The organism is Clostridium nigeriense, assembly GCF_900086595.1.
In the GTDB taxonomy this organism is placed as follows: Bacteria; Bacillota; Clostridia; order Clostridiales; family Clostridiaceae; genus Clostridium; species Clostridium nigeriense.
Genome location: NZ_LT575472.1, coordinates 753,900 through 869,242, shown reverse-complemented (window position 1 = coordinate 869,242; position 115,343 = coordinate 753,900). Strand labels below are relative to the sequence as shown.

Here is a 115,343-nt window from a genome sequence, read left to right as displayed (position 1 = left end):
TAATATCATATCAGTATAACGTTGTCAACAATGAATTTGTAACGTTATCAATAAATAAAGGAGATGAAAAATCATCTCCCTTAAATATTTGTATTAAGATATCTTCTTATGGCGTTTTCTGTACATAAGTCCTAATCCTAAAATTATACTTGCAACAGCAACTACTCCAAAAGCTCCAGTCTCAACTCCTGTAGCTGGTAATTTTCCGCCATTATTTGTTCCTTGATTTTCTGTCTTATTTGAATCATTAGGTGTTTCTGTACCATTTTGATTGTTTCCATTCGTACTACTTCCATTACCATTATTTTCAGTGCCACCATTTGTATCTCCCTTAGCTATAAGATTATCTAAAGCTGTACCTAATAAAGTTGCTGCTTCATTTATTTCTTCCTGAGTTGCCTCTTCATTAATAAATACTTCGCTAGCTCTTGCTAATTTAGTTTTTACCTCTTGAGCACTTTCATCTGTATATTTTGATAGGTCTATAGCCTTAGCTTTATTTATTAAATCTTCAAGTTTAGATTTATCTGGTATTAATCTTAAATCTAGATAAGTTTTTATTAATGTATTATATGCTGAATCTACTTCCTCTTGAGTTGCATCTTCATTAGCTAAAATTTCTTTAGCTGTTTTTAATGCATTTTCAAATGGTGTCCAAGTTGATTCAATATATCCTTCCTTATCTATTTTTTCTAATTTATCTACTAACTTTTGAAGTGAATCTTTCTTAACTTGAACTTTAACTAAACCATCTATTGCTGCTTTTAATGCATCTAAAGTCTCATCTACTTCTTTTTGCATTGCATTTTCATCTGCAAGTACTGCATCTGCAATTGCTATAACTTCTTGTAAATTAGCCCAAGAATCAGCAGTATATCCCTTAGATACTAACTCTTTTGCTGAATTTACAAGTACTTGTAATGCTTCTTTATCTCCTTGCTTAAAGTCAAGCATCCAGATAGCACTAGCTAACCTCTTAAATGCTGCATCTACTTCTGTTTCTGTAGCATCTTCACTTTCATACACAGCCTTAGCTTCTTCTAATGCATCATTAAATTCTTGTACTACAGCTGGTACTACATTCTCTAGTAAACCTTCTGCAACAATTTCATTAGCATAGTCTATAGCTATTTTTAAAGCTTTTTTATTTACTTCTGGGTTTGGATTTACTATTTCTTCATTAATAGTAACTTTTATACTTCCATTTACTATATCAATTATATTTCCCTCATCAGTAGAAAGTTGTCCATCAGTTATATTAAATACTACATTTTCACCTGTAGCTTTAGATTTAAATTCTAAATTAACTATATCTACATCATTTTCTATTGCAACTCCTTTAGTTGCAACAACTACAGTTACCACTCCATTATTGTCTGAAGAATTAACTATATATTTTGTATCATTTTCTGATGTAGCTCCAACAAAGTCAAACTTATCTTTATCATAATCTACATTAAATTGCATTCCATACATATTTGTAGATGTTAAATCTTTAGTACCAACTTTAATATTTAACTTATCTCCAGCATTAATTTCAGCTAATGATGTAGATACTTTAAATCCAACTTCTTCTGTTGGCTCTGGAGTAACCTCTTTAACTTTATGAACATTTAATTCAGAAGCTGATGCAAATCCACCTACACCTGCTTTTGCAATTAATCTTACATGTGTTACTTCAGAAACTTCATCAAAATTAACTACTTTTAAAGTAGAATCTTGTGCCCAAGACCCTTCTGAAACTGTTGTAAAATCTGTTCCATTTGTACTTACTTGAAGCTCATACTTAGTAATTGTACCATTACCTCCATTACTTCTTGGAAGATATGAGAATTTGTTAATAGTATAAGCTTTTCCTAAATCTAAAGTAATACTTTGTGGCAATTTTACAGGAGTATTATAATTTGTATGCCAAATAGTTCCCGTATTTCCATCAATAGCAAAGGATGCTAATCCTTCTGTACCTACATTAGGATGCTCACTTGTTGCTGATGCTTTCATACTTTCTTGTGGTATTATTGTCTCATCTGCAATATTTACAGCAATATTATATACTTTTAAGGATTTTAATTCACCATTAAATGAATTTGTTTCACTTCCTACTCTTTCTAATGGGAATACAAATGTTCCATTGTCTCCAGATGAACTACCCTTACTAACTTCATCAACATATTCTCCATTAACATAAAGTTCTGTCTTTGTCATTTTTCCTATTATTGTTATATCTACCCATTCTCCTTTAGGTAGTTCATAATCAAATGAGTAATCATAGAATTCTCTTGAGAAACCTACTTTTCCAGTATCTTTTTGAACTGCTTTAAAGGAACCCTTCTCAGATTCAAAAAGAACTTGTTCTTCATTATTACTATTTTCATCACGTTTTACACTAAATGAAACTGTATAGTTTGGTCCTATATTTTCTATAGCACTTTGTAAATAACTATTATCATCATTTAATTTTAATACTCCATTTTTTACAGTAGCATTATTAAGAGCTACTGAATTATATCCATTTCCTGAATTATCAGGTACTGTATCATTTGAAGTAGCTTTAAAATTATATTCTAAAACCTTTTCTGTTTCAGATTCTACTTTATATCTTGGATTAGAATTTGGAGCATTTGATACCTTAGCTGCAACTTCTTTAAATTCAGCATAAGTCTTATCCTCTGCTACTCCCCACATCTTTTCTGATACAGCTTGAACAGCAGGTAATACTCTATCATAAATATCTATTTCAACTATACCATTAGCTTTTTTGTCAATCATATCATTCCAAACTGCAAACATTCCTCCACGCATTTGTGGTGAACCTGCCGGAATTACATCTCCATTTCCAAATTTACTCACTTCATAATTATTATATATATAACTTGTATTTAAATAGTCATAATAATATCCTGCATCTGGAACGATATATAACTTTCCATCTTCAGTATTAATTAAATCATAACCTAAATTAAACATATCTGAAGGATCTGCCCATCCATTATTCCAAATATTCATTTCTACACCTTCAGATGTTACAGGAGTTTTACCTATTTTCTGAGAAAGGCTTCCCCAAACTCTTACTGTTCTGCCCTTTACATCTCTTATATATTTAAGCATTTCATCTGTATAAGCTCTATATTCCTCTGCACTTCCATAGAACTCATCTGCTCCTATATGAACTGTAGTATCTCTAAATACTGGATTTTCTCCATCTGTATATTCACTAAATATTCCTTTTATATAATCAACTACTTCTGGGTTTGTAACATCTAACATTGCTGCATTTTCTCCAACACCTTTATTAGCACCTTTTCCATAAGCATACTCTGGATGAGCTTTCATAAATGATAAGGCATGTGCTGGACTTTCAATTTCTGGTACTATGTTGACACCATATAACTTAGAGTCATCAATAAATTGTCCAAATTCTTCCTTAGTATATGATAAATCTGTAGATGTTAGTGGAACACCATTTTCTCCTACATCATTTGACTCTAATCTAAATCCTGCATAAGCTTCTTTTATTGCATTTGCACCATATTGAGTAACCCAAATATAGTTATCATTTAAATGAACTTGGAAATCATTCATTTTATACCAAGACATAAGCTTTGTAATATCATATAAGAAGTCTAATGAAATAGGTTTTCTTCCCACATCTAACATGAATCCTCTTATATCTGATAATGGATAATCTCTTGTAATTCCTTGTGGAATAGTTGTTCCATTTTGCTTTAATATTTGTAATATTGTTCTTGTTGAAAGAAATGCTGCGTCTGCTTCATTAGACTCAACCTTAACAAAATCACCAATCTCCATATAATATCCTTCAGTTCTAAGTTCTGGACGTTTATCATTCAATTCAAAGTAGAAATCACCTTTTTTTGGTGAGTCTGAAACTACTACTTCTATTTCTTTACCAACTATATCTTTATAGTCTTCTGAAAAAACATTCATATATTCACTTAATTCAGCTTCTGAAGAAGGTGAAATAACTATTCTTGATCCATTATTAATTTCAAAGTTACCACTTCCCCCTAACCATTCTCTAAGTTCTGGGATAACAGTTGGCACTTCATTACCTGTAACTTCATTTGATCCAGGTACTAATACTTCTATATCTGGAGTATATGCCTCTTCATTTCCTTTAGTTATTTTAAAATTAACACGAATAGTTTTATCTACTAATGGTCTATATATTTCCCTATCAGCTCCGATAACTTCTTCATAATCAGCTCCAACAAATGAAATTTCATATCCTTCTGCTACAGATGGCATTGGCAATTCTTCATCTTCAAGAGTAAGACTCCTAACATTTATAGAATTTGCAATTTCATCTAACCCCTGTGGAATTCCACCATTATATATCTCAATTTCATATATAGATACATTATTCCAAGTAACTCCATCAGCAGTTGCATTATGCTTACCAATAAAAACTCTTACATATCTAGTAGCAACAGCTTCATCTAAATTAATCTCTTGTCTATTTTGTGTTGGCGCTGATGTTGCTATATATACATCAGTCCAATTGCTATTATCATCAGAAGTTTGTAACTTATATTCTGTAGCATTTTTTCTTTCCCATTCAATAACTACATTTTCTATTTGAGTTTTAGCACCTAAATCAACTGTAATCCATTGTTCAGCTGATGATACAGCACTTGCCCATCTAGAAGCCTTTGATTTTATTCCGTCTACCGCTTTATCAGCTGTTAATGTACTAGTTTCATTACTTGATGAAGTTGCAGTTTTACTCAATGCAACATTCTCTCCAGCTGCTGGCACTATAACTTCTGGCTCTTCTGGTTCTACTGGTTCATTATTATATATTTCAACTTCATATATTGATACTGTATTCCAACTAACAGTACTACCTTCTTGTGTTGGAGAATAATTATCTATAGTTATCTTTACATACCTTGCATTTTGTGAACCAACATCTAAAACTTCTCTAAACTCATTTTTAGTTGTACTATTATGAATTGCAGTCCATGTAGAATTATCATCTGATACTTCTATTTTATATGAATTTACATTTCTTCTCTCCCATTCAATTACAACTTCATCAAAAGCTTTAACTTCTTTTAAATCAATTATAATCCATGGCTTAACTGCATTAAGCTCTGATGCCCATCTTGAGCTGCCTCCTTTATTAATATCGGTCGTTCTATCTACTGTCCCATCTATAACTTTATCTGCTGTAAATTTGCTTCCTGACTCATATCCTGATGCAGTAGCACTTTTCCCTAAAGCTAAATTCTCTCGTTGTACTTCTGTATTTACTTCTGCCCTTACAGGTACAAAAGAAGACAACATAGTAATGACTATGAATAGTAGTAATATTCTTTTCGAAATATTATCCATCTTATTCTTCATTATTCCCTTCTCCCTTAATCAAATTTTTATTTTTATAACTATTAGGAGCAAATACTCAACTGCCCCGGGCATCTTATAGTATTCATAGTGACCCACTATGACAGATAAAAATTTTTATCTACCTCCCTTCAATATTTTAAATATGTTACCTTTTAAGTCCTAAATTCATTAACTGAACTATCATTATAAAAAAAAGCCAACTTATCCCTATATTGAATAAGTTAGCTTATGCCCTTCTTAGGTAACACGCTCTTTAATCATTTACATGATACCATAAAAATTATTTTTTGTAAATATTTTCCAATTTAATTTAAATCTAAGAATAATACCTTTTCATTATTTTCCCTAACCAATAATAACTCAAGCATATCCTATTAGTAAAATGATTTTTAAAAACTTCAGAAAAATATAGTGAAAAAATAAGGCTATCTTTTTAAGATAGCCATTTAGTAATCATTATAACTTATTTATATCTTCTATAGAGATTGGATCACTATAAAAGGAGCCTTGTACACATAATTTATCATTATCTATTTCTTTTACTTTTTTATCTTGTTCTAACTCATCAATACCTTCTAAAACAACAAATTTATTTTGGGCTTTTCCTATTCTTGAAATAAATAATATTATTTCATTTTTTATTAAACTCTTATCCATATTAGAGTTAAAAGTTTTATCTATTTTTATTATATCTATATCTAATTCTTTAATTATATTTAAATTTGAATATTCTATTCCAAAGTCATATATTGCTATTATAAATCCAGCTTCTTTTAATCTTTTTATATTTTCAATTATAATATCAATATTTCTTACGTTAATATTCCCCATAATTTCAATACAAATATTACTTCTTTGTAATTTAGATTTATTTAATACATCAATTATTTTATCAACAAATTTATTATTTTTAAGTTGATTTATAGGAATGTTTAAGGATATATAAAAATCGCTGTTACTTAAAGATTCGTAATTTTTCATTTCCTTATAATTAGAAACTACTACTTCTAATTCCAAAATACATAAATCAAAAATAACACCATCTTCTTTAAATTTAGATAATAACTCCTTAGAAGAGTCTAAATACTCATTTTTTATTTTATCTTTTAATACAGCTTCAAAACCTACTATTTCTTTAGTTTTAGCTTTATAAATTGGTTCATAGCAAATTGAATATACACCTTTTTTTAATGATTTTCTAATCTTTATTTTATATAACTCTTTTTTTAATTTTGGAAATACAATTTTTACTACAACTAATAAAAATATAATTTTTAATAATATCATTAAAGCATTTTCTATTTTTTCTTTTTTTAGCTTATCTTTATTAAAATAACTATTATAAAGATTATCTATCTTATTTCCTTGTGTCTTATTTATTTTAACTATAGCATTATCTATATTATTAATAAGTTCCTTATTATTTTTATTAGCAGCTATATATACTTGTGCTTCTACAAATTTATATATTTTTTTATATTTAGTTTCTTTATAAGCACTATCTAATATTAAGTCAATGGATCCATTATCTATCCATTCATTTATTTCATCATAATTATCCCCATATACTGTATCTACATTTATATTTGCAGCCTTAAAGAAATCCAATATCCACTTAGTTGCTCCTCCTTTTATTGCTCCAAATCTTAGTCCATTCATCTCATTTAAATTGTATGAATTAATATTTTTACTTGTATATAAAGCAAATTTTTCATACGTAATTGGATTTACATTAAATATCAACTTTTCAGCCCTTGATTCTGTTAAAGTTATTCCAAGAGCAAAATCTAACTCTCCATCTTCAAGTTTATTAATAGAATCTACAACACTTACTAAAACATATTTATATTTTAAGTTTAATTCTTTTGCTATTAAATCAAAGAAATCTATACAATATCCTTGAAATTCACCCTTTTCGTCCATATCAACATATGACTCTAATTTAATTACACTTATTTTATATATTTTATCATTATAATTATTTGTTTCAGCCTTTACATTTTTACCAATTAGTAAAGTAGAAGTAAAGATCAATATAAAGAATAAAGCTTTCAAGTTTATCTTCATAACTTCCTCCTAAGAACTATATTGCAAAGCCTTAATCTTTTCTTTTCCCATGGGTTTATTATAAAAATACCCTTGTACAAATACATTTTTACTATTAAAGCCTTTTATTATATTATCTTGCTCTTTATCCTCTACACCCTCTAACACAACAGATTTCTCTTCTTTTTTTGATACTCTTAATATAAATAAAATAGTTTCATTTTTTATTAAATGCTGTCCTAACCCATCTACAAAGTTTTTATCAACTTTAATAATATCTGCATCTAACTTTTCAAGAACATCTAAATTAGAATATTCCGTTCCAAAATCATCTATGGCTATTTTAAAACCAGCATTTTTTAACCTAGATATATTGTTCACTATTTTATGCAAATCTTTTATTCCTACTCTTTCTACTATTTCTAAGCAATTACTCTTATTTTCTAATTTAGATTCATTTAGTAATTCTATAGCTTTATCTATAAATTCATTATTTTGAATCTCATCTATAGATAAATTAAGAGAAATATAAAAATTATCATTACTTATGCAATTATACTTTTTAATTTCTTTATAATCTAATATTACCCTTTTTATTATCCATAAGGTTACATCAAAAAGCATATTATTCTTCTCAATTTCTGGTATAAACTTCGCTGGTGATATTAAATTATTATTTTTATCTTTTAATCTTAATAAACCTTCAAACCCTACTATTTCTTCCTTTATAGAATTATATATCGGTTGATAATAAAGTAAATATCTATTATTTTTTAATCTATTGTTTATTTTTTTCTTATTAAAACTTTTTTTAATTTAGGAGTAATATAAATAATAAAAAATATAATAAAAATTAAGATTATGCTTACTGTTAATATACTTATACTTTTATCAATTTTATTGTGTTCTTCATCAAAATAGCTATTATAAAGATTAGGTATTAAATATCCATCTTCCTTATAATAATCAGCTATAGCTTTATCTATTTGGTCTAATAACTTTTGATTTTCTTTAGTAGCAGCTATATAAACTTGATCTCCTACAAATTCATATATTTTTTTGTACTTATTAAAACCATAAGCACTATCAATCATTAAATCTATTTCATTATCCTCCATAAGTTTTTCTAACTCAGGATACCTACTAGCTACTACTGGAACAACATCTATACTAATTGATTTGAAAAATTTAAAAATCCATTGTGACTTCTGACTTTCTTCTATATATCCAAATCTTAAACCATTTAAATTTTCAAAGTTAACTGACTCTATATTAGCATTAGTATAAAGTGCAAAACCTTCTAAGGCTATACTATGCTTATTAAAAATATAATTTTCTACATTTTCTTCTGTTATAGCAGCTCCTAAAATTATATCTACTTCTCCATTATCTAAATTGGTACCCAAATCTTTTATATCACTTAAAATATATTTAACCTTTACATTCATTTTTTCAGCAATTAAATCAAATAGTTCTCTATAATAACCATCTATTTCACCATCAGAATTTAAGTATGCATATAGTTCTAAATAAAATACTCCAACTCTAATAATATTCTTTTCATCTTCAGCATAAACATTTTGAGAAAATACAGTGTTTAAAATTAATATAATCAATAAAATAAAAATACATATTCTTTTATTCAAACAGACCACCCTATATATTTTTTATTTAATTCATTTACCTTTCAATATTTTAATACATTTCCAATTATAAACTTCTATTTTTTAACAAAATTCTCACCAAAAATGTATTATATCATACATTATATTTTTAACTATAATACAATTTAATTTTTTAAAAAAATAAAAAAAGTATAATTAAATTACCCTTAGCAAAAATACTAATTAATATTTTCACTAAGGGCTTATATATAATCTAATATACTTTTCCTCTAACTATAGTCTCAATCAAATTAAAATCATCATCAATAACTAATAAGTCAGCATCCTTATTTACTGCTATGCTTCCCTTTTCATCATAAACATTTATATATTTAGCTGGATTTATACTTGCCATCTTCATTATATCAAATAGATCTACCTTAGAATGCTTAATAACATTCTTTACTGAATCTATATAGCTCATTTCTAAATCTCTTACATTTTCATATTTGCTGTTATCTATTACTTCTTCTCTTCCATCATCATGTTTTATCATTACCCCATCATCTTGTGGAATAATAGTTATCTTTCTTACATAATGATGCCAAGGCTTATCTGTCATAGCAAGTCCACAACAATCAGTAGATAAAATAATTTTATCACTTGTCTTTATTCTTAAAGCAATATCAAATGCTTCATGTTTTACTGTTAGTCCTGTTTGCTTAGCAAATTCACAATACATATCATCAAAGTATAGGGCTGCCCCCACTACTCCTAGTTCTCTATGATGCATTCCTCTCATTCCACTAAAGGTATGAGTAAAGCCTCCAAAGCCACAATCCTTCATTTCTTTTATTTTATCAAAGGTAGCTCCAGTATGACCAATTGAAAGTTGTATTCCTTTTTCTCTGCAAAACTCAGCTACATCCTTTGCTCCATCTAATTCCGGAGCCATGGTCATTAATTTTATTAAGTCTTTTGACTTTTGTCTATTGTAAAACAGCTTCATATATTCAAGATTAGGTAATATACAATTTTCTTCCTTTTGCATCCCTTTATAATCTTTACTTATAAATGGTCCTTCCAAATGAACTCCTATCATATCTGCTCCAACTTGCTCAAATTCATATATATCACTAGCCTCATCTATTTGAGTTAATATTTCTTCAGTAGTATCTGCTCCAGTTGTTGCAAGGAAAGATGTAACCCCCTCCTTTGGTAGATGCTTTTGCATTTCTGTTATAGACTTCTTTGATTTTTCAAACCAAAAGGAGCCTGTCCCCCAACCATGAATATGATTATCTATAAAGCCAGGGATTATTGTAAGATTTGTATAATCAAGAATTTCATTATCACTATTCCAATTTAAATTCTTCAAAATATAATCCTTTAAAGAATCCCTTTTTAATTCCTCTTCTGTTTCAGCAATATCAATAATCTTTTTGTCTTCTATTTTAATAAATCCACTTATTTTTTTATCTTCCAAATATATATTTTTAGAATAAATTATCATACTATTCCTCCTAACTTATATTAGAAACTATATTTAAACAATCACTTACACTAGAGCATATATTCCTAACTTGATTCTTTAAATTCTCCTTTGCACTAGAAATTATAAATCCTTCATAATCTAATATCATCTGAAGGTCATTATAAGAATCACCCATAGTAATTATCTTATTTATATTAATTAAATTCTCCTGTAGATATTTTATAGCCTCAGACTTATTCACACCCTTTGCCACAATATCCACATTATGGCTATTGGCATACGCAATTATGTGACTAAAAAATCTAGAATTCAAATCTTTTTCTAAAACCTTAGTGAAGTCTTCTTCTTGAAATCTCTTATGAATTTGATAAACTTCTCCTATTGAAGATAATTCCTTATAAGATATAAGCTTTTTACAATCCTTCTCATGACTAATTCCATTTCTAGGTCTAATAGAAATTTTACTATTAATCTCTGATAAACTTAATCCGCCTTCATAGTTTTTGTAAATATAATCAATAACATCTAAAATTATATTCTTATCTATAAAATTAGATACAATTCTCTTTCTGCCTTTATCAAAAATAGCTGCACCATTATTACATATTAAATAATCTGGTTTCAAATTATATATACTTATATATTCACTAATAGAATTAATATCCCTACCTGTTGCTATAACAAATTTATTTCCTTCTTTTTGCCAAGCTTCAATACTATTTATATCTTCTAAGGATATTTTTCTATCTATAAAAAGTGTTCTATCAAAATCTGTTACAAATAAATTCATATATTAAATTAAGAAATTAAATTTAACCTTAATAAAAATAATTTCTTTCTCCTTCTCATATTACTTTGTTTTAAAAAAGTTGTTTGTAAACTTCACTTATACTACTGAATTATTTCATACAAAAATTATATAAATCTAATTATGAAATTACTAAAAGGCGTAGTAAAACTAAATAAATAGTCTTACCACACCATAATTTTATTTCACCATTTCATCAGCCTTCTTAATAGCTAGATTAGCCATTTCCTCTGCTAATGTACTACCTATTCCAACATAATTTCTTGGATTTATTAATTCCTTTATTTCTTCTACAGTAAATATTTTTTTAACCTTTTCATTATCACAAAGAACATCAAAGAAACTCTTTCCATTTAGTTCAACTTCCATAGAACATTCATACATAAGCTCATGACCAGCATCTCTTCCTATTTTTTCTGCCATTTTCATCATTATATATTCTGCATTATCTAGACCGCCGTTTAAATTTGCATTTTTATATAATTTTTCCTTCTTAACTACTAATCCTCTAGTCAATTCTTCTGCCCTCATTAAAACTTCAAGAACTAACTCCATAGTTTCATCTAAAATTGAATCAAATAGCATATATTGACTACTATCACCTTCAAACATTCTTGCACTAGAAGTTAAACCTACTTGTGCTAAAGAATATAACTTTTGACTATTTGCTATTATACCCTTTGCATTTTTAGGATTAATTTTATGTGGCATAGTGCTACTTCCTACAGTTCCAGCCTTAAAAGCCTCGTAAACTTCTCCAAATTCTTCAATACCTGTATAATAAATTTCTTCTGCCATTTTATGAAGGACATTACATATAAGCTGCATGTTCATAATATATTCAAGCTTATGAGTACAAATATTTCTACTTGGAACTCTCATATAGCTCATTCCAATTTTCTTAGCTACTAATTCTTGAACCTTTGGACCTATGTCTCCAACAGCGCTATAACAGCCTACAGCTCCACCCATCATAACTTGGTAAATTCTTTTTTCGCTTTCTTCTAATCTTTCTATATTATTAATAAGCTCACTAATCCATACTGATACCTTATATCCATAGGTTATTGGTGTTGCATGTCTTCCATGAGTTCTACCTGGCATTACAGTATCCTTGTTATCCATAGCTATATTAGATAAATTTTTTAATATATCTGCTAAAAAAGATTTAAATCTCTTAGTTACTTCTTTTACTATATATAACTGCCCTGTTTGTTGTATATTTTGAGTAGTACATCCATAATGAACATACTTACCTCCAACTTCATCACAATTTTTAACTAACACCTTTAACAAGGGCATAAATCCATGTCCTATTTTTTCTTTTATTCTATAAACCTCTTCTAAATCTATTTTTTCAATATCACAATTTAAAGCTATATTTTCTGCTGCCTCCTTAGGTATAAGACCTAATTCTCCTTGACTTAAGGCTAATTCCTTTTCAAGCATTAACCAAGTACTGATTTTATTTCTTTCAGTTAAAAGATCTTTTACACCTCTATCATCAATAGATTTACTTTTAGAATCGTATAATGCACCCATAGTTTCCCTCTATTCTTTTTAATTTTGTAGTACCTGCTTTAATGTATCATCTACAGCATTTTTAACTGCTTCTACATGTGGTCCAAAAACTACATGTATATGCTTTTCTGATGGTAAGAATATTCCTAAACATCCACTTTCTCTTATTCTATCCTTATTAATTAATTCAGGCTTATCAACATCTACGCGAAGACGGCTTACACAGTTTTCAACAGATAAAATGTTAATTGCACCGCCTAACCCTTCTACAACTATTTCAGCAATTTCTCTATATCTCTTTTCCTTTAACAATAAGCTAGCTCCCTCATCTAAATCAAAGTCTTCTCTTCCAGGAGTAGCTAAGTTGAACTTCTTAATCATAAATATAAATGCATAATAGAAAATAACAAAATTAATTATTCCTAATATAACTAAATTAAACCAATTAGTATTTTCATAAAGTAATCCAAATATTCCAAAGTCAAATATTGTACCTCTAATATATCCCATTTTTACTCCTAAGAAACCAAGTGGGATAGTAGTTATTCCAGCAAGAACTGAATAAGTTAAAAATAACATTGGACTAACTAACAATAAAGTAAACTCTAAAGGTTCTGTAATATTTCCTAGGAAAGCTGTTAAACAAACTGTAATAATAACCCCTTTAGCAATTTTCTTATTCTTTGCAAATGCAGTTTTATACATAGCAAGTCCAATTGCTGGTATTCTAAATAAAGTAGTAAGCATTTGAGCTGGAGCTATATAGCTAGATAAAGTAGGCATATATTCATTCCAAGATGGATGACTTGGTCCTAAATTAAATAATATTTCATTCATGGCATTTAAGATACCAACATATTGTTGACCTTCTATAACATAAACTCCACCTGCTTCAGTAAATCTTACTATAGAAGATAAAACATGGTGTAATCCAAATGGAATTAATAATCTATTAAGAGTCATATAAATTCCAGGTCCTACGTACTTATTCATAAGAATTACAGATCCACTAATTAATATCTTTGTAATTATTCCCCAGAAGAAAGGTAAAATTAACCCAATAGGAATCATTAGTACAAAGCTAATTATAGGAACTGATTTCTTACCACTAAAGAAGGCAAAGGCAAGTGGTAATTGTAATTTATAAAATCTATCAGTACACTTAGCTGCTACCACCCCAGCAATAATCCCACCTAGAGCCTCAATCTTTAAGGTTTGAATTCCTAATACAGCTCCTTGACCTAATTGACTCATAGTCTCTGCAGGAGCTAAAGTTCCTGTTACTGTTAAGTAAACATTCATAACAATATTTAATGTTAAATATGCAACAACAGAAGAAAATACAGCTATACCCTTTTCCTTTTTACTTAAGCCATAAGCTACACCCATGGCAAATAATAAAGGAATATTATTAAAAACAACACTAGTTATATTTTTTAAGCTTGTTAAAGTAGTTTGTAAGACTGTATTAGAAAGCCATGGAAACTGCTCTATCATATAACTTTGAGTAAATGCATTACAAATCCCCATTACCATTCCAATTGGAGCCATAAGAGCAACAGGTAGTAAAAGACTTCTTCCAAAGGTTTGGACTGATTGCCAGAACTTATCCTTTTTCTTCATATTAAATTCCCCCATTATAATTTTTGTAGAAATAATAATTAATAAATAATAATATTAAGGTGTTTTTCTGTGCACAAATATCCCTTAACTTTTTATATGAAAATTTATAATGTCCTATGTCTCAATGTAATCAATTACATCTTATTAAAATTATAGTTTGTATTTATTAGTTATTAAAGGTTAAATTTGTAATAAATATCCTTGCAAATACCTTCCCTTAATCTTATAATTGAAATAATAAATTTTTAGAGGTTTGTATATGGGAATTAATGCTTCATCCTTAAAATTAATTAAGTACATATTAGATAAGAAAAAAGTTAGTGTAAAAAATGCTTCACTACACTTTAATAAAAATGAATCTACTATTAGAAGAGAAATTGAAACTATTAATTTACATACTAAAGATAAAAATATAATTATTATAGATAATGGACTATTAACTACTTCATTTAATTATAAAGAATATACAAAATTCATTGAATCCCTTTCTATAAGTGAGTATTCATCTACTCCAATGGAAAGAATAAATATTATTTTAATTAGTGCCTTACTTAATGATTATATAAACTTAACTTCCCTTTATGAAGATCTAGGTTTATCAGTTAGTACTAAAAAAAATGATACAAAATATTTGAAGACCCTTTTAAATAGCCATAATCTAAAGTTAACTATTTTAAAGAAAAAAGGGATAAAAATTGAAGGTGATGAAAGTATTTTTAGATTGCTTGTTGTAAAGAAATTACAACTAATAATGGATGTAAATTTAGATAATAAGTTAGAAAGAAGAAAAGCAAATAATCCTTATGAAAATTATGCTTTTGATTTATTTATTGAAAAAATTTCACCTTATAGAGATATTATAGATGAAAAACTTTTATATTTTTTAAATAATATAAATGTCAATATTTCTTACTTATCAAGAAGATTTTTAATCCTATATTTATCAGTTTCAATATTACGCCAAGAAAATAACTATGCTCTAACTTCCATTACTAAGGTTCCAATAAAGGTTACTAACTATAAAATATTTAATAGTCTCCTTGAGAACCAAGAATTTAGTAATGTAGTAGCAATACTAGATACTAATCCTTCACAGACCTTCCCCTTTGATGAAAAATTATTAAGGTTATCTAATATATTTGTAGATAATTTACTTAAGGATATTAGAGGAGATATTCTAAAGAAGGATCAATTTGTAAAAGAAGTATATTATTTTATGTACAAGCAGATTTGCTCCCATTATTTAGATGTTTACTTTGATGATAAGCTAGTAAATAATGTAGAAATAGCTTTACCAGAAATTCATAAAATAATTTCCAATAATCAAAAGATATTTAAAGATGAATATAATATTGAACTTAATAATATTCAAATATCTACCCTTTCATTAATAGCTAAGAAATGGCTGAATATAACTGCTTCAGTAAAAAGAAAAAGCTTAAAAATAATATTAGTAACTAATATCGTATATGAAAGAATTCAGTTCTTCGAAGAACTAATAAAATCCTACTATGATGTTAAGTTAGTTGGAGTCTTTACTCTTTATGATATAGAAAAAATTAAAACTATAGACTATGACTTTATAATATTATTTTCCAATAGAATGTTATCAGTAATAAAGGAAGAATTTAAAAATGCCATAAAGGTAAACTTCTTCTTAAATGATGAAGATATTAAAACACTAAATAGTTATGGCTTTAAATCCTCTAAGAAAAGAATATTGCTAGATGAGTTTGTAGAAGAAATTAAGAATTTAAATAATAAAAATGAATCAAAGATTATAGAATATATAAAAGAAAATTATAATGATTACTTTTTATAAACTTTCAACTTAATTAAAAATAACCCTTAGTAGAATATTTTAGTTATTCCACTAAGGGTCTTTATATGAAACTTCAATCTATAGGATTAAAGTCTAAAGAGTAATTTCCTTTATATCTTTAACAACTACTTGAGCTGCTTGCTTTTCAACTAAATCCCCAGCTTCAGTTTTAATAAGCTTTTTATTTATAATAGTATCCATTAAAGATACTATTGCTAGATTTTCAACATTTTCCTTTATGTCTCTAACAGATAAAGTTAACTTCTTACCAGCTGCATCCTTAAAGCTCATACTTGCCGTTCTTTGAATCATGATCTTTCCTCCTTTCCAATAAAATATCCCCCTTTTTAAGCTACTTATAACTAAGCTCTATTAACCCCTAGTTACTATATAAGTTTGCTCTTTTTTAATAGTAGAAACATTATATGCTAGGATTCCACCTATAGCATCAGATAAAGCTACTAGATCCTCATCTGTTGCAGTTGCAGAAATATTTTTAAAGCTTTGTCCCTTAAAAACATCATTTCCTTTTGTATCAACTCCTACTTGGTAGCTTATGCCTAAAGCATTTCCAACTAATACTGAACTTGCTGCCATCTTTATCACCTCCTCATATCTTATATACGCAGGAGATTTATACTTTTTAAAAAATCTATAACTTTTATTACTTTACCAACTTTTAAATCTTTATTTACCAAACATACCTAATAATCCTTTTCTTTCATTTATTAAATTACCTTTAAATAATATTTCTTCATTATTTAAAAGCTCTTCCCCTGAAGCTTTTAAATAATCAAAGTAGTTTCTATCCATATTTTTTAAAATTTCAACTCCTCCCCTCATATTCGGAGTTCTTTTTTCATCTCTATGAGCATCTGAACCAAAAAAACTATATATTTTATTCTTCAAAAATATTTTTGCCATTTTATTAACTTTTTTTCCAAAGTCTCCTGTAATACTACCTATATTAAGCTGAAAAAGAAAACCTTCCTTTATAAACTCATTTATTAAAGAAGGATTATTTATAAATTTATGATATCTTTCAGGATGTGCAATAACAGGCACTATTCCCTTTAGTTGTAGCTCATATAAAACATCAATTACTTCCTTAATTAAAAAATTTCTCATATCAAACTCAATTAACATATATCTTGATTCATTAATAGTTCCTATCATATTATTATGAAAATCCTCCAATATATTCGTTGTAAAGTAAACCTCTTGCCCAGAATAAATATCAATATTTATTTCCATTTCCTTTGATAAAAGTCTTACTTCCCCTGCCTTTTCTCTTACCTTATTTATTGGTACTTCATAGTATCCTGGCAAAAAATGAGGAGTAAGTACTAATATACTAGTCCCACCATTAACGGCCTGATTCAACATATTTATTGTCATCTCCCTAGATTTAGAACCATCATCAATATTCCAAATTAGATGTGAATGTAAGTCAACCATATCAATACTCCTATTTTAATTCTTTAATATTAATTTTATATAAATTTCATTTCATATTTTCACTTCCATTTATTATATTAAATTAATATCAATTTCAATCCTCAATTTACTTTTTTATAAGGTATTTGTTTATAAAGATGTTTTTGGAGGTGCAACATGAAAGAATTATTAATAAGAGCTAAGAACAATGATGTTAAAGCTAAAGAAGAAATTATAAATATGTACTATCCTTTAATTATTAAGGAAAGCAAACGAATCTTCCTAAAAAATAGGACTTTTGAAGATTTAATACAAATTGGCATTATGAATTTACTTAAAGCTATAAATTTATATGACTTATCTAGAGGACACAAAAGCTTTAGTTCTTATGCTCTTTGGAGTATTAAGAATGGATATATTTCTATTTTAAGATCTGAAATTAAATACAATGATGAAGTTAGTCTTAATAATTTTTGTAAGGATTCTGACATTGAAATAGTTGAAAGTTTAATTGATGAAAATATTAATATTGAAGATATTATAGTTGATTCTTTTAATAATAATGAAGTAATTTCAGCCTTTAAAAAGTTAGATTATGGGGAAAGGGATATTCTTAGCTTTCTATACATTGAAAATGAAAAGCCTAATTTAAGTAAATATTGTAGGATTCGAAATAAGGATTATTACTATTGTAGCTGCTTAAAGAAAAGAGCCTTGGAAAAGCTTAAGAAGCTTTTTAATGAATAATAAAAAATAAGAATTTAGAAACAAAACTCCCATATTGGGAGTTTTTTTTCCACAGTAATTTTTAAGAAATTATATTATTACTTGTTAATTGTTAAGTAAAGTTCTTTTAGATTTTTTATTGCTTTTTCTTTCATATATCTTGCCTTATGGTATTCTAATTTTTTGTCTTTAGCATAGTTTTTAAGAGTTTTATTTTCTACATATAAATATTTGAGAAGTCTTCTATCTCTTTCACTTAATAGTCTTATAGCTTTTTCTAAGTTTATTTTTAATTCTCTTTCAAGATAATCTTCTTGTATATTTATCTTTTCATCTATAATTTCTTTATAATCTATAAGAGTTACAATTTCTTTGGTTTCTTTATTCTTAAAATAAACTTTTGTTGCCTTATCTATCTCCTTATATAATGAATTTCTTACACATTTCTTTACATAGGCTGGAAATGAATCTATTAATTCTATATTAAATTTATTTATTGCCTTTATAATAGAAATAGTTGCTATTTGTTTAATATCCTGTGAATCATAGCCATAAATATAGAAGCTAATGGAAGTATTATTGATGAGAGGTTCAAAGGTTTTTATTATTTCTTCTAAGGATTTTTTGTCACCTTTTTTTGCCTTAATAATTAAATCTTTCATAAATTTATAGGATTGTCTAAAAGACAGTCCTTTCCCCCTTTCATAATTTATATTCCCATTATAGCAAACATATGTTCTTTTTCATATTCTTTTGTATCGCATTTTCTGACATTTATAGGACTTTAAATTAATAAGAATTTTTATTTTTTGTAATTTTAGATTATACTAGTTATGATAATTATTTTTCTTTGGGAGGTATTAAAATGGAAAATAAAATTAAATTAATATGTATTGATATGGATGGTACATTATTAAATAGTAATCATGAAGTAAGTGATAGAAATAAAAAAGCCCTAAGAAAAGCAAAAGAACTTGGTGTTAATATAGCTATAACTACTGGTAGATTGTTTTGTTCTGCAAGATATTACTCTGATTTAATTGGTATAGATACTGCTGTAATAGCTTCTAATGGAGCTTATATTAAAACTAATTATAATGATGATGCTATTTTAGAAAATCCTATTACTATTGATTTAGTAATAGAAATCTTTAATATAGTTAAAAAGCATGGGCTATCCGTAAACTTTAATAGTTGGGATACCTTAATTAGGGAATATGAAGTTCCTGAAACTCATGCTTACTCAGTTATTAATAAGGTCTTGCCTGAAGATAAAAAGGTTAAGTTCTTAATAGATAGTAATAACTTTGTTGATACTCTTATAAATTTTAATGGCAAAATATTAAAAGGAATTGTAATTGAAGAAAGAGAAAATAAAAAACACCTTTGGGCTGCTAAAGACGAACTAAAAAAAGTCTTTGGTGATAAGCTTCATGTAGTTAGCTCTGGTACTAATAATTTTGAAATTATGTCTGGAGAAGCTTCTAAGGGAAAGGCTGTAGAGTATTATGCTAAAAGTTTAAATATTTCCCCTTCTGAAGTTATGTGCATAGGGGACTCTGAAAATGATCTTTCTATGATAAAGTTTGCTGGAATTGGTGTTGCCATGGGAAATGGATTAGATTTAATTAAAAGTGAAGCTGATTATATAACTGATACTAATAATAATGACGGAGTAGCTAAGGCTATTGAGCACTTCGTTCTCAATAGCAATTAAAAACATAGAATTGTGGATGTAGTTTATTCCAAATAACTTTAATTTGGAGACTTGATATAGATAATTAATACTGTATAATGAATTGCTCATTATACAGTAAAAAACAAAAACTCCCTTTTGGGAGTTTTTATTTTAATTTTCATTTTTTACTTTTAAATTATTTATTGTAGTTCTCTAAGAATTCAACTAAGTTATTAACTGTAGCCATATCTTTTCTTTCTAAGTCTGTTGGTTGAAGCTTAATTCCAAAAACTTCTTCTATTTTTAATAAAACTTCTATAATTCCAAGAGAATCTAAAAGACCAGCTTCGAATAAATCTAACTCTAAGTCCTCTCTTATTTCATCTGTTCCTGTTACCTCTTCAAAAATATCTAATACTTTATCTAACATATAAATTCCTCCTACTGATTTTATCTAAAAAGCCATCCTGAAAATAAAAACAATCCAAAACATGCTACATTAAAATTAATAATAATCTGAACATATTGGAACCACTTTTCTTTCTTGTGCTTCTTATAATACTTCCATTTTCTTTGGATTATATCTGTTAATACTAATACTACTCCTTGATACAACCCATAAATAATATAAAACGAACTTAATCCATGCCATACTCCCATTACTAGCATAGTAGTTATTTGTGCTACATGAGAAGCAGTAAATCTACTTTTGAATCTCTTTTTTCTCATAGAATTTAACACTATTCTTGAATATATATAATCTCCAAACCATTTTGATAATGAAATATGCCATCTTGTCCAAAACTCTTTCATATCCTTACTTAAGAATGGTTTATTAAAGTTATCTGGAGCCTTTATTCCTAATATATAACTTGTCCCAACTGCAAAGGAACTATATCCAGCAAAATCAAAAAATAAATACATACTATAAGCATACATATAGCTTAATCCATTAATAAATGTAATATCTGCTGGAACCTTACTCATCCACATAGTGTTTACTAAGTAAGCTATAACAAATTTATAACCTAATCCAATAAAAATCTTCCTTATACCTGTATATAAATACTCATCTAAATACTCTTGTTTTTCTATAGTCTTATTTAGATCTTCTTCAAATCTTCTGTATCTATCTATAGGACCTGAACTTAATGTTGGAAAAAAGATTATAAAGTATACTAAAGTAGAAAACTTAACTTCTTTTATTGCTCCATCATATATTTCAATAATCATTTGAATAGCTTTAAAGTTCAAGTATGACAATCCAATAAAGCCTATAGGTCCAAAGCTTGTAAGTGCCGAGGTTTTAGTAATTATTACTGGTAACATGGATGCTAATAGAGCTAAATAATATAAAAGTTTATTATCGGTTTTTCTTCTTATAAACAAATAGCCATATATCACCAGAAACTCACCTATAATAAACATAATAAATAGATGAAGATTATACTTTCCAGTACCAACTATTAACCCTACCATAAGTATTGATATTAAAACACCATAATATTTAATATTTTTACCTTTTATACCTAGTACTATTGCTGGAATAAAGGATAACAATAATATATATAAATATAAGTAATCTCCATATTGTGCTAATTTCATTACTTAAATTCCTCCATAAGTTTCTTTCTATCTATCTTATCATTATTATTCCTCGGGAATTCTTTTAATATTTTAATGTTCTTCGGTATCATATATGTTGGAATATATTTTTTTAATTCCTCTTTTATCTTTAGTGTAGTTTTTAAATTACTTAATCCTGTTTCTTCTTCTAAAATAACAAAGGCAACTAAATATGATACTTTTCCATCTCTATAAAAAGGTAATACTATTGTATTTTTTATATTACTTACTTTTCTTAAGTTATTCTCTATATCTTCTAACTCGATTCTAAATCCATTCAATTTTATTTGGAAATCTTTTCTTCCACAAAAATATAATAAACCTTCTTTATAATAACCTAAATCCCCAGTCTTATACGCCCTATATTCTTTTCCATCTATAATAGAATCAAAGAATACCTTTTTGGTCATCTCATCATTATTGTAATATCCCTTACTTACACTTTTGCTATATATTGTTATTTCACCTTTTTCTCCTTCTTTAAGTTCATTATTATTATCATCTAAAATTTTTATTATTGAACCTTCCATAGGGTATCCAATAGGCAACTCTTTATTTAAATTTAACATTTCTTCTGTTATGTCCACACCTGTAATTGCAACTGTTGCTTCTGTTGGTCCATAACTATTTATTATTCTTACATTAGGAAATCTCTCTCTTATATCTACAACAAGTTTTGTAGGTAATATTTCTCCTATAAAATACATAGTTTCTATATTGGGCATTAGTTCTGTATTGAAAGAATTATCCTGCATACACATTGATGCAAAGGCAGGAGTAGAAATCCAAAGCCTCATATCTGATTTCATAAGTTCATTAAAGGTTTCTTTCATATTCTCTAATGTTTTTTTAGATAAACTAAATAATTTTTTTCCATTAATTAAACCCAAATATACTGGCATAACCGATAAGTCAAATGAGTAGGAAGGCTGATTTAATATAGCAGTATTTTCATTTCCTACTTCTAAATAATCTGTGAACCACTCTGTAAAAGAATCTAAATTATTTTTGCTAATTTGGACGCCCTTTGGCTTACCCGTACTTCCGGAAGTAAATAGTATATAGCAATTTTCATCATCCTTAACCCAATACTTGCTATCAACTTCTTTATCTACATAAAGCTCATATACTTTATTTAAAACTTCCCTATTCATTATATTAGAATCAATATCAATACTATTATCTGTACAATTTACTATAACCTTTGGATTTACTTCATTAACTATACTTTCTATTCTGTCTTTTGGAAATGTAATATCTACTGGCACATATGCTCGTCCAGCTTTTAATGCTGCAATCATAGACACAAGCATTTCATTTTCTTTATTACCATATATGACTATAGGTGTTCTATCATCTTTAAATTCATTTAATAAATAATATGCTAATGCATTTGACTTTTTTTCTAAATCTCTATATGTTAATTCATCTCCATCTACTATAGCAGCAACTCTTTCTTCATTAGAATATATTTTTATATTTTCTAGAATCCTCATTTTTTACCCCCCTCTTAAAATTGATTGTATACAAATGGTAAATCCTTTATAGTAGATACCACAAATATAAGAAACACAGCTATAAGTATTAATGTAAAAATAATACTATCTATTAATTCTTTATTATTTTTCTTTGAAATATTTGTACATTTCCTCATCAATAGTAAGCCATCCTTTCCATCCTAAATGCATTGCATCATACATATAATATTTTTCATATTCTTTATTTTGTAAATTTAATACATCAAACCCTTTTTCTTTAGACATATTTTCTATCTTATTATAGAAATCTGTTCTTTTATCTAAGGTTAAGCCTAAATGATCATAATATAATCCATTTACAGGCATTAATATAATTAATGGTTTTATATTCATCTCATTACATACATCTAAGAAAAACTCATAATCACTCATTTCTTTTGAGTTAAGTAAATCAACATCTTTCCAACTATCTTTTAAGCTTTCATATTTATCTCTTAAATATGTATCATAGTATTCATCTTCTACGTATATATCGTTATTAGTAACTTTACTTGATGCTATTTCTTCTGCCTTTTTATATTCTTCATCCCAATTAATATCTTTTAAAGCTTTTTCTTTTTTATCATCTAAGCTTCTTAAAATATTTATTGTTTGAACCTTATCCTTTGTTTCCAACATATATTCTTTAAAGTTATAGTAAGGCTTAAGTATAGTTAGTAAAGTTTTAGATAAGAAATTATCTCTAGCATATAAATTAGCATAAATTCTTTCCTCTCCAAATTCTCCACTTTGCCTTAATAAACTCGATATTCTTTTTGCATAATATATTTTATTTTCTTTACTAATTTTTTCATTATTTAAAAAATCATAAAATTGCATTTCTGAAAAATTAACTGAAAAATTCCCTCCATATATACCATCTGCACTTTCAAACCATTGTGCCGATACTATTATAGCTATTTTATCTTCAGTATTTATATCTTTAGTATTAGAAATTATAGTGGAATGTTGCAAAGATTGTGTATACGCTCTTCCTAAAATACTTATATCATAATCCGCACCATTAAAAGGGAAAAAATTAATTGGATTTTGTTCAACTGGTGATGAAAGTTCTGATGATCCTAGTAAAATTAAATCACCTTCATCCTTAATTATATCTTTTAATAGTCCTCCCCTATCTCTAACTATATGATTATAGGTATGTTTTACACTAGTTATATCTTTTTGACCTTTTAGTATTTCATACTCTCTGTCTATATAACTATTGAATAATACAGAAAAAATAATCATAACTACTATTGGTATTATTAAAAACTTAAATCTCTTCATACTAGCTTTTATAATTATATATAAAACTACATATAATTATATATTTTAACCTCCTATATATTTTTTCGACTTAATAATTTTACCATAATTATCTTATTATTTATTATTTTTTATTAAATTTTTTTATTTGTTTCTTTAATTATATAATTTGGTCTTCCTTTAACTTGAATATATGTTCTAGCTAAATACTCACCTATTATTCCAAGAGCAACTAACTGTATTCCTCCAAGAAAAGTAATAAGGCAAATTGTAGATGCATAACCTGGAAGATCCTTACCAAATATTAAAGTCTGTAAGAAAGTTACAACAAAATATAGGAAGCTTAATGCTGATATTATTCCCCCTATAATTGATGATAATCTTAGTGGAGTGGTTGAAAATGATACTATTCCTTCTATTGCATATTTAAATAAACTTAAATATGACCATTTTGTTTCCCCAAGAGCCCTGTCTTCACTTATATACTCTAACCAGTATGTGTCATAGCCAACCCATTCAAATATTCCCTTACTAAATCTATGATATTCAGATAACTCTAAAACTGAATCAACCATTTGTCTAGACATAATTCTGAAATCAGTTGCACCTTCAACTATAGGTATATCAGAAATTTTATTTAAAAATTTAAAAAATAAACTTGAGAAAAAACTTCTAAACTTAGATTCTCCGCATCTATCAATTCTTTTAGTTGATACTGAGTCATATCCTTCTTCTACTTTTTCTAGCATATCCTTAATTAATCTTGGAGGATGTTGAAGATCAGCATCCATTATTATTGCATAATCTCCATCAGAATTTCTAAGTCCAGCTAATATAGCTGCTTCTTTTCCAAAATTCCTTGAAAATGAAAAATACTTAATATCTTCATGTTTCTTAGACAAACTTCTTATGGTTTCAATTGTATTATCTTTACTACCATCATTTATAAGAATATATTCAAAGCTATAACCTTTAATTTCATTAGTAATTTTTGTTGCTTCTAAATAAAATAGTTCAATCATTTTTTCCTCATTATAGCAGGGAACTATTATACTAATCTTTTTCAATTTTCCACCTCATTTTTCCTCTTAAATACTGCTTAAAATCTACTTTCAATAAAATTATTATACTTAAAGTAACTAAAGAGATAATAATTCCTAAACCTTTATAATAGAAATTATAATACATATCTAAATTATGACTACCTTCACTAACATTTATGGCCATTAGTCCCCCATTTACTATTATTGGTTCTACCTTTTCTCCATCAAGTTTTATATTCCAATACTTGTCATATACTATTGGCAAAAGTACATATCCTTCATCTTTTGTATTGAAGATTGATTTTAACCCTTTTTTATTTTTTATAATTTTATCTATTTCTAAAGTATTCATTTTTTTAATTGAATCTTCTATATAATTATCCTTTATACAAATCAATTCTATTAATCCAAGATATTTTGTATCTACAGTTAAAATATCTCCATAATTCAGCTTTCCAATATAAAGTTCATTATAATCTAGATTTTCTTTATAGATATTAGGAAAGCTTGAATCCTCACCAATATGACTTCCATTAACCTTAAAAGGTATATAATCTATTTCCTTTTCTTTCTTACTAATAACATAATATTCTCCTATTTCTTGTATTAGTGTATCTTCTTCTTCAATAGGATAAATAGAATAATTGTTATCTAAATCTTCATATAACTCTATCTCTTTTCCATCCTCTTCTATTAATAGGTTACTATATAAAAGAATATCTTTTTCAATCATAGAAAATGGTAGTTTTCCTTTAATAATAGAATCTTTATTAAAGAACTTAAATGGGTTATTTTCTACTTCAAATATATAAAAACCATATGCTTCATCTACAAGTTTTGAATTATAATAAGGACAATAATTATAGGATGTAACATAGTAACTCGTTCCAATATATTGCGATATTATATTTCTTCCTTTAAATTCAACTCTAACATCATCTTTAACTGTATTACTAAATACACTACTAATTTTTTTATAATTCCCATTTATAAGGGAATGATATGCAGAAACACCATTTGCATCATTTGCAATATAAATGTTCCTTGACATTTCTGTCCCTCTTATCTCAATTCTTTCATCTTCACCATATTTATCTTTTATATATGTTAATACATCTGAATATTGCTCTCTCGTTTCTTTTGATACCTTTTTATAACTTTTAACCACTATTGAATATTGCTGTGATACTTCAAAAAATAAAAATACACTTAGTAAAATAGTTAAAAATTTAAATCTTTTTCTTATAACTACTATAAAAAATAAATAAGCACATATAAATATTATATTTATTAACTTTAATCCAAAGCTTAAGTTTTTAATAAATAATATAGCTAATAAGCTCAATATGGAAATGAATCCAAAACCCATTATTATATTTTCATTTTTCCTTGTTTCTTTTATAAATAAGTAAATATATATTGCAACATATATATTTAAAAACAAGTTATATCTAAAGTCTCCACCAACTGGCTTATAAGTAAAGTTTAAAATATAATTTACCTTTTCTATACAAAGTCCTAAAATCAATATTCCTATATGAATAAAGTATAATTTAGGCTTTTTATTTTTACTAAATATTAAAAATGAAATCAATATTGGGATTCCTATTAAAGTAAGATATGTATTGCTACTTTGATTTAATGCTCCAATATAATTTCCAGTTAACAGTGAAAATATATTTGTTATATTAGTACCAAAATTATTTGTAACTCCTGTTTCTTTGGCAGAAGATAGCATAATTACTGCTGCTGGTAATAGAACAAAACTTGAAAGTAATACTCCTACTAATGATTTCTTAATCATATTCCAAATAAATGAAAATACATTTTTACTAGTATCATTTAAAATAATAAATCTAATTACTGCATAACTAGCAATATGTGGTACCAAAAGTGCTGCTAAATAGTAATCTGTTGCTATAAATAAAAATAGACTAAGTATATATATCTTACTATCCTCATTTTTTATTATATTCTCAATTCCTAATAACACCAATGGTAGGAAGATAAATGTATCTAACCACATTATTTGTATAGCACCATAATTTAAAATATAATAACTAGCTGCATAAAATATTGCTCCATACCATTTAAAATTATTTGATGTAACTTTTTTAAAATAAAGAGCTGCAAAATAAATTAAAAATATAAATTTAATTGTTATAAAAATTGGGAGCGCTAATTCCATCTTTAATGATCTAAATAATATTAATATTATGTTAAATGGACTCATTAAATAATATATAGCTAAGGCATACATATTATCTCCTAAGGCTATATTCCAATTGTAATTGTATCCAATCCCAAATAGACTACTATTACTTCTATAATATTCCAAGAAATCTATTCCTTGATTATATAAATCTCCATATAAAATTCCTCCTTGAAAGGAATAAATTATATAGCTAAGGCTAACCCCAATTATTATTGCAATTATAATATCTTTAAGATATTTTTTCAAAATATCACACTCCCACACTTCTCTTTATTTTGCTAATGCCTTTCTAACTAATAAAAAATTTATTGGAATACTAATACTATAAACTAAAAATGGCGATAATGCTTTATGTACACCAATAAAGTTAAATAAATTTAACAATATCATTTGCAATCCATAATTAAATCCATGAGCTAATAAAAATTTCAATCCCTTTTCTTTGTTAGGGTTAGTTTTAAATGTAAAGTAATTTGATAATATAAAATTAAAAATTAAACTCACTATATAACCTAGAGTAAAGGCTATATTTGTTCCTATAAAATTATATCCCAATATATAAACTAAATATTGTATAAGTGTTGCTAGTACACCTACTATTCCAAATCTAATTATTTCTCCAATTTGTTTTTTACTTAAGATTTTCAATTGAAATCCTCCATTTTTATTATATAATCATATTTAATATTTCTATATTATTATACATTATTTTCTAATAAATTTAACAAAAATATTGACATATAGCTTTTTTAATAAAAAAACTCCCTTTCAGGAGTTTTTACATTAATTTTTCATTCTTCATTTTTAATTATGCTTAGCATCTATTCGTCGCTTTTTCCTACTCCTGAAAGTACTAAGCCTTTATTGTGGTCTAAAGCCCAGCTAATACCCCAGTCATTTTGGAATATAAGGATGTTTCTATCTTTGAAGTCCTTAACCTTCTTAGCATCTGAAGTTAAGTTTAGTTTATCCATATCTATGTCTTTATTTTCTATCCATCTTACGTATCTAAATGGAAGTCTATCCATTTTTATATCTACGTTGTATTCATTTTTTAATCTATATTCTAGAACTTCGAATTGAAGTACACCAACGACTCCAACTATAATTTCTTCCATACCTACAAAGGATTCCCTAAAGACTTGGATTGCTCCTTCTTGTGCTATTTGAGTAACACCCTTTACGAATTGTTTTCTCTTCATGGAGTCTACAGGTCTGACTCTTGCAAAGTGTTCTGGTGCAAAGGTTGGTATTCCTTCGAACTTGAATTTCTTTGAAGGTGCACATAAAGTGTCTCCAATTGAGAATATACCTGGATCGAATACTCCAATTATATCTCCTGCATATGCTTCTTCTACTATTTCTCTATCTTGAGCCATAAATTGTTGTGGCTGAGAAAGCTTAATTTTCTTTCCACCTTGCATATGATATACATCTTCACCTTTTTCAAACTTTCCTGAACAAATTCTCATAAAGGCAATTCTATCTCTATGTGCCTTATTCATATTTGCTTGAATCTTAAATACAAAGGCTGAGAAGTTTTTATCAAATGGATCTATTTCTCCTATGCTTGAGTTTCTTGAAAGTGGTGATGTAGTCATATCTAAGAAGTGCTCTAAGAATGGCTCAACCCCAAAGTTAGTTAAAGCTGATCCAAAGAATACTGGTGTTAACTCCCCACTTCTTACCTTTTCTAAATCTAAGTCATCTCCAGCTATATCTAAAAGTTCGATATCTTCCATTAATTTATCGTGAAGAGCTTCTCCTAAAATCTCTCTAAATCTTGGATCATCTACAGCACCTTCAATAGAATCTACAGCACTTTGACCATGGTTTCCTGCTGAGAAAGCAATAATTCTATTGTTGTCCCTTTCGTAAACGCCTTTAAACTCTTTACCTGAACCTATTGGCCAGTTCATTGGATAAGTTTTTATCCCAAGTTCATTTTCGATTTCCTCTAATAATTCAAATGGATCTTTAGCTTCTCTATCTAACTTATTTATAAATGTGAAGATAGGCATTTCTCTAAGAGATGCAACATGGAATAATTTTCTTGTTTGATCCTCTATACCTTTAGCTCCATCTACAACCATAACTGCACTATCTGCAGCCATAAGTGTTCTATATGTATCTTCTGAGAAGTCTTGGTGACCTGGTGTATCTAATATATTTATACAGTGTCCTCTGTAATTAAATTGCATTACTGATGAAGTAACCGATATACCTCTTTGCTTTTCTATTTCCATCCAGTCTGATACAGCATGAGCTGAAGCTTTTCTAGCTTTAACTGAACCTGCAAGTCTTATAGCTCCTCCATATAGTAAGAACTTTTCTGTTAATGTAGTTTTACCTGCATCGGGGTGGGATATAATAGCGAAGGTTCTTCTTTTTTCTATTTCACTTATATAATCTGCCAAGGGCTTTTCCTCCTTAAATCTAAATTAAGTTTTATCTCTGTTTCTCTAGTTATTCATTATACCCTAAAGTTTTAAATTTTAAAATGAATTTTTATTAGTTAGCAAAATAAAATATACAAAATGAACTTATAAAAATCCATGCACTAATTTTAGTTAATGCATGGATTAAAAAACTTTTAAATTAAATGAAATTATGCATCTTTTCTTTTTCTAGTAAACATAGTTCCACCAACAGCAACTATTCCTATTGCTAAAACTAATATTATTGTGCTAGATACTCTTGATCCTGTTTCAGGTAATTCTCCTTTTCCAGTTTCAGTTGTATTATTTGATGAATTATCAGTTGATGGCTTTGAATCTCCACTATTTACTTCAATCTTTTCAGCTATAACATATTTAGAGAAGTGTGTTGTTTTGAATGTTATTTCATTTCCGTTAACTTCTGTTTCCATAGCTTCAAACTTTTTAGTTGAATCATTATAATAGTAAACTACTATTTTCTCTTTATTTAATCCTTCTAAATCTTTATCAGTTAAAGTAATCTTTATTTCTGCTACGCTATCTTTAAATTCATGGATGTTTATTGTTCCATCTTCATTATTAATAATTAAGTTAAAATCAAAAACCTTATTAACAGCTTTAATATTCTTAATTATCTCTGAATTTTCTAGAACATTTAGTTTTATAGTTACATCCTTTGCACCATCTAAAAGACTCTTGTCTATTAATGATAATGGTAAGTTCATTTTTATATTATTGTTTATAGATATATTTATGGATCCTGTACCATTCTTAATAGCTTCTATATCTTTAATTACAACTTCAACATTTTTAATTTCATTTTCTGTTTTTATTGTTATTTCATTTTTTTCATTTGGATTGATTTTTGATACTTCTGCAATTACTTTATCTTCTGATGGTTTTATTACTACGTTATCATTATCTCCTGGAGTTTCAGGAACCTCTGGCACTTCTGGAATTTCTGGTACTTCTGGGTCTATATTTATTAGATTATCCTCAGCTGCCTTTAATTTTGATAAAGCATTATCTATTTCATCTTGTGAAGCTGCATTATTAATTAAAGCTTTTGCATCATTTAATGCTTTTACAAATACATCCTTTTCAGATCCATCCTTATACTTAGTTAAATCAACTTTTTCTGCATTTGTAATGGCCTTTTCTAATTCTTTATAATCTAGTTTCTTATTTTCAACAATTACTGTACCTTCAGCTGTTAAGCCCGCTGCATTAGTTATTTTTATCTTAGCAGTTCCTTTAGCTATTGCGGTTACAACTCCATTTTGATTTACCTTTGCTATCTTTTCATTAGAAGAACTCCACACAATACCTTTTAAAACAGTATTTTCTGGATGTTTAGGAGTTAAAGTTACTTCTCCTCCTATATTTAATGTAATATCTTCTAAGCTTGCTGTATCCGCAACTCTTTGTAAAATAATTGGTGTAACTTCAGATATTACTGCAAAATTACCTTTACCTTTTTCCACATAAATTTTAATTGTTTTTGCAGCAAGTGATTTATTGAACTTAGAAGTTATCCATGCTCCACCTTGCATTTCTAACTCAGAAGTAGTAATAGAATCTGATGCCTCTAAAATATTTCCTTCTACATCTAAAATCTCATATTTAAATTGTTGCACAATACCATTGTTTGCACTTGGTCTTTGTTGGAATTTAAACCCACCAATTTTTATTTCTTTTCCTAAATCTACAGTTAAAATTGCTGGATTTTCTTTGCTTACAATAAAGCCTCCATCACTCCATTTCGAATGCCAGTAAGTAGATGAGTTTCCATCTGTAGCTGCAGATGCTACCCCACTTCCTGCTGGTTCACCAGATACTTGTTCTGTGTTTGCACTTGAACTTATACCATCTAATTCTTCTCTTGGAATGTCTGTTACAACTTCATCTACAACATTCATTTCAAATACTACTTCTTCTCCCTTTGGAAGTGTTGCTGTAATAGTTGCCTTTCCTGCTGATAATGCTTTTACTACATTAGCCTCTTTATCTACAACTGCTACTTTTTCATCACTGGAAGACCAATTAATTTTATCTAATCTACTTCCATATATTGTAGCTATTTCTCCCTTATAAAGATTTGTAGTTGTAAGTTTAACAGCTATGGCATCTTTATCTTCTGTAATAACAAGATTGTCTAGAACAAAGTCTGTTTGTCCCATAGCACCACTACCTGCTTTACTTCCATTTTGATAAAGACCAATCCAAGTTTGTTCACTTAATCCACCAATAACTTGCATTTTAACATGTTTTGTTACTCCACGAGCTTCTGCAAGGTATTGCTCTTCTGTTGGAGCTGTATAGTTTGTTCCATCACCAATAACCATAGCATAAGCCTTATCTGGTCCTGATTGGTAATCGAATTCAACATTATATACTTTTCCTGATTTAAAGCGGAAATTTTGTGGAAGTGTTTGATATATTATTCCAGTGTTTGCACCATGATGCTTTACTGACCATTCGCCTGAAATTACATCATCAATTACTCTTCCATTCCATCCAGCTTGAGTATATGGAGCATTTAGTTGCGATAAATGCGTTCCTGGATCTGAAATTCCTTGTGCAGAACTTAATACAAATGGATATAATCCTTGTACTACACTTTCAAAATCCTGTTTAAAGCTTCCATCTTTTTGAAAGTTATTTAATGTCTTTTCTACAATACGAATATCATCCATATAAGTAGATCCTTCACCAGCTTCTCTAGATAAAGTTAAATTAGCTGTATCCTTTTCTGCTGTGAATGAAATTTGAATACGTTGCATCTTGCTTCCATTCTTTTGATCAGATTTTACATAGTTATTTAAAATAGAACGTTCAGTATAATTAGAAACTGTATTCTTTCCTGTGTTTACTTCAATAGTTGCTTTTGAATCACTATTATTTTCTACATATACCTCTGCAACATAATTTGTTTTTTCTTTTAATCCTGAAATAGTTGTAGTTACAGATAAATCTTCAGAAGGACTATTAAAGGCTAATCTTTGATCCCCTGTCTTTGCTTTTTCTATTACAACTGATTCATTTTGGATATCTCCTGACCATTCATCTGAAGATAATTTTTCTCCGTCTGCATATCCATTAAATCCTGGATCTACTACATAATCTAATTCACCAAAGTCATTCTTTAGCTCTTTAATTTCAGAACCTTTTGCTAATACATATGCTGTTTTTGCCTTAGCTTCTAAATTAATAGAGCCATTATTAACTGGAATACTTACTTCATTTATACGTCCTTGGTCAGATAGTTCATACATTATAACATTTCCAAGACCTTCCCATCCTTTTGGAAGCTCCCATGTTGTATTACCACCATCTAAATTCCAATGATATAATTTTTCTGTTCCATCTTCATCTGTCCATGGTAATAAATATGTCACATCATTTAATACTACTTTTCCATTTAAAGTAATTTTACGCTCAATGTTGTCGTCACTTCTTTGTTTTTCATTTCTTGTTACAACAACTTTATCTCCTACATCATTTTTTAATGTAATTTCTTTTTCATGATTTCCTACAGGTGATTGTCCTTTTTCGTAATTTTCCCAATCTGTTACATAATAATGTTGTAAGAACTTAGTAGGTAGGTTTTGATTAAATGTCTGTAAAATATAGTTATTAAAGTCTTTATCTCCACCCCAGCCTTCAAATCCGTATAGTCTAAAACCTCCAAGTAACGGATTATCTGCTGTTCCTCCAAATGCAGGATAATTTAATACTTGAGAATCTCTATGGTCATTTCTAATGAAACGAATAATATCACTATTATATCCCTTCATACTTGCTCCACCATAAACAGCATCTGTAGACCAGTGTTGCCATGTAGAGTCATACTCTCCTTGTGCACTGAACTCTGTTGTAAATCTCCAACCAAGGGAATTAATTTCTTTTGCAACATTTCTTGTTTCCCATGCATCTTGATACCATACATCAAGATATATGAAATCCATATTGTTTTCACGCTTTTCAGCATCTGCTTTAATTTCTTTTTTACTTGCAGTTACTTCACCCTTTGAATTTTCTACTGCTGATGGCCACTCCCTATTATAGAAGCTTGTTCCATTTATACGATCATATAATTGAACTAGTCTCTTCCATCTTGCTTGACTTGATAAATCCCAAATTTTATCGATTACATGGGACTGATCTAACCATCCCCATCCATTTCCTATTGGTTTTTGTAACATTTCTTCATTAAATGAAGCTGCCTCTGGATATATTTCTTGAGCATTTATATGGATACCAATTTCTGTATCATAATCATGTGCAATTTTAATTAAACTTTGGAAATCTTCTACTCCGCCTTCACGTTCTGCAATATCTGCATACTCTGAATTTGCAGAATCATGACCTTCATTTCCATATCCCTTTAACATAACTGATTGTGGAAGTCCATCTGTTGCAAGATATACTTTTTTAATGTTATCAGCTGTTGTTAAGAAAGGATTAGATGCCATACTTGCAAAGTTCATAACAATACGGTAATTTACCATATCCTTAATTACTTCTGCTCCGTAAGGTATATTCATAATATCACGGAATGCAAGCGCTCCATCATTCCAATCAATATCTCCATCTCCATTTTCATCTGCTGCAATAGCTACCTTTGTACATGGTAAATCACTTACTGGATAATCTTTATAGTTCTTTGCTACTTTTTGTCCATTTTTATCTCCTAGTTCATAATACCATGCTGCGCTTGTAAGGCTCATTGTATCTGCACCGTTATTTCTAACAACACGTTTGTCTCCTTCAGCTTCTGAATTACTGAAAAGACCTGCACTTAATTTCCCATTTGTGAGGAATCCATATAAATAAGAATCCTTATTTGATGGAACAAATCCATTTTCAAAGTCAATAAATACGTCTCCAGTTGAAGTTGTTGTTGTTGATGCTTTTGCGCCTGCAAAGTTAGCACCTTTTTCTACAGCATCTACTGTCAATAAATTTAATTGTGGAACATCGATAGTTGCAATTTTAGCAGAATTCTCTGCTTTATTAAGTTCTGTTACTTCCCATGTTAAGTCATTTTCTTTTACGCTTACTTTTATTTTCATATCCACATTTATTTTATTCTCAGCATTTTCAACATGCATTGAGTATACTCTAAAAGAAGTTCCTTCTTCTTCAACTTTAACAATTGGCTCAATAGATATGCCATTTATTGCTACAGTATTAAGTTTGGTTTCATTACCTCGCATATATTGGTCTTTTACTTCTACTCCATCTTGAAGCATTTGATATCTAGCAACTACAGGGAAGGTTTTCCCAATATATACTTTCATTTTCTCTGATGAAATAGTATCATATTGTGTTAAATCTAAGCTTTCTTTTTCTTCTAATATAATGTCTATTATATTATTTTCTTCTTGAACATTTATAGTTTTAGAATACGCTTGATACCCAGCCTTTGTAATAGCCATATTATGCTCCCCAACTTCTAAGGCATCAAACTGATATCTTCCATTTACATCACTTTTAGTTGAGTTTGTTCCAATACGTATAACTGCTTCTGGAATTGCTTGTCCATCCTTAGTAGATACTTTACCCGATATTGGTACAAGCTTTGAATATATTTCCTCAACCTTTTGTCCTGAACGTTCTGCACAGAATCCCCACTTATCTTCCATAGTATTTATTCCGTTATATTTTACATCTGCAAATGAAATTGATGTTGCTCCATTTGTCTTTACACCAAATCTTCCTTTTCCAGAAGTTTTCTCAGCAAGTGAAATTAAATCTTGATTAGTAACTCTAACTGTAGTTCCGTTAACAGTTACTGATAATGTCTCACGGCTTAAAGATACTGACATTTTTAATTCTTGTCCCTCTGCAACTTCAGGAAGATTTGAAAGCTTTGGATAAGATCCTTTTCCATCTACTTTATATTGATAATACCATTTACTACTTGAATCAAATCCAACATACAGCCAATTATCATCGTTTACATAAGTATAAAAAACACCCCAATTGTTACTTGGTTTTAGCTTTAAGGATAATTCACCTGCATCTTCCATTTTTCTATCATTATTTAATAATAAAACTGGTGCTGCTACTGATGCATTACCATAAGCATGTCCACCACCATTTTTAGATCCACCTGTTAACTTGAACCACTTTTCACCTTGTGATGATGGCTCTTCAGGACTTTCTGGCTCTTCTTTATCTGTGACTAATACTGATGGTTCCCATACTTGACCTGCAAGGCCTTCTTTATATAATGTCCATTCATTATAATTTGTGTAAATTTTATCTCCAACTGTTACATCTGAAAAGTAAATATCAGTATAGGCAGTTCCATATGCAGCTGCACCAAATCCAATTTGACCTGCCTGGTCTTTTAAACTTATAAAATCTGGTGTATCAATTAATGCTTCTCCACTCTTACCACTTGTCTTATTATCTACTTTTACTTTAAGTCCATTTTCTTCATATCCCGCAGTAATGTTTACGATATCATTTTTGTTTAAATCTGGTAGTCCTGTAACTCCTGGATATCCTGTTTTATCACCGTTCTTATATTCTATAAACCAACCTGTTGCTCCATCATAAGCAACATATCCCCATTTGGTATCGTCTACATATTTGGTCACAAAACGGAATCTTGTATCATTTTTTTCACTTCCTACTTTCATTTGGAAGCTAATTGACTTATCTGTAATATCTTTTTTATCTGATAATACAAATAATTCTGGATTTGCACTACCAAAATGTCCATTTCCATTTCCACTTCCAGCCTTTATATGAGCCATTGTTTTTGGTGCCGCTAAAACATGTAAAGATGGAAATATACATGTACAAAATACAGCAAAAGCTACTGCTGCAGCTCCAAGTCTTTTCTTACTCCCTTTAAGGATATTAACCATAACTCTCACTTTCCTTTCTTTGAAATTTGTGATTATAGTGTGTCACCTCCATATTTTATTCTCTCTCAACCCTTTATATTGTTTCTTTCACTTGTAAAACATGTAAAAACATATATAACTTATACATATTTTTACATATCATTACAAGTCAATTATATATTAGTTTTTAATAAATATATATTAGTATATTGCTAATTAATCTATCTATTTTGAGAATTTAATTTCATTAATTTTAAGCTAAACTTACTTTTTGTTTTATAAATATTATTAAAGCTACATTGGCAATAGCTGTTAATAAGAATATAATACTTAAGGATATTCCACTTTCTAAAATTTGACCGTATAGTAATTGTCCCGGAGCTACGCTTATTGTTGCTATTGCTACGGAAAATGCTGAAACCTTTCCTAATATGTTTTCTGGTATTTCTTTTTGTATAAATGTTAAGGTTAATACATTTGATATGGCAAGAGACAGCATTATCCCAAGTCCCCCTAGAGCAAAAAATCCTGCTAGTGAAAGCTTATTAATATTTATAAGTGGAAGTCCTATCATCAAAATAACTCCTATTAGCATTGGAAAATATATATAATGTACTTTTTTCATGGAGAACATCTTTGGTCTTACACTTATTAAAAATCCTCCGATTATCATTCCTAAAACACAAATTGCCTCTACTAAACCGTATATTTCTGCTGATAGTCCTAAATATATATTAATAAAGTATGGTGCTACTATTGATAATATTGGCACTAGGAAAATATTGCATAGTGCATAGGACATTATTATTGAAAGTATAACCTTTTTTTCTTTTAATAGATATTTAAAGGTCTTATACATATCTACAAAGGAATCTTTTATAAACCTAATTGAAAATACTTTTTCTTTAGTTTCATTCATATCACCTTTGCTACTATCTGTATTTTTACTTCTATCTATTTTGTCATTACTATCTATATTTACATTAACTTCTTCTCTTTTTACATCTGGTATATCTAAGAATAATTCCATTATTGCTGCAAATAAGAAGCTTACAGCATTAACTATTACTATTGCCTTTATTCCAAAGATTCCATAAACTACTCCTGCTATTATTGGTCCTGCAAAGTTAACTATAGATCCAACTTGATTTATTATTCCATTTGCACTTGTTAGTTTTTCTTCTTCTACTACCTGTGGAATTGAAGCTGTAACTGCTGGACCATATAAGGTAAAGCATATTGATAGCATAAACATTACTGTTCCAACAATAAACTGATTATCTCTTCCACTTACTAATATAAAGGCATAACTTCCTATTAATATTGCACAAAATAAGTCTAAGTACACCATTATCTTTTTTCTGTTTACCTTATCTGAAAGCATTCCTGCTATTGGTGCAAATAAAACATAGGGTATTGTTGATATTGCTAGTATATTGGCAAAAGCAGCTGTGCTACCTGTAAATTCTAATAAATATAGTGACATACTAAATCTTTGAATTGCATTTCCAAATAAAGATATAATTTGCCCTATTACTATTATTATAAAGTTTTTATTTTTCATTTTTACCTACCTTTAAAGTCTTATCTTAAAAGCTCATAATCCATACAAATTGGATATTTACCATCTTCACTTAATTGAAGTTTAGCATCTATTCCATAAATCTCTTTTAGATTTTCTTTATTTATAACATCTATAGGACTTCCTTCACATATAAGTTTTCCTTTTTTAAGTCCTATTATGTTATCTGCAAATCTACATGCATTATTAAGCTCATGTAAAACTATTACTACTGTTATTTTCTTTTCTCTATTTAACTTTTGTAAAACCTCTAAAACTTCAAGCTGATAAGACATATCTAAGTAAGTTGTTGGCTCATCTAGCATTATTATTTCTGTTTCTTGCGCTAAAGTCATAGCAATCCAAGCTCTTTGTCTTTGTCCCCCAGATAAATTTTCCACTTCTCTATCTGCAAATTCTGAAAGTCCAGTTTCTTTTATTGCCCAATCAATAATTTCTTTATCATGATTATTAAGTCCACCTATGATTTTTTGATGAGGAAATCTTCCAAATGCTACAAGTTCTCTTACAGTAAGACCACTTGGACATACTGGTCCCTGTGGCAAAAATGCAACTTCTTTTGCTATATCTTTTTCTTTTACCTTCTTTATATTTTTATTATTTATAAATATATCTCCATTTTTAGGCTTGTTAATTCTAGCTATAGTCTTTAGTAAAGTTGATTTTCCACAACCATTTGCTCCAATTATTATACTTATTTTTCCCTTTGGTATTGATAAGTTCATATCTTCAATTATGGTATTGCTTTCGTAGGCAACACTTAATTTTTTTACACTAATAGCTTCCATAATTATTTCTCCTTCATCATTAAATAAATAAAATACGGTACTCCAAATATTGATACTGTTATTCCAACTGGAATTTCAATTGGAGAGAATAAATTTTTTGAAACTGCATCTGCAAAAAGAACTATAATAACACTTATCATTGCTGATATTACAACAAAGTGCTTATGATAAGGTCCAACTATTTTTCTTGCAATATGTGGTGATATAAGTCCTAAAAATCCTATATTTCCTGCAAAGGCTGTAGCTGTTCCTGCTAATATAACTGCAAAGCTTAAAAACTTTTTTCTTTCTCTCTCTAAATTTAACCCTAATGATATTGCAAGTTCACCTGAAAGGTTCAAAACATCTAACTTCTTATGGTTTAATAAAACTAATCCAAACATTATTGTAACTATTGGTATTATTACTTTTGCATAGCTCCATCCAGATCCCCAAAGGCTTCCTGATGTCCAAACTAAAACTCTATTGTAATCACCAACTCCACCTCTAAAGGTAAAGAAGGTAATAAAAGCATTAAGCCCTGCATTTAATCCAATTCCTATTAATAAAAGTCTTTTTGGTCTTATACCTTTTCTGCTTGATAGCATATATATTATAAATGAAGAAACTCCTGCTCCTACTATGGCCATAAAAGGTAGTATAAATATAGAAAGAGCCCCAAGTTCACTATAGTAATTTCCTGTTTGGTAAGTTATAAATAATACTGCTGCCACTGCTGCCCCAGCATTTATCCCTATAATTCCTGTATCTGCTAAATCATTTTTAGTTATAGTTTGTAGAATTGCCCCTGCTGTTGATAATGCAATTGCTACAAAGGCACCAACTAAAAGTCTTGGTAATCTAATACTTAGTATTGCTGTATTTTGTAGTTTACTTCCATTTCCAAGAAGAGTTTTTATTAAATCTCCTACTGAAACTTTATATGTACCCCAGCATAGTGTAACTGCAAAGGAGATAAGTAATAATGCTATTAAAATAATTAATGCTATTTTAAATTTCTTTTTCTTCATTATCCCCTCTCCTTTCTAGCTACTGATATGAAGAATGGTATTCCAATAAGAGCTGTAAATATTCCAATCGGTGTTTCATATGGGTCAAATAACATTCTTGCTGCTATATCTGCATAGGTTAAAAGAACTGCACCAAGTAAAAATGAACATGGTATGTTTTTTCTGTAATCTTCCCCTAATAATTTTCTAACTATTTGTGGAACTATAAGTCCAACAAAGGCTATGTTTTTCCCAACTGCTACTGCTGCTGCACACATTGGTATCATAACCATAAGAGTTGTAAATCTTATTTTTTCTGGATTTTCTCCAAGTCCAATTGCAACATCATCTCCAAGATTTAATATGTTTATCTTTGGTGATAATAAAATTGCTATTATAAGTCCTATTATTCCTACAATAAATACTAATTTAAAATCTGACCAAGTTGCATTTCTAAAACCACCTGATACCCAAAAGCCTATCATTTGAGATTGGTTTGATAAAAGTCCTATTATTGTAGTTAATGAAATAAAAAATGTACTCATAGCTGTTCCTGCTAAAAGTATTTTTGCAATTGAATTATTGTTTGCTTTTTTGGATATAAATCCTAATACTATAATTCCTGTTATAAGTGCTCCTATAAATGAAGCTATCATTACGTTTCTTGTATTTATTCCTATTCCTGCTACATAAAAAATTGCTATAACTAAGGTTGCACCTTGGCTAACACCTAATATTGAAGGTTCTGCTATAGGATTTCTTGTAACTCCTTGAATCATTGCGCCTGTTACTCCTAAAATACCTCCTGTTAATAAAACAGATACGGCTCTTGGAATACGAACATCTCTAACTAACATAAGCTCTAAAGTTTCAGTATAATTAAAAATGCTATCATAAATCTCTGAAAAACCAATATGAACTGATCCTAGCCTTATAGCCAGAACCAGTCCTCCTATTAAAAGTAACAAACTACAAATTGTAAATATTATTGTATGTTTTTTACTTTGTTTCATTTAACATGCCACCTATTTCATCTACTAATAATTCTCTTCCAATTGAGCTATATCCTTGGTTAAAGTATGGTGATGCACCTAAAACTACAACTTTTCCCTCTTTAACTGCTGGAATACTGTTCCAAATTGCATTACCTTCAAGTTGTGCTAAATCCTCTGGTGTTGCAATTAAGAATATATAATCTGCTTTAATTGATGCTAAACCTTCATAAGTTACAACTGGAAGGCTAATGTCACTTTGTTCTGGCATACCTTCTGGCTTTTTAAGATCCATATCATCATATAATACGCTACCAAATCCAGCACCATCAAAAATAAAGAATTGACCGCCACTTGCTAAAAATGAAAGATATGTAGTATCTTCACCATATTCTGATTTGATTTTTTCACCAGCTTTTTCAGCTTTTTCTTCATAAGCTTTTAACCATTTTTCAGCTACATCTTCTTTATTAAATACTTTTGCAAAAGCTTCAACATCATCTTTCCAATCTAAAGCTTCTAATTGAATCATAACTGTTGGAGCAATTTCACTTAATTGATCATACATTTTTTCTTGAACAGTTGATATAACTATTAAATCTGGATTTAAATTCATAACAGCTTCTACATCCATAGTATCTTGCATGCTATATCCTAAAATCTCTGCTCCTTTTAATGTATCTTCTAAATATGTAGGGAATTTAGTGTAATCATAAGCATCACTATTTGCTGTTCCTATAACTTTATATCCTAAAATTGATAAAATATCACTATTACCGCTTAAATCTACTATTCTTTGAGGATTTTCTGGTATTTCAACTTCTCCTCTTACATCTGTAACTGTCATAGTCTTTCCTGATGACTTTTCTTCACTTGTAGCACCATTAACCCCACATCCAACAAGCATTATTGCTGTCATACATGAAACTACTAATGTCTTTAATAAATTTCTTTTCATATTATACCTCCATCAATAGTAGCTAATTTTCCTGCTACTCTTTTATCTGTTTCAATTGTATATGAGATTCATTCTCATTACAATCTTTGCAACTAATTTAATAATTTTATCATCTGTTCGAATAATTTATGTTATAATAAATTTCGATTTAAACATAGTATAACCCTATGTGGAATGAAAGATGTAAAATTAAGAATGTAGAATTATGGTTGAAATCCATAAGAATTTTTTTCAGAAATTATGCATTATCAATTGATTGGAGGTGCAAGTTATGGTTTGTAAAACAACTAAAGAATTTCAAAATAAGATCTTAGATAAAATGACTTTTACAGCTTTTCCTGAAAAAAACTACACTTTATATAAAAATGAAGATAAACCTGAACTTGGATATTTTATTAAGTATAGTAGAGATGGATATTATGATTTTGGAATTGGTGACTATACTATCCCTTCTGATTTTTCTCTTTCATTTGATCATCAAGAGGAATTAATTCGTTTTGGAACTGTATATATTGGAGAAACAAAGTTTAAAATTGAAAATAATCCTGTTTCTACTTTTACTCCTTCCTCCTTTTTTGTATCTGAAAAAGGTCTAAAAGGTAAGCAATCCTGGAAGAAAGGTCAGCATCTTCATGGAGCTGAAGTCACTATTTATAAGAAATACTTTGATGAAATAATAAATCCAAACTTTCCTAATAATATAGATTTTGATAGTTTTATTACTAATTATACTTATAACTATCTTCCCCTTGATGTAGCTTCTATTATCCAAAGTTTAAGAAGTTTATCTCAAGCTGATATTTTAACCTCACTATATTTGGAAAGCAAGATTTTAGAGTGTATAGCAATTATATCCAATGAAATACAATCTTCATCAAAGAATACTTTCACTAATCAATTAAATTATGGCAGTATCAAGATAGGAAAAAATAGATATGTTAACTTAACAGCTTCAGATGTTAAATCACTTCAAAAAGCACATGATATATTAACAAAAGAAGCTTGTAATCCTCCTACTATTAAAAGCTTAAGTAAGATGGTATTTTTAAACGAACAAAAATTAAAAGCAGGATTTTCGGCTAAATATCATATGTCTATTAGCCAATATACAACTTCCATTAGAATGACAATGGCTGAAAATTTACTATCTACTACCGATTTAAGCATTGATGAAATTTCTAAAATGGTAGGATATAACTACAGCGGAAACTTTGTAAAAATGTTTAAAAAAATCCATGGAAAAACACCACTTTCATTTAGAAAAATGAAAGTATAAAAGTGGATAAATAAATTTATCCACTTTTAATTCTCAATAATTTAAGATTATTTATTATATATAATCAGCAAATTAGAATTTTCTAATAAAATAAATTTAAACATTCAAACAAAAAGTTACATATTTATGATCGCTCAAATTAAAGTCCTTCTGGACAATTGCTTTTTCATTATTAGTAATATTTTTAATAAGAATGTGATCAATTAATGTATGTCCTTTATATGTTATTTCGTCTTCAGAAACCACATCTTCAGTAATATTCAATATCTGCTTATATCTATCCTCTGTCAACTTAACATTGCAACCATCATATGCATTCATATCTAAATATTCTTTTACAATATTAATAATTTGAGTATATACCTCTCCTGAACAATCGCTTACAAAATACTCCCAATCTTTCCCTGACCTTCTTCCATTTCTTAGCCAATCTACATTCCATGTTAACATACTAATATTCATTTAAATCTACCCCTCTATAAATTCTAATTAATCCATTAGATTTATTAAAAATTAAACTAACTCATCTTATAATACAAATGCGTGAAAAATATATACTTTTACTATATACCCTATTGAATGCAATTATATGCCAAATGGAAATAATATAATCTTGTTAAGAAATAATAATTATCAAGCTTGCGACGGAGCAAAGCTCATACGCAAACTACATTCTATTCAAACTCATTGAATTCTTTTCTTGAATATTGATGATGCTCCATACATGCTAATAATGGAATTTCATATCCTTTATCTGTAAAATTTATTTCGGTAAGGCTTGTCTGTTTAATAAATGGAGGATCCCACAGTGTATCTATATCTCTATTCTCTAATGCTGTTAAGTATGATTTTAATGTAATTGTATGAGTTACAATTAGTATAGTCTTTCCTTTTTCTTTTTCAATTATTTCATTTACAGTCTTAAAAGCCCTTTCCTTAATTTCATAAAAACTTTCTCCATTTCCTATTGGGACATATTTTGATGGGATATTCCAGAAGTTAAAGTAATTTTCTTCACTAATAGATTTCATTGCTTCTTGGTTTAAACCTTCCCATCCACCAATCCTTATTTCTTTTAATCCATCATGAGAAATTAGAGCAATTTCTCTATCGCCTTTAATTATTTTAGCAGTATTAAAAGCTCGTCCAATAGGGCTTGTATATATAACATCAATATGTAAATCTTTCATTCTTTCTCCAAGCCATTTTGCTTGATTTTTTCCTAAGTCAGTTAATGGAGAATCTCCCCACCCCTGCATTATTCCTTTTTCGTTCCACTCTGTTTCACCATGTCTAGTCAAATACAGCTTAGTCATAATTAACCTCCCAAATTTAAATTAAAATTTAAACATCTAATAATTATTATACTATATTATAAATTTTTAATTAAATATAAAAATAATAGCTCAGCAAAAGCTGAGCTATTTCATTAACTTTTAATTCTTAATTACTTTGTTGCCATATCTAAATTAATATCTTTAGGTTCTATTTCCTTTGAAAGATTAAGAATTTGTAATATCTTTTCTGATCTTTCCTTAGTTGAACCTGTTATAGTTGTATATCTAACATTTTCAGCTTCCAAGAAACTTAAGATAGCCTTGTCCACAGCTTGAGCTACTTCTTCATCTTGCCATCTTACTCCATCCTTAGTGTATCCAAACTCTCTTGGAACAAAGAATATGTGATCGTACTTTGGTAAATCTCTCAATGCTAAGATATATAAATCTTTTAATATTTCTATTTCTTTAGTTGTTCTCTTTTTATCCCCAAGCATAAATCTACCATATATGTATGGAACAAAAGTTGCATAATCAGTTATAGCATAGTCAAATTCATTTAAACTTTCTTCTAAATGAAGTTGTCCTAAATATATACCATATTGTTCTGATATATTTTCTATCATCCCTTTATCTCTTAAATAGTCAGTACTATATTCTGTTGCTACTCCAACATTTAAATCTCTAATCTTCATATCCACATATAATTGTTGTATTAACGTAGTTTTTCCACATCTTGGACCACCTAAAATGGCTATTCTCTTTGGCATAGTAAACCCTCCAAAAATTCTATATAAAAGTAAATTATTTTACAAAACAGACTTTTATTATACCAATAATTCACGATAATTTCAATGTATACTGGATGGAATATTCAGGTTTTAAATAAGAAAATGTACATTTTAAACTTTATATTTATTTCATTAGATAAAAATATATAAATCCCCATATAATAAACAAATATCTAACCTAATTATAAAGGCATTATATTTGTTTACCATATGGGGTTATACTAAAAGGGATTAAACATAATCTTCATAACCACGCTAACATAGTTATCTTGTTATTTAAATTAATAAATAAAATTTGCACTCTATAAAAACTCCTTATAGTTCAGCTCACTCTAATTATTTCCTCAATTACGCATTATCAATTAATCTATCAGTCCTTCAGATTGTAAGAACTCTTTTGCTACTGTTTTTACATCTCTTTTATTTATATCAACTTCATAATTTAATTTCCTCATTTTTTCTTCAGTTAGTTTTCCATCTAATCTACCAATAACTTCTTTTAATTCTGGATGCTTTTCTAATGTATCTTCTCTTATTATTGTTACTGCATCATAAGGTGGAAAGAAGTTCTTATCGTCTTCTAAAACTGTTAAATTGAACTTATCTATAAGTCCATCTGTTGTAAAGGCATCTATTACTTGAGTTTCATTATTTACTAAAGCTGTATATCTTAATCCACCATCAACTGGTTTTACTGCTTTAAAGGTCATATTATAGGCTTTTTCTAAACCTATTAACCCATCATCTCTATTTGGAAACTCTATTGTTGGTCCAATTACTAATTCATTTGACACTTTTGCTAAATCTGAAACTGTTTTTAAATTATATTTTTCTGCAGTTTCTTTAGTTACTGCCATTGCATAAGTATTATTAAAACCTAAAGGATTTAATACATCTAATTTGTAGTCTTCCTTAAATCTTTCTTTAACTACATTATATACTTCTTCTCTATCTGAATTAGGTTCAGTCATATTTAATATACTTACATACCCTGTTCCCAAATATTCTGCATATAAATCAACTGATCCTGATTTTATAGCATTAAAGGTAACCTGGCTACCACCTAAATTAAATTTTTCTTCTACTTTTAAATCTGTATTTGCTTTAATAAATTCTGATAATATATTACCTAAAATTAATTGTTCAGTATAATTCTTTGATGCTACTACAACTGTATCATCACCCTTTAATAAAGATTTAGGAACTAAAGCAAAACCTAATAAGATTATTACTACTATTGAAGATATTGATACTACTAATCTCTTTTTCTTTTTAGACATCTGATTTCTTTTAACCTTCATAGTTCCATCTGACTTCTTTATTCCATTTGGCATTGTTGCATCTTCTATTTTTCCTGTTATAAAGTCAATTAATAAAGCTAATATAGCTGCTGGTATTGCTCCAAATAGAATTAAATTATTGTCAACAGTTTGAATTCCAGAGAATACTAAGTATCCAAGACCACCTGCCCCTACGAAGGCTGCTATAGTCATAAGTCCTACTGCTGTAACTGCTGCCATTCTTATACCAGCCATAATTACTGGCATTGCTAGAGGAATTTTTATTAATCTTAAAGTTTGTCCACTAGTCATTCCTAACCCTTTAGCTGCTTCTAACATATCAGGATTAATATTGGTGATTCCTGTATATGTATTTTTTATTATAGGCAACATTGAATATAAAACTACCATTGTTATAGCTGGTCCTGACCCAATACCTATTATAGGTATTAAAAATCCTAGAATAGCTAAACTTGGAATAGCTTGTGTTAAATTAGCTAGTCCTATTACACCATTAGCTACTTTTTTATTTCTACTAATAAGAATTCCAAGAGGTACACCTATAATTACAGCTATTAATACTGCTATTACTGTTAGTTGTATATGTGCTAATAAAAGTGATAGTATTTCTGATTTTTTTATTATTAATTGTTCTATGAAATTATTCATTAGTTGTTACCTCCTATCTCTATATATTGACTACTTAAAACTGAAATTAAACTACTTCTTGTAACTAATCCTAGTAGTTTTCCTCCATCATCACAAACAGGTAAATATCCTTTTTGTAAATTATTAAACACTTCTAAAAGCTCTGGTAATGTTTTATCACCACATACGCAGATAGGTTCTTTATTCATTATTTCTTCTACTAAAACATTTTTATTTTCAGATTTTCTTATAAGTTCTAAAGTTATATATCCTAAAAGTTGATTTTGTTTATTTATCACAAGTAAGCTATCAACTTTCTTTTCTCTCATTATTTGACTTGCTTGAAGAATATTTCTCTTAGGGTTAACTGTTATTGGATTTGAAATCATAACATCAACTGCCTTAATCATCTCAGGCTTTGTCCAAATTTTATTTTTACCAACAAACTCTTCTACATATTCACCAGCTGGATTCTTTAATATATTTTCTGGTGTATCATATTGAAGTATTTTACCATCCTTTAATATACAAATCATATCAGCTAAATTAAGTGCTTCATCCATATCATGAGTAACAAAAACTATAGTTTTCTTATATTCTCTTTGAATATTGAAAAGTTCTTCTTGTAGCTCTGTTCTTGTTATTGGATCTAAAGCACTAAAGGGCTCATCCATTAATATTATTTCTGCATCTGCTGCAAAGGCTCTTGCAACACCTATTCTTTGTTGCTGACCTCCACTTAGTTCTACAGGATATCTATCAATATATTTTTCTGGATCTAATCCAACCATATTTAATAATTCCATTGTCTTTTTATCTATCTCTTCTTGTGATTTTCCCATAAGCTTTGGAATGATTTCTATATTTTCCTTTACTGTCATATGAGGGAATAACCCAGTTTGTTGTATAACATATCCTATACTTCTTCTAAGCTTAATAGGATCTAAATCTTTAATATTTTTCCCATTAATTAATATTTCTCCAGAAGTTGCATCGTGTAGTCTATTTATCATTTTAAGTAATGTTGTTTTTCCGCAACCACTAGAACCTATTAGAACTACTAAGTTCCCCTTATCTATTTTCAAATTAAAATCTTCTAAAATAACATTGTTTTTATAACTTTTTTTTATGTTTTTAAATTCTATCATAATTCCCACCTCTGTTCTCCTTTTTTTGTAAACAACTTTAATATTACTCCTAAGTTGTCAGTTTGTCAAAATTTATTGTATATTTTTAATTTATTTGTATATTATTCTCTAGATATTTTATATCCTAAAAAAATTTTTATATAAAAAAGAAAACTCAATTTAGAGTTTTCTTCCTTTATTTTCACATTTAATTTTTATATAAAAATACCCTTAATTATTTTCTATATATTTAACTATATCTTCACAAATCTTATGAGTAATTATAGAATCTTCAATTGATGGATTTGGCTTACTTCCTTCTTTAACAGAGTATAAAAAATGATTAATTATATCTTCAAATCCTCTTTTATATAGGGTATTCTCCCATCCACCATAAGTAGTTTTAATTTTCCCTTTAATATTATTTATCTCAAAGGAATCTACTAAATCTTCTACTAAATACTTATTTCCTCTTACCATGTATTCTATGTTTTCTTCTGTTATTCCTGCTGTTCTATTCATTATACCAATGGCTGTTGTATTTTCTCCTTTAAATGTGACTACTACATTTTCTAGATTATTACCTTCCCTAGAAAAATTTATATCCATATCTTTAATTTCTTCATCCATTAAAAATCTTAAAGTATCCACAACATGTATAAAATCCTCAACAACAAATCTTCTAATATCTCCAGGTGGATATTCCCTATTTTTTTGCATCACTATTATATCAGCTTTTCCCTTACTTTTAAGTTCTCTTACCTTTGGACAGAATCTTCTATTAAAACCTACCATAGCAATCACATTTTTTTCTTTTGCAAGATCTTCTATTTCCATAGTCTTTTCTAAATTATAGGTTAAAGGCTTGTCTATATATACGCTAATGCCTTTCTCTAATAATTTTTTTGCCACCTCGTAATGTCCATCTGCATGAGTTGAAATTATTGCTGCATCTATATCTTCTTTTAGTAAATTATCTAAGTCATTATAGGATCTATCTATTTTGTATTTATTAGATATTTCTTCTAAAACCTCCATATTTCTTGTAGAAATTAAAAGTTCTACCTCATCTAAAACTGATAAGATCGGTAAATAAGCTTTTTTAGCGATAGAACCTATTCCAATTAACGCTACCCTCATAATACCCTCCTTAATTCTTAAATTTTAATTGTGAATAAAATTAAATTAGTCCTAATTTAATAAGTCCTTTTTCTATACCTTCATTCTCTACATCTTCTGTAAAATCATAGGCATAAGGTTCTAATTTTTTATGATAGCCTCCCATAGCTATTCCATGTTTTACTGCTTGGAACATTTCTATGTCATTTTCACCATCCCCAAAGGCATAAGCATTATCTTTGCTAATATCTAATAAATTCAATAAATGTTCTACTCCATATCCCTTTGTATATTTAGCTTTATATATTTCAAAAAGTCCACCGTTACTTAGATTTGACATAAAAGCATAACCTTCTTTTCTAAATCTATCTGCAACTAAATCAAAGGATTTTTCATCATAAGCTACTGCTATTATCTTACTTACCTTTACAGTATCCTTGTCCCATTCTTCTTTAAAATTCTTTATATTCAAATTAGCTTCTCTAATAAGCTCTGAAATTTTATCATTCTTAAGATCTAAAACATAGTTATTCTCTTGTCCTTCAAGCATATAAACAACATTATTTTCCTCTAAAAAATTAAGTAATACTTTAAGTTCCTTATTATCTAATGTTTCATTAAATAAAACTTTATTATCAATCTCTGCATATGCTCCATTAGATGCTATATATCCATTTAGCCCTAAATCTATTATTCCTTCATCTATACAATTCTTTGGCCTTCCAGTTGCTAATATAGTTAAATATCCATTTTCCTTAAGCTTTTCTACGGCTTCTTTAGTTGCCTTAGTAGGAGCATATATTTTCTTTGTCCAATCTATTAATGTTCCATCTACATCAAAAAATACTATTCCTTTATTATTCATACCTTCCTCCTAGTGCATTAAAATCTTTAGTTTTGTTTTACTACTCATATATATACTAACAAAGATAAACAAAAATTTATATCATATTATGAAAATAGTCAAAATAAAATTATAGCTAAAAAGATACTCTAATTTAGAGTATCTTTTTATATTTTTTATAAACTTGTTAATGAATTTAATATATTTTCTTTACTAATTGGTTTTACTATATATGAGTTCATACCGGATTTAATTACCTCATTCTCATTATCTATAAATGAGTTTGCTGTAATAGCTATTATTTTTACTGTTTTAGAATCATATCTGTTACTATTTCTAATTTGTTTAGTTGCCTCATATCCATCCATTATTGGCATTTGTATATCCATAAATATATAACTAAAGTGGTCTATATCAGATTCTAAAAATTTCTTTATTCCTTCTTTACCATTACTTGCACACTCTACCTTAAATCCCATTTCTTCAAAAACTTCAATTGCTATAATCCTATTTACTTCATTGTCTTCTACTAATAAAATATTCTTATTTTTTAATGCATCTATATCTAAAGTGTTTTTTATTTTAACTTTATTTTCTTCATATATAGGAATCCATAATGAAAATCTAAATATACTTCCTTTATTTACCTTACTATCTACTATTAACTCGCTATCCATGGCTGTTATAAGCCTTTTACATATAAATAATCCCAAACCACTTCCATCAAATTTTCTGCTGTATAAATTATCTTCTTGCGCAAAAGGATCAAATAACTTACTTTTAAATTCTTCACTTATTCCAATTCCATTATCACTTACCTCAAATTTTACCTTAACTTTATTATTTATTTCATCTTTGTCTACTATCTTAATTAATAAATTTATCCTACCGTTTTCATGAGTAAACTTTATAGAATTAACTAATAGATTTATAAGTATTTGTTTTATCTTCGTCTCATCTCCAAATAAATTAATTTTTTCTACACCTTCTATATCTACTCTATATTTTTGCTTCTTATTTTCTATTTTATCTTTAACTATAATATTAATACTATCTACTAAATCTATTAAATTGAATTTACAGTTGTTTATTTTTATTTGATTAGCTTCAATTTTAGATATATCTAATACATCATTTATTAAACCTAAAAGATGATAGGACATACTTTCTACTTTTTTCAAATAAAAATTAACCTTCTCATTTTCATTTATTTTTTTTGCTATAGAAGTTAATCCTATTATTCCACTAAGAGGTGTTCTAATTTCATGGCTTATATTAGCTAAGAAAATTTTTTTAGCAATGTTTGCTTTTTCAAGTTCCATATATCTTTTGTTAAATCTACCTATTATAAAAAAATATAATAGAACTAAAATAACTATTATAGATACTAATACTGTACTAGCAAGTAATATTTTATTTGAATTAGATAATACCATTTTCTTTGGAACTGCTACTAGAACAAAAAGTTCTCTTGAGTTTTCTATTTTAGAATATCCAACATAATATTCTTCATCATCACATTCAATTAAAGCTATAGAATGATCATCACTTTCATCCTTTGAATATAAATTTATTTTATCATTATAATATCTATCTTTTTCAAGATTTATTTTTTCTAATAATTGATTTTTAGTAATATTAAAATCTCCGTTTTTAGCTAGAATTTCTCCCTCTGAACTTATTATATAAGTTGATAGGTTGCCAAAATAATTTTCTTTATTAGATAAATTAAAAAAATTATCTATTGAGTCTGTTGAAAAAAGAATTCCTTGAACTTCATTATTAAAAGTTATAGGAACTGTACTAATAAATATATTATCATTATCTATTAAATCAACAGTTTTCTGATAAACAAATTCTTTTCCTAACATTATTTGTTTATAGTCCCATCTATTTTTCACAGAATAAGTTCTATTATCAGTTGTAATAACATTTCCATTTAAATCAGATATTCCTATTCTTTTAAAGCCTCTATTTTCAACTTCATATTTTAATAATTTTATTTTTTCTTCTTTACTTATTTGAGGATTACTTATAGATTCTATATTAGAAATTGACTTTAAATTTTCTTTTTTTGAGTTAAATAAATTTTCTATAGATGTGGATTCCTGAACTGAACTAGATTCTAAAAGTATATATGCATCTTTTATTAAAATACTTCTTATATAATAAATAAAAATACCTATAGTCATTATTAAAACTATAGTTATTAATATTGATAAAAAAATCAACTTATTTTTATATTTCTTTTTATTTGATATTATATAATTTTCCATATCTTTATCCTAAAAATTAAAATTTTATTTAATACTTATGTAATAATCTATTTATATTAGGAGTTGCATTGTGTTTAGGGTTTAAATAAATATTAAAAAATGTAGATTTGGGATTGGGTTTATTTTCTTTATACAACTCCTAACTACTCTTAAAATTAATATACTATGATTTTTTATGAATTTTTCATTTTTATCATAAAATGATTATTTTATGGTGTAAAATGACTTTAAACTATAATAAACACCTAATAGCAAAATTATTATTTCTTTTAAATTCAATTGTTAAATTTAAATATTTGGCCTTTTCTTTCAATTTATACACAATATCATCAACAAAAAATTTGTTATAATTATTTATGGATATTGTATTTAGATATAGTAGTAAATTTTTTTCATTTCCCTTTATCTCACATATTATTTCTTTTTTATATTCTTCTTTTTCAACTATTTCTATAAATTTATATAAACTATATGTAAGAAATTCTATAAAATCTTGTATTTTATTATTTTTATTAGTATCAATATTAACCTTTACTTTAAAATCTATAGATTTCATTTTACAAATTTCATTTATATTATATAATATTGAATCTAACATTATATTATTTGTGTAGTTTACTATATTTATACTTTCAAATTCTTCTTCTATTGTTTTTAAATAGTCTCTAGCTTTTTCATATTCATTTTTATTCATTAATATATCTAATATAATTAAATGATTTTTTATATCATGTTTAAATTTTCTATATTTATTATAATTGTTTGTATATGTATCATAATGCTTAAGTTGCATGTAATACTGATTTTCTATAGCTTCTTTTTTATCAATATAAATTTTGATTTTATTTCTATAATTAATTATTATAAAAATTGAAATAATTAATATAGATGTTAATATAGATATTATACTTATGTATATTAATTTTTCCTCCATTTATTTCCACCTATTTTCTAAAAATATATAATCTAAATAAGCTTCTTTTACTACTTTACTTCTTAACCTACTTAATAAAATTTCTTTTCCTGATTTAACTATAATACTAGTAGGTGTAATATCTTTTATCTTTGATATATTAACTAAATATGACCTATGAGTTAATATAAAACTTTTATCTTTTAGCATATCTAACATTTCCTGCATTTTGCCATTAAAATCTATGATTTCATTTGTAGTATGTATGCTAAGTGTTCTATTGGAAATCTCTATAAATTCTATGTCCTTTAAATATATGGTTCTTATTGAGTTCTTTAAGTTTATCAAAATATATTCATCATAAATTCTATTAGTTTTTTCTATTGCTCTTTTAAGTATCTCCCGAAGCTTTGTATCATCCTCACCCTTTATAAAGTATCCAATAGCTTCTACCTCATATCCTTGTAATATATACTCACTGGAGCTTGTACAAAAAATAATTTGCATTCTATTATCAAACTTTCTTATTTCCTTTGCTGTCTCAATTCCATCAATTTCATTCATTAATATATCTAAAAATAAAATATCATAAACAAAATTATCTTTTTTCAAGGTTTTAATTAAATCATCCCCAGATTTATAGCAATCTATTTCAATTTTTATATTTTCATTTCTGCATACTCTACATATTTTTTCTTTTATTATCTCTCGAAAAACATCTTGATCATCACAAATGGCAATTCTTATCATATACAAACTCTCCATAACACACATTCTTTTTATACATTTTACACTATATATATAACTATTATTTTACCTAAATAATAACTAGTATTCAACAATATATCTATCTATATAATATAAACTATAAATATATTTTCTATTATATAGTTTATAAATAAAAATAGAGGGGCCCTTTAATAAAAGAGCCCCTCTAAAAATACATTATATATTATTTTATTAAGAATCCTGCACCTCTAAGCCCTGAATCATCACCAATTTTAGCTACTCTTATATCTACAGAATCTTTATTTATTACTTTTTCTTTTACCTTTTCTTTAATTATTTCTACAATACTTAGATTATATAAAATAACTGAGCCTCCAAGAACTATTACTTCTGGATCAACTATAGAAATTATATTGCAAATTCCCTTAGATAAATTTTCACATAGATTATCTATAATTTCTATAATCTCTGTATTGTTATTTTTATATAGCTCAAAAACTTCTGGTGTATCAATTTTTCTTCCTAATTTTTCACTTGCTAATCTAGAAATATTAGGTCCACTGCACTGTCCTTCAAGACCACCATTTACTAAGCCTGAATGACTGTATTTATCTTCATTTATGATTAAATTGCATATTTCTCCTGCAAAACTATTTGCGCCATTAATTATTTTATTGTCAATTATTAGTGCACCACCTACGCCTGTTGAAACAGTAATATAAAATACACTTTCTGCTCCTTTTGCAGAACCTACCATAGCTTCAGCTAATCCTGCTACATTAGCATCATTATTAACTTCTGTTTTTAGAGAAGTATTTTCTTCAAAATATTTCTTCACATTAAAATTATCCCAACTCCTTAGGTTTGGAGCCCTTAATATTGTTCCTGACTTAATATCTAAAGGTCCTGGACACCCAATTCCTATGCCTTTTATCCCCTTTGATAACCATTTTTCATTTATATGGTTTACAATCTTACTTAAATTGTATTCTGGACCATTATCCACTTCATTTTTTATTTTAATTTTTTCTAATATATGTCTTTCCTCATCTAATAAAGCAGCCCTAATATTTGTCCCACCTATATCTATACTAATAATATATTTAACTTTACTAATATTCCCCATTTTTCACTCCATGATTATTAATATATAGAACTTATAACATTACCTAAATACAACTGTATTTACTTTAAATTCTTCGCACCTATGGGTAACTATTGAATATTCAAAAGCTTGCCCATTATCTAAATATGCCACTTGCTCTATTATTCCTAAAGGATCATTTTCCTTAACATTCAAATGTTTTATCTCATAGTCTGTGGCTTTTTTAACTGTAATTGTTCTATGAGCACTTTGTATCTTTAATTTAAGTATTCTTTCTATGTACTCATATATAGAACCATACAAATGCTTCTTTTTTAAACCAGGAATTATTTGAATTGGCATATACATTTCTTCTATTACTGCATATACCCCATCAACTGATCTAACTCTTATTATTTGATAAACAAAATCCTCTTCATTTACCAACAATTTTTTAGAGATATTTTTATCTGGGTTAATAACTTTATAAGTTAAAATTATACTTTCAACTTTATGATTTGCATAAAATGAAGATAAACCTCTAAATTGAGTAGATGCTATTAAATTATCCCTTTCCTTTGGATTTATATCCTTTACAAAGGTACCACTACCTCTTCTTTTTACTAATAATCCTTCTGCTACTAGTATATCTAAGGCTTTTTTCACAGTCATCTTACTTGAGTTATACTCATCACAAATATCTTTTTCATATGGTAGCTTTTCATTAGGTAAATATATACCATCTATTATTTTATTTCTTATATCATTAGAAATCTCAACATACTTTAACATAACTATACTCTCTCATTCTCTACTTTACTGAAATAATATTACCTATAAAAAGTTCCATTAGTAATATAACTCTCTAAATAGCTTTAAAATTTTTAGCAATAATTTTTTCAGATTTTTTAAATTTAACACAATAGTCTTTTTTAAATACTTCTTCATTTTTCTTTGGAGATTTCATTGGCCAGTCCCAAAAACAAAATCCTTTAACAAAACCTGAATCAATACTTTCATTAAATAATTCTTCATAAAAACTGCATTGTTCATCTTCACTTGGAATACCATTTAAAATTATAGTCCAATCATTAGGAGCCTTACTAGCATCTTTAACTGCTGGACATCCTGCCTCTGAAAAGAAAAATGGCTTATTAAATCTTTTAACTACAGCTTCTATTCTTTTAAGTTCACTTCTTATACTTCCAACAGGATAGTATCCTGAAGAAGATATATAATCTAAATCATCCCACCAATTTATATTATGTTCTTGGTACTTATCACAATTATATGTTAACTTTCCTTTATATAATTTTCTTAACTCTTTAATTAGGTATCTCCATTCACCTTCTCTATGATCAGTCCCAACTAGTTCACAGCCTATTATAAGCATATCAACATTATATATTTCAGAAAGTTTAGCATAATTAGTTAAATACTCATTATAATTATTAAACCAATCCTTCCATTTTGGTTCACATGGAACATCTTCATCGAAAAATCTAATATAAGCTCTCCAATAACCGTCTGAAACATTTATCATGGGTTTTAAAATCACTTTAAGACCTTTCTCTTGTGCATATCTTATCAATTCAACTAATTCTTTTTCCTTTGGCATATGGCTACCTTGCCAATGAATTTCAGTTGAATAACAATGCTCTTGATAAGCTGCAAATGCAAAAGTTATTGTATTTATATAGCAATTTTCTACTTGATAATCTATTTCTTTTTTTACATCTTTAACAACTATATCCTTTTCCCAATTCCATGTTACAAAGTTAAAGCTTTTTATCTCAAAGTTATCTATCATATCCCTTATACAACCTCTTCATATATTATTTTTCAAGTCTATAGTTCATTTTTATAAATAGAAATCCATATAAGCTAAATGAAAATAAGACTAAAAATTCCTTCATTGCAATTCCAACAAATATTAAAATAATAAAAAGTAATACTGAAATTAATAGTATTTTAGGATTTTTAAACATTACTCCTAATACATTTAAATATTTATAATTTTTATCTTGAACTACATTTATAAGAGCATAAAATCCCCAATATATACTTATCATTGCAAATATATACATAAATAATATGTTTAAACTAGTTGCAAAGGGATGATTAACTCTTTTCAACATAAATATAGCTATAATTAAAATTAATGTGTATATTCCTGTTATTATTTCTTCTTTTTTATACTTTTTTATATTAGTAAATATCTTAGAACTAAAATATTTTATTATACCTGAGTACCCATCAAGTTCTCCATCTATTAATTCTTTCATAATTTCAATAACAGTAAAGATTACAGGTACTAAACTAAAGGATAATAACCCTAAAGCTAAAAATATCACTGCCATTATATTTGTTATCATTATTACATAAAGTGTATTTATAAATTTAAAAGTCTTATTTTCCATAGCATCCTCTCTATTTAACTGCTCCGTCAACAAATCCATTGTAAATATATTTTTGTAATAGTATAAATACTATTGCAGTTGGAATCATTATTAAAATTACACCTGCTGCAATTACATTCCATTGTCCACCATAAGGTCCTATAAACTTATATAGTGATGTAGCAACTGTTCCAAGCTCTTGAGCTGGTGCATATAAGAATGGTGTATAGAAGTCATTATAAATACCTACACCTCTTAAAATTATTATGGTTGCTATTGCTGGTTTTAATAGTGGTAATATTAATCTATTAAATATATATATATATGATGCCCCATCTAGCATAGCTGCTTCATCGTTAGCTATAGGAATAGATTCCATAAATTGCATCATTATATAAATACTCATTACATCAGCACCTAAGTATAAGATTATTGGTGCCCAAATGGTATTATAAAGCCCAAGCTTTGATACTATTTGGAAAGTTGCAACTTGAGTTGTTACCATTGGTAGGAACATTGGAAATAAGTATATAAGTAAAATTGCCTTTTTTAACTTAAAATCAAATCTTTGAAGCACAAAGGCTACCATAGCGCCCATAAGTATCGCACCTGTTAATGATATTACCATTATAAATGCAGTATTCATAAAGCCTCTAAGCATTCCTCCATCTATAAAAGCTTTTACATAATTAGAAAAGTTAAATAAATTTTCTGGTAATGATAACTTACTAGTTGTATAAAACTCATCGTATTCTTTAAAGGATGCTAGAAAAATAGTTAATATTGGAAGTATAAAAATTAGAGCTGCCAATATACACGAAGCATACTTAGTTATTGACCAAGCTATTTGTCTAATTTTTGATTTACGTACGTCTATATCACTCATTATTTTTCCTCCTTAAAGAAAATATTTTGAATTAATGCTACTATTGCTACTATAACCATTACTATTACTGCCATTGCTGAAGCTTTACCTACTTGGTTAAACTTAAAGGCTGTATTCATTGTTTCTATAACAAAGGTTGAACTTCCATTTGCTCCACCTGTCATAATATATGGAATTTCAAATACTGAAATTGCTCCTGAAATATTAAGAATTAAGTTTAATTTAATGATATTTTTTACTGATGGAACTAATATATATTTAATCTTATGCCATTCCCCTGCTCCATCTATTTCTGCTGCTTCTAAAACTTCAGTAGGTACTGATTGCATTGCTCCTAAGAATATTATAAAGCTATATCCTATGTATCTCCAAACTGAAGTAAATGCTAATGAATAGTTAACTACGTTTTCATTTCCAAGCCATTGAGTAATTACACCTTGAAGTCCTATAGTTCTTAAAACTGTATCTAAAGTCCCCTCTGGTTGAAAGAAGAATAAGAACATTAAAGAAATTGCAACACCATTAATTAGATATGGGAAAAAGAAAATTGATTTAAAAAAATTCTTTGCCTTTAGCTTTGAATTAACTACTACTGCTAAGTAAAAAGCTAATATTAACTGAATGATTCCTCCAACAAAGTAGTAAATACTATTCTTAAAAACTGCAAAGGTTTCTGGGTTACTGAAAATATCAATATAATTTTTAAGTCCAACAAAAGTTTTGTTTCCATACCCCTTCCAACTAGTAAAACTATAAGATATCATGTTTATTGCTGGTAAATAAGTAAATAATAATAAAAATGTTAGTGGCACTATTAGAAATAATACTATTATGATTCTTCTTTGATATTTATAATCTAGCTTACTAAACACGGTTCTATCCTCCCATTTATAATAACAATTTCAGTTTAGGACACTTTGTCCTAAACTGAAATTTAAAATTCTATTTATTAATTTGCTGCTGCCTTACTCTTATTCCAAGCATCATTATATTTCTTAACTACTGCTTCAAAGTCTGCACGACTCTTTTTAGCTGCAATAACTGCTTCTTGAATATAAGAACCTTCCCAGAATTTAAATCCTGCATTGTTTGCTATTTCTGTTGTTTTATCACTTGCTGCTGGATCTGCTTCTGATGGATCTGCAAGTAATAATTCAACTCCTGAATCTTGGTATCCTTTAACTACAGGATTTTTAGATTCTTGTCCCTTTTTAGCTGGGATTAATCCTTCACTATCAGCATATCCTGATGTAGTGTAGAATTTAACAAAGTCTATTGCTTCTTCTTTATGTTTTGAATGTGCACTTACTGCTAGGAATTGGTCTGGACCAGCTTCTGCTTTTAACTTACCACTATTATTTACAGGGAATGGTGCTATACCAATATCTTCTGGATTAGAGGCTAATCCTTGAATTTGTGGAACTGCCCACATACCTAAAGCCATCATAGCAATTTTACCATTTGCCATATCTGATTTTGATTGTTCCCAGTTAGTAGTAGTTAAATCTTGTTCTACCCATCCACTACTTACAAATTTATAAAGAATTTCTAAAACATCACCTGTTGGTTTTCCTGCTAATAAAGCATCATCCATTTTACCCATATCTCTATAATAATATGGAGTTCCATATGCTACTGAAGCAACTGAATCATATTGACCTAATGGCCATTTATCTTTAGAGTTAATTGCTAGTGGAACTACTCCACCCATTTTAGCAAGCTTGTCCGCTAAATCATAAAGCTCATCTAATGTTTTTGGAAACTCATTATATCCAGCCTCTGCTACAACTTTTTTATTATAAACTATTCCTGTTGCTCCTAAACCGTTTGGTAACCCATAAACTTTACCACCATCTGCTCTTTGAGTAACACCTTCATAATCTTTTAACTCGTCTACTGTTCCTAATGGTTCAAAGAATTGAGACAATTCTGTACTTGTAATTGCAGGTAAAACATTAAGTACATCACCATAATCATCAGTGTTCATTCTTGTCTTTACAACACCTTCGTAATCAGTGATTCCTTCCCATTCAACTTTTACTCCTGTCTTCTCAAAATACTCATCACCAATTTTCTTTAAAGTTGTATCGATGATATCAGTTCTGTGGGTTAAAACTTTTAATGTAACTCCTTCCTTGTTAGAAGTATCTTTTGAGCCACATCCAGCAAATAATGTAGCTGCAAAAATTGATAAACACATTACACTTATTAGTCTTTTTTTCATACCCTTTCCTCCTCAAATTATACCTTTTTTTATTTATTATTCGAAAACGTTTCCCTCATTTATATTCTACACCCATTTTTTATAAATGTCTATACTTTTATTTATTATAAATATACTTTTGTTATGTTAAATATTATATGTACTTTATAAATATATATCAAAACCTATATTTTTATCAATATTTATATGTAAATACCTTTATAAATAGTAAAAAACCAAGAAGTTTTTTTAATACTTCTTGGTTAATAATTCTTATTTATTTCTTTGCAAAAAATTAAATAGGGCACCTAAAAGGTTTGCATCATTTTCAAATTTGCATTTTTCAATTATAGGTCTTACCTTAGCAATCTTGATATTATTAATGATTATATCTAATTTTTCATTTATCTTTTCTATGAAATCTTCTCTACTACTAATAGCGCCACCAATAACTATTTTTTCTGGATCATAAATATACTGTAAGTTAAATACTCCTAAAGCATTATTAAAATAGAAATTATCTATAGCCTTTATGCAATCTTCATCTCCATTTTCAGCTAACTCAAATATTTTCTTTCCATCTATCTCAAATTCTGATATTCCCTTAATTTCTGCAATTTCTTTTACTAATGCACCTGTTGAGGCTAGATTACTCCATGTTATAAAAGTAGAATCTTTTCCTTTTCTTTCACAATTTAAAACTAAGTAACCAAACTCTCCTCCATGAAGGTTATTACCTTTATGAATTTTCTTATCCTTTATTACAGCTCCACCTATTCCTGTTCCGCATACAATAAAAAGCACATCATTATTATCCTTTGCAGCACCTTTCCAAACCTCACCTAAAGCAGCGCAATTTGCATCATTTTCTAGTTCTAATTTAATCCCTAAATCTTCTCCAAATATTTTTTTAAAGTTAGGTCCATGGATACAAGGTAATGCACTATTTCCACCGATAAAGCCAGTATCACTATTTACTCCACCAGGAGCACTAATTGCTACTCCTTCTATGTTATAATTTTTCTTAGCTTTTTCAATTTCCTCTATCATAGAAGCTTTAAATACATCAAAGTTATTTCTTTCTGATTTATAACTTCCTTTAGTAATAAATTCTCCTTCTTCAGTCATGATAGCATGTTTAACACTACTTCCGCCAATGTCAAATATAAGATACTTGCTCATTTCTCTTCTCCCTCATTCTCCATTTTTATGACCATTATATGTCCATTTAAAAACTATTATTTTTAGAAACTTCTTCTATCCATCTTCCTGATTTTTTAATAGTTTTCTTTTGTGTTTTTAAATCTACTGCGATAAACCCATATCTATTCTTGTAAGCATTAGTCCAAGACCAGCAATCAATAGGAGTCCACGTATGATATCCAAAACAATTAGCGCCTTCTTCTATTGCTTTATTTAGGTTAACTAAATGTTCCTTGATAAATTCTATTCTGTAGTCATCTTCTATATAACCTTCAGAATTTATATATTTTTCTTCACCTTCAACTCCCATACCATTTTCTGATATATACCATGGTATATTATTGTAATTATCTCTTATATTGATTGCTATATCATACATAGCCTCAGGATAAATTTCCCAACCCCTATATGGATTCATTCTTCTTCCTGGCATTTCATAATTATCGAAGTATTTATCTGGCATCCAGCCTCTTGAATAATCAAATTGGCTTTCTTTTGCTTTTACCCTTCTTGGCTGGTAATAATTCACACCTAAAAAGTCTATAGTATTGTTTTTAATTATTTCTAATTCTTCCTCTGTAGATTCCCATATAACTTTTTCTTCCTCTAAAAGCTTTACAAGATTCTTTGGAAATTCACCTTTTACAGCTGGATCTAAAAATGAATTGTTAAAGAAGTCATCTGCTATTTTAGATGCTTTTAAATCTTCTTCATTATTTTCATCTCTAGGATATGCAGGAGTTAAATTTAATATAATTCCTATTTGTCCATTATCCTTTCCATATCCACCTTCCTTAAATACCTTAATAGCTTTAGCAGAAGCTAAATTTAGATTATATAGCACTTGCATAGCTTTTTTTCCATCTACTAATTTAGGGTAATGAAATTGATATAGGTATTCTCCTTCAACTACTACTATAGGCTCATTAAAAGTTGTCCAATGTTTAACTTTATCTCCAAACAACTCAAAAGCTACCTTAGCAAATTTAACAAATAAATCTACAACATGTTTTGATTCCCACCCACCATATTTTTCATATAATTCTATTGGTAAATCAAAATGATGTAAGTTAATTACTGGTGTCATTCCATTTTTAATAATTTCATCTATAACATTATTATAAAACTTTACTCCATCTTCATCAACTTCTGCTGTTTCAAAATTCTTTATTAAACGAGTCCATTGTATTGATGTTCTTAAACTATTTAATCCTATCTCCTTAATCATAGCTATGTCTTCTTTATATGAATTATAAAAATTAGATGCTATTACTGGTCCAACATTATCAAAAAAAGCTTCTGGTTCTATTTCATACCAATAATCAAATATATTTTTATTTTTCTTATTAAAATCTCCTTCACTTTGTGGTCCTGATGTTGCTGATCCCCACCAAAATCCCTTTGGAAAAATATTTTTTCTACTCATTTGTTTTTCCTCCTCTATTCCTTATACCTAAATTATATCTACCTCTCAATAATATGTCTATACTTTTACCTAATTAATATATATTAATATTCTTTGAACTTATATATATAAATAAAAAAAGCTATAATTATCTAATAATTATAGCTTTAAATTCATGACTATCATATCTATGTCTAGAAAAAGAATATTCATATACTTTTCCATTATCTAAATATCCTATTCTTTCAACTTCTAATACAGGTTCATCACTTTTTAATCCTAGGTATTTCCTATCTAAATCATCAGATTTCCTAGCCCTTACTGTAGAGTGTGAACTTTGTATCTTGTAATTTAATTCTTCTTCAATATAACTATATATTGAGCCTTCTGCATCTGATTTTTTTATTGTTGGAAAAAGATATAAAGGCATATAAGTCTTCTCAATAACCATTGCATTGCCATCTACATATCTAACTCTATGTATAAAACATACAAAATCATCCTTATTTATTTTAAGATTTTCTGCAACTATATTGCTTGCATTAATTATCTTAAAATCTAATAATATACTTTTTATGTTATGTCCTGCCATTGTATGGGTTAATCCTGCAAATTGATTTTTTATAACTAAATCTTCTATTTGGTTTTTTGAAATATCTTTTACAAAGGTACCTGCCCCTCTTCTTTTAACGATTAAACCTTCTGCTACTAGAGAATCTAATGCTTTTTTTACAGTCATCTTACTGGCATTAAACATTTCACATAAATCTTTTTCAAATGGTAATTGATCATTTCCTTTGTATTCTCCATCAGCTATCTTTTGTTTTATACAAGCAGCTATTTCCTCGTATTTAGTCATATTTCTTATCCCTCTCTTTTAATTAATATATATATTATATCTTATAAAATATATATCTACAATAAAAAGTACACTTATGTAATTTTGCTTATTAAATAGCTCTAACTAAGGCCATGCAAAATTAACAAGTGTACTTAAAAATTTATTAATCTAAACTATTGGATAGCTTTTTAAAACTTTTATATTTCCTTTTATTTTATATTCTCCTAAGTTTGCTGGAATTAAGAAACTATCTCCCATTTTAATAACCTCTGAAAATTTGTTTCCTTCAATAATTCCTTCACCTTCAACACAAGTGTACATATCAAATTTATCATCATCGCTTGAATCACTATATTCTCTTGATATAGATATCTTCTCTATTCCAAAATACTCATTCTTACAAAGTAAGCTAGTAGAATATCCATCATGCGAAACTTCTTCTTTTTCACTTAAATTTTCACATTGAAGGTTAAAATTTATAACATCTAAAGCTTTTTCTACATGAATTTCTCTTGGTCTTCCATAATCATAAACTCTATAAGTAACATCACTATTTTGCTGTATTTCTGCAATTATTACTCCTTCACAAATAGCATGTACTAATCCACTATTTATTAAGAAACAATCACCTTTTTTTACTTCTATCTTATTTAAACAATCTTCTACTTTATTATTTTTTATTGCTTCTTCAAATTCTTCCTTAGTACAATTTTTAGTTCCTACTATTAAAGAAGCTCCCGGCTTTGCATCCATAACATACCAAGCTTCAGTCTTTCCATAGTCTCCTTCATATTTTGCTGCATACTCATCTCCTGGATGAACTTGAACTGATAATTTTTCCTTTGAATTAATTAACTTAATAAGTAGTGGAAATTTATCTAAAGTTACCTTTTTTCCAACTAAGTCATGTCCAAATTTCCTTATTAAATCATCAAATTTAACTCCTTTTAGTTTACCATTTGCAACTATTCCTGTTCCATTTGGATGACATGCTATGTCCCAAGTTTCGCCAATTTCTCCCTCTGGCATATTATCTCTAAAGGCTTCAAAATCTCTTCCACCCCATATTTTTTCATAATATAAATTTTCAAATCTAATTGGATACATAATATTCCTCCTTGCACAAATTATAACAAAAGTATATACTTATATTATAATTATATATCTTTTTGTTCCATTTACCAATATATAAATTCCCTATCTTTAATTTATTTCTCTAGTTATTTTATCATATTTTAGAAAATAAATTTATGCTATTAAATTTTTAGAAGATAATACTATGAATTAAATTTAATATAGCTCAAATAATAAAGATATAAGGAGGGATTTATATGTCAGAAATTAAAAGTAAAAAAAATGTCTATTTACCTGATGAAAGAACTGGTTATGCACCTGAACCACATTCTTTAATAAGCCATGGAAAAATAGAAGCTCCATCAACAATGTTACCTAATACTGTAGAAGATGATATTGTTGTAAATAATATTTCTTATATGGAATTTGATTATACTGAGCAACCTGAGCTTGACTTAGATGATGATATTTAAATAATTTTAGGAGGAATATTTATGGCTAAATCTAATAATAAGAAAAAAAGAACAGATGGAACTATTCCTATGAAAAATAAAAATGTAGCAACACCTATTAATTCTAGTAATATTTCTACTTCTTTTTATGATTATCCAAATAAAAGTGAAGTGTTGAAAAATAGTAAGACAAATCAATTATATTAATATAATCTAATATTTATTTAGATATATATTTATTTTATGGGGGGGGGATTTTTTTATAATGAATATATTAAAAAAAGCTAAGTCTAAAAATGAAAAGGTTTTATATAAAATTAAGAAAAATAAGCTTTTTAAAATTTCTTATCAGCTTATCTTATGTTTTTCAGTATTTATATTATTAATATTAATAATTTGGAGCATTAATTTTTATAATATGAAAAAAATTAATCAAGCCTCTAATGACTTATATAAATATAATACTCTTGGCATTTCTTATATTAATAAAATAAGTGAAAATGCTACTTATAATTATTTAAGTACTAAGCTACTAATTTACACTGAAAGTGAATATGAAAAAAATTCTATTATTCAAACTATAGATTCTAATAATAGAGGAAATAAAGATTTAAAGTTATCATATTCATATGCAATAAATAATGATGAAGATAAAGAAAGATTTGATGAAATAGTTAACGATTTATCTACTATTGAAAATCAATGTAATACCATTATTAAATTAGTTGAAGAAAATAAACTTAAAGAAGCAGAAATTAATATTGAAAATTTAGATTCTACATATAAGGATTTTAATAATAAAATAAGCAGACTAATTGATTTAAATGGGCAATGGGCTTCTGACTCATTAAATAATAATAAAGCTATTTTTAAAAATTCTGTATCCCTATCTTCTACTACTCTAATTGTTTTTTTAATATTAGTTTTAATTTCTTCAGCTTTAATAACCTTAAGAATAAAAAAATCTTTAAAGAGAATTATGGATTTATCTAATCGAATATCTAGTTATAATTTATCTCAAGATATAAATATTTCTTTTAATGATGAATTTGGTGCTATAGGATATTCATTAAATACAGCACAAAAAAATTTAAGATTTCTTATTAATTCTGTTATTGATATGACAGAAAAGGTTAAGTATTCTAGTCTTGGATTATCTACAGCAATTGAAGAAGTTACTTGTGAGTTTAATAAAATCAATGATTCATCAACGGAAATTAATTCTACAATTCAAGAAACTACTGCTATAACTGAAGAATTATCTGCCTCTATATTAGAAGTTAGTTCTAGTGTAGAAGTCCTTTCAGAGAAAGCTACTGATGGAAATTTAAATTCTGAAAAAATTCAAAAGAGGGCATCCAACATTAAGGATAATACAGAGTATGTAATAAATAATACTAATAGTATATATAAAAATTTTGAAGCTAATATAAAAAGCTCTATTGAAAAAGCAAAGGTTGTTAATGAAATTGTATCTATGGCTAATTCTATTGAAGAAATTGCAGATAAAACAAATCTTCTTGCTTTAAATGCTGCAATAGAAGCTGCTCGAGCTGGTGAACATGGAAAAGGCTTTGCTGTAGTTGCAGAAGAAGTTAGATTACTTGCAGAGCAATCTAAAATTTCTGTTCAAAATGTAAAGAATACAATTTCTGAAGTTAAAATTGCCTTTAATAATATTATAGAAAGCAGTAATAAATTGCTTGAATTTATTAACTTTGAAATTATGAAAGAATTTAATAGCTTTATAAAAATCGGGGATAAGTATAAAAATGATGGTATGTTTATTAGAGAAATGAGTGAAAACATAGCTGCAATGTCTGAAGAAGTATCAGCTACAATGTCTGAATTAAGTACTGCCATCCAAACTCTAGCTACAATGTCTCAAAGCTCTTCTTCAAATGTAAATGAAGTAAAAAATAGTATTAATTATACTACAAGTTCTATAAGTAAAATGCTTAATACAGCTGAAACTCAAGCTGAATTATCCGGTGAACTTTCAAAATTAGTATCTAATTTTATCCTTTAAGCAATAAAGTGGTACAAACTAAAAATTTGTACCACTTTATTACCTATTATTATAGATTATTTCTGTATCCCATCATTCCGCCTCTAGATCCGCCACAGCCTCTTCTATTTCCATTTTGTGAGTTGAATCCATACCCTTTTCCTTCACCATTATTTTGTCCTCTTCCTTCTTCATAATATGGACAATCAGGGTTACCTCTAAAGTAAGTATCATCTTCATTGTTTGTTACTGATTCATTAACAGTTGTATTATCATTTACAGTTTCTCCATTATTATCAGCTGCAAAAGTTATCGCCCCTGCACCAACAGTTATTGCTCCAATTATTGATAATGATAAAAGTAATTTTTTCATAGTTATTATACCTCCTAGTTAATTTATACTTATATCATAACTATTAATTTTTATAGTTTATTGATGGATTTGTGATGAAACTGTGAAAACTATATTTTATTAATTAATTCTTTTGGAATACTGAAGTAAAACTCACTACCACTACCTAGCTCACTTATTACTCCATAAGTAAATTTATGTGCTAGTATTATTTCCTTAGAAATAGCTAATCCTAACCCCATTCCTCCACTACTTTCACCTTTATAATATCTCTCCCATATATATTTAACCTCTTCTTCTTTTATTCCTGTTCCAAAGTCTTTTATATATATCTGTATATTATCATTAATTTTCTTTACTCCAAATATAATTTTCTCCTTAGAGTTTTTGGAATGCTTAATTGCATTAGTAAAAAAGTTCGATAGAACCCTAAATAAATAATTATTATCTATAGGTACATATAAGTCTTTTATATCCTCATCTATTTCAAAAAACAAATTTACACTATCGCTACCTATATTTTTTAATTTATTAAAACTATCTTTTATAAATTCCTCTAAACTACAACTTATAGGATTAATTATTTTATTATTATCTCTTAATTTACTTAATACTAATATTTCACCTACTAAGTTTGCTAGTACATCTACTTCTTCAATTATATTGGATGCATATTCAATAACTTCTTCTCCCTCTACTAAACCATCCTTTATAACCTCACTATTTGCTCTAATTACACTTAGTGGAGTTTTTAAATCATGTGTTACATTACTGATAAATTCTTTTTGCATCTTGTCTTTTATTTCAAGCTCTCTCGCCATTTTATCCATACTATTATTTAAATCTTCTATTTCATCTCTAGTGTTAATATTTAAATTACTCTTATAATTTCCTTTAGAAATATCTAAAGCTCTTTTTTGTAATGCAACTATTGGATTAGTAAATTTTTTACCTAAATAAAAAGCAATAATAGTTGACATAATAATTGAAAATGTGAAAATTAATATCATAATTAAGTTAACACTTTTAATTAATGACCTAATCTCCTCATAATTTTTGTAAACTACTATATCGCCATAAGCCGAAGAAATTTTTATTCCTATATATGAATTTCCACTTTTATCCTTAAAAATATCTCTCCCTTTAATACTGCTAAAATCAATTTGTTGCATTTGATTCATCATTCCCATTTGTCCCATGTGACCTCTTCCATTTCCACTTGGTCTACACATATTGGTAACTTCATTATCATTAATTAGTACAGCATATACATTTGCTAAATCTATTAATGTATTATTCTCAGCAGCTTCTAATACATATTGGCTAGCCGCTTCTAAACTAGAATATTCATTATTTATGTATAGCTTTGGTAATATGAAAGATGTTAAAAGAAAACCAAGAAAGGCTACTATAAGGTTTATTATAAACATATATTTTATAATTCTTTTACTAATTTTATTCATCTTCTAATGTAAGGCTATAGCCTACCCTCCAAACTGTTTTTAGATTTTCTTTAAAAAATTCTATTTTCTCTCTAAGTTTCTTTATATGAGTATCAACAGTTCTAGTATCTCCATAAAAATCATATCCCCAAACCTTTAAGATTAAATCATCCCTTGAATAAACTCTGTTTTTATTTTTTATAAAAAATAACATCAAGTCATATTCCTTTGGGGTTAGTATAATTTCCTTTTCATCTTCAAATACCCTTCTATTATCCTCATCTATTTTTAAATTTCCTAACTCTATTTCTTTTACTATATCTTTAATTGTACTTTTTAATCTTAAAGATACCCTTAATACTAGTTCTCTCATACTAATTGGCTTTACCATGTAATCATCAGCACCTAATTCAAACCCAAAAATTCTATCTTCCTCTTCTCCTCTAGCACTAGTTATTATAACTTGAGTCTTGCTATTTATAGATTTTATTTTCTTTAGAAGATACCAACCATCCTTATATGGCATCATAATATCTAATACAACTAAATCATATAAATTATTATCTATTAAATCTTCAGCAACTTTTCCATCAGTAGCTAAAGTTACATTATATCCTTCCTTTTCAAGATATAATTTCATTACTTTACTGATTTGTTTTTCATCTTCTACAATAAGTATCTTTATCATATTTCCTCCATAAATTTTCATCTTATATTCAATATATCATACTTTCATTAAATTTATTTAATCTTTTTAACAGCATTATAACGTTGACTTATATTCTAATTTGTGGAATTATTATGTATAATTAGAATATAAATTTAATTTTAGGAAGACGTGATATTTATGAATCCAAAATATTTGATTATCATATCATTTGATGCTGTTTCATCCCATGATATAAAGAAATTACAAGAATTAGATAACTTTAAATACTTAATAGATAATGGAAGTTTAATTACAAATGTTGAAAGTGTATATCCAACTTTAACTTATCCAGCCCATGCTACAATTATGACTGGAATGTATCCAAAGAATCATGGAATTATAAATAATACTTTAAATAAATTTTCAGATATAAATCCTAATTGGTACTGGTATAGAAAGTACATAAAAACTAAAACCTTATATGATTTAGCATCTGAAAAAGGATTAACTACAGCAGCTTTATTATGGCCAGTTGCTGGTCGTAGTAATATTAAATACAATTTAACTGAAATTTTTGCTCCAAAGCCTTGGCAAAACCAACTAGTTATGTCTGCTTTATCTGGAAGTATAAAATATCAATTGGATTTAAATAAAAGATTTGGTTACTTAAGAGATGGATTATCTCAACCTGCTTTAGATAACTTTGTACATGAATCTGTAAAATATACTATTTCTAAATATAAACCTAATTTACTACTTATTCATTATACAGATGTGGATACTAATAGACATAATTATGGCTATGATAGCAAGGAAGCAAATGCTGCTTTATTAAGACATAACAAAAGATTAGGTGAAATTATTAAAACTTTAAAAGAAAATAATATATTTGAGGAAAGTACTATAGTGGCTTTAGGAGATCATAGTGCCTTAGATGGAAATTATATAATTAGACTTAACTCTTTATTTAGAGAAAATGGGCTTTTAGAAGTAAGTAAAAAAGGACTTATAAAATCCTATAAGGCAGTTGCAAAAACCTGTGATGGCTCTTCTTATATCTACTTAAAAGATAAAAATGATACTGAAACTTATAACAAGGTCCATGATATATTAGAAAAACTTATAAATAATGCTAATTCACCTATTGAATTTATTTTAAATTCAAAGGAAGCTGAAAATGAGGGTGCTGATCCTAATTGCACCTTTATGGTGGAAGCTAACTTAAACTACTATTTTGTTGATGAAGCTATTGGAAATATAGTTGAAGAAGTTAAAGAAGATGAAGTTGGAAAAGTTTCTCATAGAACTAAGTCAACTCACGGTTATCACCCTAAGAAATCTGACTACAATACTTTCTTTATAGCTTCTGGGCAAGGTATAAAAAAGGGAGTTAAAATAGATGGCGGAAGCCTCATTAACCATGGTCCTACCATTGCTAAACTTTTAGGTGTTAATCTTGGAAAAACTGATGGCAAAGCTGAAGATAGAATTCTTGATTTGTAAATTGCCTAGTAAATATACTAAAGGAAGAAATTCAGTAATTTGAATTTCTATATTAATTGTTAACTACTGCTTATTAACTAAAAGAGAGGTTAAAATATGAAAAATTTAAATAAACAAGAAAAAAGTTGGGCTCTTTATGACTGGGCTAATTCAGCTTATTCAATGACAATTACATCAACAATCCTCCCAATATATTTTAAATCCGTTGCAGAATCTGGTGGAATGTCTTCCTCTAACTCTACTGCTCTTTGGGGATATACAATTTCATTATCTACAATGGTTGTATCGTTACTTGCTCCAATCCTTGGAACTATAGCGGATTATAAAGGTAATAAAAAGAAATTTTTTAAATTTTTCTTTACAATAGGTGTTTTATTTACTACACTACTTGCCTTTATCCCAGAAAATAATCCTATTTTATTATTAATTTGTTATGGGTTTACCTTGGTTGGATTTTCTGGAACTAATATTTTTTATGATGCTTTCTTAGTTGATGTAACTTCTAAGGAAAGAATGGATAAGGTATCATCCTATGGCTTTGCTTTTGGATATATAGGAAGTACTATTCCCTTTATAATATCTATAGCAATTGTTTTACTTTCTCAAAAAAATATATTGCCTATATCTCTTCCTCTTGCATGTAAGATAACATTTTTAATTACATCTACTTGGTGGTTAATATTCTCAGTTCCTCTACTTAAAAATGTTAATCAAATATATTATGTTGAGCCAGAAACAAATCCAGTTCAAAAATCTTTTAAAAGATTGTTTTTAACTTTAAAGGAAATTAAGAGCCATAGAAATATATTTTTATTTTTAATTGCTTATTTTTTCTATATTGATGGAGTTGATACTATAATTGGAATGGCTTCATCCTATGGAACTGATCTTGGAATATCTATGATAACCCTATTAATTATTTTATTACTAACACAATTTGTAGCTTTTCCATTTACAATTTTATACGGTAAGCTCTCAGAGAAAATTGGTGGTAAAAAGTTACTCTATCTTGGAATAATTACTTATACTATAATTTGTATTTATGGATATTTCATCAAAACTGCAGTTGATTTTTGGATTTTAGCTATGGCTGTTGGTTCTGCTCAAGGTGGTATCCAAGCAATTTCTAGATCATTCTTTGGTAAGATGGTTCCTAAAGAACATGCAAATGAATTCTTTGGTTTCTATAATATATTTGGAAAGTTTGCTGCTATTATGGGACCTTTCCTTGTTGCTATAATTACCCAAGCAACTGGACAAACTAGAAATGGTATTTTAAGTTTAATAATTTTATTTGTTGTAGGATTTATTTGCTTAACAAGAGTAGAAGAGTGCTAAAGCACAATGAAGAATTTAGAATTAAGAATGTAGCATTCAGGAGAAAACTCCTTGTGAGTTTTTGAAAATAATTAATGGACTGCCTAAGGCAGTCCATTTCAATTTAACTTCTAATCATTTAAAGCTTCTTTTCTTCCTTCAATAGCAGAAGTTAGCTTTTCTCCAAAATTCTTTAATAGAACTGAAATTGCTAGGAACACTACTAAAACTAATCCTAGTATTAAGAAGTCTTGTCCTATTATACTGTAATTTATAACATCTGCTGATATGACTTCTCTTAATGCTTGTACTGCATACGTGAAAGGCATAAATGGATTTAATACCTTAAAGAATGTAGGCACTACTTCTAATGGGAATGTACCTGCACAAGCCGTAAGTTGAAGTATTAGTAATATTATTGCAAGTAATCTTCCTGCATCTCCAAATAGAGATATTAAACACTGAACTATTGCAACAAATACTAGTGATAAGAAAATATTAGTTGCAAAATACAATCCCATGTTTGTTGGTTTTAAACCTAACATTAATACTACAATACTTACTAATATTGCTTGTAAAACTCCTACAAAAGCATAAGATAAGTATTTTCCAAAAACTTTATCAAATTTAGATAGATTTTCTTCATCCTTTAATTTAGAAGGAATTACGAAGAACATCATTATTGCACCTATCCATAATGATAATGGCATAAAATATGGTGCAAAACCTGTACCATAGTTAGGAATAGCATTTATTGCTTCTGCATTCATATTTATTGCTTGTGAAGCAAAGTCTCCCATCTCCTTAGCACTATTAACTAATCCATCCTTTAATTTATTAGCACCCTCATCTAACTTAGTACTTAATTCTTTACTACCATCATAAAGTTTATTAACACCATCAGTTAACTCTGGAACTGCTGAAGTTAAAGTAGCAATACCTGAATTTAATTCTTGTTGTCCATTGACTAATTTATTTGAACCACTTGATAATTCATTGGTACCATTTGCTAAAGCAGATGAACCATTATAAAGTTCAGTTATTCCTGCTGATAATGTAGGAATATTAGAACCTAAACTATTAACTCCTGCATTTAACTTGCTAGCGCCTGAATCTATAGCATTTAATCCAGTACTTAAATTACTAGTACTCTCAGCAATAGTTTTTAATCCAACTCCAAATTCACTAGTTGAAGGATTTAATCCTGAATTTAATGCATTTAATCCTGTATTTAATGCACTAACTCCATTTTGTACTTCAGAAACCTTTGAAATTAATGAAGTTGTACCATTTGCTACTTCTTTTGAACCAGTAGTATATTCATTAAGTTTTCCCTTGAAATAGCTATTTCCTTGTGCTAATTTTGTTACATCTTCAGCACTGGCTTGAGCTTTTTCATTAACTCCTTGAGTAATTTGTAATGCTTTATTAATTAAAGCATTTTTTGTAGCCATATCCTCTGTTGCATTTGCTTTTGTTAATAAATCCATAACTGCTGCATTTGCTTTTGCTGAATCTGATACTCCTGAAACTAAAGTATTAATTCCATTATAAATATCATTATATCCAGCAGATATTGCATCTGAACTTTGTGCTACTAAATTAGCACCAGCATTTAATTTAGCTATATCTTCACTACCTGCACTTAATGCATTATTTAATTGATTTGCTCCTGCACTTAACTTTCCTACTGAAGGATAGATAGTTGAAGTATAGGCATCGTATAATTTCTTACTTCCATCAGCAATTTGCTTTGATCCAGAATTTGCTGTAGAAATTCCATTTTTTAAATCAGAAGTTCCTTTTGATAATTCATTTACTCCATTGCTTAATGTAGGAACTTTATCATATAATTGTCCAAGTCCTTGGTTTAAAGCTTTTGATCCATTAGAAACTTCGCTTATACCATTATTTAAAGCTACTTGTCCATTTAATAATTGAGAGGACCCATCCCCTAACTTGTTAGCACCATCTGCTAATTCTGGCACCTTTTCATTTAAGGTAGATAAACCATCATAAATTTGTTTGCTTCCATCAGCTGCTTGAGTTAATCCATCCTTAGCTTCATATAAACTGTCAAAGGCTACTTCAATATAGTTACTTGAAATACTAGAATTTAATTTTCCCTTAAGTTCTGCTTCAACCTTTGAGTTAATTTGAGCTGCTAAGAAGTTTTTCTTATCATTAGTTACAAACTCAATTTTTGCTTTTTCTGGTTTTCCTTCTTTTGCTGATATTATATTAGATGAAAAATCTTCTGGGATAACCACTTTAGCATAGTAGGTTTTACCCTCTAAGCCTTCATTAGCTTCTTCTTCTGTGGTAAATTCCCAACCAATTTCATTATTGGATTTAAGCTCATCTACAATATCATTTCCGTAGTTTACCTTTTCCCCATCCATAACAGTACCACTATCATTGTTTACTACTGCTAAATGAATATCTTCTAACTTTGAATAGGGATCCCAAAAGGCATACAAGTATAGTAACGAGTATAAAAGAGGAACTACTATAATTGCGATTATTGACACTCGTATAAATCTATTCTTCAGAATGCCTTTAATGTCTTCCTTTGCAATTCTTAGGAAATTCATATAAATCACCTTCTATTTAGTTTTTGTACTGACTAGTCAATAATCAGTATGTTATAGTTATACTACTTTTGTACCGACTAGTCAATATTTGTAGTTAACTTTTATATTTTATCATTAGTAATCTTTTTCAAGTTTAAATTTATTAAAAATAATAAGAGATAAATATTATATTTTTGCTATTTGGAATATCCCAAGTAGCAGTCATATAATATCTATCTCTTTACAATCAATTGAATAAAGTAGATTATTTTAATTTAATAAAATTATGCTTATTTAAATTTATTTATTGATTAAACTATACTCTCTTATTTAACGCTTTAAGATTTTATCCATACTTTTTCCTTTTGCTAATTCATCAATTAACTTATCAAGATATCGTATTTCTTTCATAAGAGGTTCTTCAATATTTTCTATTTTTACACCACAAATAGTTCCTTTAATAAGTTTTCTATCAGGATTTAATTCAGGGGCATTTTGAAAAAACTCTGAATAAGTAACTTCCATACTTTCTAACTTATCTATCTCTTCAAAAGTATAACCAGTAAGCCAATGTATTATCTCTTTCACTTCATCAATAGTACGATTCTTTTTAATAGCTTTATTTACTAAAAGAGAATATATTTTCCCAAAACTCATATTATATATTTTTTCATTTCCCATCTTTCATATCTCCAATTTTTTTACATTTCAAACTTAGTTGCTTCAAATGGTTTATATAAAGTTATATATATCTATAAATAATATAATATAAATATTTATCTTCATTATTCATTTTTCATTGATTTATTGTTTATTCCATATTCAAAATACTTCATAAACTTTTTGGCTACTTCTTCATGGTCATATTCTTTTTCATTAATTATTTCATAAAGAGCTGCTGAAACTAATACTCCTACTAAGCTATAGCTTAATAGTTCAGGGTCTTCATTTTCAATAAAACCTCCAAGGATTACAGCTTTAAACTTAGTAGTGCTATTATCTATAAGAATTTTTATCTCATTTCTTAGCATATCATTTCTTTCTTCAGTGCCCCATAGTTGGCTAATTATAACTTTAAATAAGTCTTTATTTTCATAAACATATTTAAGCATTACCTTAACTGATTCTTGTATAATTTCGTAAGGATTATCCATACCTTCAGTTGCCTTATCAACTTCTTCATGAATAAGATTTATACCTTCCTTAATAATAAATATGAAAAGTTCTTCCTTGCTTTTGAAGTGATAATATAAGCTACCCTTAGCTACTCCTGCTCTTGCTACTACTTCATCCATAGTTGCTCCAGTATAACCACAATTTGAAAAAACCTTTATAGCTGATTCAAAAATAGCCCTTTTAGTTTTGTTCATTAAATCTCCACCTTCTTAAAAATTATCCTTTCGAATACGAGTATAATAATCTATAACATTTCTATCATATACTTCATTTATTTTTATGGAGCTTAAAAGAAAATCTGCACTAGATTTGCTCATAGCAACAGCTACATCATATAATACAGCTATTCTAAGTAAGGCTTTAACATCTGGATCATGTGGTTGTGATGTTAAAGGATCCCAAAAGAATATCATTATATCAATATCACCATTTACTATAGCAGCACCTATTTGTTGGTCACCACCCATAGGACCACTTTCAAAACCTCTTACTTCTAATCCTGTTTTTTCAGTAATTAGCTTAGCTGTAGTTCCTGTTCCACAAAGTTTATGTTTTTTTAATTCTTCCTTATTTTCACATGCCCAGTTTAATAAAGCCTCTTTTCTATTGTCATGAGCAATAAGAGCTATTCTCTTAACTTCTCCCATTGTATAACCCATCATAATCATCCCCCTAGTTGTTATGTATAATTTATATATTGTTAATAAAATTATACATAACTAATATTTATTTTACAATGGTACAAAGTTTATATTACAACTAGTATGTTAAGAGTACCTTTATTTTTAGGAATAATTCTATCATTAAATATCTTGTTATTAATAAATATACCTTTATTTTCTCCATTTTTACTTCGCCTAACTTCTATGTTGTAATCTTCAAATTCATTTTTTATATTAATGTTGTAACTATTCCAAGATTCAGGCACACAAGGCTCTATTATATATCCTTTTCCTTCTATCTTCTTTAAGCCTAATATGTCCTCAATTCCAACCTTATACATCCAACCAGAAGCTCCAGTATACCAACTCCAGCCTCCTCTTCCACCATGAGGCTCTTTAATATATACATCTGCTGACATTACATAAGGTTCAACCTTATATCGTCTTGCTTCTAACTCTGTATTAGCATGATTAATTGGATTTATCATATTATAATACTTCCATGCCTTATCTCCAAAGCCTAATTTGGTTAATGCAAGAATTACCCAAACAGCTGCATGAGTATATTGACCACCATTTTCTCTAACTCCTGCAACATAGCCTTTAATATAACCTGGTTCCAAGCTAGATTTATCAAAAGGAGGAGCTAGAAGTTTAATTAATCCATTATCTTTATCTACAAGATACCTATCTACTGCTTCCATAGCTTCTAAAACTCTTGATTCTTTTGCTGCATTAGATATTATAGACCAGCTTTGAGCTATAGAATCTATTTTACATTCATCATTTTCTCTTGAACCTAAAGGTTTTCCATTATCAAAGTAGGCTCTTCTATACCAGCCTCCATCCCAAGCGTTTTTTTCAAGGTTTTCTTTAATAAATTCTTGGAAGCCTATATATTCCATTTCCTTTTCATCATCTTTTTTATAACTACAAATTTCCTTAAATCCATCTAAGATTTTATATAAGAACCAACCTACCCAAACACTTTCTCCTTCACCCTTATTTCCAACAGTACTCATTCCATCATTCCAATCACCACTTCCCATTAAAGGTATGTTGTGTCTTCCAAACTTTAAGCCTCTATCTATAGCTTTTAAGCAATGTTCGTAAATATTTCCATTTTTATTTGAAGTATTAACTATAGTATATCTTTCATCTTCTCCATTTCTTAATGGTTCATCTTCTAAATAAGGAGCTTCTTCGTCTAAAATACTATAATCTCCTGTGGATTTTATATATTCTATAGTTACATAAGGTAACCATAACAAATCATCTGAAAATCTAGTTCTTATACCTGAATTAATAACAGGATGCCACCAATGCTGAACATCTCCTTCTAAATATTGTCTAGATGCACTTCTTAATATTTGTTCTCTAGTTATCGAAGGATTTAAAATACCTATAGACATTGAATCTTGAAGTTGATCTCTAAATCCGTAAGCACCACCACTTTGATAAAAGGCTGTTCGTGATAAATATCGACAACTTAATGTTTGATACATTAACCAGCCATTCAAAAGATAGTCCATAGAAGGGTCTGGTGTCTTTACTTGTATATTTCCTAGGAAATTTGACCAATAATCTTTTACTTCATTTAATGCCAAATAAACAGCTTCTATATCTTTATACTTATTTATTTTTTCTTCTATTAAACTTTCCTCTTCTTCTTCTCCTAAAATTATAACTACTTCTTTTTCTTCTCCTGCTTCTAATTGAATATTAATTTGAGAAGCCAAACAAGGATCATATATGCTTCCACTTAAATTATTTAGTTTTTCTATTTTTAATGCATTAGGATGACTTAAATCTTCACCTATTCCAATAAAACTCTTCCTATCCCCAGTAAAATATTGATTTTCTTCACCTAATACAGATAAATACGCTTTTAGCTTTCCAAAATATTTAGAATATGGATTTACTCCATAAATATAATTATTTTTAATATTAGTACTTATATATTTTGCACTTCCATAATTATAAACTCCAAGAACTAACTGAGCATAATAGAACAAGGATAAATTTCTACTAGAAGTAGATAAGTTTTTAAGCTTAATTTTACAAAGCTTTAGCTTTTCATTTTTAGGACAAAATACCTGCATTTCTCCTTTAATATTATAGGCTGTATGCTTAAAAGTAGAATATCCGAAGCTATGGTTTATTATATACTCTCCACCATCTCTAACTGGCATTGGAGTGATAGTAAAGTATGTTCCAATATCATTGTCTCTAATATATAATGCTTCTCCAGTTGGATCTACTACCCAGTCATTACTCCATGGAGTAATTTTATTTTCTCTACTATTTCCACACCAAGTATAAGTAGAGCCTACTTCTGAAATATGAAATCCAAAATCTTTATTAGAAATTACATTTATCCAAGGTGCTGGAGTGTTTTCATAATCTTTAAGCTTAATTACATAACTCTTATCCTTCTTATTAAATCCACCATATCCATTAAAGAAATCTAAATCTAATTCTTCTTCATTACTTTCATTATTATTATTTATTAAATTACTAAAATCTATATTAGTTGATGATAAAACATCTTTTTCTTCTAATATTTTATTATTAACATCATCCTTAACTCCAAAGTTTTTAATATAATAACCTTCATTTATGTTTACTTTAATTCTGTTAATTGGAGCAACTTCTTCATTCTTTTTGTATCCTTCATAATCAAAATTAGTAGCTTCTATTAACTGATTAGCTAAATTTCCATTTTTAGAATCTATATAAAGTCTTGAAATACCTATTAAGAAGTTTTTAACTTCTTCAACCATAGTTGATTTATTATGAATGAATATTCCAGAAGCCTTATTTATATTTTCTCTTTCCACAGAGTTTTTAACTGTAGATATTATATCCTTTTGCAAAGGTTCTTCATAAGATAATTCTTCTTCATTGTAAATTACTAAATCACTTTTAATCCCTTTATTTTTAAAGTAATAGTGCATATTAATAACTTGCCTTAATAAATCTATGTCTTCTTCACCATAAATAATTAATAATATAATTGGTAAATCTCCTGATATTCCATAAGCCCATAAGTTTTCTTGATTCATATTAATATTTTTTATATATTCTTCTCTATTCTTTCTTCCACTATGAAGATAAAGTAAATAAGAGGCTAAGCTTTGATATATATTAGCTTGAGCTGATCTAATTCCTATATGTTTAAGCTCTAATTGAGTAGAATAATTATATGAATCTAAGGATTTTTCAATTATAGGAATATCTTTATATTGGTATATTAAATCTAATACTTCTTCTTTACTTTCTCCAGTTCCAGTTAAGTAGTAAATAACGCCCTCTGCCCCTGGTTTTAATGTAACTCTACTTCTAATACTCATAATTGGATCTAATACAGTTCCTACTGTATTTTGAAGTGGTGCATCATTATCCATAACTTCTGGAGATTTTAAATTTCTGTTTCTTCCTATGAAATTAAGCCTTGAGGTTTCATAAGTTAAGTCCCCTTCTAATTCATTATTGCTTACTACACTATGAAAAATATAATGAGTAGTAGCACCTTCTGCTCTTGGTCTTCTATTTCCTATTAGAGCCTTAGCTTCTTCATTATACTCTGTGCTTATAAATAAATTAGAAAAACTAGGATGAACTGCATCCCCCTCAAAGGACTGCAATGTAACTTCTAAATAGCTAGTTATTTCTATAGTTCTTTGCTTTTCTGCATTATTTTTCAAGGTAATTTTTCTAATTTCTAAATTATCTTCACTAGATAACATAACTTCATATTTAGTATTTATATTACCATCATTTCTTTCAAACCTTGCTTTATCCAAGGTAAATTCAACTGTATAATCCTCATTTTCTTCTTTACATGGTTCATAGGTTGCACTCCAATAGTCATTAGAATTTAAATTCTTAATATAAAAAAACATTCCACTACTATCAGAAGTACTATCTCCCTTCCACCTATAAATAGTCATATCATCTTTTTTAGAGTATCCACTACCATTATCAGAAATCATTGTAGAATAGCTACCATTAGAAAGTAATAAAACCTCTGGATTTTCTCTCTTGCTTCCTGTAAATACCCTTGGTATAAAGTTTTCTCTTTCCATTATTTTATTATTTGTATTAGTAATATCTATATCTCTATCAAAAACTATATTTTCAGGAATTCTTTCCTTTAATAAAATTTCTACTGCTTTAATTTCAGGAATACTATGGAATCTTTCCATTAATATATTTCTATTTAATATATTATCTAAGGCAAGCAGTGACATTCCTAAATGGTGAACCATGTAGCATCTAACTTCTTTAGGATCTTCAATTCCTTTAGTATAATCTATTGCCTCAATAAATCCATATCTTCCATAAGCCTTCAAATCATAAAGCCTTTTTAGATTTTCTAAAGATGATTTTTTATCTAAAGGTAGTGTCATAATTGATGAATATGGTGAAACTACAACTTCATCTTCTAATCCTCTTTTTAACCCTATTCCAGGAACTCCAAAAGCTTTATATTGATAATTTTGGCTTACATCGAACTCGTAATAAGCAGATTCAGATATTCCCCAAGGTATATTTTTCTTTTCTCCATAAGCTCTTTGAGAATTGACTACAGAAGAATAAGTTAAAGACCAAATAGTATTATTAAAGTTTTTTATTATTTGAAATGGCATGAAATATTCAAACATAGTTCCACTCCAAGATACTAATGTTTTATATCCAAAAGCCTTAGTCATATTTCTACTTAAGTTATACCAATGCTCCTTTGGGATTTCTCCTCTTGCTATGGATAATAATGAAGCTATTCTTGCTTCTGAGGCCATTAAATCATAATAAGAGTTTCCTAATGAATTTTCTTCTATATTATATCCAATAGCAAATAATCCTCTTTCTTTTTTGTATAGGAATCCAAACTTCATATCTTCCATAATACTATCAATTTCTGATGCTAATATATTAATTCTTTCATCAAATTCTTTAAGTTTAACTATTTTCTTATCTAGTATTTCTTGAAACTCCTCTCCAGAAGCCTCTTTAATATCTTGTAAGGTATTAATAATTTGAAGTAAATTTGGCATTCTATAATCATTAAAGGAATCTAATACTAGCTTTTCAATTCCATCAAAAACAAAATCATAAAAATCTATTTTTCTTTCAATTTCTTTTTTTAATTTTTTTAGCCAGTAATACTCCTTATTGTTCTTTTCATCCTTATTTTCATTAATTTTTTCTATTTTGCTCTTAATCTTTTGTAATTCTTCTTCTAAGGCAATTTTATAATCCTTTAATTTTATATCATCTGGAAGCCCATCATAAAATTCTTCCTTATCATCTTTTCTAACTAAGGAAAAAGTATCTTTTAATGCTAATATTTCTTTTTCCCTAACTATTGCTTTATTTCTAAAAGTTCTAATTTCTTCCTTAATTATCCACAGGTATCCTAAAAGATTTCCACTATCTACTGTGGATATGTATCTTGGCCATAGGGATAACTTTGTTTTTGTATCATACCAGTTTAAGTAATGACCATTGTATTTTTCAAGTCCCCTCATTCCATCTAATATTAATTCGAGTCTATAAATAACTTCTCCTATTGAAAGATAACCTAAGTCATAGGCAACTATATTACTAATTAAGCCCATTCCAATATTGGTAGGTGAAGTTCTATGAGCTATACCTTTATAAGGTTTTTCTTGATAATTATCTGGAGCTAAATAGTTATTTTCTTCATTTACAAAGTCTTCATAATAAGCCCAAGTTCTTCTTGATACTTCCCTTAAAAACTCTTCTTCCTCAATTTCAAGCCTATCTTCTATAACCTTGTATTCCTTTGATATTCTACATGCAATCATTGGAGCTAATGCCCATAAAATAGCTATTGGTATAGTCGTTATTATTATTTCAAATGAATTTGAAAAACTAACAGTAAATATAAATATAGCAATAGCTGGGGAAATCCACATTTTTTCATAATACCATGAATAAGTATTTTTAACTGACCTCTCTACTTTCTCAGCAGTTTTCCATTGAAGTAAGTTTTTCTTAGATATCATTAATCTATATAAAGTTCTAACTATAGCATCTATCATTAAATAAGCTTGGTATGGAATAAAACTTATAATAAGTATTATTTGCCTTATATTTTTAAAAGTTCCCATCAGCTTCTTTTTAGGGGTAACAACAAAATCTGTAACTGTAAAAACTAATGGAACTATTATAGCTAAAAATAATAGGATTGAAATTTGAACTGCTCCCCTAAGTATTGTTAAAGTTGAAATTAAACCAATTAATAGACTTGGTGCTAGAAGACTTCTTCTAAGGTTATCAAATATCTTCCACTTAGATATAGGAGATAGCTTACTCGAAAATAAAAAACCTGCTATTTGCCAATCTCCTCTTACCCATCGGTGTAATCTTAAAGCGCTTGATAAATAACTTGATGGATACCCATCAACAACTTCAATATCTGTAACTAAAGCACACCTAGTTAAAGCTCCTTCAATTAAATCATGAGATAGTACAGTATTTTCTTTAATTTCATCCTTTAATATATTGTAGAAACTATTAATTTCTATAATTCCCTTACCAGTAAATATACCTTCATTAAATAAGTCTTGATATGTATCTGAAGAAGCTATTGAATATGCGTCTACCCCAGCATCCCCTGCAAAAATCTCTGAAAAATAAGTTTTATGTTTATCTTCTAAATTAATGCTTACCTTAGGTTGCATTATACTATAGCCTCTTATTACACTGTTTCCTTCAATATATGGTCTATTTAAAATATGACTCATAGCTGAAATCATTTTATTTGCACTACCTATAGGCAAGAAGGTATCACTATCTAGTGTTATTATGTATTTAGCATCTCTTAAAACTTCAATATTGGAGCTTATTATATTATAACTAGTTTTCTTATTTCCTTTTATTAAGGCCATAAACTCCATGAGCTTTCCCCTTTTTCTTTCATAGCCCATATATATTCCTTCAGAAGGATTAAATAATCTTTTTCTATTTAAGAAGAAAAACCTAGTATTACTGTCTTCCTTTGAATACTTTTCATTTAATTTATTTATAAATCTTAATCCTTCCTCATTAATATCTTTATCTATATCCTCATTCTCATTATTGCTATCAAATAAATCTCCTAGCAAAGCAAAGTATATATTCTTATCTCTATTAGCTAAATAATAAACTTCTAATCTTTTTAATAAATTAATTACATCACTGCCATTACTAAAAATACATGGAATAACTACTATAGTCTTATCTTCTTCAGGTATCCCATTAGGATAATCCATTTTGGGTATAAAGCTAACCTTTGTGATCTTTGCAATAAACCAGTTATATAAAGAAATCACAACTTCACTAGAGGGAATGAGCATTAAAATAAATGCAAAAATATATTGCCCTAAGCTAAAGCTTAGTGGTATAAAATACGTTAATAATAAAATAACTAAATCAACTAAAATAGTTCCAATTATTATAGATAATATATATGATGTTTCAGGAATTCCTTTATTTATATTTTTATTTATTCCAAACCTTCTTAAAAGCTCTTCTACTCCATCATCTACCAAGTAATAACCAATATGCTTTTTGTATAAATTTTTATCATCTAAATATAGGCTACTAAGTTCTAAAGCAACTTTTATTAATTGAATTTCATCTATATTGGTTTTATTAGATATTTCTTCAACTTTATGCCTATAATAGTCCTTAGTTTCAAAGTCCATATTATTATAGACTCCAGCTGGATCTTTCATTAATAGTTTTTCTGCCTTAGAAGTTTCTTGGAAGAACTTTTTCCAATTAATCGAATCCATTATTCTTAAGGAATTTATATTTAATCCAATAGCTGTTGCTATACTTCCTTCTTTAATATGTTCCTTTATTATTTCTTTTTCAAAACTACTATTTTCTTCTGCCTTTAATCTTTTTAATGCGAAATTATATATTCTCTCATCCTCAATGGAATTATCTCTTAAAATGCTAAAGAACTTATCTATAAATTCAGGTGAAAATAAGCCATCATGTAAGCTTTTATCTTCTCCTAAATAATTAATTTCATTTTTATTATCATTATTTCTATTTATTATAGGATATTTTTCTTCAATCTTTGATAGCAGAGATTCTATATTTTTATTTTCATAATAATCTATTACTATATTAGCTAAATCCTTAGCACCTAATCTTTGTTTTTGAAGAACCACCATATCATTTACTATTAATGCAAGATTTATAATTAAAGCTATTCTTAACATCAATGGAAATGCCCATAACTCTCCAATAGTAAAATCTTCATTCAAATTATTTATAAATTTAATTGGATCTTCCTCATCTTTAATGCTTTGGTTTACATCTATATAATCCTTTGCAAAACTATAAATTCTAGGATAACTTATCCCCTCTATCTCTATATTAGGTAGCTTCTCAAAGTAACTATAAGGAAGGTTATGCTTTATAGTTTTAAATTCCTTTTCTATTAAATAAATATTATCTAAAATCCATTCAGCTGAAGGGATAACCTCTTCTCCCTGCTTTACTAACTTATTTAGATATTTATGATTATGAATAATCCCCTTAAAAGCTTCATTTAATTCCATAAGGACAGTTTTTCTACTGTTTTTAACTACTTCATCTTTCACAAATAAATCCCCTTTCTTATTACTTTATTTAAACTCATAAACATTAAAGTATTTTTCCCATTAGATAGATTTATTATTTGCAAAAACATGAAATATTAATCATTTGTGTTAGTAATATAAAAAAGGTTGTAGTTTAAACCACAACCTTTAATAATATAAATTATATTCTATTTTTATTATTTAACTTTAAATTCTTCTATTGCTTTTCTAGTTACCCTTAGCTTTTCTTCAACAACCTTTAAGTTTGTTCTTGCCATTCCTAAGAATAACATATCAATTACTGCTAACTGTGAAATTCTTGAACTCATAGCCCCTTCTCTTAAAGATTTTTCAACAAAAGGTACTCTTAATACTATATCAGATAGATCAGCTAATGTATTACTTATGCTTGATTTAGTAATAGCTATAACAGGTACCCCATCTTTTTTAGCATTTTCAACGCACTTTAATACTTCCTTAGTTTCTCCAGAATATGAAATTGCAATTGCAACATCACCTTTTTCCATAAGTGCTGATGCAGTCATTTGTAAATGAGTATCATTATGAGCTATACATCTCTTATTAATTCTACTTAACTTGTAATAAAAATCCATAGCTACTAAACTAGAATTACCTACGCTAAATATATAAACATTATTAGCTTTATTTAATATATCTATAGCCTTTTCTAGCTCTTCTTCTTTTAATACCCCAACAGTTTGATTCATTATGGAGTCTATTGAGCTTTTTACTCCTCTAATTATATTTTTTGTAGATAAATCACTATGAAGATATTCAAAATCTGCATTATCTTCATCACTTTGTAAGTTTAACGATAATTGTAACTTCATTTCATTTAATGAATCAAAACCTATTTTTTTAGAAAATCTCACTACTGTTGGAGCTGATGTATTTGTTACATCTCCTATTTCCTTTGCTGACATACTAATAATACTTTTTTTATTACTTAAAAGGTATTCTGCTATTGATTTTTCTCTATCAGTAAAACTCTCAAAATTCTGTTTAATATATTGTAATACGTTCATTTTCCACCCTACTATTCTTTTTATTTATTTACATTAAAGTGAAATTTTTTACCACTCTGTATATATTTTAATAAATAAAAATCCTTTTGTAAAACAGAAGCTACAACATTTGTCCTATTATCTTTCTTTTGATTATTTTTTACTATTTGTAGCTCACCCATATATCTTTGATACTCCTTATTATCTATTGTTATATCTCCATATTCCTTTTTTATTGTATTAAAAGGTTCTATGATATCTCCATTTAATATAAGTCTACTTTCACTTGCTCTAATAGCATCTCTTGCCTCATCTGTTCTTGAAGAATATACTTCATTTAATAATCTAAGAATAACCTTATCATCAGTTTTTACTTCTATATCCAGTTCTATTACATCTGGACTTAGTGATGATAATTCTTTTAGTTCTGAAATACTTGGAAGGGAATCTCCAATAAATACAGAAGTATTTCCTAATGCAAATAAATGATTAGAAGCTTCCCTTACCCCTAAATCTCTATGATCCTCAAGAGTTGGAAGACCATCCTTTAAAGGACTTCTCTTTCTATTATTTGATTGAACAAAGGCACAAGGTTTAATTCCTCTTAGTTTTAATAAATTATTTTTCTTTATCATACATTCTTCCGAAATACCCGTTCCTACTCTAGGATAGAAATTATGAAGAGCATCAATATTTTCATAATTAGGAGAATGCTTATCTAATTCATAAAAAAATTCTTCTGTAATAGTAGAAGCATTTAATTGAATTTTTATATCATAATTATTTTTACTCATCTTAGCTATCTCTTCTTCACTATAGCCAAAATCAATTCTTATAGTTTTTACTCCCATATCCCTAAGTCCTTTTAAATCCATATCCTCTAAGTCTAAAAATTTAAAAGTATTAGGAGATATATCGCTAATTATATCCATCTCATATTCCTTAGCTAGTTTAAAAAACTCTCTAACTTCTATTTTTAAAATATCATAATTAGCCTCTGGAATGTGTAAGGATGTAAATATTCTAGTAAATCCAAGATTGTGTGCATCTTTAAGTAATTGAATATTTTCCTCTTTCGTATTATCTAACCCAAAATAAACTGAAAAACCATAACTCATAAAATACCACCTTCTTAAATGTAAAATGTAAAATTAAAAATTAAAAATTTAGGAAAAAAACTCCCGTAGGAGTTTTTTTTATTTCCATTTCAATAACTCAACTCGTTGAGTTATATCATTAATTCTTCATTCTTCATTTTTAATTCTTAATTATTCTATTGGGTCTTCAAATCCTAACATTTCTGTAAATAGGTATCCAGCTATATAAGATGCTACTACACCTACTAGGAATACTATCATTTTTCCATCAGCTATTAATAATGCTAATGGTAATCCTGATACTCCCATTGCAACTGCTCCAACTTTGAATAAAGCCATTACAGCTCCACCAACACCTGCTCCTAAACAAGCACCTAAGAAAGGTTTTCCAAGAGGTAGTGTTATACCATATATTAATGCTTCTCCAATTCCTAAGAATCTTTCACTGCATCATCACCTACTAAAACTTGCTTTCCAACTATTTTACTTACTTCTGTAGTAACTTTATTTACTTTTCCAGGTCCATATATTACTTGAAGTTGTCCTTCAGCCTTTACTACTCCTAAAGCACCTTCAGACTTTTTAATTCTCTCCATATCTACTTTAGAGTAATCCTTTAACTCTAATCTGCAGCGAGTCATACAATTCGCTACAGATAAGATATTTTCTTTTCCACCAACTAATTCTACTAAATTTCTAGCAATTTCTGCATTATTCATAGTTTCATCCTCCGTTTTTTATTATTTTAGTTAATGATTTTTAATGCTTCAGCAATATATCCTTTGCTTTCATTTAATAGTCTCTTTGCTTCTTCTTTTTCTAATTTTGAAAGAATCATAAATATTGATAATTTAACATCAAAATCAGTTTTATTTAATAATTTTTCTGCTTCTTCTCTAGTTACTCCAGTTGCTTCACAAACTATTTTTTTTGCTCTTTCAACTAACTTTTCATTAGTGGCTCTTACATCTATCATTAAGTTCCCATAAACCTTACCTAATTTAATCATAGTTCCTGTGGATAACATATTTAAAACTAGCTTTTGTGCTGTACCAGATTTTAACCTTGTTGATCCTGTTATAACCTCTGCTCCAACAACTGGTGCTATTGAAATCTTAGCTGCCTTTGATACTTCTGAATCAGCATTGCAGGTTATTGAAACTGTTAAGGCTCCTATTCTATTTGCATATTCTAATCCACCTATCACATATGGTGTTCTACCTGATGCAGCTAAACCAACAACAATATCATTTTTGCTTAATGATTTATTTTTTAAGTCTTCTACTGCTAATTCTTTTGAGTCTTCTGCTCCTTCTTTAGCTCTAAATATTGCTTCTTTTCCTCCAGCAATTATTCCTTGAACTAATTCTTCTGAAACCCCATAAGTTGGAGGACATTCTGATGCATCTAATATACCTAGCCTTCCTGAAGTACCAGCCCCTATATAGATTAATCTTCCGCCCTTGTGTATTCTTTCTACTATTCCATCTATCGCTTCTGCAATCTTAGGTAATTCTATTTCAACTGCTTCTGCAACTTTTTTATCTTCATCATTTATTAGTTTTACCATTTCCAAAGTTGAAACTTTGTCTATATTTACAGTGTTTTTATTTCTACTTTCCGTCGTTAATTTTTCTAAATTTATTTTATTCATTTAAGTCCCTCCTAACAAGTAAACTATTTCATCCCATCTACAATCTTATATTACCATATATGAAATATCATTTCAATATCATTTCTTTTATTTTTAAATTACATTTCAGTAAACCTTTTAACTCTTTGGAAACAAATATCAAAAAGGAGCTGTTTAAAACAGCTCCCTTAAAGAATAATTTAAAATGTATTATGTAGAGTTATTGCAATATTTACTTTTTAAATACAGCTTTCTCTTATAAAACTACTTTCATAATTTTTTAAGTGTCTATATATTTTTAATAGTTATTTGTACTGTATTACTATATTAATCTTTGAAATATCATTTCATATTATAAATTATAGAATTCAGTAAATAATTTTATGCTATACATATTATCTTTTACTGTTGCAAGTTCCCTAATAGAATGCATTGAAAGTAAAGGCGCTCCCATATCCATAACTGGGATAGTTAATAATGAGGATGTTATTGGACCTATAGTTGTTCCCCCTCTAACATCTGATCTATTAAAGAATTTTTGATATGGAACTCCAGCTTCTTTACAAAGTCCTTCAAAAATTGCAGCATTATAGCTATCTGTGCTATAACTTCCAGATGCAGCTGTTTTTAATACTGGCCCATTACCTAACACTGGTCTATTTGTTGGATCATGTTTTTCTTCTGCATTTGGATGTACAGCATGAGCTAAATCTGCAGAAATCATTAATGAATTTGATAAAGCTCTATAAAGTCCTTCTCTATCTTTTCCTAATGCTAAAGTTATTCTCTCTAATATATTTAATAATAAAGCTGAATTAGCTCCTTGAGGAGTTAAACTTCCTATTTCTTCATTATCCATACAAACCATAACCTTTGTTGATTTGTTTGCCTTACTTTCAATTAGAGCTTGAACGCCTGCATATACCATCCACATATCGTCTAATCTTCCAGCTGAAATAAACTCTTCATTTATCCCTATAATAGCTCCTTTTTCAACTTCATATAGACCTAAATCAAAACCTAGAATATCTTTAGTTTCTACATTTAATTCTTCCGCTAAAATCTTTACTAGATATCCATCCTTTTCAAACTTATCATTTATTAAGCTTAATAAAGGTAATGTATCTTTTTGTTTGTTTATATTAAATCCTTCATTTACACTTCTATTCATATGAATTGCTACACTTGGAATTATAAGAAGTGGCTTATTAATATTTACAAGCTTAACTTCTGGCTTTAAAGGAGATTTTCCCTTTAGTGTAACTTTTCCTGCTATTCCTAATGGTCTATCAAACCAAGTATAAAGAATTGGTCCTCCATAAACTTCAGTATTAAGTTTTATGTACTTTCCTTCTGAAACCATTTCTGGATTTGCTTTAATTCTAAAACCTGGAGAATCTGTATGAGCTCCAATTAATTTAAATCCATCTTCCTCAACATCTCCATTCCCTATTGTAAAAGCAATCAGAGCTGAATCATTTTTTATAACATAATACTTACCTTCTTTTTGTAAGTTCCACTTTTCACTTTCTTTTACTTCACTAAAACCATTCAAACCTAATCTTTCTTTTATAGTCTTAACTGAATGATATGCTGTTGGACTTTTATATAAAAAGTCAATTAAATCTAACGCTAATTCTTTTTCCATAGTTTCCCTCCTGAATATTATTTTTATATAAGTCATAATAAGTATTATGTTTTTTATTTATACTTAATATTATTAATATTTACTTATAAACATTATTTTAGCAACTTATATCAAAAATAATTAATAACTTCAATAAGTCTATTATACCATAAATTCCATTTAAATTGATTTCAATTAATCATTTTAATTTATACCCCTTGTAGTTTAAGTAAGCTGTAAAACATCAGTTATACTTCGTTTTAATCTTCTCAGACTATATAATAATATCTCACTACTAATTTTAAAAGCCATGTTCTCATTATTTATAGATACATGGCTTAATTTACATATTAATAAAATATTATTTTATTTTTATTTCCTTAAAATCCTCAATATTTTTTTCTTTCCAAAAACTATTGTAATATACTTGTAAATCCCCTTCATAATTTATATTATTAAATTCAATTATATAGTTATTACTATCTTCTTCATACATTGTTCCATACCATAAACTGCTATCTAATTCTGATTTAGTAGCTAATAAATTAAGATTAGTAAACAACTCTATAGGCAGAACATCTCCTTCAATATAAAGCTTTACTTTACCTAAATCTCTTTCAACCTTACTAATTTTATACTTATTATTTGAATTTGTAACTATTTCTTTTGGATAAGTTATTCCCTTTTCATTCTCCAAAATAATATCCTTTTCGAATTGAGTGTTTTTAAGCCCTTCTTCTGTTATACCGGTATATATAACACTTACATTTTCTGCTTCATTTATATCTGAATATTTTAAGGTTTTAAACTCTATCATCGCATCATTTTCCGATAAAAACGTACTTGTTCCATAATGATATCTACCATCAACTTTTATCATAAAAGCATTATTTAAACTATAACCATCTAAATCTTTACCTTTCACAAATAAGTTTGTTTCTATAATTGAGGATGTAATTGATTTTATATTTACATCTCCTAATAACTGATTGATTTCAAGTTTTTTAACATCATTAAAGGCTGAGGTGAAATCTGCATTTATATCAAATGCAATATTAAATTCTTCCTTAAGGTCTTTATTAAGTTTTTTTACATTTATAGATATATTACTTTTCTTTGGAAACAAACCTTCAATACTATCTGCTTCACTTATAATTATACAATTATAATCATCTATATATTGTGTTGAAGTAAATCCAGACCCCGAAGTCATTCCTAACTTAGGCCCGTTAACACTGACATCTAAATGATCATTTCTCTCTTTTAAAAAAGGAGTAGGACTCTGTATTTTTACTGCAACAATCATTGTATTTGGTGTTACTAGCATTTCCTCTATCGTAACCTTAAAACCATTTTCTTCTTTAGCCATTCCAATAAACTTTTTATAATCCTCAAAATCATCAAAAATCCCTACTTTTTTATATAACTCCGCTAAAATAGAATTATTCTTAGCTATTACAGGGGTGCTTATTACTGCAAGTGAAAAAATTCCAATCATTATTGATGCAGCTATTTTTATCTTTTTAGCTTTTCTATGACGAAGTGTTGATTTTACTTTTTTTCTAACCCTTTCCTTTACTATATCTGGCATCTCAATCTTTCCTGTTTCACTATCATTAGTATATATTTCTAAATCATCTATGTTCTCTAAAAGTTCTCTTGGATTCATATACTCACTCCCCTATATTAAATTTATTTTGTAATTTTTTTCTTCCTCTAAAAATTCTTAAGTTTATAAATTTATCTGTTAACCCCATTTTTTCACTTATTATTTTACTAGGTTGATCCAAATAAAATTTTCTTAAAAATATTTCTTTATCTATATTATTCATACCTTTAATTTCTTTAGTAACATCTTTTAACTTAGCCTTATTTTCTAGTCTTTTATCAAAAGAATATTCTTCATATAAATCTATATCTTCAATATTCAATTTACTAGAGTGTTTAATTTCTTTTCTATAAATATCTATTGCTGTATTTTTAGTTATTGCTATTATCCACGGATAAAATTTTTCTTTTTCTCTATTAAAATATTTTACATTATCCCATATTTTAAGTAGTACATCATTTAAGCATTCTTCACTTAGCTCACTATTTTTTAGTACACTATATGCTACATTAAAAATTCTTTTTGAATAATTATCGATAACATAATCTAAAGCTTCAATATCTCTTTTCTTCAAATAGTCTATGAAATTTTCATTGTCAACCATAATTCTCCTCCTATAAAATAATTTAGCTTTCATATATATTAACGTAATTACTTTTAATAATATTTCACCAATTTGATGATACTTCCCTATCTTTTCAATTTTGTTATAATTGAAACTACTAAACTTTAGTATATAATAAATTTATGATACTATATATAACTAGATATTAATATTTTGGGAACTCAAATAAGACTTCTTATAATAATTATATTTAATAAATATTTAAATAAAGTAAATTTAGAAATACTAAACTGGATAGGAGTGATTTAATGATATCAAAATTCTTAGTTAAAACTTTTATTAAAAACTCTGAAAACACTAAAGATCCTAAAGTTCGTAATAAGTATGGTACTTTAGGTGGAGTTGTTGGAATAATAATTAATTTTATTTTATTCTTAATTAAATTCTTTGTTGGTATGTTAGTTGGCTCCATTGCAATATCTGCTGATGCCTTTAATAACTTATCAGATGCAGGTTCTTCTATAATTACTATACTTGGATTTAAAATGGCAAGTAAGCCTGCTGATGCAGAGCATCCTTTTGGCCATGGAAGAATAGAATATTTATCGGCACTTTTAGTTGCCTTTTTAGTTATGCTTGTTGGAGTTCAATTTATTAAATCTTCTATTGAAAGAATTTTAAATCCTACAGCAGTAACATTTGAAGTTGTACCTTTTATACTTTTATTAGTTTCTATTGGTTTTAAGTTTTGGTTATCTTCCTTTAATAAATTTATAGGAAATAAAATTAACTCTTCTGCCTTAAAAGCTGCTGCAACAGATGCTTTAGGTGATGTCTTTACTTCTAGTACTGTTGTTATTTCATTTTTAATAGCTAAGTTTACAACTTTCCCTATAGATGGATATATTGGTGTATTTGTTGCCTTAGCAATTTTATATGCAGGTTTTGGGTTAGTTAAAGAAACTCTTAATCCATTACTTGGTGAAGCACCGGATCCTGAGCTCGTAAATGAAATATGCGAAAAAGTATTATCTTATCCTCTTATTTCAGGAGTTCATGACCTTATAGTTCATAATTATGGCCCAGGAAGAATAATAGCTTCACTACATGCTGAAATACCATCAGATAAAGATATAATGGAAATTCATAATGTTATAGATATGGCAGAAAGAGAAGTTTCTAAGGATTTAAACATACATTTAGTAATTCATATGGATCCGATTTGTGTAATTACAGATGAAATTAAAGAAACTTGGAACTATGTAGAAACGGTTTTAAGAAAATATCCTGAAATAAAATCAATGCATGATTTTAGAATAGTTGGCGAAGGTAATGTGAAAAATCTTATATTTGATATAGTGGTATCTCCTTCAATATCAGGACACAAAAAAGAAAAAGAAAAAATGCTTGAAAATATTAAAGAAGCAATTCATTCAGAGCACCCACAATATAATTGCGTAATTACAGTAGATTACGACTTCATGGAATAATTAATGGGCAAATAAATATTTTATCTTCCGTCGCATTCGCTCCAAGTCAGAAAAATATTTTATTTGCCCATTATAAAACTAAAGGAAATAACTCCTCTTTTATCGGAGTTATTAAAGTGATTGCGACCTCTTATTTGCTCCCAGTCAAACTAATCTACTCCTCTTAACTATAAAGGAGGTATCTTAATGTTTGAATTTAAAAATTTTGATTACTTAACTAATGGTGAAATCGATTTAAAACTTGAAGAAAAAATACCATATAATGAAGCAAAGGATTATGTACCTACTTATAAATATAAAATTACTCTTCATGGTTTAAATGAAACTATAGGAAATATTGATATTAGAATAGGATACAATGAAGGCACTTATTATGGTGGTAATATAGGTTATACTATTGAAGAGAATTATAGGGGTAGCAATTATGCAGCAAAGGCATGTAAAATTATAAAAGCCATAGCAATAGCTCATGGAATGAATAAACTTATAATAACTTGTAATCCTGATAACTATCCATCAAGAAAAACTTGCGAAAAAATAGGTGCCAAACTTAAAGAAATAGTAGATTTGCCAATCTACAATGAAATGTATAAAATTGGCGAAAAACAAAAGTGTTTATATGTATGGATTTTAAACTAATATAAAAAAGCACTTCTATTATTAAAAGAAATAGAGTGCTTTTTTGTTTTTAATCAACTAATACTATAATAAATAAAACAAATAATGATATAGAAAATGGAGAATTAAAAACGAAATTAGAAAATAACATGCTGAATATAATTGTATTATTACTATAGATTATGACCTCATTAGTAAGGATTAATTGCACTTATATTACAAAGGTAAATAGAGAAAATAAAGTTTATAACGAAACTATCTGCCTAATAGAGTACACCTCTTTATATTATATTTACTTTGCTTGATTTTTTCGTATTAAATTAATGCTTGTAATGTTCCTTATTTAACTTTTGAATAAAGAAGAAATGCAACTTCCTATTCTTTTTCCTATTATCAACTTATATCTTACTTAATTATTTTTCGATCACTCCAAAAATTTACAGCTTTTTCTTTCAACCAAAGTGACTGGTATTACATAATTAGCTGAAAATTTCATATCATTTTCTATTGATGTAATAATCGATTTTGTTGCTATATCCGCCATTTCTACTAACGCCATTTTTATTGAAGTAAGTGGTGGATTAAAATATTTTGATGACTCAATATCATCAAATCCTATAACAGAAATATCCTCTGGAACTTTGAACCCTTCTTCTTTTATAGCCTTGATTGCACCAAATGCTATTTTGTCATTACTAGCGAAAATAGCCGTAAACTTAATGTTTCTACTAAATAATTTCTTAGTAGCATCATATCCAGCATTTTCAATAAATTCACTATTTATTATTAAATTTCTATCTACTTTTATCCCCGAATCTTCCAATGCTTTTTTATATCCTCTAATTCTGTCATTTGATGAAAATTTATCTGTGCCGCCTGTAATATGTGCTATTTTTCTATGATTCATATCTATAAGATATTTTGTAGCAGTATAGGCACCATTGTAATTGTCAGCATTTACTATCATACACTTATTGTATGTAACATCATCAGGTTTAATTGACTGATCAACTAATACAACCTTATACCCTCTGTCAATTATTGCTTTTATGGATTCATCATCATCATTCTGTCCTATAAAAATCCCCCCAGAAATAGTCTTGTTATAAAAACACGCTTTGATTTTCTCGTAACCTTCAACAGTATGTATTATATGAACAAGAACTGTATATTCCATTTCACTGGCGGTTTCTATCACTGAACTAGTGAATTCTAAATAATATGGACTTTTGGTAATTCTATTTTTAAGACCCTCTTCTTTGTGTATCAAATCTATAATAAATAAACCAATAACCCTGTTTTTACTTCCAGCAAGCATTCTTGCTGAAGCATGTGGTACATAATCATATTCTTTAATTATCCTTAAGACTTTTTCTCTTGTTTCTTTTGGAACATTTGAATAATTATTTATAACTCTAGATACAGTACTACGTGATACTCCTGCAAGTTTTGCAATTTCACTGCTATTCATAAAAACTTATCCTCCTTTCAGCCTTGAACTCGTGTTTATAGTATAATACTATATTATTTGCTTTAGTTTTTCAATATTTTATTATTTACGAACATAACGAAATACCTATATACTAAGTACTTTTTTGCATTTAATATATAGGTATCTTTATAAATATACTTATTTAGTTTCCTTTTACTTTTTACTTTTTACTTTTTAAATTATTTATCATTTAACTGCTTGAATATTTCTATCATTTCTTCAATTAATGATTTAATTGTCTCAGCAGCCATCATTTGATCTTCTGCATGCATTATTATTAATGAGAATTCAACCTTTTCTCCAGCTGCTTCTTTTTGTATCAATGAAGTATGTGCATGATGTCCTTTTACAAGATATTCAGATGATTCATTCATCTTCTTTTCTGCTTCATCATACTTTCCTTCTCTGACATTTCTTAACGCCTCAATAGCTAATGATTTTGCCATTCCAACATTACTAATTATATCAAAAGCTATTAATTCAATTCCATCCATTTCTAAATCTCCTATTCTAAATCCTTAAATTTTGCGATTGTTTAGTTCATTATATTGATTCACTACAATTCTTTAACATACTACATCTGCAGTAATATTTTTAGATTTATTTTGCTATTTCTTCTTCTAATTTGATTCCACTTTGTGATTCTTCTTCAACCATTTCTGCTTTATTTGCTGCTATTACAAAAGGTGCATATATTAATACACTCACTGCAAGACATATGAATCCTACAATTAATGCTGTGATATTTCCACCTGTCCCTAAGAACGGCATTAATGGTCCTGGAGTTGTCCAAGGAATACCAATTACTACCGGTGGCATAATTTTAAGAACCATTACTGCTACATAACCAATCATTATGTTTACAACTGGTGCTAATATAAATGGAATTATATAAATTGGATTTAAAACTATTGGTAATCCAAATATAACCATTTCATTTATATTAAATATTCCTGGTGCTAAAGAAAGTTTAGCTATACTTCTTGTTTCCTTTGTTTTACAGAATATTAACATAGCTATAATTAAACCTAATGTACATCCTGAACCTCCATATTCAGAGAAAGCACTAGCTAGACCACTGTATGTTATTGGATAAGGAGCCCCCCATGCAGTCCCTTGACTAGCAACGTGTAATAGGTTTGCATTACCTGCTTCTGCAAACATAGTATCTCTTATTGCTGCTATAGTATTTGGTCCATGTATCCCCATAACCCAAAGTGATTGAGATAAGAATGCTAATATAATTACTGAGAATATGCTTTGACTCATTTTAGTTAATGGAGTTTGGATTATGTTGTATATTAATTCATGTAATCCACCTGGCGCAACCATCTTAACAAAGTAGTTAATAACTGCGAATAATATAGTTGTAATAATAATTGGTATTAATACTTTGAATGATCTTGCAACTGCTGGTGGTACTTGTTCCGGCATTTTAATTTCTAATTTATCAGACTTTGATAATCTAGACATTAATTCACCAACTAATAAAGCAACTAAAATTGCTACGAATAATCCCTGAGCTCCCGTATATTGAGTTGTAATATAATTTACGCCTTCATTATTAAAATAATCCGGATATATTATAAAGTAAACAGAAATTGCTGTTAATCCTGTCAATAAATCATCACCCTTAAGTGACTTTGCAAGGTTTCTTGCTATTAAAAATACTATTAGTATTGAGAAAATATCAGCTGAACCTTTAACAACTGGAGCGAATACAGTCTGGAATTTAACTATATTAGGAAATATTTTATCAAACTGTAATAATTTAAACATAAATCCATCTGCTGATAAGAAAACATTATTAAGTAATACCACTAAAGAACCTGCCATAGTTAATGGGAATGATAATATAAAGGCATCTCTTACTGCGCACACATGTCTCTGTGCATTTAACTTTGAAGCTATAGGTACTAATATTTTTTCAATAGCTCCTTGAAATCTTTCCATAAAACTCATTGTATTTCCCCCTATTTCTTAATTAATTTTGCTTAGTGCATCTTCTAAAATTGCTTTTCCATTCATAGTTCCATATAATCTCATGTCGATTACTTCCACTGGTATTCTGCCATCTACAAGCTTTTCAACAATTGTTTTTTGAAAACGTACTTGAGGTCCTAAAAGAACTATGTCTACCCCATCAATAGCGGTACTGCATTCTGCTACTGGAAGAGCATCTATCCATACTTCAATTCCTTTTGCCTTTGCTGCTTCTTTCATTTTATTTACAAGTAAACTTGTAGACATTCCTGCTGAACATACTAATAATATTTTTTTCATGATTTATCACTCCTTAAATTTTTCTAATTTATATTAATTGATTATGAGCTAAATTTATAATTCTTCTCCATTGGTACTGATAACATTCTTGTACCAATAGAAACTGTTCTTTTTAATTCTCTTTAAATCTTTTTCATCATTTTCATCTCTATCCACATATACGAATCCGTAACGTTTCTGATATCCATTTAACCAGCTTAATAAATCTGTAAATGACCAAGTGCAGTAGCCTAAAAGATAAACACCGTCTGTTATTGCTTCTTTACAAGCCTTAACATGCGAGCTTAGATACTTAATTCTATAACTATCGTTTACAACATCATTTTCTTCAATCTTATCAAATTCTCCAAGTCCATTTTCTGTAATAAGTATAGGAAGATTATATCTACTTGCTAATCTTCTTAATCCAATTCTTAAACCTGTAGGATCGATTGCCCAGTCCCAGTTTGTTGTTTCCAAATGTGGATTCTTTGAGTTTTTATAAACTCCAGGTAGTCCACTTTCTTTAGTAGTTCCCTTTTTACCTGTATTATTCATACCTTCAGATGCTCCCACTCCATCAAGCGGATTCATTGCAACTGTACTTGTTTGGTAATAATTTATACCTATAAAATCTGGTTTTGCTCTTTCTAATAATTCAATATCACCCTCTTCAATAGTAGGTGCTACTCCAAGTCTTTCATAATATTTAAATGCAAATGCTGGATATCTTCCTTTACAGTAAACATCAAGCCACCAGTTGCAGTTTAAATCATCTGCATTTTCTGCTGATAAAACATCTCCTGGATTGCAGCTGAATGGATAAACAGGTCCATATGCAAAACTTGGCCCAATCATACCATCTGGTACGTAAGTTTTAAATGACTCAATTACTGTAGCATTAGCTAAGTTTGCAATATGATTTGCATTAAGCATTCTTTTTTGATCTTTAACGCCTGGTGGATGCATAGCTGTTAAATAACCTAATGTTAAGAATATATTTTGTTCATTTAATGATACCCAGTGCTTAACTTTATCTCCAAATCTCTTGAATAATGTTACACAATATTCATTAAAATCATTAATTATTTCTCTTGATTCCCATCCACCGTATAAATCTTGAAGATGTTGAGGTAAATCCCAGTGATATAATGTAATTATTGGTTTAATATCATTTGCTATAAGTTCATCTATTAAATTTTCATAGAATTTTAAGCCTTCTTCATTTATCTCTCCTCTTCCGTTAGGATATATACGTGTCCATGCAATTGAAAATCTGTAAGCTTTTAATCCCATTTCAGCCATTAAAGCTACATCTTCTTTATATCTGTTGTAATGATCTACTGCAACATTACCATTTGTATTTTTAAAAGTTGTTCCAGGCCTCCTTGTGTACACATCCCATATACTTTCTCCCTTCCCATCTTTGTCCCATGCGCCTTCAACTTGATATGCTGCTGATGCTGATCCCCATAGGAAATCGTCTTTGAATTTGTCTAACTTTTCGTATATCACTATATCTACTCCTCTATATTAATGTAAATTAACTATTTAATATTAACCTATCTATAAATTTATTTTTAAACTATTTCTTCTTGAAACAAAACATTCTATCTTTTTATAGAAGCATTTATAATTGCCCCTAATATGTTGGCATCATTATTGTACTTGCATCTATCAATTTTAGTAGTAATAAAATCTGCTTCAAAATATTCAATGCAGGTCTTCTGATACTGTTCCCTTAATTTTTTGATAAACCAGTCTTCTTCTGATATTCCTCCACCTATGCATATAACTTCTGGATTATAGAAAACTGTAATTACTATTAATTGAGCTACTATGTTTCTTATCCACTCATCTACTGATAATTTAGCTATTTTGTTTCCAGCTATGTACTTCTTGCATACTTCATATCCATACTGAACCTGCTCATCTATGTCAGCTTTGCTGTTATATACATTTATTAGCCCCGTTATCGATGCATAATCGCCCATCTTATCAAGACCACCTATCTTATCGTTTACAAAAGGCATATTATGAAATTCTCCTGCAAATGCATCTTTTCCATATACAACTCCATTTTCATCACATATGCATCCACCAGTTCCTGTTCCTATGATTAAAAATGCTGAAGATTTGCTTCCTTTTGCATTTCCTATTTTAAATTCACATAATCCTGCTGATTTTGCATCATTAATTGATGCCACTTTTTTATGTGTTCTTTTCTTGATTTCATCGTTTATATTTGTACCATACATAATGGCTACCTTAGGAGCAGCATATGATTTAACATTGGAATTTTCATCAATAAGCCCTGGTGCACTTATCCCGATTACATCAATTTCATCAATTAGTTTTATATTTGAACATATGTAATCATAAAATTCTGCTGCAGTATCGCATTTAATAGTTTCAATTTTCCACTTCTCTTTAATGTTATATTGTGTATCCACTAATGCATACTTAATGAATGTTCCTCCTATATCTATTCCTAAGTTAATTTTTTCCATAACATCTCTCCTTTTAATAAATGTCTTACAAGTTATCTTCTTATAATATATGAACTATTCTTAAACGCGCGTTTATTTGTTGTAAAAAAATAAATCTGTTCTTTAAATAAAATTTTATCTTTTATTGCTTATTTATATAAGTTTAACTGTCTTCCACCTGTATAATAAACAACTTTCATATTACTTTACAAATACCATAACCTATAATTCATAAATACTTTATATAATATAAAACATTTAGTGAACTCGTGTTTACATTTATATAATATACTAAAAACAATTACATTTCAATATCTTTTTTTTATTTTTCTACAATATTCCAAAAATTATTCAATAATCTTACAAATGAATAAAATAAAAAACATAATTGAAGCATCTCAAGATCCTAATATCCATCTTGTAATTCATATGGACCCAATTTGTGTAATTTCAGATGAAATCAAAGAAATTTGGACTATGTAGAAAAAAGAATATAATGCTTTTTTCTTTATAATTAACAAATTTTCATGGTAAATATAGTTAATAATGGTATAATTAAACTAATGTTTTTTTCTAGAAATGGGAGTTTAAAAATGAAAGAGGATATATATAATTATTTAGAAAATTTTGATGAAGAAACAAAACAAAGATTTAATCTTTTATATAGAATTATCTGTGAAAGCACTACTCAAACTATCAATGAAAAATTCTGGGCTAAATTACCTTCATTTTATGTAGATAATAATTTTGTTCGCATTATTCCATTTAAAGATCATATTAATATTGAGTCAAAGAACATTAATTTTTACAAAGAAGAATTGCTAGAATATAAACTAACACCTAAAGGTATGCTACAAATTTTTAATAATCAACAAGTACCATATGAGTTATTAAAAATAATATTTAAAGAAAATTTCGAGGAATATTCTAAGAATATTTAAAAATTTAACTACCTAAAATTAGGAGGATTTTTATGTTTTTATTATTATCTATTGGTTGTGTTACTGCAGCACTATTCATTATTTATAACTTTTTATGTTACAAAAATAAAAATCAGTTTATATGCTAAATGATAACTTTTTCATAATTAATCACCATCCGATGATTATAGTGTTCTACACAATATTTAAAAATATTATAATTTATCTATGATAGTATTTAAGTATGCATTGAATTTGGGGCTTTACTTTTTTATTCAGAAGATCTAAGCAACTTTACTTTCTCTATATATCAAAATAAACCTGGTTTATCATTTGGATATTTCTTTCGTTTAGGTGGAGGTTTACCTGAAATATCGGAAGAAATATTAATCGAAAGCACTAAACCTTTTGCAGTAATAATTTCAGAAAATAGTGGTGAAATTAAATTTTATAATATCGATGGACATCCAATACCTTATGATCTTGTTATAGAGCGCACACTATAATAATTTTATAAACAATTGTATTATTTTGCGAGGTGGTAATATTTTTATGAAAAAATATATTTTAACTATTACAATCTTTTTCCTTATCTTATCATTAATTAGCTGTACGAAATCAGAAAATGTAAAAAGTATAAGTCCATTTAATGATATTCCAATAAGCTCAACTAAAAGAATTGAATTTTCAAACTTTACTGTTACCAGTAAAGAAAAAGAGTTAGGAAGAAGTAAAATGGTTACAGATGAGTATGATATACAAAATATTATAAAAACATTACAGACAATAACTTGTATCGAAAGTAATAATAAGGAAATTAAGCCAGATTTTCAAATTTCATTAATAGACAACATTGAAAAGGAAAAGAATTATATATACTCCATAGGAGTTTCTAAAAATCAAATTTACGTTTATAAGTATAGTGAATATAGTAATCCAGATACAATTAAATTTGTATATGAGAATATTGACAGTAGTATTATTGAAGAATTAAAAAGTCTTTATGATGATATGAATTATAAAGAAGAACTTCTTATGAAAAAATAACTTCGTAATTTTATACATAATTTATCAATTCTATTGATTATAATAAGGGTAATCCTTATTTTTATAGGATTTAGGAAAAAAAGAAGTTTAATAAACAATAGTATTATATTATCTGTTTGAAAAATAAAATATTGGAGTGGTATATATGGGTTTTAAGTATTTATATGTTGAGGCTAAAACCTTTGATTTAGTATTTGAAAAGAATGACAATCAATAGTATGAATTAAAGTTATTCATATTTAAATGGAGGATATTATGAGAAAATGTTTAAGATGCGATGAATTTATGGTTGAAGGTTATATGTTGAAGACAGTAAATATAACTGCTACTGCATCAGTAGTATTAGGCAAAGGTAATAGCCTTTTATCTTCAGATACTAAAGGAAAGATAAAGACTGCTGTCTGCCCAAAATGTGGTGAAATTTCTCTATTTTTTGATAAACTAGATAAAATTAATTAGTTTTTAATTAATAAGGGTGGTAAAAAATGAATCTAAATAAATTTTCTATTCTAACAATTATATTTGGTGTACTTTGCATTATTTCTATACCATTTTATTTTATTAATAAATTAAACATTAACTATATAACTTTAATGCTTGGATTAACACAGCTATTTAGTGGATTAAGTCACGTAAAAATATCAAAAGATTTAGCTAAAAAAGAAGGAGTCAATGGCACTAAGTTAATTGGAATTACAATTTCAATTATGGGAATATTTTTTATAGTTGCTGCTAGTATTAAAATATTAGTTTAATATATGATATTTAAATATTATTAGATAATAAGCATATTTATAGAAATATCATATTATTCAAATGTATATTTTATATAAAAAACAGTAGTTAGTTTTATATAATTAAACTTACCTACTGCTTTTTATTTTCAACAACTATAAAATTGAAATCAAATTATTAAAAAATTCTTCACTAACCACATCTTCATATTCCTTATAAGCAAGTAAACATGCTCCAAGATCTGGTGATAATACTGGTTCTACTAATTCAACATTAAATCCACTTAGCATACTTTTTAGTGGATGTAAAATCAATTCTCCACTTTTAAATACCCCACCTGTATAAGACACTTTAACCTTTTCTCTACCATAATTTCTTAATAAGGTTTTTATCATTTCATAAAGTTCACCAGCAGCCTCATTAAATATAGTCATTGCTCCCTCGTCTCCTAAGTTTGCAGCTTCTGAACATAATCTAGCTAAGCTTGCTATCTCTCCTCTATCCCCTTTTATTTTATCATTTACATAAGAAATTATTTCTGCATCCTTATTTAGAGCTAAATGAGATTTTAAAATTTCATAAAGAGCTCCTTTTTCTACACGTCCATCACTTTCCTTACTAAATAAGGCTATAGTTTTCTTTCCTATCCAATAAGCTGAAGCTTCATCTCCTACCGTATATCCCCATCCCCCACATCTTATTATTTCATCATCCTTTAATGCTAAGGCTATAGATCCAGTTCCAGCTACAATATTAATCCCATCTTCTCCTGCTAAAGCTCCTGCTACTGCCACTCTTACATCACTACTTAAAGAATAATTAACTTCATTAAATACGTGCTTTACTACTTCTGCTATCTTATCTGCAATTTCTTGCACAATTCCATAACCAGCAAGTCCTAAATGTACTCTTTTTATATCTTCTTTAGAAATGTTACCTTTAATTATTGTTTCTTCTAATCCTTCCCTTAAGAGCTTTTCTAAGTTTTCAAATCCTATTTGGGTAGGATGAGATGGTCCTTTAATAACCTTACTTATTAGATTTCCATTCTTATCTATCAATGTAAAACAAGTTTTAGTACCTCCACCATCAACACCTAAAAAGTACATATACTCCTCCTTATTTAATTAAGTTAAAATTGAACTTTTGCCACGGTCTAATATAATCTAATATAAATATTTCCTCTTCCTTTATATGTCCTACAACATTTGACTTCCCGCTATTTTTCATATCACTTAAAGCAATTTGCAATTCACCAGCATAATGTCCATATTCACTACTTTCTATTACTACATCGCCTCTTTTTATTATTTCAGGAGCATTAAATAACTTAAAGTCATGTCCTTTATACTTTACTCTACTTTGGGTAGATCTGATTAAATTATCAGAGAAATCTCCTCTATTAAAGTGCTTTTCTTCAAATAATATCTTTTGTTCTATTTCAGGAACATTCTCTTCAAGGTATAAATCAAATGTAACCATATCTTTTCTCATGGAACCTAACTTTTTCATTTCCTCTTCACTAGGATAGCAATTAGAAATTATTATATCATCTATATTATTCAAAGCTATTAAATGCTTAGCTTGTACTTCAATAGGTAAATTTCTATGAAGCTCTAAAGTTGGCAATCCATCAGTAACTGGCCATGGACCAAAAGTATCTTTATTTTGACTTGTTATAAAAGCTGCAGTCCTAAGTCCATATTTATTAAATCTTTCTGTGCATTTCATAAAATGCTCGAAATTTAATCCACTATATCTATGTGGATAAAAATTATGACATGCTATAAGATTATTCTTATTTGGCATATAATCCATTATTGTATCTATATAACTAGTATTATTACTCATATTAATTTCAATTTTAAGATTTTCATCATTATAAGTCATTAAAGCTTCTTCTGAACCTGTAAAGCCCATATCTAACCTTAATCCATCTGCCCCAATTTCCTTAAAAAAACTTAAATCCTTATAATTAATTCCTAAGTCATTAAAAACTCTAGGACTTACATCAACTATAATTTCAAAGCCTTTTTCCTTAGCGTAAGTATTAATCTTCTTAAAATCATTTTTTATATTTTCTCTTGTATCATTTACAGAAAGTAAACAGGAGAATATTCTACTAAAACCATGATTACTTGCCATATCTATGTAATTATAAATTTCTTTTTCAGTTGTTTTTTCCGGATATATTGATATTCCTAACTTTCCCATGAAATCACCTCTTATTTTAAATAAAGTGGTGAATTACTTCACCACTTTTTTAATTAATTTCTTATAAATTTTTGCTACCGCTTCCAACTAAGGTATCAGCTAAAGCTTCTCCTTGCTCTTCATCTAACAACTTCTTATCATAAATCTTAACAAACGGATAGTAAATTGCTACTGATATTAATATACAAACTATATTTAGTACAGCAGCTTTCCAGTCTCCACCTGTAGCCATATAAGCTCCAATTGGTCCTGGTAATGTCCAAGGCGCTGTTAATATAACCCTTGATACTAGTCCTAAGGTTGTAGCAAACCATGCTAATGTTCCTGTTACTAGTGGAGTTATTATAAATGGTATTATTAATGTAGGATTTAATACTATAGGAGCACCAAATATAATTGGCTCATTAATATTAAATATACCTGGTACTAAAGCAACTCGTCCTAATTGCTTACCATAACTTGATTTAGCAAATAGTGCTAATGCTATAACTAAACCTATAGTACATCCTGAACCGCCAATCCAAATAAACCATTGGAAGAAAGGTTCTGCTGCAGTTGCCTTTAATGCTTCTCCAGCAGCTGCTGCACTAGAGTTTTGCTCTAATAATACTAACCATAATGGCCTTGCAATTGATCCAACTATTGATACTCCATGAATACCAAAAGACCAGAAGAATGTAACTAAAATTACTAATATCCATACACTAGGTAGTGTATCTGTTGCTGATACTAAAGGTGTTACTAATTTTCCAACAAATCCATGCCAATCAAATTTTGCATAGTAAGTTATTGAGCCTATTAATAAAACTATAATTGCTGCTGGTGTTAAAGCTTCAAAACTTCTTGCAACTGATGCTGGAACTTGTTCAGGCATTGAAATTTTAAATCCACTCTTATTAGTAAATCTAAATATTTCAACTGCTAGTATTGATACTATAATACCAACGAACATTCCGCCTCCGCCCATGTTTGCCATAGGCATTTGGAAACCTTGAGGTATTCCTTGATACCATTTTAATAAGTCTGGGTTTCCATTAATAATTTCCATAAGTTCTGGAGTTAAAGCACCTACACTCTTTGGAACAAGAGTTAAGAAAAACGCTGCTGCTGATAATGTTCCTCCTGTAACTCCATCTAGCTTATAGGACCTTGCTAAGCTATAGCCTATACCCCAACAAGCATAAATGGTCATAATATACATTGTCATTCTGAAAGGTAAAACTATAGTATTAGCATTAGCTTTTAGGGTTTTATAAATCCCCCAAGTTTCTGGTACTGGTGGGTTTGCAATTATTAAGAAAATTGACCCAACGATAATTAATGGTAATGTAGCTATAATACCGTCACGCACAGCACGTAAATGACGTTGCTCTGCAAGTTTTGCCATTGGCGTTGATAATTTCTTGTCTAAGAAATCAGCAAAACTGTTCATAATTTAATTCCCCCTTAAAATAATAATAAAAATAATAATATTAAAATAAAATGTAATATATCGGAACTTATATAAGCTTATTTGCTTTCTATAAGCTCTTTAACTTGTTTAAACAGCTTAGGTCCACCTAATGGACTATAAGCTTGAGCTTGAATTAATGCACATGGAACATTAGCTGCATCTGCATATTCTTTTAAATAATCATAACGATGTCTAACTTGTGGTGCTACCATTGCAACGTCGTACCCTTCTCTCACTTCTTCTTCAAACTCCTGTGTGCTTACTGCATTTACTTCCATTTCAACTCCATTTTTTTCTGCTTCCTTTTTTAAAGCATTTACAGCAATAGCACTAGACATTCCTTGAGAACAAACAAATAATACCTTCATATTAATACCTCCAAATCCTATATTTTAAAAACGTTTACTTAATACTTAAATAAAAAAGTTTAAATATCTCCACAAATAAGACATTATTCCAAATGAAATTCCAAAAAATAAATAAGTTAACCAAAAACTTCTACAAAAGCCTTTCTTACTTTCAATAAAAAATCTTGAGTAAGCTATTCCAAAGCTTGTAATAAAAGTATTTCCTATCATTATGCTAAAATTAGCATTTATTCCTAATAAGCTTAAAAGTAAAGGAAAAATAATTGTTCCTCCTACTGCCCCAGCTAAAATAGCTAAAGCACTTTTAAATCCAAAAGTTGGTATATTATAATCTGTTTTTTTAGCTTGTAACTCACTTACAGGGGAAGGTCTCTTCATTCCCTTAATACCTCCTTTTCTTTTAATTTTATTTTGCTTCTAACTTCTTATGAAGTTTAATTATATGCTCTATTAAAGTTTTTGCTTCAATAGCTGTCATTAAATGATCTTGAGCATGTACAAATAATACTGATACTTCTGTTTTTTCTCCTCTTGCTTCAGCTTGAATTATTTCAGTTTGTATTTTATGTGCCTCTCTTAAGCACTCATCTGATTCTTTTAATAATTCTTCTGCTTTTTTAAAATCTCCATTTTCAGCTGCTTCTAACGCTTCATAAGCTAGTCCCTTTGCAGTTCCACCTTGACTTATTATTTCAAAGATTATTACTTCCATATTATCTACCATAAATATTTCCTCCCAATATATTCTAGAATCTTTTATTTGTAATGCACTTTATAATTATATTATACATGTATTATTTTTTATTTCAATATTTTTTGAAAATTTTGAAATAAAATTTTATATACCCAGATTTTTTTAATATTATAATATATTTACCAGTATTTTTTTTACATTTTATCAATATATTTAATGAATGTTATGCAATAAGTAAAATAAGAGTACTACAAGTAATATAAATTTTGTAGTACTCTTATCCTTTAATACAAACCTAAGGTTATATATTAAAATATGCTTTCATTTCTTTATACTTCCATAAATTAATTAATCCTTTTACACTTTTATCTTCTTTATATATATTTATTAATGTATTTATTCCTTCATAAAACCCTAAGTGAATACTTTTTATTAAAAGATTAATTCCATTACTTATTAGGTTATTATCTTTAATTTCTTTTCCCTTTCTTATCTCATTTTTAGCCCTAATATATATGCTTTTAGGATTGTCTATTAAAAGATCATCTTCTTTAATTTTAAATTCACTTATATTTCGTCCTTTTTTATATAGATAGTATTCTAAATTAGAATATCCTTCTAACTCACCTAAGGAAATTGCCTTTAAATAATATCCTACTGACTCCTCTTCTGTCTTTTCTAATAGTCCCGCTTCACATAACTCTCCTAACAAGTTATAGGCCTTTCCTTCATCTAAACTCATTAATTCATTAATATACCTATTTGACTCATCCTTTGAAACTTCTGTCCCTATTCCTTTTAAGTAGTAATAAGCTAATTTTATATCCCCTTGTACTATATCTATTTTTCTTAAAAACATAGCCCCTTCAAAAGCTCTTAATAAATCTTCCTTTCCACCAATCCCTCTTTCATAAATTTCTATAAGCTCCAAAATACCTCTAACACTTACCATTTCTGTAGCTTTTTCATACCAAGTTATTGCAGCTTCAATATCCCTAGCTAAAAATATTCCATTCTTATACCAATTAGCTATTTGTAAAATTGCCTCCTCGCAGCCTTTTTCAGCAGCTTCCTTAAAATTAATAAATGCCATTTCATCACTTTTTTCTACCGCTAATCCATAATGATTTAATAAACCATAATAATATATTCCAATAGGTAACCCATTTTCTACAGCAGTATTTACATAACCTAAAATATCTAATTCTTTAATTTCTTTATTACTTAAATAATCTTTTATTCCTTCCCCAGCTAATACTTCAGCTGCATAATAAGAACCTTTTCTATAAGCTTCTATTAAATATTCTATGGCCTTTTTTCTATCTTCGTATAGAAGAGTTATCCCCATAATATAAATGCTATGGGCATCCCCCTCTTCAACGGCTAAATTAATATATCTTAGAGCCTTTTCCTTATTTACTTTAACTCCTTCACCATTAAGATACATAATTCCTAATCTCTGAGTAGATTTAATATCTCCATTTGCATGTCCCTTGTAATAATTTAATAAAGCTTTTTCTATATTATCTTCTGTTTCATATAACTTTCCTACTTTATAATAAAGACTTATATTACCTTCCTCAATACTTTTATCATATAAGGAAAAAGCCTTCTCCTTATCTTCCTTTACGTATAACCCCCAATAATACATGTCTCCTAAGCTTTCAAGGCAATTTTTATCATTTTTACTAACACCTTTTGATAAATAAAAAAATGCTTTTTTATAATTAGTATCTATACTGTTACCTTCCAAATAAGATTGTCCTAAAATATAATAAGCATCCTCAAAGTCATTATCTGCAGATTCTTCTAGCCAATAATAGGCTTTAAAAGTATTTTGTTCACAACCTTCTCCATTTTTATAAAGATATGATAGGGCATATTGAGCTGGCGCAAAGCCCTTTTCTGCTGACTCTTTATACCACTTAAATGAGTAATCTAAATTTTTTTCTACTTTTTTACCTTCGTAATAAAGATATCCTAGGGAATATTGTGAAAATATATTTCCCTTTAACGCTGCTTTCTTATACCAATAAAGAGCTTTATCTATATCTTTTTCTCCTCCATATCCCTTCTCATAAAATAACCCTAGATAGCTTTCAGCATGTTCATTACCTTCCTTAGCTGCTTTTTCAAAATATTCCTTTGCCTTATAATAATCCTTATCTACATTTTTACCTAAATAATATAATTCACCTGTAAGTAAGTTTTCTTCTGCTGATGTTTCTTCCTTTTCTAAATATTCATCTATATCATCCATCTCATCTATACCAAAGGATTCTAATGACTCCTCATCATAACTCTTTTCTAAATTAAGATTTAGATACTTATTAAACATCTTCTTTTCTTCATTATTTAAATTATTTATACAAAGATAGTAATCTTCTTCTCCACATTTTATAGCAAGCCATACACAAATTTCATAAATAAGCTCTTCATTTTTTAAAAGCTCTCTATAATCAGATTTTTTTTCATCATTTAAGTTACTATTAAATAAATTCTTAAAGTAATATAATTCATCTAAATAATTTTTAATATATCTCATTAAGTCATAAGAAATTATATTTTTATCATAAAGAATTTCCATATTTTCTTCCAAAGTGTTTTCTGTATTATAAAAAATCTTATTATTTAAATGGGCTGTAATTATTATTTCTTTGATTAACTTGATTAATTTTAAATTTATTACTCTTAAATCTTCTTCTTCCCAGGTTCTATTTAAAATATAGTAAATATCCTTAAACTCTAATAATAAAAAATCAAATTTGTATTTCATATACTAATTTATCCTCCATTAATTTCTTATTATTATTTTATTTTCTATATTCCCTAATAGAACAAAAAGTGCACCTATATAATTTTCCTATGACTTCACTAAGCTTAAAGTCATGATAAAATAATAGGTACACTTTAAATTGTAAGGATGCAATTTACACTAAGTTACTAAAGTTAAACTTTATACTACTAATCTTCCCAGTTTAAAGTTCTCTTAACTGCTTTTTTCCAACCACTATAATACTTATTAACTATATCCAAATCTAAATTCGGCTTAAATTCATCTGCCATATGCCAGAATTTTTTAACTTCTTCTTTATCCTTCCAGAAGCCTACTGCAATCCCAGCTAGATATGCAGCACCTAACGCTGTAGTTTCTGAAATAATAGGCCTTATAACATTTGTACCTAATATATCAGATTGGAATTGCATTAAGAATTTATTTCTACTTGCTCCTCCGTCTACCTTTATTCCTTTTAGTTCAGCCCCCACATCTTCAGTCATTGCATCTATAAGATCTTTTGTTTGATATGCTATAGATTCTAATGCTGCTCTTATTAAGTGATTTCTATTTGCTCCTCTTGTTAATCCAAAAATAGCTCCTCTTGCATACATATCCCAATGAGGTGCTCCAAGTCCAACAAAAGCTGGTACTATATAAACTCCACCATTATCATCAACCTTCTTAGCAAAATATTCAGTATCTGCTGAATCATTTACTAATCTTAATTCATCTCTAAGCCATTGAACTACTGCTCCTCCTACAAATACAGATCCTTCTAAAGCATACTGAACCTTTCCGTCTAGTCCTATTGCTATTGTAGTTAAAAGTCCATTTTTACTTTCAACCATTTCTTCTCCAGTATTCATTAATAAGAAACACCCAGTTCCATAGGTATTTTTAGCTTCACCCTTTTCAAAGCAAGTTTGTCCAAATAATGCTGCTTGCTGATCGCCTGCCATTCCAGCTATAGGAACTCTTATGCCACCCTTTCCTCCAAGATTAGTATATCCATAAACTTCTGAAGAATTTCTCACCTCTGGTAGCATTGATTTTGGAATATCTAGTTCTTCTAAAATCTTATCATCCCATTTTAAATCTCTTATGTTATATATCATAGTTCTAGAGGCATTTGTATAGTCTGTAACATGTGCTTCTCCATTAGTTAACTTCCATACAAGCCATGTATCAACAGTACCAAATAATAATTCTCCTCTTTCAGCCTTTTCTCTGGCGCCTTCAACATTATCTAAAATCCACTTAATCTTAGTTCCTGAAAAATAAGCATCAACAACTAGCCCTGTATTTTCTTTAATATATCCCTCTAATCCCTTAGCCTTTAACTTATCACATATATCAGCAGTTCTTCTGCATTGCCAAACTATTGCATTATAAACTGGATTACCAGTATTTTTATCCCATACTATAGTAGTTTCTCTTTGATTAGTTATTCCTATGGCAGCAACTTCATCTTGGCTAATGTTAGTCTTTGCAATAACCTCTTGAAGAACTCCATATTGAGTAGCCCATATTTCCAATGGATCGTGCTCTACCCAACCTTCCTTTGGATAAATTTGAGTAAACTCCTTTTGGCTTATACCAATTATATTTTGTTCTTTATCGAATACTATTGCTCTGGAACTAGTTGTACCTTGGTCTAGAGCTATTACATATTTTTTCATAGCTTTTCTCTCCTTATCTATAATTTAATAATAAAATCAAATACTAAACTACCAAATATACCTCCAAGTATAGGTGCAATTATTGGTATTAATGCATATCCCCAATCTGAGCTAGCTTTATTCTTTAATGGTAATAATGCATGTACTATTCTTGGTCCTAAGTCTCTAGCTGGATTTATTGCATATCCTGTTGTTCCTCCTAGTGATAAACCTATTCCCCATACTAAGATACCAACTAAGAATGGCCCCATAATTCCTACAGTACCTATTATTTCTCCTACAGGACTTTGGAAAGTTGTCTTAAATACTTCACTATAGGTTATTCCTCTTATACCTAATAATAGCACAAAAGTTCCTGTAAACTCACATATAAAATTGTATAGTTTGTTCTTTAAAGCTGGTGCTGTACAAAAAGTAGCTTTAACATCCTCACCATTAGTTGTTTCGTCATAATGTAACTTGTAATTAATATACACTATGAACATTCCAACCATAGCCCCTAACATTTGATATATAATATACATTAAAACATTGCTCCATGGAAATAAACCTGATACTGCAAGAGAAATAGTTACTGCTGGATTTAAGTGAGCACCTCCCATCCAACCTGTAATATATGCTGCTACAGCTACAGCAAAACCCCATCCTGCTGTAATAACTATCCACCCTGAAGAATTCCCTTTCGTGTCTTTCAAAACAACATTTGCTACAACGCCATTACCTAGTAGAATTAAAATTAGAGTTCCTAAAAATTCAGAAAAATAAGCTTGCATTTTTTTCTCCCCTTTAAAAATATTAAAATAAAAAGCTACATAAAACTGCCAGAACAGTTTTATGTAGCATTATCTCCACTTCTCTCCTACATATACCATATATCTTTTTTTGTTGTAGATATGCAGGTTGCACCACTTTTTAATGTTTCAACTACATCATCTTTATCAGAAATTAATCCTCCAGCTATAAGAGGCTTGTCCAGCGTTAAAGAAAGTTCCTTAATTATCTTAAATAGTAGTCCAGGAAGG

The 115,343-nt window shown here is 28.0% G+C and carries 94 protein-coding genes (1 of these 94 only partly in view); 15 read left to right on the top strand and 79 right to left on the bottom strand.

Features of this window, described 5'->3' with window-relative positions:
• Positions 1–93 precede the first annotated feature (93 nt).
• From BN6774_RS04400 to BN6774_RS04365, 8 genes are all read right to left on the bottom strand, one after another.
• Entirely contained in the window at positions 94–5,370 is a 5,277-nt protein-coding gene (locus BN6774_RS04400; RefSeq protein ID WP_066890412.1) for a discoidin domain-containing protein, read from the bottom strand.
• 456 nt (positions 5,371–5,826) lie between these two features.
• Positions 5,827–7,437 carry an EAL domain-containing protein gene (locus tag BN6774_RS04395; RefSeq protein ID WP_066890411.1) on the bottom strand — a complete coding sequence of 537 codons (1,611 nt, stop codon included), beginning with the start codon at positions 7,435–7,437 and terminating at the stop codon, positions 5,827–5,829.
• A gap of 9 nt (positions 7,438–7,446) precedes the next feature.
• Complete coding sequence (locus tag BN6774_RS04390; RefSeq protein ID WP_235829641.1) at positions 7,447–8,157, bottom strand: EAL domain-containing protein; 711 nt, start codon at positions 8,155–8,157, stop codon at positions 7,447–7,449.
• Between the two features lie 44 nt (positions 8,158–8,201).
• Positions 8,202–9,062, bottom strand: coding sequence for a substrate-binding periplasmic protein (locus BN6774_RS04385; protein ID WP_066890409.1), 861 nt, complete (start codon positions 9,060–9,062; stop codon positions 8,202–8,204).
• Between the two features lie 232 nt (positions 9,063–9,294).
• Positions 9,295–10,533: an N-acetylglucosamine-6-phosphate deacetylase gene (gene nagA, locus BN6774_RS04380; protein WP_066890407.1), complete on the bottom strand. Its 1,239-nt coding sequence runs from the start codon at positions 10,531–10,533 to the stop codon at positions 9,295–9,297.
• A gap of 10 nt (positions 10,534–10,543) precedes the next feature.
• Positions 10,544–11,305 (bottom strand): HAD-IIB family hydrolase, encoded by a 762-nt coding sequence (locus BN6774_RS04375; protein ID WP_066890405.1) that lies wholly within the window; start codon positions 11,303–11,305, stop codon positions 10,544–10,546.
• Between the two features lie 198 nt (positions 11,306–11,503).
• Positions 11,504–12,865 carry a class-II fumarase/aspartase family protein gene (locus BN6774_RS04370; RefSeq protein WP_066890403.1) on the bottom strand — a complete coding sequence of 454 codons (1,362 nt, stop codon included), beginning with the start codon at positions 12,863–12,865 and terminating at the stop codon, positions 11,504–11,506.
• Between the two features lie 18 nt (positions 12,866–12,883).
• Positions 12,884–14,467, bottom strand: a complete 1,584-nt coding sequence (locus BN6774_RS04365) for a PTS transporter subunit EIIC (protein ID WP_066890401.1) — start codon at positions 14,465–14,467, stop codon at positions 12,884–12,886.
• Positions 14,468–14,726: 259 nt separating this feature from the next.
• Here BN6774_RS04365 and BN6774_RS04360 point away from each other — a divergent pair, with 259 nt between their 5' ends.
• Entirely contained in the window at positions 14,727–16,289 is a 1,563-nt protein-coding gene (locus tag BN6774_RS04360) for a helix-turn-helix domain-containing protein (RefSeq protein ID WP_066890400.1), read from the top strand.
• Between the two features lie 93 nt (positions 16,290–16,382).
• Here BN6774_RS04360 and BN6774_RS04355 read toward each other — a convergent pair whose 3' ends face one another.
• The 3 genes from BN6774_RS04355 to BN6774_RS04345 all read right to left on the bottom strand — a co-directional run bounded on the left by BN6774_RS04355 (position 16,383) and on the right by BN6774_RS04345 (position 17,747).
• Positions 16,383–16,601: a DUF2922 domain-containing protein gene (locus tag BN6774_RS04355; protein WP_084766869.1), complete on the bottom strand. Its 219-nt coding sequence runs from the start codon at positions 16,599–16,601 to the stop codon at positions 16,383–16,385.
• A 60-nt stretch (positions 16,602–16,661) separates the two neighbouring features.
• Positions 16,662–16,886: a DUF1659 domain-containing protein gene (locus BN6774_RS04350; RefSeq protein ID WP_066890398.1), complete on the bottom strand. Its 225-nt coding sequence runs from the start codon at positions 16,884–16,886 to the stop codon at positions 16,662–16,664.
• Positions 16,887–16,976: 90 nt separating this feature from the next.
• The gene (locus tag BN6774_RS04345) at positions 16,977–17,747 is read right to left on the bottom strand and encodes a tyrosine-protein phosphatase (protein WP_066890396.1); all 771 of its coding nucleotides are present in this window, start codon (positions 17,745–17,747) and stop codon (positions 16,977–16,979) included.
• 156 nt (positions 17,748–17,903) lie between these two features.
• On the opposite strand from BN6774_RS04345, the gene BN6774_RS04340 reads away from it, so the two are divergent.
• Complete coding sequence (locus BN6774_RS04340; protein WP_066890393.1) at positions 17,904–18,473, top strand: sigma-70 family RNA polymerase sigma factor; 570 nt, start codon at positions 17,904–17,906, stop codon at positions 18,471–18,473.
• Between the two features lie 77 nt (positions 18,474–18,550).
• Here the strand turns inward: BN6774_RS04340 and BN6774_RS04335 are convergent, their stop codons facing one another.
• Complete coding sequence (locus BN6774_RS04335; protein WP_066890391.1) at positions 18,551–19,114, bottom strand: sigma-70 family RNA polymerase sigma factor; 564 nt, start codon at positions 19,112–19,114, stop codon at positions 18,551–18,553.
• 203 nt (positions 19,115–19,317) lie between these two features.
• Between BN6774_RS04335 and BN6774_RS04330 the strand changes: the two genes are divergently transcribed.
• Complete coding sequence (locus tag BN6774_RS04330; protein ID WP_066890389.1) at positions 19,318–20,169, top strand: Cof-type HAD-IIB family hydrolase; 852 nt, start codon at positions 19,318–19,320, stop codon at positions 20,167–20,169.
• A gap of 157 nt (positions 20,170–20,326) precedes the next feature.
• On the opposite strand, the gene dltC is transcribed toward BN6774_RS04330, so the two are convergent.
• From dltC to BN6774_RS04260, 14 genes are all read right to left on the bottom strand, one after another.
• Complete coding sequence (gene dltC, locus BN6774_RS04325; RefSeq protein ID WP_066890387.1) at positions 20,327–20,560, bottom strand: D-alanine--poly(phosphoribitol) ligase subunit DltC; 234 nt, start codon at positions 20,558–20,560, stop codon at positions 20,327–20,329.
• Positions 20,561–20,580: 20 nt separating this feature from the next.
• Positions 20,581–21,735: a D-alanyl-lipoteichoic acid biosynthesis protein DltB gene (dltB, locus tag BN6774_RS04320; protein ID WP_066890385.1), complete on the bottom strand. Its 1,155-nt coding sequence runs from the start codon at positions 21,733–21,735 to the stop codon at positions 20,581–20,583.
• Positions 21,735–23,252 carry a D-alanine--poly(phosphoribitol) ligase subunit DltA gene (dltA, locus tag BN6774_RS04315; protein WP_066890383.1) on the bottom strand — a complete coding sequence of 506 codons (1,518 nt, stop codon included), beginning with the start codon at positions 23,250–23,252 and terminating at the stop codon, positions 21,735–21,737. Before dltA ends, dltB begins: the two co-directional genes overlap by 1 nt.
• Positions 23,253–23,375: 123 nt before the next feature.
• Positions 23,376–24,563 (bottom strand): D-alanyl-lipoteichoic acid biosynthesis protein DltD, encoded by a 1,188-nt coding sequence (gene dltD / locus BN6774_RS04310; protein WP_066890382.1) that lies wholly within the window; start codon positions 24,561–24,563, stop codon positions 23,376–23,378.
• A gap of 113 nt (positions 24,564–24,676) precedes the next feature.
• A complete protein-coding gene (locus tag BN6774_RS04305) occupies positions 24,677–25,609 on the bottom strand; it encodes a glycosyltransferase family 2 protein (protein ID WP_066890380.1) in 933 nt (310 codons plus the stop codon).
• On the bottom strand, positions 25,596–28,046 hold the full coding sequence (locus BN6774_RS04300; protein ID WP_066890378.1) for a YfhO family protein: 2,451 nt from the start codon (positions 28,044–28,046) through the stop codon (positions 25,596–25,598). The genes BN6774_RS04305 and BN6774_RS04300 overlap by 14 nt, the downstream gene beginning before the upstream one ends.
• Positions 28,047–28,070: 24 nt before the next feature.
• On the bottom strand, positions 28,071–28,448 hold the full coding sequence (locus tag BN6774_RS04295; RefSeq protein ID WP_066890376.1) for a GtrA family protein: 378 nt from the start codon (positions 28,446–28,448) through the stop codon (positions 28,071–28,073).
• 173 nt (positions 28,449–28,621) lie between these two features.
• Positions 28,622–30,217: a peptide chain release factor 3 gene (locus BN6774_RS04290; RefSeq protein WP_066890374.1), complete on the bottom strand. Its 1,596-nt coding sequence runs from the start codon at positions 30,215–30,217 to the stop codon at positions 28,622–28,624.
• A gap of 191 nt (positions 30,218–30,408) precedes the next feature.
• A complete protein-coding gene (locus tag BN6774_RS04285; protein ID WP_066890372.1) occupies positions 30,409–37,122 on the bottom strand; it encodes an endo-alpha-N-acetylgalactosaminidase family protein in 6,714 nt (2,237 codons plus the stop codon).
• Positions 37,123–37,354: 232 nt separating this feature from the next.
• Complete coding sequence (locus tag BN6774_RS04280; RefSeq protein WP_066890370.1) at positions 37,355–38,665, bottom strand: MFS transporter; 1,311 nt, start codon at positions 38,663–38,665, stop codon at positions 37,355–37,357.
• A gap of 20 nt (positions 38,666–38,685) precedes the next feature.
• Positions 38,686–39,471 carry an ABC transporter ATP-binding protein gene (locus BN6774_RS04275; RefSeq protein WP_066890368.1) on the bottom strand — a complete coding sequence of 262 codons (786 nt, stop codon included), beginning with the start codon at positions 39,469–39,471 and terminating at the stop codon, positions 38,686–38,688.
• Between the two features lie 2 nt (positions 39,472–39,473).
• Complete coding sequence (locus BN6774_RS04270) at positions 39,474–40,481, bottom strand: FecCD family ABC transporter permease (RefSeq protein ID WP_066890366.1); 1,008 nt, start codon at positions 40,479–40,481, stop codon at positions 39,474–39,476.
• Positions 40,481–41,473 carry a FecCD family ABC transporter permease gene (locus BN6774_RS04265; RefSeq protein ID WP_066890364.1) on the bottom strand — a complete coding sequence of 331 codons (993 nt, stop codon included), beginning with the start codon at positions 41,471–41,473 and terminating at the stop codon, positions 40,481–40,483. Before BN6774_RS04265 ends, BN6774_RS04270 begins: the two co-directional genes overlap by 1 nt.
• The gene (locus BN6774_RS04260) at positions 41,460–42,410 is read right to left on the bottom strand and encodes an iron-hydroxamate ABC transporter substrate-binding protein (RefSeq protein WP_066890362.1); all 951 of its coding nucleotides are present in this window, start codon (positions 42,408–42,410) and stop codon (positions 41,460–41,462) included. The genes BN6774_RS04265 and BN6774_RS04260 overlap by 14 nt, the downstream gene beginning before the upstream one ends.
• 271 nt (positions 42,411–42,681) lie before the next feature.
• On the opposite strand from BN6774_RS04260, the gene BN6774_RS04255 reads away from it, so the two are divergent.
• Positions 42,682–43,686, top strand: a complete 1,005-nt coding sequence (locus BN6774_RS04255) for a helix-turn-helix domain-containing protein (RefSeq protein WP_066890360.1) — start codon at positions 42,682–42,684, stop codon at positions 43,684–43,686.
• Positions 43,687–43,782: 96 nt separating this feature from the next.
• Here the strand turns inward: BN6774_RS04255 and BN6774_RS04250 are convergent, their stop codons facing one another.
• The 21 genes from BN6774_RS04250 to BN6774_RS04150 form a co-directional block, all read right to left on the bottom strand.
• The gene (locus BN6774_RS04250) at positions 43,783–44,148 is read right to left on the bottom strand and encodes a hypothetical protein (protein WP_066890358.1); all 366 of its coding nucleotides are present in this window, start codon (positions 44,146–44,148) and stop codon (positions 43,783–43,785) included.
• A 212-nt stretch (positions 44,149–44,360) separates the two neighbouring features.
• Complete coding sequence (locus BN6774_RS04245; RefSeq protein WP_066890356.1) at positions 44,361–45,002, bottom strand: histidine phosphatase family protein; 642 nt, start codon at positions 45,000–45,002, stop codon at positions 44,361–44,363.
• Between the two features lie 131 nt (positions 45,003–45,133).
• The gene (locus tag BN6774_RS04240) at positions 45,134–45,733 is read right to left on the bottom strand and encodes an AAA family ATPase (RefSeq protein WP_066890354.1); all 600 of its coding nucleotides are present in this window, start codon (positions 45,731–45,733) and stop codon (positions 45,134–45,136) included.
• Positions 45,734–46,116: 383 nt separating this feature from the next.
• A complete protein-coding gene (locus BN6774_RS04235) occupies positions 46,117–47,703 on the bottom strand; it encodes an ABC transporter permease/substrate-binding protein (protein WP_066890352.1) in 1,587 nt (528 codons plus the stop codon).
• Complete coding sequence (locus tag BN6774_RS04230) at positions 47,703–48,830, bottom strand: ABC transporter ATP-binding protein (RefSeq protein ID WP_066890350.1); 1,128 nt, start codon at positions 48,828–48,830, stop codon at positions 47,703–47,705. Before BN6774_RS04230 ends, BN6774_RS04235 begins: the two co-directional genes overlap by 1 nt.
• A 210-nt stretch (positions 48,831–49,040) precedes the next feature.
• Complete coding sequence (locus tag BN6774_RS04225) at positions 49,041–49,949, bottom strand: Gfo/Idh/MocA family protein (RefSeq protein WP_066890348.1); 909 nt, start codon at positions 49,947–49,949, stop codon at positions 49,041–49,043.
• 40 nt (positions 49,950–49,989) lie between these two features.
• Positions 49,990–50,793 carry a Cof-type HAD-IIB family hydrolase gene (locus tag BN6774_RS04220; protein WP_066890346.1) on the bottom strand — a complete coding sequence of 268 codons (804 nt, stop codon included), beginning with the start codon at positions 50,791–50,793 and terminating at the stop codon, positions 49,990–49,992.
• A gap of 155 nt (positions 50,794–50,948) precedes the next feature.
• Entirely contained in the window at positions 50,949–53,048 is a 2,100-nt protein-coding gene (locus BN6774_RS04215; RefSeq protein ID WP_066890344.1) for a hybrid sensor histidine kinase/response regulator, read from the bottom strand.
• A 232-nt stretch (positions 53,049–53,280) separates the two neighbouring features.
• On the bottom strand, positions 53,281–53,982 hold the full coding sequence (locus tag BN6774_RS04210; protein ID WP_066890342.1) for a hypothetical protein: 702 nt from the start codon (positions 53,980–53,982) through the stop codon (positions 53,281–53,283).
• Entirely contained in the window at positions 53,983–54,711 is a 729-nt protein-coding gene (locus BN6774_RS04205) for a LytR/AlgR family response regulator transcription factor (protein ID WP_066890341.1), read from the bottom strand.
• A 202-nt stretch (positions 54,712–54,913) separates the two neighbouring features.
• Positions 54,914–55,816: an ROK family protein gene (locus BN6774_RS04200; RefSeq protein ID WP_066890339.1), complete on the bottom strand. Its 903-nt coding sequence runs from the start codon at positions 55,814–55,816 to the stop codon at positions 54,914–54,916.
• Between the two features lie 39 nt (positions 55,817–55,855).
• Complete coding sequence (locus BN6774_RS04195) at positions 55,856–56,566, bottom strand: GntR family transcriptional regulator (RefSeq protein ID WP_066890337.1); 711 nt, start codon at positions 56,564–56,566, stop codon at positions 55,856–55,858.
• A gap of 73 nt (positions 56,567–56,639) precedes the next feature.
• On the bottom strand, positions 56,640–57,584 hold the full coding sequence (locus BN6774_RS04190; protein WP_066890335.1) for a glycoside hydrolase family 113: 945 nt from the start codon (positions 57,582–57,584) through the stop codon (positions 56,640–56,642).
• A gap of 25 nt (positions 57,585–57,609) precedes the next feature.
• Positions 57,610–58,194 carry a hypothetical protein gene (locus tag BN6774_RS04185; protein WP_066890333.1) on the bottom strand — a complete coding sequence of 195 codons (585 nt, stop codon included), beginning with the start codon at positions 58,192–58,194 and terminating at the stop codon, positions 57,610–57,612.
• A gap of 10 nt (positions 58,195–58,204) precedes the next feature.
• Positions 58,205–59,059, bottom strand: coding sequence for a carbohydrate ABC transporter permease (locus BN6774_RS04180; RefSeq protein ID WP_066890331.1), 855 nt, complete (start codon positions 59,057–59,059; stop codon positions 58,205–58,207).
• Positions 59,059–59,931, bottom strand: coding sequence for a carbohydrate ABC transporter permease (locus BN6774_RS04175; protein ID WP_066890329.1), 873 nt, complete (start codon positions 59,929–59,931; stop codon positions 59,059–59,061). The genes BN6774_RS04180 and BN6774_RS04175 overlap by 1 nt, the downstream gene beginning before the upstream one ends.
• A gap of 77 nt (positions 59,932–60,008) precedes the next feature.
• Positions 60,009–61,283, bottom strand: a complete 1,275-nt coding sequence (locus BN6774_RS04170) for an ABC transporter substrate-binding protein (protein ID WP_066890327.1) — start codon at positions 61,281–61,283, stop codon at positions 60,009–60,011.
• Positions 61,284–61,535: 252 nt separating this feature from the next.
• Positions 61,536–62,444 (bottom strand): ROK family protein, encoded by a 909-nt coding sequence (locus BN6774_RS04165; RefSeq protein WP_066890325.1) that lies wholly within the window; start codon positions 62,442–62,444, stop codon positions 61,536–61,538.
• 46 nt (positions 62,445–62,490) lie between these two features.
• Positions 62,491–63,891, bottom strand: a complete 1,401-nt coding sequence (locus BN6774_RS04160; protein WP_066890323.1) for a glycoside hydrolase family 1 protein — start codon at positions 63,889–63,891, stop codon at positions 62,491–62,493.
• A gap of 127 nt (positions 63,892–64,018) precedes the next feature.
• Complete coding sequence (locus tag BN6774_RS04155) at positions 64,019–64,729, bottom strand: GntR family transcriptional regulator (RefSeq protein ID WP_066890321.1); 711 nt, start codon at positions 64,727–64,729, stop codon at positions 64,019–64,021.
• A gap of 150 nt (positions 64,730–64,879) precedes the next feature.
• Positions 64,880–65,818, bottom strand: a complete 939-nt coding sequence (locus BN6774_RS04150) for a type I phosphomannose isomerase catalytic subunit (RefSeq protein ID WP_066890319.1) — start codon at positions 65,816–65,818, stop codon at positions 64,880–64,882.
• Positions 65,819–66,042: 224 nt separating this feature from the next.
• Here BN6774_RS04150 and BN6774_RS04145 point away from each other — a divergent pair, with 224 nt between their 5' ends.
• From BN6774_RS04145 to BN6774_RS04140, 3 genes are read left to right on the top strand one after another with little or no spacing between them, the layout of a single operon-like run.
• A complete protein-coding gene (locus BN6774_RS04145; protein WP_066890317.1) occupies positions 66,043–66,258 on the top strand; it encodes a hypothetical protein in 216 nt (71 codons plus the stop codon).
• Positions 66,259–66,279: 21 nt separating this feature from the next.
• Positions 66,280–66,444 carry a hypothetical protein gene (locus BN6774_RS18470; protein WP_159426811.1) on the top strand — a complete coding sequence of 55 codons (165 nt, stop codon included), beginning with the start codon at positions 66,280–66,282 and terminating at the stop codon, positions 66,442–66,444.
• A gap of 58 nt (positions 66,445–66,502) precedes the next feature.
• On the top strand, positions 66,503–68,266 hold the full coding sequence (locus BN6774_RS04140) for a methyl-accepting chemotaxis protein (RefSeq protein ID WP_084766864.1): 1,764 nt from the start codon (positions 66,503–66,505) through the stop codon (positions 68,264–68,266).
• A 49-nt stretch (positions 68,267–68,315) separates the two neighbouring features.
• Here the strand turns inward: BN6774_RS04140 and BN6774_RS04135 are convergent, their stop codons facing one another.
• The 3 genes from BN6774_RS04135 to BN6774_RS04125 form a co-directional block, all read right to left on the bottom strand.
• Positions 68,316–68,618 (bottom strand): hypothetical protein, encoded by a 303-nt coding sequence (locus BN6774_RS04135; RefSeq protein WP_066890315.1) that lies wholly within the window; start codon positions 68,616–68,618, stop codon positions 68,316–68,318.
• Between the two features lie 89 nt (positions 68,619–68,707).
• Positions 68,708–70,060 carry a HAMP domain-containing sensor histidine kinase gene (locus BN6774_RS04130; protein ID WP_066890313.1) on the bottom strand — a complete coding sequence of 451 codons (1,353 nt, stop codon included), beginning with the start codon at positions 70,058–70,060 and terminating at the stop codon, positions 68,708–68,710.
• Positions 70,053–70,727, bottom strand: a complete 675-nt coding sequence (locus BN6774_RS04125) for a response regulator transcription factor (RefSeq protein WP_066890310.1) — start codon at positions 70,725–70,727, stop codon at positions 70,053–70,055. The genes BN6774_RS04130 and BN6774_RS04125 overlap by 8 nt, the downstream gene beginning before the upstream one ends.
• A gap of 159 nt (positions 70,728–70,886) precedes the next feature.
• Between BN6774_RS04125 and BN6774_RS04120 the strand changes: the two genes are divergently transcribed.
• Entirely contained in the window at positions 70,887–72,191 is a 1,305-nt protein-coding gene (locus tag BN6774_RS04120) for an alkaline phosphatase family protein (RefSeq protein WP_066890309.1), read from the top strand.
• Between the two features lie 96 nt (positions 72,192–72,287).
• The gene (locus BN6774_RS04115; RefSeq protein WP_066890307.1) at positions 72,288–73,529 is read left to right on the top strand and encodes an MFS transporter; all 1,242 of its coding nucleotides are present in this window, start codon (positions 72,288–72,290) and stop codon (positions 73,527–73,529) included.
• A gap of 110 nt (positions 73,530–73,639) precedes the next feature.
• Here the strand turns inward: BN6774_RS04115 and BN6774_RS04110 are convergent, their stop codons facing one another.
• The 13 genes from BN6774_RS04110 to BN6774_RS04055 all read right to left on the bottom strand — a co-directional run bounded on the left by BN6774_RS04110 (position 73,640) and on the right by BN6774_RS04055 (position 94,120).
• Positions 73,640–76,102: a YhgE/Pip domain-containing protein gene (locus BN6774_RS04110; RefSeq protein ID WP_066890305.1), complete on the bottom strand. Its 2,463-nt coding sequence runs from the start codon at positions 76,100–76,102 to the stop codon at positions 73,640–73,642.
• 309 nt (positions 76,103–76,411) lie between these two features.
• Positions 76,412–76,762, bottom strand: a complete 351-nt coding sequence (locus tag BN6774_RS04105) for a DUF2200 domain-containing protein (protein WP_066890304.1) — start codon at positions 76,760–76,762, stop codon at positions 76,412–76,414.
• Positions 76,763–76,866: 104 nt separating this feature from the next.
• Complete coding sequence (locus BN6774_RS04100) at positions 76,867–77,451, bottom strand: TetR/AcrR family transcriptional regulator (RefSeq protein ID WP_066890302.1); 585 nt, start codon at positions 77,449–77,451, stop codon at positions 76,867–76,869.
• 15 nt (positions 77,452–77,466) lie between these two features.
• A complete protein-coding gene (locus BN6774_RS04095) occupies positions 77,467–77,919 on the bottom strand; it encodes a methylglyoxal synthase (protein ID WP_066890300.1) in 453 nt (150 codons plus the stop codon).
• A gap of 86 nt (positions 77,920–78,005) precedes the next feature.
• The gene (locus BN6774_RS04090) at positions 78,006–86,546 is read right to left on the bottom strand and encodes a GH36-type glycosyl hydrolase domain-containing protein (RefSeq protein ID WP_407922087.1); all 8,541 of its coding nucleotides are present in this window, start codon (positions 86,544–86,546) and stop codon (positions 78,006–78,008) included.
• 176 nt (positions 86,547–86,722) lie between these two features.
• Positions 86,723–87,571, bottom strand: coding sequence for a MurR/RpiR family transcriptional regulator (locus tag BN6774_RS04085; RefSeq protein WP_066890298.1), 849 nt, complete (start codon positions 87,569–87,571; stop codon positions 86,723–86,725).
• Between the two features lie 20 nt (positions 87,572–87,591).
• On the bottom strand, positions 87,592–88,668 hold the full coding sequence (locus tag BN6774_RS04080; protein ID WP_066890296.1) for a DUF871 domain-containing protein: 1,077 nt from the start codon (positions 88,666–88,668) through the stop codon (positions 87,592–87,594).
• 150 nt (positions 88,669–88,818) lie between these two features.
• Positions 88,819–88,986, bottom strand: coding sequence for a hypothetical protein (locus BN6774_RS18810; protein WP_235829578.1), 168 nt, complete (start codon positions 88,984–88,986; stop codon positions 88,819–88,821).
• Between the two features lie 92 nt (positions 88,987–89,078).
• On the bottom strand, positions 89,079–89,366 hold the full coding sequence (locus BN6774_RS18805; protein ID WP_066890294.1) for a PTS sugar transporter subunit IIB: 288 nt from the start codon (positions 89,364–89,366) through the stop codon (positions 89,079–89,081).
• A gap of 26 nt (positions 89,367–89,392) precedes the next feature.
• Positions 89,393–90,301 carry an N-acetylmuramic acid 6-phosphate etherase gene (murQ, locus tag BN6774_RS04070; RefSeq protein WP_066890292.1) on the bottom strand — a complete coding sequence of 303 codons (909 nt, stop codon included), beginning with the start codon at positions 90,299–90,301 and terminating at the stop codon, positions 89,393–89,395.
• A 331-nt stretch (positions 90,302–90,632) separates the two neighbouring features.
• Positions 90,633–91,928 carry a M18 family aminopeptidase gene (locus BN6774_RS04065; protein WP_066890291.1) on the bottom strand — a complete coding sequence of 432 codons (1,296 nt, stop codon included), beginning with the start codon at positions 91,926–91,928 and terminating at the stop codon, positions 90,633–90,635.
• 340 nt (positions 91,929–92,268) lie between these two features.
• On the bottom strand, positions 92,269–93,576 hold the full coding sequence (locus BN6774_RS04060; RefSeq protein ID WP_066890290.1) for a DUF4179 domain-containing protein: 1,308 nt from the start codon (positions 93,574–93,576) through the stop codon (positions 92,269–92,271).
• Positions 93,577–93,580: 4 nt separating this feature from the next.
• Complete coding sequence (locus BN6774_RS04055) at positions 93,581–94,120, bottom strand: sigma-70 family RNA polymerase sigma factor (protein ID WP_084766862.1); 540 nt, start codon at positions 94,118–94,120, stop codon at positions 93,581–93,583.
• Between the two features lie 269 nt (positions 94,121–94,389).
• Here BN6774_RS04055 and BN6774_RS04050 point away from each other — a divergent pair, with 269 nt between their 5' ends.
• On the top strand, positions 94,390–95,571 hold the full coding sequence (locus BN6774_RS04050) for a cation diffusion facilitator family transporter (RefSeq protein WP_066890289.1): 1,182 nt from the start codon (positions 94,390–94,392) through the stop codon (positions 95,569–95,571).
• Positions 95,572–95,757: 186 nt separating this feature from the next.
• On the top strand, positions 95,758–96,210 hold the full coding sequence (locus tag BN6774_RS04045) for a GNAT family N-acetyltransferase (protein ID WP_066890287.1): 453 nt from the start codon (positions 95,758–95,760) through the stop codon (positions 96,208–96,210).
• 403 nt (positions 96,211–96,613) lie between these two features.
• Here the strand turns inward: BN6774_RS04045 and BN6774_RS04040 are convergent, their stop codons facing one another.
• From BN6774_RS04040 to BN6774_RS04015, 6 genes are all read right to left on the bottom strand, one after another.
• Entirely contained in the window at positions 96,614–97,660 is a 1,047-nt protein-coding gene (locus BN6774_RS04040) for a LacI family DNA-binding transcriptional regulator (RefSeq protein WP_066890283.1), read from the bottom strand.
• 200 nt (positions 97,661–97,860) lie between these two features.
• The gene (locus tag BN6774_RS04035; protein WP_066890282.1) at positions 97,861–98,175 is read right to left on the bottom strand and encodes a PTS sugar transporter subunit IIA; all 315 of its coding nucleotides are present in this window, start codon (positions 98,173–98,175) and stop codon (positions 97,861–97,863) included.
• 106 nt (positions 98,176–98,281) lie between these two features.
• Positions 98,282–99,643, bottom strand: coding sequence for a PTS sugar transporter subunit IIC (locus tag BN6774_RS04030; RefSeq protein ID WP_066890281.1), 1,362 nt, complete (start codon positions 99,641–99,643; stop codon positions 98,282–98,284).
• Positions 99,644–99,661: 18 nt separating this feature from the next.
• Positions 99,662–99,964, bottom strand: a complete 303-nt coding sequence (locus tag BN6774_RS04025; RefSeq protein ID WP_066890280.1) for a PTS sugar transporter subunit IIB — start codon at positions 99,962–99,964, stop codon at positions 99,662–99,664.
• Positions 99,965–100,018: 54 nt separating this feature from the next.
• Positions 100,019–101,458, bottom strand: coding sequence for a glycoside hydrolase family 1 protein (locus BN6774_RS04020; RefSeq protein ID WP_066890278.1), 1,440 nt, complete (start codon positions 101,456–101,458; stop codon positions 100,019–100,021).
• Positions 101,459–101,553: 95 nt separating this feature from the next.
• On the bottom strand, positions 101,554–102,453 hold the full coding sequence (locus tag BN6774_RS04015; RefSeq protein WP_066890276.1) for an ROK family protein: 900 nt from the start codon (positions 102,451–102,453) through the stop codon (positions 101,554–101,556).
• 572 nt (positions 102,454–103,025) lie between these two features.
• Between BN6774_RS04015 and BN6774_RS04010 the strand changes: the two genes are divergently transcribed.
• The 4 genes from BN6774_RS04010 (at position 103,026) to BN6774_RS03995 (ending at position 105,154) form a co-directional block, all read left to right on the top strand.
• Complete coding sequence (locus tag BN6774_RS04010) at positions 103,026–103,373, top strand: hypothetical protein (RefSeq protein ID WP_066890274.1); 348 nt, start codon at positions 103,026–103,028, stop codon at positions 103,371–103,373.
• A 531-nt stretch (positions 103,374–103,904) separates the two neighbouring features.
• Positions 103,905–104,399 (top strand): hypothetical protein, encoded by a 495-nt coding sequence (locus BN6774_RS04005; protein WP_066890272.1) that lies wholly within the window; start codon positions 103,905–103,907, stop codon positions 104,397–104,399.
• Between the two features lie 255 nt (positions 104,400–104,654).
• Positions 104,655–104,858 carry a hypothetical protein gene (locus BN6774_RS04000; protein WP_066890270.1) on the top strand — a complete coding sequence of 68 codons (204 nt, stop codon included), beginning with the start codon at positions 104,655–104,657 and terminating at the stop codon, positions 104,856–104,858.
• 26 nt (positions 104,859–104,884) lie between these two features.
• On the top strand, positions 104,885–105,154 hold the full coding sequence (locus BN6774_RS03995; protein ID WP_066890268.1) for a hypothetical protein: 270 nt from the start codon (positions 104,885–104,887) through the stop codon (positions 105,152–105,154).
• Between the two features lie 135 nt (positions 105,155–105,289).
• Here BN6774_RS03995 and BN6774_RS03990 read toward each other — a convergent pair whose 3' ends face one another.
• From BN6774_RS03990 to BN6774_RS03945, 10 genes are all read right to left on the bottom strand, one after another.
• Positions 105,290–106,243 carry an N-acetylglucosamine kinase gene (locus tag BN6774_RS03990; protein ID WP_066890266.1) on the bottom strand — a complete coding sequence of 318 codons (954 nt, stop codon included), beginning with the start codon at positions 106,241–106,243 and terminating at the stop codon, positions 105,290–105,292.
• A gap of 10 nt (positions 106,244–106,253) precedes the next feature.
• Positions 106,254–107,348, bottom strand: coding sequence for a DUF871 domain-containing protein (locus BN6774_RS03985; protein ID WP_066890264.1), 1,095 nt, complete (start codon positions 107,346–107,348; stop codon positions 106,254–106,256).
• A 61-nt stretch (positions 107,349–107,409) separates the two neighbouring features.
• A complete protein-coding gene (locus BN6774_RS03980) occupies positions 107,410–108,780 on the bottom strand; it encodes a PTS sugar transporter subunit IIC (protein WP_066890262.1) in 1,371 nt (456 codons plus the stop codon).
• A gap of 77 nt (positions 108,781–108,857) precedes the next feature.
• Positions 108,858–109,169, bottom strand: coding sequence for a PTS sugar transporter subunit IIB (locus BN6774_RS03975; protein WP_066890260.1), 312 nt, complete (start codon positions 109,167–109,169; stop codon positions 108,858–108,860).
• A gap of 45 nt (positions 109,170–109,214) precedes the next feature.
• Positions 109,215–109,547: a hypothetical protein gene (locus BN6774_RS03970; RefSeq protein ID WP_066890258.1), complete on the bottom strand. Its 333-nt coding sequence runs from the start codon at positions 109,545–109,547 to the stop codon at positions 109,215–109,217.
• A gap of 28 nt (positions 109,548–109,575) precedes the next feature.
• Positions 109,576–109,893, bottom strand: coding sequence for a PTS lactose/cellobiose transporter subunit IIA (locus BN6774_RS03965; RefSeq protein ID WP_066890256.1), 318 nt, complete (start codon positions 109,891–109,893; stop codon positions 109,576–109,578).
• 271 nt (positions 109,894–110,164) lie between these two features.
• Complete coding sequence (locus BN6774_RS03960; protein WP_066890254.1) at positions 110,165–112,639, bottom strand: tetratricopeptide repeat protein; 2,475 nt, start codon at positions 112,637–112,639, stop codon at positions 110,165–110,167.
• A 188-nt stretch (positions 112,640–112,827) separates the two neighbouring features.
• The gene (glpK, locus tag BN6774_RS03955) at positions 112,828–114,321 is read right to left on the bottom strand and encodes a glycerol kinase GlpK (protein ID WP_066890252.1); all 1,494 of its coding nucleotides are present in this window, start codon (positions 114,319–114,321) and stop codon (positions 112,828–112,830) included.
• A 17-nt stretch (positions 114,322–114,338) separates the two neighbouring features.
• Positions 114,339–115,094 (bottom strand): MIP/aquaporin family protein, encoded by a 756-nt coding sequence (locus tag BN6774_RS03950; protein WP_066890250.1) that lies wholly within the window; start codon positions 115,092–115,094, stop codon positions 114,339–114,341.
• Positions 115,095–115,180: 86 nt separating this feature from the next.
• Positions 115,181–115,343, bottom strand: the end of a protein-coding gene (locus BN6774_RS03945; protein WP_066890248.1) for a glycerol-3-phosphate responsive antiterminator. The gene runs 398 nt beyond the window's last position; the window shows 163 of its 561 coding nt (coding positions 399–561); its start codon lies off the right edge, out of view; its stop codon occupies positions 115,181–115,183.

Bases quoted from the DNA above. Each gene is read 5' to 3' on its own strand.
- BN6774_RS04220 (WP_066890346.1), bottom strand. From the start codon at position 50,793: ATGAATAATAAAGGAATAGTATTTTTTGATGTAGATGGAACATTAATA.
- BN6774_RS04395 (WP_066890411.1), bottom strand. From the start codon at position 7,437: ATGAAGATAAACTTGAAAGCTTTATTCTTTATATTGATCTTTACTTCT.
- BN6774_RS04105 (WP_066890304.1), bottom strand. From the start codon at position 76,762: ATGGGAAATGAAAAAATATATAATATGAGTTTTGGGAAAATATATTCT.
- BN6774_RS04040 (WP_066890283.1), bottom strand. From the start codon at position 97,660: ATGAATAGCAGTGAAATTGCAAAACTTGCAGGAGTATCACGTAGTACT.
- BN6774_RS03960 (WP_066890254.1), bottom strand. From the start codon at position 112,639: ATGAAATACAAATTTGATTTTTTATTATTAGAGTTTAAGGATATTTAC.
- BN6774_RS04265 (WP_066890364.1), bottom strand. From the start codon at position 41,473: ATGAAACAAAGTAAAAAACATACAATAATATTTACAATTTGTAGTTTG.
- BN6774_RS03975 (WP_066890260.1), bottom strand. From the start codon at position 109,169: ATGAAGGTATTATTTGTTTGTTCTCAAGGAATGTCTAGTGCTATTGCT.
- BN6774_RS04125 (WP_066890310.1), bottom strand. From the start codon at position 70,727: ATGATAAAGATACTTATTGTAGAAGATGAAAAACAAATCAGTAAAGTA.
- BN6774_RS04030 (WP_066890281.1), bottom strand. From the start codon at position 99,643: ATGAGTTTTATGGAAAGATTTCAAGGAGCTATTGAAAAAATATTAGTA.
- BN6774_RS04160 (WP_066890323.1), bottom strand. From the start codon at position 63,891: ATGAGTAGAAAAAATATTTTTCCAAAGGGATTTTGGTGGGGATCAGCA.
- BN6774_RS04130 (WP_066890313.1), bottom strand. From the start codon at position 70,060: ATGAATAAAATTAGTAAAAGAATTATAAAATATATGTTTATAATAAAC.
- glpK (WP_066890252.1), bottom strand. From the start codon at position 114,321: ATGAAAAAATATGTAATAGCTCTAGACCAAGGTACAACTAGTTCCAGA.
- BN6774_RS04240 (WP_066890354.1), bottom strand. From the start codon at position 45,733: ATGCCAAAGAGAATAGCCATTTTAGGTGGTCCAAGATGTGGAAAAACT.
- BN6774_RS04055 (WP_084766862.1), bottom strand. From the start codon at position 94,120: ATGGTTGACAATGAAAATTTCATAGACTATTTGAAGAAAAGAGATATT.
- BN6774_RS04355 (WP_084766869.1), bottom strand. From the start codon at position 16,601: ATGATTCAAAGAACGGCAAGTATGAGCTTTAAGGATGCAGCTGGTAAG.
- BN6774_RS04190 (WP_066890335.1), bottom strand. From the start codon at position 57,584: ATGATAGATAACTTTGAGATAAAAAGCTTTAACTTTGTAACATGGAAT.
- BN6774_RS04035 (WP_066890282.1), bottom strand. From the start codon at position 98,175: ATGGATGGAATTGAATTAATAGCTTTTGATATAATTAGTAATGTTGGA.
- BN6774_RS04235 (WP_066890352.1), bottom strand. From the start codon at position 47,703: ATGAATAATTTCATAGAACAATTAATAATAAAAAAATCAGAAATACTA.
- BN6774_RS04110 (WP_066890305.1), bottom strand. From the start codon at position 76,102: ATGAATTTCCTAAGAATTGCAAAGGAAGACATTAAAGGCATTCTGAAG.
- BN6774_RS04010 (WP_066890274.1), top strand. From the start codon at position 103,026: ATGAAAGAGGATATATATAATTATTTAGAAAATTTTGATGAAGAAACA.
- BN6774_RS04005 (WP_066890272.1), top strand. From the start codon at position 103,905: ATGAAAAAATATATTTTAACTATTACAATCTTTTTCCTTATCTTATCA.
- BN6774_RS04345 (WP_066890396.1), bottom strand. From the start codon at position 17,747: ATGGTTGACTTACATTCACATCTAATTTGGAATATTGATGATGGTTCT.
- BN6774_RS03970 (WP_066890258.1), bottom strand. From the start codon at position 109,547: ATGAAGAGACCTTCCCCTGTAAGTGAGTTACAAGCTAAAAAAACAGAT.
- BN6774_RS04155 (WP_066890321.1), bottom strand. From the start codon at position 64,729: ATGACTAAATACGAGGAAATAGCTGCTTGTATAAAACAAAAGATAGCT.
- BN6774_RS03990 (WP_066890266.1), bottom strand. From the start codon at position 106,243: ATGTACTTTTTAGGTGTTGATGGTGGAGGTACTAAAACTTGTTTTACA.
- BN6774_RS04195 (WP_066890337.1), bottom strand. From the start codon at position 56,566: ATGTTAAAGTATGTTGAGATTTCTAATGATATAAGAAATAAAATAATA.
- BN6774_RS04260 (WP_066890362.1), bottom strand. From the start codon at position 42,410: ATGAAAAGAAATTTATTAAAGACATTAGTAGTTTCATGTATGACAGCA.
- BN6774_RS04210 (WP_066890342.1), bottom strand. From the start codon at position 53,982: ATGGAGGAAAAATTAATATACATAAGTATAATATCTATATTAACATCT.
- BN6774_RS04140 (WP_084766864.1), top strand. From the start codon at position 66,503: ATGAATATATTAAAAAAAGCTAAGTCTAAAAATGAAAAGGTTTTATAT.
- BN6774_RS04250 (WP_066890358.1), bottom strand. From the start codon at position 44,148: ATGAATATTAGTATGTTAACATGGAATGTAGATTGGCTAAGAAATGGA.
- BN6774_RS04335 (WP_066890391.1), bottom strand. From the start codon at position 19,114: ATGAAAGATTTAATTATTAAGGCAAAAAAAGGTGACAAAAAATCCTTA.
- BN6774_RS04025 (WP_066890280.1), bottom strand. From the start codon at position 99,964: ATGAAAAAAATATTATTAGTATGTTCAGCAGGAATGTCTACAAGTTTA.
- BN6774_RS03980 (WP_066890262.1), bottom strand. From the start codon at position 108,780: ATGAACAGTTTTGCTGATTTCTTAGACAAGAAATTATCAACGCCAATG.
- BN6774_RS04280 (WP_066890370.1), bottom strand. From the start codon at position 38,665: ATGAAAAATAAAAACTTTATAATAATAGTAATAGGGCAAATTATATCT.
- BN6774_RS18805 (WP_066890294.1), bottom strand. From the start codon at position 89,366: ATGAATAATGCAGAAATTGCTAGAAATTTAGTAGAATTAGTTGGTGGA.
- BN6774_RS04060 (WP_066890290.1), bottom strand. From the start codon at position 93,576: ATGAATCCAAGAGAACTTTTAGAGAACATAGATGATTTAGAAATATAT.
- BN6774_RS18470 (WP_159426811.1), top strand. From the start codon at position 66,280: ATGGCTAAATCTAATAATAAGAAAAAAAGAACAGATGGAACTATTCCT.
- BN6774_RS04015 (WP_066890276.1), bottom strand. From the start codon at position 102,453: ATGGAAAAAATTAACTTAGGAATAGATATAGGAGGAACATTCATTAAG.
- BN6774_RS04245 (WP_066890356.1), bottom strand. From the start codon at position 45,002: ATGACTAAGCTGTATTTGACTAGACATGGTGAAACAGAGTGGAACGAA.
- BN6774_RS04375 (WP_066890405.1), bottom strand. From the start codon at position 11,305: ATGAATTTATTTGTAACAGATTTTGATAGAACACTTTTTATAGATAGA.
- BN6774_RS04350 (WP_066890398.1), bottom strand. From the start codon at position 16,886: ATGGCAGCAAGTTCAGTATTAGTTGGAAATGCTTTAGGCATAAGCTAC.
- BN6774_RS04400 (WP_066890412.1), bottom strand. From the start codon at position 5,370: ATGAAGAATAAGATGGATAATATTTCGAAAAGAATATTACTACTATTC.
- BN6774_RS04080 (WP_066890296.1), bottom strand. From the start codon at position 88,668: ATGAGTTATGGTTTTTCAGTTTATTTTGGGTTAGATAATACGAAAGAG.
- murQ (WP_066890292.1), bottom strand. From the start codon at position 90,301: ATGAATAAAATAAATTTAGAAAAATTAACGACGGAAAGTAGAAATAAA.
- BN6774_RS04000 (WP_066890270.1), top strand. From the start codon at position 104,655: ATGAGAAAATGTTTAAGATGCGATGAATTTATGGTTGAAGGTTATATG.
- BN6774_RS04135 (WP_066890315.1), bottom strand. From the start codon at position 68,618: ATGAAAAAATTACTTTTATCATTATCAATAATTGGAGCAATAACTGTT.
- BN6774_RS03950 (WP_066890250.1), bottom strand. From the start codon at position 115,094: ATGCAAGCTTATTTTTCTGAATTTTTAGGAACTCTAATTTTAATTCTA.
- BN6774_RS04225 (WP_066890348.1), bottom strand. From the start codon at position 49,949: ATGAGGGTAGCGTTAATTGGAATAGGTTCTATCGCTAAAAAAGCTTAT.
- BN6774_RS18810 (WP_235829578.1), bottom strand. From the start codon at position 88,986: ATGGCTTTATTCAAAGTTGGAGCAGTTGCAATGGGAGTATCAGGATTA.
- BN6774_RS04230 (WP_066890350.1), bottom strand. From the start codon at position 48,830: ATGATAGAATTTAAAAACATAAAAAAAAGTTATAAAAACAATGTTATT.
- BN6774_RS04255 (WP_066890360.1), top strand. From the start codon at position 42,682: ATGGTTTGTAAAACAACTAAAGAATTTCAAAATAAGATCTTAGATAAA.
- BN6774_RS04370 (WP_066890403.1), bottom strand. From the start codon at position 12,865: ATGGGTGCATTATACGATTCTAAAAGTAAATCTATTGATGATAGAGGT.
- dltB (WP_066890385.1), bottom strand. From the start codon at position 21,735: ATGAAATTAGCACAATATGGAGATTACTTATATTTATATATATTATTG.
- BN6774_RS04285 (WP_066890372.1), bottom strand. From the start codon at position 37,122: ATGGTTAATATCCTTAAAGGGAGTAAGAAAAGACTTGGAGCTGCAGCA.
- BN6774_RS04145 (WP_066890317.1), top strand. From the start codon at position 66,043: ATGTCAGAAATTAAAAGTAAAAAAAATGTCTATTTACCTGATGAAAGA.
- BN6774_RS04185 (WP_066890333.1), bottom strand. From the start codon at position 58,194: ATGGAAAATAAGACTTTTAAATTTATAAATACACTTTATGTAATAATG.
- BN6774_RS04365 (WP_066890401.1), bottom strand. From the start codon at position 14,467: ATGAAGAAAAAGGATAAGTTCTGGCAATCAGTCCAAACCTTTGGAAGA.
- BN6774_RS04270 (WP_066890366.1), bottom strand. From the start codon at position 40,481: ATGAAGAAAAAGAAATTTAAAATAGCATTAATTATTTTAATAGCATTA.
- BN6774_RS04150 (WP_066890319.1), bottom strand. From the start codon at position 65,818: ATGTATCCAATTAGATTTGAAAATTTATATTATGAAAAAATATGGGGT.
- BN6774_RS04205 (WP_066890341.1), bottom strand. From the start codon at position 54,711: ATGATAAGAATTGCCATTTGTGATGATCAAGATGTTTTTCGAGAGATA.
- BN6774_RS03995 (WP_066890268.1), top strand. From the start codon at position 104,885: ATGAATCTAAATAAATTTTCTATTCTAACAATTATATTTGGTGTACTT.
- BN6774_RS04100 (WP_066890302.1), bottom strand. From the start codon at position 77,451: ATGAACAAAACTAAAAGGGCTATTTTTGAATCAGCTATAAAGGTTTTT.
- BN6774_RS04120 (WP_066890309.1), top strand. From the start codon at position 70,887: ATGAATCCAAAATATTTGATTATCATATCATTTGATGCTGTTTCATCC.
- BN6774_RS04275 (WP_066890368.1), bottom strand. From the start codon at position 39,471: ATGGAAGCTATTAGTGTAAAAAAATTAAGTGTTGCCTACGAAAGCAAT.
- dltD (WP_066890382.1), bottom strand. From the start codon at position 24,563: ATGAAGAGATTTAAGTTTTTAATAATACCAATAGTAGTTATGATTATT.
- BN6774_RS04115 (WP_066890307.1), top strand. From the start codon at position 72,288: ATGAAAAATTTAAATAAACAAGAAAAAAGTTGGGCTCTTTATGACTGG.
- BN6774_RS04085 (WP_066890298.1), bottom strand. From the start codon at position 87,571: ATGAACGTATTACAATATATTAAACAGAATTTTGAGAGTTTTACTGAT.
- dltA (WP_066890383.1), bottom strand. From the start codon at position 23,252: ATGAGGATTCTAGAAAATATAAAAATATATTCTAATGAAGAAAGAGTT.
- BN6774_RS04045 (WP_066890287.1), top strand. From the start codon at position 95,758: ATGTTTGAATTTAAAAATTTTGATTACTTAACTAATGGTGAAATCGAT.
- BN6774_RS04200 (WP_066890339.1), bottom strand. From the start codon at position 55,816: ATGGGGAATATTAGTAAAGTTAAATATATTATTAGTATAGATATAGGT.
- BN6774_RS04095 (WP_066890300.1), bottom strand. From the start codon at position 77,919: ATGATGGGTTATACAATGGGAGAAGTTAAGAGAATAGCTCTTATTGCT.
- BN6774_RS04050 (WP_066890289.1), top strand. From the start codon at position 94,390: ATGATATCAAAATTCTTAGTTAAAACTTTTATTAAAAACTCTGAAAAC.
- BN6774_RS04170 (WP_066890327.1), bottom strand. From the start codon at position 61,283: ATGAAAAAAAGACTAATAAGTGTAATGTGTTTATCAATTTTTGCAGCT.
- dltC (WP_066890387.1), bottom strand. From the start codon at position 20,560: ATGTTAGATAAAGTATTAGATATTTTTGAAGAGGTAACAGGAACAGAT.
- BN6774_RS03985 (WP_066890264.1), bottom strand. From the start codon at position 107,348: ATGGGAAAGTTAGGAATATCAATATATCCGGAAAAAACAACTGAAAAA.
- nagA (WP_066890407.1), bottom strand. From the start codon at position 10,533: ATGATAATTTATTCTAAAAATATATATTTGGAAGATAAAAAAATAAGT.
- BN6774_RS03965 (WP_066890256.1), bottom strand. From the start codon at position 109,893: ATGGTAGATAATATGGAAGTAATAATCTTTGAAATAATAAGTCAAGGT.
- BN6774_RS04180 (WP_066890331.1), bottom strand. From the start codon at position 59,059: ATGAGTGATATAGACGTACGTAAATCAAAAATTAGACAAATAGCTTGG.
- BN6774_RS04215 (WP_066890344.1), bottom strand. From the start codon at position 53,048: ATGGAAAATTATATAATATCAAATAAAAAGAAATATAAAAATAAGTTG.
- BN6774_RS04340 (WP_066890393.1), top strand. From the start codon at position 17,904: ATGAAAGAATTATTAATAAGAGCTAAGAACAATGATGTTAAAGCTAAA.
- BN6774_RS04065 (WP_066890291.1), bottom strand. From the start codon at position 91,928: ATGGAAAAAGAATTAGCGTTAGATTTAATTGACTTTTTATATAAAAGT.
- BN6774_RS04165 (WP_066890325.1), bottom strand. From the start codon at position 62,444: ATGAGCAAGTATCTTATATTTGACATTGGCGGAAGTAGTGTTAAACAT.
- BN6774_RS04330 (WP_066890389.1), top strand. From the start codon at position 19,318: ATGGAAAATAAAATTAAATTAATATGTATTGATATGGATGGTACATTA.
- BN6774_RS04360 (WP_066890400.1), top strand. From the start codon at position 14,727: ATGGGAATTAATGCTTCATCCTTAAAATTAATTAAGTACATATTAGAT.